Source organism: Mesorhizobium sp. M0136 (assembly GCF_040322515.1).
Lineage (GTDB): Bacteria > Pseudomonadota > Alphaproteobacteria > Rhizobiales > Rhizobiaceae > Mesorhizobium.
This window is the reverse complement of record NZ_JAMYTP010000010.1, coordinates 1-112,218: the sequence shown is the minus strand read 5'-3', so window position 1 is coordinate 112,218 and position 112,218 is coordinate 1. Positions and strand designations below refer to the sequence as shown.

Genomic DNA, 112,218 nt, shown 5'->3' with positions numbered 1-112,218 from the left:
CATCATCATCGATGGCCGCGACGTCACCGGCGAGGCGCCGGCCAAGCGCAAGCTGGCCATGGTGTTCCAGTCCTATGCGCTCTACCCGCACATGACGGTGGCCAAGAACATCGCCTTCCCGCTGAAGATGGCGGGCGAAGACCAGGCGACCATCGACAAGAAGGTGAAGGACGCCGCGCGGATCCTGAACCTCACCAACTACCTCGACCGCCGCCCCGGGCAGCTCTCCGGCGGCCAGCGGCAGCGTGTCGCCATCGGCCGCGCCATCGTCCGCCAGCCATCGGCCTTCCTGTTCGACGAACCGTTGTCCAATCTCGACGCGGCGCTGCGCGGCACCATGCGGCTGGAGATCAGTGAACTGCACCACCAGCTCCAGACCACCATGGTCTACGTCACCCACGACCAGATCGAGGCGATGACCATGGCCGACAAGATCGTCGTGCTCAATGCCGGCAATATCGAGCAGGTCGGCTCGCCGATGGAGCTCTACAAGACGCCGAAGAATCTGTTCGTCGCCGGTTTCATAGGTTCGCCGAAGATGAACCTGATCGAAGGCGCGCCGGCCGCCAAATATGGCGCCAAGACAGTCGGCATCCGCCCGGAGCATATGAACATTTCGAAGACGTCAGGCGACTGGAAGGCGACGGTCGGCGTTGCCGAGCATCTCGGCTCCGACACGTTTTTGCACGTCCAGGCGGATGGCGTCGGGCAGCTGACGGTGCGTGCCGACGGCGAATTGGCCGCCCATCACGGCGACACGATCTATCTGACGCCGAACAAGGCCAAGCTGCATCGTTTCGGCACCGATGGGAAGGCGATGCTGCAATGAGGCTCCGGGGTAAATCGGCGCTGATCACCGGATCGGCGCGCGGCATCGGCAGGGCGTTTGCCGAAGCCTACATGCGGGAGGGGGCGACGGTCGCCATCGGCGACATCAATCTCGAGGCTGCCGAGAAGACGGCCTCGGAAATCGGCGGCAATGCCTACGCGGTGAAGCTGGACGTCACCGATCTCGCGTCGATCGATGCGGCCGTCAAGGCGGTCGAAACCAGGACCGGCGGCCTCGATATCTTGATCAACAACGCCGCCCTGTTCGACCTGGCGCCGATCGTCGAGATCACCAAGACAAGCTACGACAAATTGTTTTCGGTCAACGTCGCCGGCACGCTGTTTACGTTGCAGGCCGCCGCCCGTTCTATGATTGCCCGCGGCAAGGGCGGCAAGATCATCAACATGGCAAGCCAGGCCGGGCGCCGCGGCGAGGCGCTGGTCGCCGTCTACTGCGCTACCAAGGCGGCGGTCATCTCGCTCACCCAGTCGGCAGGGCTTGACCTGATCAAACACGGCATCAATGTCAACGCGATAGCACCGGGGGTCGTCGACGGCGAGCACTGGGATCATGTCGATGCCTTGTTCGCCAAGTTCGAGAACCGGCCGAGGGGCGAGAAGAAGAGACTGGTCGGCGAAGCCGTGCCTTATGGCCGCATGGGCACGGCGCAAGACCTCACCGGCATGGCGGTGTTCCTGGCCAGCGATGAGGCCGAATACATCGTCGCCCAGACCTACAATGTCGATGGCGGCCAGTGGATGAGTTGAGGGGGCGAAGGCGCTCTTCTCCCCGTCTCCTCCACGGGGGGAAGAGCCGTCCCGCTAAAGGGTAAAGCAGATGACCGTGAAACTCTCTTCTTCCATCCTAGCCAAGCTGCCGCCCAAGGTCGCCGGGCCGAAATACGATCGCGCCGCGCTTAAGGCCGGCATCGTGCATTTCGGCGTCGGCAATTTCCATCGCTCGCACCAGGCCGTCTACCTCGACGACCTGTTCAACTCGGGCGTTGGCCACGACTGGGCTATCGTCGGCGCCGGCGTCTTCGAGGGCGAGAAGGTCGGCCGCGGCAAGCTGCAGGAGCAGGACTGGCTGACCACCGTGGTCGAGCAGGACAGCGGCCATATGAGCGCGCGCGTCACCGGCGTCATGATCGACTTCCTGGTGCCTGGCGACGCGATCGCAATTGTCGAGCGGCTTGCCGATCCGGCGATCAAGATCGTTTCCCTGACTATCACCGAGGGCGGCTATTTCATCGATCCGGCTTCTGGCGTCTTCAATCCGACACATCCCGACATCGTTGCCGACGCTGAGCCGGGGGCGACGCCGAAGACCGTCTTCGGCCTCATCCTCGCCGGGCTACTACGCCGCCGTGCCGACGGTATCGTGCCCTTCACCGTCATGTCCTGCGACAACATCCCCCATAACGGCCATGTCACCTCAGATGGCGTCATCGGCCTTGCGCGGCTGATCGACGAAGGTTTGGCAAACTGGGTGAGCGAGAAGGTTGCCTTTCCCAATGGCATGGTCGATCGCATCACGCCGGCCACCACCGACCGCGAGCGCGGCATTCTCGCCAGCGAGTTCGGCCTCGACGACAATTGGCCGGTGTTTTGCGAACCGTTCAAGCAATGGGTGCTGGAGGACCGTTTCACCGACGGCCGCCCGCCGCTGGAAAAGGTCGGCGTGCAGTTCGTCAGCGACGTCGCGCCTTATGAGCTGATGAAGATCCGCATTCTCAATGGCGGCCATGCGACCATCGCCTATCCGGCCGGGCTGATGGACATCCATTTCGTCCATGAGGCGATGCAGGAGCCGCTGGTACGCGGCTTCCTCGACAAGCTCGAGCATAATGAAATCATCCCGACCGTGCCGCCGGTTCCGGACACCGACCTCGAAGATTACTACCAGCTCATCGAGCACCGCTTCTCCAATCCGAAGATCGGCGACACCATACGCCGGCTTTGCCTCGACGGCTCCAACCGCCAGCCGAAATTCATCATTCCGACGATCGCCGACCGGCTGAAGGCTGGCAAAAGCGTCACCGGCCTGGCGCTGGAATCTGCGCTCTGGTGTCGCTACTGCTTCGGCACGACGGATTCCGGTGCCGTCACCGAGCCCAACGACCCTAACTGGGGCCGGTTGCAGGCGACGGCCAAGGCGGCCAGGGACATGCCTGGCGCCTGGCTTGCCATGGAGGACATCTATGGCGATGTCGGCCGCTCGCCGTCCTTCGCCGAAGCGTTCGCCCATGCGCTCAAATCGCTGTGGGCGGACGGCGCGCGCGCGACACTGACGCGCTATCTCGCCGGCGACCTCTGAAGCCGATCCAGCGCGATGACGCCTGAACTGGTCATTTTCGACTGTGACGGCGTGCTGGTGGACAGTGAGATGCTGTCCGTCTCGGCATTGCTGGAGATGATCGCGCTTGCCGGCGGCAACGTCAGCGAGGACATTGCCTATGAGCACTTCCTTGGCAAGAGCATGAAGAGCGTCCGCGAAATCCTCGCAAGCGACTTCGGGCTCGATCTCACCGACCAGCATCTGACCGAGATGCGCTCCGAACTGATGCGCAAGTTCCGCCAGGAGCTGAAACCGATGCCAGGCATCGCACAGGTCCTGCCGAAGCTCGGCGTGCCGTGCTGCGTCGCCTCCTCCGGCACGCTGGAGCGCATCCGCTATGCGCTCGAGGTTACGGGGCTGCTTGCGCTGCTGGAGCCGCATCTGTTCAGCGCTGCCATGGTGGCGCGGGGCAAACCGGCGCCCGATCTCTTTCTCCACGCAGCAGATAAAATGAGGGCGGCCCCGCGAAACTGCCTCGTCGTCGAGGACAGCCCGGCCGGCATCGAAGCGGCGCGGGCGGCCGGCATGCGCGTCCTTGCCTTCACCGGCGGCTCGCACACCGGCAACCCGGCCTTGAAAGCGCGGCTTGCGTCAAGTGAGCCGGACTTTATATTCGCTGACATGCTGCAATTGCCCGATCTGATTGCAGGCCTGGGAGCGAGAGCAAGAACACCTTGACCAACAGTTTCGTTTGCGCGGTCGATGTCGGCACCGGAAGTGCCCGTGCCGGCATTCTCGACACCGGTGGCGCCTTGCTCGGCCGCGCCGAGCACCCGATCGCCATGCAACAGCCGAAGGCCGATCACGCCGAGCACGACTCGCAGGATATCTGGTCGGCGGTGTGCAGTGCCGTGCGCGCTGCCCGCGAAAAGGCGCGCGTGAAGGCTGAGGATATCGTCGGCATCTCTTTTGACGCCACCTGCTCGCTGGTGGTGCGGGACCGGCATGGCGGCCAGCTCAGCGTGTCCGTTACTGGCGAAAGGCGCTGGGACACCATCGTCTGGCTCGACCATCGCGCAATTGCCGAGGCCGATGAATGCACCGAAAGCGGCCACGCCGTGCTCGACTATATCGGCGGCGTCATGTCGCCGGAAATGGAAACGCCGAAGCTGATGTGGCTGAAGCGCAACCTGCCCGGAACATGGAACGAAGCCGGCTACCTGTTCGACCTCACCGACTTCCTCACCTGGAAGGCGACCGGCTCGCTCGCCCGTTCGCAATGCACGCTGACCGCCAAATGGACCTATCTGGCCCATGAAGCGACCGGCTGGCGGCGCGACTTCTTCGAAGCGGTCGGGCTCGGCGACCTTTTCGAGCACGGCAATCTGCCGGAGAAGGCGAGCCCGGTCGGCGCAGATATCGGTCCGCTCAGCGCGCAAGCCGCGGCGGAGCTTGGCCTCACCGAAAAATGCCGGGTCGGCGCCGGCGTCATCGATGCCTATGCCGGCGCGCTCGGCGTGCTCGGCGGTTTCGCCGGTGACGCGACGAACATCGGCCGCCATCTGGCCCTGATTGCCGGTACGTCGAGTTGCGTCATGGCGATGTCGCCAGATCCGCAGCCTTTCGCCGGTGTCTGGGGGCCATATTATGGAGCAGCGCTTCCCGGCCTTTGGCTGTCGGAAGGCGGCCAGTCGGCCACCGGAGCGCTGCTCGATCACATTATCCGCTGGCATGGCGCCGGCGGCGAGCCGGATGCCGTCATGCATGCCAGGATCGGCCGCCGCGTCGCCGAGCTGCGCGCCGCCGAGGGCGGCAACCTCGCCGCAAGGCTGCATGTATTGCCGGATTTCCATGGCAACCGCTCGCCGCTTGCCGACCCGCATGCCGTCGGCGTCATCAGCGGACTGACGCTGGATTCCTCCTTCGACAGCCTGTGCAAGCTTTACTGGCGCACCGCCGTCAGCATCGCGCTCGGCGTCCGCCATGTGCTGGAAGCACTGAACGAGAACGGCTATCTGATCGACACGCTGCACGTCACCGGCGGCCACACCAAGAACCCGCTGTTGATGGAACTCTATGCCGACGCCACCGGCTGCACGGTGGTCGAGCCGCTGGCGGACGAGGCGGTTCTGCTCGGCACCGGCATGATTGCCGCCACCGCGGCCAGGCTTTTTCCCGATTTGAATGCCGCCTGCGTCGCCATGCAGCAAGGCGGCAGGACGCGAGAGCCCAATCCGGCTGCCGCCGGCCGGTTCGACCGCGACTACCGCGTGTTCCTCGAAATGCACAGGCAAAGGCGGGCGCTGGACGCGATCATATAGGTCGAACGCCTTTCACGCGCTATCGCTGGTTCCAGCGCCGAACAACCGGCTCGTCGAGATCATGCTCATAACCGAGCACGCTTATGCTGGCGGTATCCAGCACGAACAGCGCGCCGGCTTGCGGCGGCAGGCCGAGCCAGCGCGCAGCCAGCACTCGCAGGAAATGCGAGCTTGAAAACACCAGGATGTTGCCGTTGGCCTGGCGCAGCTGGCTGACGATGCGGTCCGCCCTCGAGCCGACATCTGCGGCTGACTCGCCCCTCGGGCAGCCGTCGCGAAAGAGACGCCAGGCTGGACGTTCGGCAAGGATTTGCTTGGTGGTCAATCCCTCATAGGCACCATAATCCCACTCGGCCAGATCGTCCTTCTTCACGCCCGAAGAGCCGAAGCCGGCCAGCGCACAGGTGTTGAAGGCGCGCTGCGACGGGCTCGACCACACCGCCGAGAAGGACAGGCCCTTTAGCCGCTCAGTGACCCGCCTCGCAGCATCCTCGCCGGCCGGCGTCAGCGGTATGTCGGTCCGGCCGGTATGCTTTCCGGACGCGCTCCATTCCGTCTCGCCATGCCGAACCAGATAGATTTCGGGAAACGCGCTCATCAGGGTGCCTTTCAAATGAATCCACCGTGACCATAGCGGCTTCCATAGCCGCTCCAACAGCCTGCACTGAACCGACTGGCTTAACCCTTCCGCAAGTCAGCCCCTTGCCACCGGTGTCTATTTCATAGACAAACCCGTCGTAATGCGGAATCCGGCCGATCGTGGCCGTTTCCGCGCTGAGACGCGGCTTCCGGCTCTTGCCGACGTGCCGCAATCGGATAGGCGGAAAACTGGAATGTCTGCGATCGAAGCCGACGCTCGCGCGCCGGAAAACCTTTGGCGTCGGGAAATCAGGGCGATGCTGGCGCTCGCCTGGCCGATGGTGCTGACCAATCTCGGCCAGACCGCGATGACCGCTACCGACGTCATGATGATGGGGCGGCTGGGACCGGACACGCTGGCCAGCGGCGCGCTTGGTGCCAACCTCTATTTCATGCCGCTGATCTTTGGACTTGGCCTGATGCTGGCGACCTCGCCGATGATGGCGACCGAGCTCGGCCGTCGCCGCCACTCGGTGCGCGACCTGCGCCGCACCGTGCGCCAGGGTCTGTGGCTGGCGATCCTCATCTGCCTTCCGATATGGGCCCTTCTCTGGCACGGCGAGAGCGTGTTGCTGGCCATGGGTCAGGAGCCGGCGCTGGCGGATCAGGCGGGTATCTATCTGCGCTGGCTCGAATGGGCGGTGCTGCCCTTTTTCGGCTACATCGTCCTGCGCTCGTTCATTTCGGCGCTGGAGCGGCCGGGCTGGGCACTGATCATCGTTTTCGTTGCTGTCGCCTGCAATGCCTTCTTCAACTGGCTGTTCATGTTCGGCAATCTCGGCATCCAATCGATGGGCATCGCCGGCTCCGGCCTTGCCACCACTTTGTCCAGCACGCTGATGTTCGCCGGCATGGCGACGGTGGTGATGCTTGAGAAGAAATTCCGGCGCTATCGTCTGTTCGGACGCTTCTGGCGCGCCGATTGGCCGCGCTTCAAGGGCCTGCTGCGGCTCGGCCTGCCGATCGCCGGCCTGCTGGCGTTCGAGGTGACGATCTTCAACGCGGCCGCCTTTCTCATGGGCTTGATCGATGCGGCTTCGCTTGCCGCCCATGCGATCGCCATCCAGATCGCCTCGGTCACCTTCATGGTGCCGCTCGGCCTCAACCAGGCGGTGACGGTGCGCGTCGGGCTCGCCCACGGCGCCGGCAATCCGGAAGGTGTCAGCCGGGCTGGCTGGACCGCCTATGTCGTCGGTGTCTCCTTCATGGCGCTGATGGGGCTGGTGATGATCTTGTGGCCGCATCTCTTGATCGGCGCCTTCATCGATGTGGGCAATCCGGCTAATGCCGAGGTGGTGGCGCTTGCCGTGTCGTTCCTCGCTTTTGCCGCGCTGTTCCAGGTTTTTGACGGCGCGCAGGCGGTAGCCAGCGGCATGCTGCGCGGGCTGCACGACACCAAGGTGCCGATGATCTACGCCGCGATCGGCTATTGGGGCATCGGCCTGCCGCTCGGCGTGCTGCTCGCCTTCCGTTTCGGCTTCCATGGCGTCGGCATCTGGATCGGCCTGTCGTCGGGACTGGCGGTGGTTGCTGCACTCCTGCTGGGGCGCTGGCTGCGGCGGGACAGAATCGCGCCGCCGCTGGTATTCGGGCGTTGAATTGCTGGTCGCCCGGCTCAGCGCACCGCCGCCCGCTGCTCCAGCGAGCGCGCATATTGGGTCAGCGGAAAGCACATGACGAAGAAGATCAGCGCTACCAGCCCATAGACTTTGAATGGTTCGAAGGTCGCATTGTTGATCGCGTTGGATGTCCTCACCAGCTCCTCGAAACCGATGATCGAGGTCAGCGCGGTCGACTTGATCAGCTGCACCAGGAAGCCGACGGTCGGCGCGCGGGTGATCGAAAACGCCTGCGGCAGGATGATCAGCCTGAGCTCCTGCAGGTAGTGGAGGCCGAGGCTGGCGCCGGCGTCCCACTGGCCGCGCGGCAGCGCATCGACGCCGCCGCGCCAGATCTCGGCGAGATAGGCGCTGGCGAAGAAGGTCAGGCCAAGCACCGCCGCGGTCCACGGCTCGATGCGCAAGCCCAGCATAGGCAAGCCGAAGAACATCAGGAAGAGCTGCATCAGCAGCGGCGTGCCCTGGAAAAGCGCGATGTAGCCGGAGGCAAGCCGCCGTGCCCATTTATTCTTGGCGATCCGGAAGAACAGCACGATCATGCCGACCACGGCGCCGCCCATAAACGCAGCCAACGACAAGAGCACCGTCCAGCGCGCCGCCAGCAGCAGGTTGCGCAGAATGTCCCAGAAGGTGAATTCGATCATGACACGCCGGCTCCAAGAAGCCGGCGGCCGCCGCCGACCAGCAGCCGGCGCAGCCCGATCGACAGGGCGAGATAGACCATCGTCACCACGAAATAGGTCTCGAAAGCCCGGAACGTGCGCGCCTGCAGCATGTCGGCTTCATAGGTCAGCTCGCGCACCGCGATCTGCGACACCACGGCGGATTCCAGCATCATGATGACGATCTGGCTGGTCAGCGCCGGATAGATCACCTTGAGCGCCTGCGGCAGCACGATCTTGATGAAGACCTGGCGCGGCCTGAGCCCAAGCGCCAGTGCCGCTTCCGTCTGCCCGGGCGGCACCGCGTCGAGCCCGGCGCCAACGATCTCGATCGTGTAGGCGGCCATGTTGAGCGTCATCGCCAACATGGCTGCCAGCACCGGATCGAGCCTGACGCCGATGCTGGGCAGCCCGAAGAAGATGAAGAACAGCTGCACCAGGAATGGCGTGTTGCGGATCACCTCGACATACCAGCCGATCGCCCGCTTGAGCAGCAGCGGACCGTTCCGCCGCCCTGCCGCGCCGAGGATGCTGAGCAACGTTCCCGCCAGCGTGGTCACAGCGATCAGCAGGATCGTCGTGGCCGCGCCGCGCGCGATCGCCCCTGTCGCCCCGGCAAGCCAGCCGAAGTCGAGGCTATAGGTCACTGGCCGTCAATCCTTGAGATTGGCGGGATCGAGCGGTGTCTTCAGCCAGGCCTTCGAGCTTTCGTCCAGTTTGCCGTCGGCCAGCATCTTGGCGACCGCATCGTTGACCGCTTGCTTGAGGCGGTCTTCCTTCTTGTTGAGGCCGATATGCGAGGGCGAGGTGAGAAGCTGGAATTTCTGCTCCGGCTTCAGTTCCTCCTGCCGGGCGAGCACCTGGGCGCCGACATCGTTGCCGACCACCATCAGTTGGGTCTGGCCCGAGATGAACGCCTGGATGACGGAATTATAGTTGTCGAAACGGCGGATGTCGGCCGAGGCGGGTGCCGCCTCGGTCAGCGAGGTGTCCTCCAGCGTGCCGCGATTGACGGCGATCGACTTGTCGGCAAGGTCTTCCTTGCCTTTGACCGAGAGTGCTGCCGGGCCGATGACGGCGATGTAGTAGGGTGCGTAGGCGGCGGCGAAATCGATCACCTGCTCACGCTCCTTGGAGTAGCCGACGCTCATCAGCAGGTCGACGCGTTTGTCGGTCAGGTACGGAATGCGGTTCTGGCCGGTCACGCTGACCAGATTGAGCTTGACCTTGAGCTGGTCGGCGATGGATTGCGCCACGTCGATGTCGTAGCCCTTGATGCTCATGTCGGCGCTGGCCGAGGAGAAGGGCGGGAAGTCGGAAAAGATGCCGACATTGATGGCGCCGGCCTTGGCGATGTCGTCGATGGCGTCGGCATTGGCGGCCTGGGTGGTGAAAGCAAGACCGGTCGCGCCGAGCATCAGCACGGCGGCGACGGATGATTTGAGTTTCATGTGAAGTGTCATTGTCATTCCCCTGCTGGAAGCTTGTTTGTTGAATGCAACCGCCGGCTCCAGCGCGGCGGTCGCCTTTGGATTCTCTAGTGGACCATGATCTTTCCGAAAACCGGTTCCCACCTTCGGGATCATGGTCGAGCTGCGTCAGCCTGCCCTGCCGGCAATCGCCGGGCTGAACACCATCAGGCTGAGGATCTCGAACAGCACTTGCGCGCCCGCATGCGCCGTGTTGGTGGTCGCGTCATATTGCGGTGCCACCTCGACGACGTCGCCGCCGACGATGTTGAGGCCCTTCAGGCCGCGCAGCAGCTCGAGCACTTCGCGCGTCGTCAGCCCGCCGACCTCCGGCGTGCCGGTGCCCGGTGCGAAGGCCGGATCGATGCTGTCGATGTCGAAGGAGACATAGGTCGGGCCGTCGCCGACTATCCTGCGCGCCTTCTCGATAATGGCGGGAATGCCGAGGCCGGTCACCTCTTCGGCATGCACCACGGTCATGCCGGACTCATAGGTGAACTCCCACAGATATTCGGCCGAGCCGCGAATGCCGATCTGGATGGTGCGGCTCGGGTCGAGCACGCCGTCCAGCACCGCGTTGCGGAACGGCCCGCCATGGTGGAACTTGGTCATGTCGAACAGGCCGCTGGTGTCGCAATGGGCGTCGATATGGATCATGCCCACCGGCGCCTTCTTGCCGACAGCCTTCAGGATCGGGTGGCTGATCGAATGGTCGCCGCCGACTGAAAGCGGAAGGACGCCGGCGTCGACGATCTGGTTGGTGCGGCGTTCGATGTCGTCATGGCTGGTCTCCAGCCGGTAGCGGCTCTGGAACGGCACGTCGCCGATGTCGGCGACCTTCAGCTCATGCGTCGGCGCGCATTCCAGCACATGATTGTAGGGGCCGATGCGCTCGATGGCGCGCAACGCCCGTGGCCCGAAACGGGCGCCCGGCCGGTTGGTGACGCCAAGATCCATCGGCACGCCGATCATCGCCACCTGCAGATCGCCGAAATCCGGATTGTCGGCGGCGATTTCACGATAGGGCGCCGCGAGGAAGGTCGGGATGCCGGAATAGGGCGCCAGCCGCGTGCCGGTCTTGGAGAAGATCTTGTCGGCGACACGCTGGAATTTCGGGTCGAACATTTCGCCGCCATGGCTCTCGCCATATTTGCGGCGCAACGCTTCGAGCTTGCCGCGGTCGTAACCCATGTCGGTCCTCCATGGCTGGTGCGGTGCGCGGGCGGCGGCCTCGATAGCCGCAGCCGCCGGCTGTCTGCGGATTTCACGTCTTGATGCAATGCCTGGGCAAAGTGTCCTGTAGCTGCATTGAAAAATCAATTGATATTGTTAGGGTGTTCGCTGTGAGAAAATCTCACAGAGCTCAGGTTCCAAATGGCCAAGCGTTTGCCACCGCTCAACCCGCTGCGCGCCTTCGAGGCGACGGCGCGCCATGCCTCACTGAGCAAGGCGGCGGCCGAGCTGAACGTCACCCACGGCGCCATCAGTCATCAGATCAAGGCGCTCGAGCAATCATTGGGCGTCAAGCTGTTCGAGCGTGCCGGCCAGCGGGTGAAGCTGACGCCGCACGGCGCCGAGTTGCTGCCGGCGGTGTCGACCGCCTTCGACGGCATTGCCGCCGCCACGCAGCGCATGACACGGCCGGCCAGCACCGGCGCGCTGTCGGTATCGTGCGTGCCGGCTCTGCTGTTGCTGTGGATGATCCCGCGGCTGGGCAGCTTCACCTCGCAATATCCGGATATCAGGCTGACGCTGATCCCATCCAATGACGCCAAGGACGTCCGCGCCCCGCACATCGATGTCTGCGTGCACTATGGCGACGGCAGCTGGACCGACTGCTGGATGCGCAAATGGTCGGGTCTCGAACTGTTCCCGGTGGTCAGTCCGACGCTGATCAACAACCGCCCGATCCGCACCGTCCGCGACCTCGCCGATCACGTCTTCCTGCATGGCGATGACGGCCGCGAATGGCACACCTGGCTGGCCGCCGCCGACGCACTGGACCTCGAGCGCGGCCGCCGCCATCATCTCGGCGATGCGCGCATGGCGACCGAGGCCGCGGTTCACGGCCATGGCGTGGCGCTCGGCGATACGGTGACGGCAAGCGGACTGCTCGCCCGGGGTCTGCTTGTCGCCCCGTTCAGCCTTTCCGTGCCGGCGGTCGACGATTTCTACGTCGTCTGCCGCAACGAGATGCGGTCGGCGCCGATCGTGCAATTGTTCATCGACTGGCTGTTTGCCGAGAAAGAGCAGGCCGACCGCCGCGCCGACGCGCCGGTGGCAGGTCGCATCGGCATTCGCCGCAAGCGTCCAGCGCTCAAGGTGGTCGGCTCCAAGACCGCATCCTGAGGCCGAAACTGCCGCAGGCGCCGCTTGCCGCAGGGGCTTCTTTTTGTCGGGCCAGCCCGCAAAGCGGGAGGCGCGTTCAAAAATTCGATGCTAAGAGGCATTTGGAGCAATTCCAGGAAAAGTGCGCAGCGGTTTTCCATCCGGAATTGCGATAGACAAAAGCTAGAGCGAGCAGCGAAGGCGCATTGAGCGATGGCAAAGACCGATATAGCGCGGCGCGTCTACAACCACACCTGGAAGCTCGACCCGATCGTCCGTAGCTTGCTCGACACCGATTTCTACAAGCTTCTGATGCTGCAGATGATCTGGGGCATGTATCCCAAGGTCGACGCCACCTTCACGCTGATCAACCGAACCACCTCGGTCCGCCTTGCCGAGGAGATCGATGAGACGGAGCTGCGCGAGCAGCTCGACCATGCCCGCACCTTGCGCTTCTCGAAGAAAGAGATGATCTGGCTCGGCGGCAACACCTTCTATGGCCGCAAGCAGATCTTCGAACCGGAATTCCTCGCCTGGCTGGAAAATTTCCGACTGCCCGAATACGAGCTTTCCAAGCGCGACGGCCAATACGAACTCGCCTTCAGCGGCCCGTGGATGTACACGACGCTGTGGGAGATCCCGGCGCTGGCAATTATCAATGAACTTCGATCGCGCGCGGCCATGCGGGCGTTCGGGCCGTTCGCGCTCGACGTGCTCTATGCCCGCGCCAAGGCCAAGATGTGGGCCAAGACCGAGCGGCTGAAGGCGCTGCCCGGCATCCGCATCTCGGATTTCGGCACCCGCCGCCGCCATTCTTTCCTGTGGCAGCGCTGGTGCGTCGAAGCGTTGAAGGAGGGCATCGGCGAGGCCTTCACCGGCACCTCCAATGTGCTGCTCGCCATGGACAACGATCTCGAGGCGCTCGGCACCAACGCGCATGAACTGCCGATGGTGTTCGCCGCGCTCACCAATTCGGAAAAGGAATTGAAACAGTCGCCCTACAACGTGCTGCAGGACTGGCAGCGCTACTACGGCGGTAACTTGCTTATCGTACTGCCGGACACCTTCGGCACCGCGGCGTTCCTGCGCGATGCACCGGACTGGGTCGCCGACTGGACCGGCTTCCGCCCCGACAGCGCACCGCCGATCGAAGGCGGCGAGAAGATCATTTCCTGGTGGCGCGAAAAGGGCAAGGACCCCAAGCAGAAGCTGCTCATCTTCTCGGATGGGCTAGAGGTCGAGACCATCGAGGAGACCTACCGCCACTTCCGCGGCAAGGTGCGCATGTCCTTCGGCTGGGGCACCAACCTGACCAATGATTTCGAGGGCTGCGCGCCGACCGAGACCAACCGGCTAGACGCCATCTCGCTGGTCTGCAAGGTCACCGAAGCCAACGGCAGGCCGGCGGTCAAGCTTTCCGACAATCCGGCCAAGTCGACCGGCGACGAGAAAGAGATCGAGCGCTATTTGCGGATATTCGGCCAGAAGGATCGCGTGGAGCAACTGGGGAAAGTGTGAGGTGGGGGGACTCTTGCGTAGTATGAGTTCCTTCGCGCCCCCCTCTGTCCTGTCCGGCAGGACAGAGGGGGGCGCCGTAGAGCCCCGTCGTTACAGTCTAGCTCTCGTCGTTGTTGCCTTTGCATTCTCGCCCACTCCCGCCTTCGCCCATGCCTCCGACCGCGGCCACGTCCTGCTGCTTCCCACCGGTTACTACGCCGTGGGTGGCGCGCTCGCCGTTGCCGCCAGCTTCCTGATCCTCGCTCTACTCCCGCCGGACTCCCTCGACCGCTTCTGGCGCAAACGCCTGCCGCTTTTCGCCTTTGGCGACGGCGCGCGGACTGCCGCCAGCCTGGTATCCTTTGCCGGCTTTGCAATTCTGATTGCCGCCGGCCTGTTCGGCAGCCGCGATCCGCTCTCCAATCCGCTGCCGCTGACCGTATGGACATTGCTCTGGGTTGGGTTGGCTCTGTTGCAGGGGTTGGCCGGCGATCTCTGGTCGTGGGCCAATCCGTGGTACGGGCCGTGCCGCGTCGTCTCGCACCGGTTCGGCAGATCGCAGCCGCAGTTGCTCCCCCAGTGGCTCGGCTATTGGCCGGCTTTCGTGCTGTTCTTCGCCTTCGCCTGGTTCGAGCTGATCGACCCTGCGCCCGACGATCCGGCGCGGCTGGCCTGGGCGGCCGGCGCCTATTGGCTGCTGAGCTTTGCCGCCATGCAGGTCTTCGGATACCGCGACTGGAGCCGGCGCGGCGAGTTCCTGACGGTGTTCTTTTCCATGGTAGCGCACTTCGCCATCGTCGAGCGCAACGAGGACGGCCGGCTCGAACTCTGCTGGCCGGGTGCCAAGCTGCTCGGTGCCGCGCCGCTACCGCTCAGCGGCGTCGCTTTCCTGCTGCTTGCGCTATCGTCTGTGTCCTTCGACGGCCTGTCGAAAACCTTCTTCTGGCTAGGCTGGTTCGGCATCAATCCGCTGGAGTTTCCTGGACGCACCGCTTTGATCGGCATCGGCAGTTTTGGCCTTGTGCTGAGCTTTGCCGTGCTTGCGGCCGTGTTCGCGCTCGCCGTCTTTCTTGGCCAGCACCTTGCCGGCAGCAAGCATTCGCTCGGTCACGCCGCCGGGCTTTTGGTCTGGTCGATCGTACCGATCGCGCTCGCCTACCACTTCGCGCATTATCTGACGGCGCTGCTGGTCGACGGCCAATATGCGATTGCCGCTCTTTCCGACCCGTTTGCGCTGGGCTGGAACCTGTTCGGTACCGCCGACATGTCAATTGAAGCCGGCGTTGTCGCCGGCGCCGGCTCGGCGTGGTGGCTGTGGAACCTCCAGGCCGGCGTCATCATTGCCGGCCACATGCTTGCAGTGCTTGTCGCTCATGGCTTGGCCTGGCGGCTGCATCCCGTTCCGGCTCGCACCGCGCTCAGCCAGTTCCCGCTCACCGTGCTGATGATTGCCTATACCGTCCTCGGCCTATGGCTGCTTGCGACGCCGAGCGCCGGATGAACGAGGTGCGCGATGGCCGTCAATCGAACCTTGGGGAAAGCTCGCTTGCCACGTCAGAGCTTTGGTGATTTAGTTTGTACACATGCAATTTTCGGCCCTCTTAACAAGAGTGGCCTGCCTGCAACAGCCATTGGTCAAAGCTCAAAAACAAGGGGAACTGCCGTGACTGACAAGAATGGGTTTTTCGATCTCTCCAGATCCGCTCTCACCCGCCGCACGGCGCTGAAGGGCCTTGCCGCCGGCGCCGGTCTTGCCGTCGCGCCGGGTTTCGTGCGTTACAGCCAGGCGCAGAGCTCGGCGCCGATCAAGATCGGCTTTCAGTCGCACCGCACCGGCATCGGCGCCGCCTATGGCCGCTGGTACGAGAAGACCACGGCCGCTGCCGTCAAGGCTATCAACGATGCTGGCGGCATCACCGGCCGGCCGGTCGAGGTGATCATCGAGGATGACGGCACCGATCCCGGCCGGGGCGCCGAAGTCGTCGGCAAGTTCGCCTCCCAGCACAAGACCGACATCGTCTACGGCACGCTGTTTTCGCATGTCGTCATCGGCTCGGCGCCGGCCGCCGGCGAGGCCAAGATGCCCTATTTCGTCGTCAGCGAAGGCCACCACGTCGCGTCGACCAAGTTGAACCGCTACGTCTTCCAGCCCGGCATCACCGATGTGAAGAGCCAGATCCAGTCGATGGCGCCGTGGATTGCCGCCAATGCCGGCAAGAAGGTGACGCAGATATTTCCCGATTTCGCCTTCGGCTACGACCATCGCGACTACCTGCCGCCGGCCCTGAAGGCGCAAGGCGCCGAGGTCATCGCCCAGATCGCCATCCCCCCGACGGAATCCTCCTTCACCAAATATTTCCCGCAGATCCCCGCGGAGACCGAGGTGATCTACCACGTCATGGTCGGCCCGGGGGTGCTCACCTTCGTCAAGGAGCTCGGCGAGTTCTACGGCTCCAATCGGCCACAATTGTTCGGCTTCATCGATTCGCTCGAAGCTACCGACATCAACAGCCCCGGCCTCGAATTCCTTGACGGCAGCCATTTCTGGGAAGGTTCGCCGCGCTACGCGCAGCCTGATGATTCCCCCGCGCAGAAGGCCTACCGCGCCGCCGTCGGCATCGACGACAATGGTGCCGCCGTCGGCGACCCCAAGGACGTCTCCACCGCCGCGCATATGTTCGGCTGCTGGGAAACGCTCTATGTCGTCAAGAAGGCGATGGAAGACGCCGGCTACAAGGGCCCGGAAGACCGCGCCAAGCTGGTCGAGGCGACCGAGGCATTGACCGAGTTCGCCGAAGGGCCCGAGCATCCGCAGGGGCCGAAAACCTTCAACGGCAAGATCCACCAGTGTTTTGGCATCCAGAACATCTCCAAGGTCGAAGGCGGCCGGCTGAATGTCGTCCACAAGACCAAGATCGAGGACGGCCTCTACGAGCCGGAAGGGGATTACACGACGCAGGCGCTGTGAGCTTGGCTGCCGCAGCAAGCGTGAGCGCCAAGACACCCCCCTCTGGCCTGCCGGCCAGGCAGGCAGGCCAGAGGGGGGTGCTTCGCGCATCCGCCGGTGCTTAACCGATGCACTTCGGACCTCACCTGCTCCTCGCCGCCCTCGAAGGCCTCGTCACCTCCGCCGTGCTGGCGCTGACGGCGCTTGGGTTGTCGCTGGTGTTCGGCGTCATGCGCGTCGTCAATGTCGCGCATGGCGAGTTTTTCATGCTGGGCGCGGTGCTTGCCTGGGCGATTTCTACGGCGATATCCGGCCATCCTGCGCTCGGCTTCCTGGCCGCCCTGGTGCTGGCGCCATTGATCGTCGGTCTGATCGCGCTGGTCGCCGAACGGCTGGTGCTGCGCCGGCTCAACTATAATCCGGAAGCCACCATCGTCGCCACCATCGGCATGCTCTACATCATCCAGCAAATGGCGCTGACCTTCTACGGCCCGGAGGCGCGGCCAGTCGAGCCGCCGTTCAGCTACCGCATCCTCCTGCCGTGGTTCGGCTATTCCAGCTACAAGCTGTCGATCATCGCCGCGTCGGCGCTGCTGCTGATCGCGACCTGGCTGGTGCTGACGCGCACGAAAATCGGCCTCGTCATGCGCGCCACCCAATATGACAGCGAGACGGCGCAGGCCTTCGGTATCCCGGTGACCAGAGTCTATGCCGGCGTTTTCGCACTCGGCGCCATGCTGGCGGCTGTGGCCGCGGTGCTGATCGTGCCGATCAGCCAGGCGCATTATCTGATGGGGCGGGACCCGCTGCTGCTCTCGTTCATCGTCGTCATCATCGGCGGCCTCGGCTCATTGCGCGGCACGGTGGTCGCCGCGGTGCTGATCGGACTGTCCGACGGCATTATCTCGGTGTTCTTCTCGCCGACGCTGGCCAAGATCATAGCCACCGTGCTTGTCGCCATGGTGCTGGTGTTCCGGCCGCAAGGCCTGTTCGGGACAGCATCGCGATGAAGGATGCTTCGCCGGCAAAGCCATATGCGCTGCATCTCGGCGTCATCGCCCTGCTTTTCGGGCTTAGTTTTGTCCTGCCGGAATATCATCACGGCCTGCTCGCCCGCATTATGGTGCTGGCGGTCTTCGCCATGGGCTACAATCTGCTGTTCGGCTATGTCGGGCTGCTCAGCCTCGGCCATGCCATGTTCTTTTCAGCCGGGCTCTATGGCGCCGGCCTTGCCGTCATCCATCTCGGCTGGAGCGTGCCGGCCGCCTTCGCAGCCGGGCTTGCCTGCGGCGCGCTGCTTGCGCTGGTGATCGGGCTGCTGGCGCTGCGCACCTCCGGCGTCGCCTTCATGATCGTCACCATGATGTTCGCTCAGGTATTTTATCTCCTCATTCTTTATTTCGCCGCCTGGACCGGCGGCGACCAGGGCTTGGTGGTGCCGCAGCCGATGCGGGTCCTTGTCCTGGGCAGCACGTCATTCGACCTCACCAACGCGACCGTGCGCTATATAAGTGCGCTGGCACTGTTCTCGATCGTGCTGCTCATAAGCCTGGCGATAGTCCGCTCCGGCTATGGCCGTGTGCTGGTCGCCATCCGCGAGAACGAGGAGCGGACCAAGATGCTTGGCTACGACACGTTCTCCAGCAAGCTTGCCGCCGTCATCATCTCCGGCAGCATCTGTGCGGCTTCCGGCGCTGCCTATGCGCTGCTGTTCGGCTATGTCGGCTCGAGCTTCGCCTCGGTGCAGTATTCCATCCTGCCGCTGCTCTGGGTGCTGCTGGGCGGTGCCGCCACCACGCTCGGTCCGCTGATCGGCACACTGTTCATGTATTATGTCATCGACGTCGCCAGCGGCTACACCTCGGCCTATCTGCTGATCGTCGGCATAGCGCTCATCCTGCTGGTGCTGTTCTTCCCGAGAGGCATTCTCGGCAGCATCCGCCAGCGCTGGCTCGGGTGGTTGCCATGATGCCGCTGCTTACCACCAAAGGCCTGTCGCGCAGTTTCGGCGGCTTGCGCGCCGTCGACGGCGTCGACTTCGCGCTGATGCCGGGCGAGATCCGCGCCATCATCGGCCCCAACGGTGCCGGCAAGACCACCTTCGTCAGCCTGGTCAGTGGCCGCATCCAGCCCTCGTCGGGCATGATCGTCTTCGACGGCGCCGACATCACCAGCCTGCCTGCCTACGCCCGAGTTCGCCTTGGCATCGCCTACACGTTCCAGATCACCAGCGTCTTTGCCAATCTCAGCGCCTACGACAATGTTGCCCTGCCGGTGCAGCGCACGCTGACCGACGGCCGCTCGAAGGGCGCGGTTCACACCGGCGTCATGGCGGCTCTCGAGCGCACCGGCCTTGCCGACCGCGCGCAAATGCCGGCCGGGCAATTGTCCTACGGTCACCAGCGGCTGCTGGAAGTGGCAATGGGACTGGCACTGAAGCCGCGGCTGCTGATCCTCGACGAACCGACGCAAGGGCTGGCCGATAGCGAGATCGACAATTTCATCGAGCTGGTGCGCGAGATCGCCGACAGTGCCACCGTGCTTTTGATCGAGCACAACATGCCGGTGGTCATGCAACTCGCCGACCGCATCACCGTCTTCAACGCCGGCCGGATCTTGGCTGAAGGCACGCCCGAGCAGATCCGCGCCAATGCCGCGGTGCAGGACGCCTATCTGGGGACCACCCATGGCTGAGGTCCAGTCCAAGGCCCAGTCCAAGGCCCAGTCCAAGGCGTTGACCATATCCGGGCTCGATTGCTTCTATGGCGAAGTCCAGGTGCTCTATGGCTTGGATCTTGTGTTGAACGAGGGCGAGGTGCTCTGCCTGTTCGGCCGCAACGGCGCCGGCAAGACGACGACGCTGAAGGCGATCATGGGCCTGGTGCCGGCAAGCGCTGGCTCGATCCGGCTCGAAGGCCGGGAATTGACCGGCCTGCCGGCACATGAGGTGCCCAAGGCCGGCGTCGCCTACGTGCCGCAGGGCCGGCGGCTGTTCGCCGAGATGACTGTGGCGGAAAACATCGAGATCGGCCTGATGGCCCGCAACAAGGGCAAGGCGACGCGCGAGAATGTGCTCGATCTTTTCCCGCTGCTGCGCCAGCGCCTCAGGCAGCGTTCCGGCACGCTTTCCGGCGGCGAGCAGCAGATGCTGGCCATGGCACGCGCCCTGTGTCTGGAACCGCAGGTGCTCCTGCTCGATGAACCGACCGAAGGGCTGATGCCGTCGATGATCGCCAAGATCCGTGAAACCGTGTCGAAACTGCGAGCGCTCGGCGTGTCGACAATTCTTGTCGAGCAGCGCGTCGATGCCGTGCTCTCGGTCGCAGACCGCGTTTGCTTCATCGAAAACGGCCGCAACCGCGAGACGGTCGATGTCGAGGAACTGCGTGCCGATCCCTCGGCGGTCCGTCGCTATGTCGGCGTCGGCTGATCAGGCAAAAAACAGCAAGCCGGCGAGCAGGAAAGTCGGGATCAGCACGGCGCCCGACCACGCCATATAGCCAAAGAAGCTCGGCATCTTGATGCCGCGATGCCTGGCAATGGCGTAGACCATGAAATTCGGCGCGTTGCCGACGTAGGTGTTGGCGCCCATGAACACCGCGCCTGCCGAGATCGCCGCCAGCGTCGAGGCGAGCTCGGTCATCAGATGCTGCGCATCGCCGCCGGCCAGTTCGAAGAATACCAGATAGGTCGGCGCATTGTCGAGGAAGGACGACAGCGCTCCGGTCAGCCAGAAATACGCGAGATTGTCGGGCGCGCCGGTCGGCGAACTGACCAGGAGCACCAACGGCGCCAGCGCGCCGTCGAGGCCGGCCCGCAATATGGCGACGACCGGAACGATGCAGATGAAGATGCTGGCGAACAGCTTCGCCACCTCGGCGATCGGCCCCCAGCTGAAGGCGTTTGCGCCGCGAAACTCCTTCGGCGAGACGACAAGCGACATGAAGGCCAGTATCAAGATGACGGCGTCGCGCACCAGATTCTGCAGCTCGAGGCTGACGCCCTGAAAAGCGAAACTCACTCCCGGCTTCCAGGCAGCAGAAATCAGGATCGCGGCGATTACACCGGCCAGCAGCGGGATGTTGGCCAGGCCGCGGATGCGCACCTTGCTGTCGGGCGTCGGATCCTTGATCTTCGGCGCGCCTTCCTCCCGATGATGCATGATGATGTCGATCGCCAGGAAAACCACCAGCACCACGCCGGCGACGAACAGCGTCTCGGGCAACAGGTGAACTGTCGTCCAGAAGAAATCGACGCCGCGCAGAAAGCCGACGAACAGCGGCGGATCGCCGAGCGGCGTCAGCGAGCCGCCGATGTTGGACACCAGGAAGATGAAGAAGATGACGACATGGGCGTTGAAGCGCCGGTTATCGTTGGCGCGGATGAGCGGCCGGATCAGGATCATCGAGGCGCCGGTTGTGCCGATGATCGAGGCAAGCACCGCCCCGCCCAGCAACAGCCCGGCATTGACCAGCGGCGTGCCGTGTATGTTGCCGGCAACGAAGATGCCGCCCGAAATGGTGAACAGCGCAAACAGCAGGATGATGAACGACATGTATTCGGTGAGCAGCGCATGCAGCACCGCCTGCGTGGCCGACGGAATGCCGAAGGCGATTGCCAGCGGCCCGATCACCAATGCCGCCCAGAAGGCAGCGATCTTGCCGTAATGGTGCTCCCAGGCATGATGGAACAGCAGCGGGCCGGTCGCGATGCAAAGCAACAGCCCGGCAAACGGCAACACCCACCACAGCGACATGGCGGCGCCCGGCAATTCGTGCGCTTCGGCCGCGAGAACCGCTCCCGGAGAAAGGATTGCGGCAATAAGTGCAGCACCTGCCGTCAACGCCGCAAACCGCATGAAGCCCTCAAAAGTCTGTCAGGTTCGGCTGGATGACGTTCAAATCAGTGCCACGCCGGCATCGCGCATCCGGCCCAGCATCGTCTCCATGGAGCCGTTGAGATCGATGCCGCGGCAGGCGTCGAGCCGCACCGATGTCGCAAAGCCGAGCTTGACCGCGTCGAGTGCCGAAAAGGCGACGCAGAAATCCGTCGCCAGGCCGACCAGGGTCAGCGTATCGATATTTCGCTCCCGGAGATAGCCGGCAAGGCCGGTCGGCGTCGTCCGGTCGTTCTCGAAGAATGCCGAATAGCTGTCGATCGCAGGACGGAACCCCTTGCGGATCACCAGCTCGGCCTTGCTCCAGGCCAAGCCGGAATGGAAGTCCGAACCAAGGCTGCCCTGGATGCAGTGATCAGGCCACAGCGTCTGCTCGCCATAAGGCATGTCGATCGTTTCGAACGGTCGCTTGCCGGGGTGGCTGGAGGCAAAGCTCGAATGGCCGGCAGGGTGCCAGTCCTGCGTCAGCAGGACGTGCTCGGTCCGCCGGATCAGATCATTGACCAACGGCACGATTTCGTCGCCACCGGCCACTTCCAGGGCGCCACCTGGGCAGAAATCGTTCTGCAGGTCGATAATGACAAGCGCTTCGTCGGCCATGGAGCCTCCTTATTTTCTTCGTCCTGAGCTTAGGCTCCAATGAAAACGCGACCGGACGCAGAAACTTGACCAGATGGCCGGCTGCGTCAACCTCTCGTGGCATAACAAATGCGTTCCGGGCGCACGGTGCCAACAGCCGTGCAAACTCTGGCTTTGACAATTCCTGCCGGCTTGATATCATTTGCATACGAATGAATTTCCTGCCTTGAATGCTCGGGAAAGTCTTTCGGCAGGATCCCCTCTCGGGAAGCCCATTCTGGGAAGGCAAAGCGTGATCCGTTACGCAAAACCCACCACGGTCGACGACGCCCTCGCGTTGCTGGGCGAAGGGCAATGGCGCATCCTTGCCGGTGGTACCGATTTTTATCCGGCTCAAGGCAGCAAGCCTTTCCGCGACAATATCCTCGACATCAATGGCCTGGCGGTATTGCGCGGCATTGCCGAAGCCGAAAACCATTGGCTCATTGGCGCCCGCACCGCTTGGACCGATCTCGTCCGCCATCCGCTGCCGGCGGCCTTCGACGCGCTGAAGCAGGCGGCGCGGGAAGTTGGCTCGGTGCAGATCCAAAACGTTGCCTCGATAGCCGGCAATCTCTGCAATGCCTCGCCGGCCGCCGACGGTGTGCCGGCGCTGCTGGTGCTCGATGCCGAAGTCGAGCTGCGTTCCTCGGTCGCGACCCGGCATTTGCCCCTTGCAAAGTTCATTCTTGGCAACCGTCGCACCGCTCTGCAGTCCGGCGAAATGGTGACGGCAATCCGTATTCCCAAACCTGCGACCGCCGGCGGCTCCGCCTTCGTGAAACTCGGCGCGCGGCGTTATCTCGTCATCTCCATCGCCATGGCCGCCGCACGCCTGGCCGTCGAAGATGGTATCGTCAGGAAAGCGGCCGTCGCCGTCGGGTCCTGCTCGGTCGTCGCCAGGCGCCTGGCGGGCGTCGAGGCGGCGCTGCGCGGCTTGCCCGTCGGCCCCGCGCTGGCCGCTGCAATCCGGTCCGCGCCAATGGACGAGTTGTCGCCGATCGGTGACGTACGCGGCAGCGCCGAATACAGGCTGGATGCCGCGCGCGAGATCGTCGTCCGTGCTGTGCTTGGTGCTGTGGGCGTAATCCCTGGCGAAAGGGCGGCGGCCTGATGGGGATGGAGCGCGCCGACATCGCCTTCGAGGTCAACGGCGCCGCCGTCAGCGTTTGCGTGCCGCCGGTGCGGCGGCTGTCCGCGGTGTTGCGCGACGAGCTGCGGCTGACCGGCACCAAGGTCGGCTGTGATGCCGGCGATTGCGGCGCCTGCACGGTGCTGGTCGACGGCGAGCCGGTCTGCGCCTGCCTGATGCCCGCGGCTTCCGCCTCCGGCACCGTCGTCACGACCGTCGAAGGTCTCGGCAATGGCAGGCTGTCGGCACTGCAAGCCTCGTTTCTCAGCCATGGCGCAGCACAGTGCGGCGCCTGCACGCCCGGCCTGCTGGTCGCCGCAACGGCACTCCTGGACAGGACGCCTTACCCGAGCGAGGCTGAAACGCAGGATGCGCTCGGCGGTGTACTCTGCCGCTGCACCGGCTACCGCAAGATCGTCGCGGCGGTGATGGATGCTTGGCGCCACGACGGCGGTCTCGATCAGCGCATGCCATCCTCTGGCCACGCCGTCGGCTCCTCCCCGATCCGCCTCGATGGCGTGCCGAAAGTCACTGGCGACGAAAAATTCGGCGGCGATTCCTTCCCCGCCGATGCGCTGTCCGTGCTGGTGGTCCGCTCACCGCACTATCATGCGGCCTTCAGCTTCGGCGATCTCGGCAGCTGGGTGAAATCCCGTCCCGGCATTGCCGGCGTCTTCACCGCCGCCGACATTCCGGGAAAGAATTGTTTCGGCGTCATCGCGCCCTTCGCCGACCAGCCGGCGCTGGCCGAAGGAGTTTCGCGCTTTCGCGGCGAGGCGGTGGCGCTGGTTGCCGGCGAACGCGAGGCTATCCTCGATCTCGACCTAGCCGATTTCCCTGTCAGTTGGACCGAGTTGCCGCATTTTCTGGAAACTGGCGAAGCGCAGGCCGGCGGCGCGCCACTGGTCCATGAAAACCGGCCCTCGAACCTGCTCACCTCCGGCTTTGTCGAGCGTGGCGACCCCGAAGCCGCGCTTGCCGGTGCGGCTTTCGTCGTTTCTGGCGCCATCGACACCTCCTATGTCGAGCACGCCTATATCGAACCGGAAGCCGGCTATGCCTTCATGGACGGCGACACGCTGGTCGTCGTCGCCTGCACGCAGGCGCCCTATATGGACCGTGACGACACCGCAAAAGTGCTCGGCCTTACCCCGGAAAAGGTGCGCATCGTGCCGACCGCGACCGGCGGCGGCTTCGGCTCGAAGCTCGACGTCTCGCTGCAACCGCTCATCGGCCTCGTCGCCATGAAAACCGGCCGACCGGCGGCGCTCGCCTACAGCCGCACCGAATCGATGATCTCGACCACCAAGCGCCATCCAGCCCTGATGAGAGCGAGCATCGGCGCCAATGCCGACGGCCGTGTCACCGGCATGGTCTTCGCCGGCGATTTCAACACCGGCGCCTATGCGAGCTGGGGGCCGACGGTCGCCAGCCGCGTGCCGGTGCACGCCTCCGGCCCCTATGCTACGCCGAACTATCGCGCCGAAGGCCGTGCCATCCACACCAACGGCCCGATTGCCGGCGCCTTTCGCGGTTTCGGCGTGCCGCAGGCGACGATCATGCAGGAGACCTTTTATGACGAGCTGGCCGACAAGCTCGGCATGGATCGGCTCGACTTTCGCCTGAAGAACTGCCTTCGGAACGGATCCGAAACAGTTACCGGGCAGCGGCTTGAGTCGGGCGTCGGCATCGCCGACTGCCTGGAGGCCCTCCGTTCACATTGGCAGCGTGCCGTTCGCGATGCCGAAGCGTTCAATGCCGGTAGCGGCATCAAAAAACGCGGCGTCGGCATCGCTTCTTGCTGGTACGGCTGCGGCAACACCTCGCTGCCCAATCCGTCGACCATCAAGGTCGGCATCTCGATATCGGGCGAAGTCGTCCTGCATCAGGGGGCGGTCGATATCGGGCAAGGCTCCAACACCGTCATCGCGCAGATCTGCGCCGACGCGTTGGGTCTGCCATTGGAGATGTTGCGGCTGAAAGGCGCCGATACGGCGATCACCCCCGATGCCGGCAAGACCTCGGCCTCGCGCCAGACTTTCGTCACCGGCAAGGCCGCCGAAAAGGCCGGCCGCGCCTTGCGCGAGGAGATCTTGCGTTTCGCCAATGTCTCGCAAAAGGCGGCGATTGCGCTGGACGGCACAAGCCTGAGCATCAGGGAAGGCGAAGCGACGCGCCGCATCGATCTTTCCTCGCTGAAGGCAGACGCCGAAGGTTTTGTCTTCCGGGCCGAGGAAAGCTACGACCCGCCGACGCAGCCGCTCGATGCAAAAGGTCAGGGCAAGCCTTACGCCGTCTATGGTTATGGCGCTCAGATCGCCGAACTGGAGGTCGACCTCAAGCTCGGCACCGTGAAGCTGGTAAAAATCACCGCCGCCCACGATGTCGGCAAGGCCATCAATCCCTTGCTTGCCGAGGGCCAGATTGAGGGTGGCATCGCCCAGGGCATCGGCATGGCGCTGATGGAAGAGTATATCCCCGGCCGCACCGAAAACCTGCACGACTATCTGATCCCGACGATCGGCGACGTGCCGCCGATCGAGACCATCCTGATAGAAGTTCCGGATCCGGAAGGACCGTTCGGAGCCAAGGGCTTGGGCGAGCATGTGCTGATCCCGACGGCGCCGGCGATCCTCAACGCCATCCGCCATGCAACAGGTGTGCTGGTCACCAAAATTCCGGCGACGCCGACCCGCATCCGCGCCGCCATCCTCGACAAGGAGGCGCGCCGATGAGCGAGCTTGCCGAACGTTTCGAGACACATGATCCCGGCGAGAAGCTGGTGGCCGAGAAGATCCGCTGCGATGCCTGTCCGGTCATGTGCTACATCGCCGATGGCCGCACCGGCGCCTGCGATCGCTACGGCAATGTTGGCGGCAGGATCGTGCGGATGGATCCGCTGACCATCCTCGACCACGCGGCCGAGACCGGCGCCGCAATCGTACCCTTTGCCGAGGAAGGCGAGGCATGGGACGGCGAACTGGTCAACACCGGCCGCCGCTTCGTCACCGCCATCGGCGCCGGCACCACCTATCCCGATTACAAGCCGGCGCCTTTCATCGTCAGCCAGGAGGTCGAGGGCGTCGATCTGGTCACCGTCGTCACCGAGGGCATCTTCTCCTATTGCGGCGTCAAGGTGAAGATCGACACCGATCGTCATATCGGCCCCGAAACGGCGACGGTCCGTGCCCAAGGCGAGGCGATCGGCCATGTCACCACCGGCGAATACGGCTCGCAGATGCTGTCGCTGGGCGGCGTACATCATTTGACCGGCGGCTCGAAGGCTGAAGGGCGCGCCACCTGTGACGCCATGCTCGCCCTGTGCAACCGCAAACCGGTCGAACTCGTCATCGACGGCGGCGCCACCGTCATCGTCGAAGCCGGCAAGCCGCCGGTCATCGACGGCAAGCTCGAACAGCGCATGCGCGTCGGCTGCGGTTCGGCCACCATAGGCATGTTCGCGACCCAATGGCGCGGCCTTGTTGACGAGGTGGTGGTGGTCGATGACCACATCACCGGCGTCGTCTCCGAGCATCAGGCCGGCAAGGTGCTTGGCTGGCAGGATACCGGCATCAAGATCATCGGCCGCCGTTCGACGCCGGGCCGTTATTTCAAGGTGTCGGAGCCCGGCCTCGGCTGGGGCGGCACCAGTATTTCCGACCCGCTGTCGATCCTTGGTGAATGGAACGCCAAAAAGGGTGCGCGCCCCGGCATGTCGCTGCTGATGGTCTCGACCACCGGCGAGCAATTCGCCTATTACGAGCTCGACGACGAATTGAAGCCTGTGCAGAAACCGTTCCCGGAGCGGCTGCGGAAGTCGGTTGAACTGATTGAGGACAATTGCGAGCCGGCGCTCTGCACCGTGCTTTTCGTCGGCGGCGCCGGCGGGTCGCTGCGCGCCGGCGTCACCGAGAACCCGGTCAATCTGACCCGCTCGGTGCAGGGCCTCAAGACCTATGTGACGGTCGGCGGCGCGCCGGTCTATGTCTGGCCGGGCGGCGGCATCACGCTGATGGTCGACGTCACCCGCGTGCCGGAAGGCGCCTTCGGCTATGTGCCAACGCCGGCGCTGGTGGCGCCGATCGAGTTCACCATGCGCCGCGACGATTATGTCAGGCTTGGCGGCTACGAAGCCGAAATCCGCAGCGTCGACGATATCCTGGCCAAGGGCGGCGAATATCTCAATCCGCGCCGCGGCACGGCCGCACCCCTTGACAATCCCTGGCCGCCGCTGGCTCAGTTGCGTCGCGCGGCCGCAAACGGGGCTGGGCGATGAACGGCCCGCAGGCGCATTGGCTCGAGGACGGCCGGAGGCTTCACCTCAATCATGGGCCGATCGACCTGATCGTCGAGGCCTTCGGCGAGGCGAGTGAATGCAGCGCCGCATATCATCAGGCAGTGGCGCGCTTCCAGACAATCCTGGTTGAACTGGTCGAAGAGTTGCCCGAACTGCGGCGCCCGGCCAGCTCGCGGTCACGTGCTTTCGCTGGCCCGACGGCGCGCCGCATGGAAGCGGCGGTCGTTCCGCTAGCGAAACAATTCATCACGCCGATGGCGGCCGTCGCCGGCTCGGTAGCCGACGAAGTGCTCGGGGCCCTGCTTGCCGGCCGCCGGCTCGAGCGCGCCTATGTCAATAATGGCGGCGACAGCGCGATCCATCTCGGCAACGGGCAGTCGATGACGCTTGCCATTGCCGGGACAGGTCATGGGTTGGCAGATCGTCTCACGATCCGCGCCGAAGACGGGATCCGCGGCGTCGCGACAAGCGGCTGGCGCGGCCGCTCCTTTTCGCTCGGCATCGCCGACGCGGTTACGGTGCTGGCGCGAACGGGTGCTGAAGCCGACGCCGCCGCGACCTTGATCGCCAACGCCGTCGACCTGCCCGGTCATCCAGCCGTTAGGCGCGTACGGGCGCGCGATCTCGCGCCTGACAGCGATCTCGGCGACCGTTTGGTGACGCAGGGCGTGGGGCCGCTTTCCGCCGCTGAAATCGCTATTGCTCTGGAAGGTGGATTTGCCGTTGCCGAGGAGTTTCGGCGGCGCGGCCTGGTTGCCGCCGCGGCGCTTTTCCTCGGCGGTCAGGCGCGCATCGCAGGTCCGATGGGGCTCGCCAATAAAGCTTTAGAGAGGGAAATTGCTCATGCCTGAGTTTCCGATCCGCAAGATCGCCGTGCTGACCGAAGAGATTTTTCACGAGGGCGGGCCGGTGGCGAAGGTGCCGCGGCGCCGCGCCGCGGCCATGGCTGTGGTCAAGAACCCGTTCGCCGGCCGTTACGTCGAGGAACTGCAGAGCGCCATGGAGGATTTGAAGCCGCTCGGGCTGCTGCTCTCCGACAGGCTTATTGCCGCATTGGGCGGCGACGTGAAACAGATCGACGGTTACGGCAAGGGCGCCATCGTCGGCATGGCGGGCGAGCTGGAGCATGGCGCGCTGTGGCATGTGCCGGGCGGCTATGCCATGCGCGAACGGCTCGGCGACGCCAAGGCGATCGTGCCGTCGGCAAAGAAGGTCGGCGCTTTCGGCGCGCGGCTCGATGTGCCGCTCGGCCACATCAACGCCGCCTATGTGCGCAGCCATTTCGATGCCATGGAAATCGGCATCAGCGATGGCCCGCGTCCCGACGAGATCCTGTTCTGCCTCGCAATGACCTGCGGCCCGCGCGTGCACGACCGCATGGGCGGGCTGGCGGCCAAGGATATCAAGGCATGGGACGGGCTGCGGTGAGCGCCGAAGACAATCTGCTCAAGCTGGTCGAGGCCGAGGAGCCTGACGAAAACGACTATCGCTTGCAGGAGCAGGTCGGCTTCATCCTGCGCAAGGCGCATCAGCGCCATGTCTCGATCTTCGCCGCACACATCGCCGATCTGACGCCGCCGCAATTTGCCGCTTTGGCCAAATTGCGCGACGTCGGCGAGACCTCGCAGAACCAGCTTGGCAGCCTGATCGCCATGGATGCGGCGACCGTGAAGGGCGTCATCGACCGGCTGAAAGCGCGTGGCTTTGTCGAACTTAGCAAACACGAAGTCGACAAACGGCGCCTACTGGTCAATCTGACGGCCGAGGGGCGCGACGCGATCGAGCGGCTGATTCCGCTTGCCCGCGAGATCACGCAGGAAACGCTGGCGCCGCTTTCCGTCAAGGAGGCTGCCATTTTCATGAAGCTGCTGGGCAAGCTGGCTTAATCTGCTGCCGGCCGGCGTTTGATTGTTGTTCCTGCCGGGCGCTGGACGCCCGGCAGGAAAGCCTCGTCTCAGAGGCCGTTGTCCTTCAGGATCTGGGCGGCATTTTCCTTGGTGATCTTCTGCGTCGGCAGGGTGATGGTCTTTTCCACCTTCTCGCCGTTCAGGAACTTGATCGCCTGCCGCAGCCCTTCGGCGCCCGGCGTCACATAAGTGAACGTCGCCGTCAGCTCGCCATTGGCGACCAGCTGCACGCCTTCATTGGGCAGGCCGTCGATGCCGATGAACTTGATGTCCTTCTCACGTCCGACGTCCTTGGCGGCAAGATAGGCACCATAGGCCATCGGATCATTATGGCCGTAGACAAGATCGATCTTCTCGTTGTTACGCAACGCGGTCGCCATGATGTTGTAGGCCTGGTCCTGCTTCCAGTCGCCCGACTGCTGGTCGAGCAGGTATTTTATGCCCGGCTCCTTGTCGGTGAATTCATGGAAGCCGTCATGGCGATCGTGTGCCGGCTGGGTGCCCATGCCGCCCCAGATCTCGACGACGTTGCCGGCGGCCTTGCCCTTGCCGCCAAGCAGCTCGACGGCATATTCACCGGCAGCCCGGCCGATCAGCTTGTTGTCGCCGCCGACGAACTGCGTGTAGTCATTGGTTTCGACGTTGCGGTCGAGCACGAAGACCGGGATCTTGGCATCGATCGCCTGCTGCACGACACCGGTCAGACCGGCGGATTCTTTCGGCGATACCAAGAGCGCATCGACCTCCTGACGGATCAGGTTCTCGACGTCGGCCACCTGCTTCTCGGTCTTATCCTCGCCGTCGGTGATGATCAGTTCGACTTCCGGATGCTTGGCCGCTTCGGCCAGGATGTCCTTGTTGAACTGAGCCCGCCAGGGTTCGATGGTCGTCACCTGCGAGAAGCCGATCTTCCACTTCTTGTCCTGCGCATGGGCGCCGCCGGCAAGCATGGCGGTCGTGGTCAGGAGTGCCGCTGTCAGCCCGGCGAGCTTCAACAATTCACGTCGTTTCATTTCTTGTTTCCTCCAATATTCAGAGACGCGGTCTCTTGCGACGGCCGCTTTGCCGCGGCCGTTTCCTTGTGCGCTTGCCCACCGGGCAGCCGCAGATAGAAGAGAAGATCACCGGCATTGCGCTCCTGCACGAGCACGGTACCGATGATGATCATCCCCTTCAGCACCAGCTGAAGGTTCGAATTGATGTTGTGCAGCTGCAGGATGTTGGAGAGCAGCCCGAAGATCAGCACGCCGCAGAACGTCCCGGTGAGGCTGCCGCGTCCGCCCATCAGGCTGGTGCCGCCGATGACCACGGCGGCAATCGCGTCGAGCTCCAGGCCGGCGCCGGCGTCCGGCTTGCCTTGCCGGTACTGCGCGACATAGAGCACCGCCGCGATGCCGGCCAGCAGCCCTGACATGGCATAGGTGGCGATCTTCACGCGGCCTGCGGCGATGCCCGATAGCCGCGCCGCCTCCTCATTGCCGCCGATTGCATAGACGTAGCGGCCGAACGGGGTGAAGCGCAGCACGGCGCCGTAGATCAGGATGGCGCCTAGGAAGAACAGGCCCGGCATCGGGATCACGCCGAATACCAGCGAGCGCAGCATTTCGAAATCGGCCGTGGCGTTCGAGCCGGTATAGACCGGCAGCACCGCATTGTTCTGGCCGGCTGTCAGCCGGGCGATGCCGAGCGCAGTAACCATCATCGCCAGCGTCACGATGAAGGGCTGCAGCCGCCCCGCGACGATGATGAAGCCGTTGAGCGCGCCGAACAGCAGGCCGACGCAAGGCGCCACCAGCAGCACGCCGAGCACGCCGAATTTTGAGCCTACCTGCGGCAGCAGGAACCACAGCACCAGACTGCACAGGATCACCCCGACAATGCCGGGCGTCACCAGCCCGCGAACGCTGTCCAGCCTGATGTCGTGCGTCGCCTGCGCGCCGGCACGGGATTTTTCGACGTTCAGCAGGATGAAACGAGTGACGAGAATGCCGAGGCAAAGGGCTGCCACGGCAACTGTCGGCACCCCAAGCACCACCGCCGGCGTCACGCCGGGGACCGTCAGCAGCATTGCACAGACCACCGTACAGATCGCCATCAGCGAGCCGACGGAAAGGTCGATACCGCCGGTAATGATCACGGCCGTCATGCCGGTGGCAATCAGGCCGGTGGTCGACACCTGGCGCAGCACGTCGAGCAGGTTGCCGTAGGATAGGAAAATGTTGTTGCCCTTGGAGCTGATCGGCGAGCCGAGCACGCCGATCAGGAAGATAGCGATCAGGCCCCAATAGAGCTTCGTCCGGGACAGGATATGCAAAATGCTCATGCGGCAGGCCTCGTCATCGTCCGTCGCGGCGCCGCAAGCCGCATGATGGCCTCCTCGCTGGCTTGCGCGCGGGACAGGATTCCCGTCTGGCGGCCGTCGGCCATGACCAGGATACGGTCGGAAAGATGCAGCAGCTCCGGCAATTCCGAGCTGATGACCGCGATCGCCAGCCCGTCTCGCGCCAGTTTGATGATGAGATCGTAGATTTCCCGCTTGGCGCCGACATCGATGCCGCGCGTCGGCTCGTCGAGCAGCAGCACCCGTGGCCTCGTCGCTAGCCATTTGCCGATGACGACCTTCTGCTGGTTGCCGCCGGACAGCGTGCCGGCCGGCTGCTCGACGGTCTCGCAGCGAATGCCGAGCGCCTTGACGGCGTCCCGTGCCAGCCCTTGCTCACCGGCCAGCGAGCGCAGGCCGAACCGCGCCAGCGCACCGACCAGCGGCAGCGCGACATTGTCGGTGATCGAGGCCTCGAGATGCAGGCCTTGCGTCTTGCGGTCTTCCGTGACCAGGGCGATGCCGAGCCGGCGCGCATCGCGCGGCGAACGGATTTCTACCACCTCGCCATCGAGCCTGATCTCACCGCCGGCACGTCCGCCGCTGGACCCGAAGATGGTTTCCAGGATTTCGGTCCGGCCCGAGCCCAGCAGCCCCCCGATACCCAGGATTTCACCTGCGGCAAGATCGAAACTGACGCCGTCGAGCACGGTGCGCCAGCCATGGCGATTGGGCTTCGACAGCGACAGCTCGCTTACGGAAAGGACGGTGTTGACACCGGGGATGCGGTGCTCCTGGGAGGAAGCCAGCAGGTTTCGCCCGACCATCGCCGAAATTATGGCGTCTTCGTCGAGCTTGTCCATCGCCCGCGTCAGGACGTGGCGTCCATCGCGGAACACGGTGACCCGGCTGGCCAGATGCATGACTTCGTCGATGCGGTGCGAAATGTAGACGATCGCCACGCCGCTGTCGGCGAGCTGGCGGATGATGCGGAACAGCCGCTGGCATTCGGCTGGCGAAAGCGCTGAGGTTGGCTCGTCCATGATCAGAATGCGCGCCGACATCGACAGCGCCTTGGCGATCTCGACCAACTGCTGTTCGCCGACGCGCAAGGCACCGACGCGCGCATCCGGATCGAGCTCGATGCCGAGCCTTTGCAGCAGCGCGCCGGCAGCGCGGCTGCTCGCCTTGCGGTCGACGATCAGCCCGGCGATCAGCTTCTCGCGGCCGAGAAAGATATTGTCGGCGACGCTGAGTTCGGGGACGAGATTCAGCTCCTGGTGGATGATGGCGATGCCGGCGCGCTCGGCTTCGCGGACGCCGGCAAAGCGCACCGCGTGGCCATCGATACTGACCGTTCCGTTATAATCCGTATAGACGCCGGACAGGATCTTCATCAGCGTCGACTTGCCGGCGCCGTTCTCGCCCATCAGCGCATGAACCTCGCCGCGCCGCAGTTCGAAATCGACATCGACAAGCGCGGCGATGCCACCGAAGGACTTGGAGATGTGCTCGGCGCTCAGCACGATAGCCGAGCCGTCCGCCACAACGCCTTGCGCAGGGATGGAATTGCCGTGCTGCATGAAGGACGGCCTCCCTCCGTCGCCACCGAACACCTCAAACGCTAATCTAAACGTTTCGATCATGTCAAGGCAATATCTGGAGTCCGAGATTGTTCCATTTCAATTCTTGCGCGAAACCGTAAGATTCCGTACGTATTGCTGCCGTGGAGTGGTGAAACGTTTCGAAAATGACAGCGTCAGGACGAAAAAAGCAGCGCAAATTCACTGCTCCGACCATGCTTCACGTGGCCGAGGCCGCGCGTGTTTCCGTGGCCACCGTATCGGCGCTGATCAACGGCACCGCGACCGTCAGCCCCGAGCTCAGCCAGCGCATCGAACAGGCCATCCGCGACATCGGCTACAAGCGCAACGCCATCGCCCGCAGCCTGAAGATGGGCACCACACGCACCATCGGGCTCACCGTCCCACACATCACCAACCCGTTCTTCACCGACGTGGTTTCGGTCATCCAGCAGGCTTTCGACAGGGCCGGCTACGCCGTCATGCTGTGCTGCACCGACGAGCACCTGAACACGCAGGACGACCAGATCAGACTGCTGCTCGACCGCATGGTCGACGGACTGATCGTCGCGCGTGTCGGCGACGGCGCGATCCTCAAACGGATTGTCGACGACGCCAACGTGCCGGTCGTGCTGCTCGACCGTGTTTGCCAGGGTGTCGACACCGATGCCGTCGTTCTCGACAACCAGCGCGCGGTGTTCGACGCCATCACCTACCTGATCGATCTCGGCCATCGGCGCATCGGCTACATCTCCGGCTCGTTCGATATCTCGCCGATGCATGACCGCATGGCGGGATACCGCGAGGCCCTCCAGGCCGCCGGCCTGCCGGCCGAACCCGAGCTCGTCCGCTTCGGCAACTTCCATGAAGTCGACGGCTACAACGCCACCATGCAGCTGCTTTCGCTGCACGACCGGCCGAGCGCCATCTTTTCGGCCAACAACCCGATGGTGATCGGCACGATGAAGGCCATTCGCGATATCGGCCTGTCCTGTCCGGAGGATATTTCGGTCGCCTGCTTCGACGACTTTCCGTGGTCGGATGTGTTCCGGCCGCAATTGACCACGGTCGCACAGCCGGTGCAGGCGATTGGCGAACAGGCGGCCAATCTGCTGCTCGACCGGCTCGCCGGAAACAGGGATGCGCCGCCGCGCAAGCTGACGCTCAAGGGTCGCCTGATGATCCGCAATTCATGCCGTCCGCTAGGTGCGACTGCGCAGAGCGTCAGCGCGTAGCGCTTGGGCTCCGTTCAGAAACTTTGCACTGCCGGACGGACCAGCGGTCCCCCTGTCCTGCCGACCCGGGCCTTCGCAGCCACTACGGGCGTTCGTCGTTCGAAAACCGAGCAATGGAAGGACGCGGCGCCGATCGAGCCAAGTGGCCAACGATCAGCCAGCCGACAGTCAGGAAAATCTTGGCAATCGAAGCAGGTCGGATTAGGAATATGACGAGATGCGGCTGATCGTCCACACGGGCGCCGGCTTGAGTCATGCGCGTGAAATCGATCCTAATCGGGCTGGTTCTTGCTGGGATGGCCGTATTCTTCGGCTGCACCACCGGCGGCGCATTAAAGACTTTCCCCTCGGCCTATGGCGGCCTCACCGACGCCGGTTTTCGCGTTCCGCCGGTTCCGATCTACAAGGTTGACCCAAAGTTCCATCGGCAGACAGTACCTTATGCGACTGAAGAGGCGCCGGGCACCATCATTGTCGATACAGGAGCGAAGTTCCTCTACTACGTGTTGGGAGACGGTCAGGCGCTGCGCTACGGAATCGGCGTTGGCAAGGCGGGCTTCGAGTGGCATGGCACCGCTCACGTTGCGAGGAAGCGCGAATGGCCGGATTGGAGCGCGCCGTCTGCGATGATCGTGCGCGAGCAGAAGCGAGGCCGCATCATACCGGCCCATATGGAGGGCGGACTCATGAACCCGCTCGGGGCGCGGGCGCTCTATCTTTTCAACGAGAAAGGTGACACTGGATATCGCCTGCACGGTAGCCCTGAATGGTGGTCCATCGGCAAAGCTGTGTCGGCGGGCTGCATTCGCCTCATGAACCAGGACATCATCGATCTCTATGACCGCGCCACAATCGGCACCAAGGTGATCGTCATTTAATGGACGCCGCGTTTCCCGCAAACGGACGAGCATGAGGATCGAAAACCTCCGCGTAAAGCGCGCGAAATGTTCGCTGTGTCTTCGCACACCTGTTCGCGAGGTTCCCTGCCCAAGGCCGGCCTCGCCCGCAACTGTGGCAAGTGGCGAACCAACTCTCAGGCAGCTTCCGACAGCGATTTGTGAGCGTCGGCCAGGATCTCGAACGAGCGCACCCGCGCCGCATGGTCGAAAATCTGCGCTGTGACCATCAGCTCGTCGGCGCCGGTGCGGCGCACGAAGGCCTCGATGCCTTGCCTGACCGTTTCGGGAGAGCCGACGACGGCGCAGGAAAGCGCTTGGCCGAGCATGGTCTTGGCCATTGGATCGAGGTCGCGCTCATATCCTTCGACTGGCGGCGGCAATCGGCCGGGCCGGCCGGTGCGCAGATTGACGAAGGCCTGCTGCAGCGAGGTGAACAGCAGCCGCGCCTCGGCATCGGAAGGAGCGGCGAAGACATTGAGGCCGAGCATCACGTAGGGCCTGTCGAGCTGCTCCGAAGGCTGGAAACGCGAGCGGTAGATCTCCAGCGCATGGTCGAGCTCGGCCGGCGCAAAATGCGAAGCGAAGGCGTAGGGCAGGCCGAGCATGGCGGCAAGCTGCGCGCCGTAGAGGCTGGAACCGAGAATCCAGATCGGCACCTTTTCGCCCTCGCCGGGCACCGCGCGGATGCGTTGGCCGTCTTCGGCCGGCTGGAAGTAACCCATCAGCTCGACGACGTCCTGCGGGAAATTGTCGGCGCCAGCATCGAGGTTGCGGCGCAGCGCCCGTGCCGTGGCCATGTCGGTGCCGGGCGCCCGCCCGAGGACGAGATCGATGCGACCGGGATGCAGAGCGTTGAGCGTGCCGATTTGCTCGGCGATGACCAGCGGCGAATGATTGGGCAGCATGATGCCGCCGGCGCCGACGCGTATCGTCTTGGTGCCGCCGGCCACATGGGCAATGACCACCGAGGTGGCGGCGCTGGCGATGCCCGGCATGTTGTGATGCTCAGCCAGCCAGTAGCGCTTATATCCCAGCCGCTCGGCATGGCGGGCGAGATCGAGCGAATTGGCGAGTGACTGCGAAGCGTTGCTGCCTTCGACGATCGGCGACAGGTCGAGAACGGAAAGAGCGGTCATCGGCGCGGGGTTTCCTGTGGGCCGAACGGATGTAGGAAGCCGTTGCCGAGGCGGCAAATTCAAAATGTTGATTGAGCACTGCAGGCACAACGGACGTGCCACCGATGCAAGGTCGTGATCCGCCCCAATCGGGGGACGTTTTTGACCTTAGCCGCTACTTTTTCGCCTCGTGAATTTCTTCGTCCTCGATCACCGCCGTATGCTGCGCCGCGAGGAAATTGCCGACATGACTGAGGCCGTCGAAATGATCGCAGAACACCTTGATGACGACCAGCAGCGGCACCGCCAGCAAGGCGCCGACGAAACCCCACAGCCACGACCAGAAGGCGATGGCGATTAGGATCGCCACAGCGTTGATCTCGAGACGGCGGCCGACCACCGTCGGCGTCACGAACTGGCCTTCGACGACATCGCACATAAGGACGAAGGCCGGCGCCAGCAGCGCATAGGAAATCGTGTCGAAGCTGATCAGCGCGATGATCGTGACGAGCGTGATGGTGGTCAGCGCCCCGATATAAGGCAGGAAATTGAGCAGAGCCGCTGCTGCGCCCCAGACCTGCGCGTTGGGCACGCCGAGCGCCCAAAGGCCGAGCCCGATGACAATGCCGAGACATGTATTGATCACCGTGACGGTAAGCAGATAATGCGAGATTTCACGTTCGACGTCGTAGACGACGCGCAGCGCCCGCTTCTTTTCGCTGAGACTGGGGAAGGACTGGACGATCTTTTCATAGAACATCGTGCCCGAGGCGAGCAGGAACAGCGACAGGACGAAGACGATGGTAACGCTGACGCCAGCCGACAGCACATTGCCGGCCGCCTGCGAGAGAATACCGGATGGCGCCATCGCCACCCTCTGAACGCCCGGCTCCTGGGATGTCTGTGTCAGGCCCTCGATCTGGCGCGAAATCTCTACGATCCGTTCGAACGGACGGCGCAATTGTGCCAGACGTTCGGTAAGCTGCTGGCCGATCGTCGAGGTGTTGTTGATGAGGTCGATGACCGGGCCGCTGAGCAGATATCCCGCGACGGCGACGAGGCAGAACGAAAGCAGCACCAGCAGTGTCGCCGAAATGACATCGGGCATGCCATGCTTGCGCAGGAAGCGAACGATCGGCGTCAGCGTCAGCGCCAGCAGGAAAGCCAGAATGACCGGCATGAAGAAGGCACGGGCGAAGTAAAGCGCGTAGATCGCCATAAGGATGAAGATGCCGACGAGCAGCGAACGCATCAGATGCGCATCCGCCCGCGCCTCGACGCGCGGATCCGGGCTTTCGGCAGCGCTTGCGCCCGAAGCGGCGGGTTCGGCTTTCATTCTGACCCTCGGCGGCACACCGCGATTGGTGCAGACCGTTGGCGAAAACGCCTCTGTCGCTTCAAGGTTCCGTTAGCCGGCGTCACCGGCAAGGCCGCCTCGCGGCCTTGGCAATGAATCAGGTGACTGGGAATCAGGCAACCGGCGCCGCCACGGCGGGAACGGCCCTCGCAGTTTCCCGGCGCACGACCGGCGCCACCTTGGTGCCGTAGAGTTCGATGGCCTTCATCACCTTGGCGTGCGGCATGGTGCCGATCGCCATTTGCAGCAGGAAGCGGTCGTTGCCGAATATCCTGTGCTGGGCAATGATCTTCTCGGCCACCTGTTCTGGATTGCCGACGAACAGCGCGCCGTTCGGGCCGCGCGATTGGTCGAAATGCGCCCGCGATGTCGGCCCCCAGCCGCGCTCGCGGCCGATACGGTTCATCACCTCGGCCTGCGGCCCGTAAAAATCGTCGGCTGCCTGGTCCGTGGTCTCGGCGATGAAGCCGTGCACGTTGAGACTGGTGGCAAGGCTTGCCGGATCGTTGCCGGCGCGTCTGGCTGCATCCCTGTAGATGTCGAACAGCGGTGCGAACCGCGCCGGCTCGCCACCGATGATCGCCAGTGCCAGCGGCAACCCGAGCACGCCGGCGCGGGCGACGGATTGCGGTGTTCCACCGACGGCGATCCAGATCGGCAATTTGTCCTGCAAGGGCCGGGGATAGACGCCGCGATCATTGATCGGAGCGCGCAGACTGCCCGACCAGGTCACCTTGACATGATCGCGGATGGCGAGCAGCAGGTCGAGCTTCTCGGCAAAGAGCTCGTCATAATCTTCGAGATTGTAGCCGAACAGCGGAAAGGACTCGATGAACGAGCCGCGCCCGGCCATGATCTCCGCCCGGCCGCCGGACAGAAGGTCGAGGGTGGCAAACTGCTGGAAGACGCGCACCGGATCGTCGGACGACAGCACGGTGACAGCGCTGGTCAGCCTTATGCGCCTGGTTCGTTCGGCGGCCGCCGCCAGTGCCACCACCGGAGCGGAGGCAGCGTAATCGGGACGGTGGTGCTCGCCGAGACCAAAGACGTCCAGCCCGACCTGGTCGGCGAGCTCGATCTCCTCGATCAAATTGCGCAGCCGCTCGTGCGCACCGATCGCACCGGGACCCGGTTCCAGGCTGACGTCGGCGAAAGTGTAGAGACCGAGTTCCATAGTGTGTCATCCCAGCGTTTGTCCTGGCTACAGGTAGCGATCAGTCCGCCGCCCCGCCAGATGGCTGGATGGTGAACAGTGCGGGTGCCTTTCAGCCGAATTCAATCGAAATGACGTCTCCCGGCTGCAACAGATCAGAATTTCATGGCTGGCATACCGTTTTGGCGCTTGAACTCTCGGTTTTCACGCGTATGTAAGCCTCGCAAATTGACTTCAGGGAAGTGGACTTGGCTATCTATAGGGAAAAAGACGTTTTCGAGCGGCGCAATGCCGCGAACGAGGCAAAGAAGGCGCTTCTGGAGCGCTTCAAGGCAAAGCCGGCGGCAGATGATCCAGCGGTGCTGGCACGACAGGCCGAGCGCAAGGCGATCCTCGAGGCCCGCGCGATACGCGAGGCCGAAAAGGCCAGGCTGAAGCAGGAAAAGCTGGCGCGCGAAGCGGCCGAAAAGGCCGAGCGCGAGGCAGCCGCCGAAGCGGCACGCATCGCCGCCGAAGAGGCTGCACAGGCCGAAGCGAAGATCCGGGAAGCTGAAGAGAACGAGCGCATCGCCCGTTTTCTTGCCGACGAGGCCGAACGCAAGGCCAAGCGTGACGCACGCTATGCCGCGCGCAAGCAGCGCACCGGCAGGACGCCGCCCGGCTTCTCCGCGCGATAACGCCTCCGGCACTGATTCAAGCCATCGGAACGCTCCGTTTCGATGGCTTTCGGCCGATTTCTTGAATGCGTGAAATCTGTCTTCGCCGCATCGATAGGGGATGCGCGCGAGCTTAATGAACAATCATGCCGGCCGCGTTTGCGGCCGGTCGAAATAAGCCGAAACGGCCCTACTTGTCCTTCAGCTTCATCGCCTTCACCGGCGGTGCCTTCAGGGCCGGCGCCGGAGCGGGTTTCTTCGCGTCCTTCTTCGGCTTGCGGGCTTCCTTGCCTGCCTTCATCGCACCCTTAGCCATGATTCGTTCCTCCAGTTGATGTCTGGCGAAGTGAAACAAGAGAAAACGCTCGACTGCAAGAGGCCGCTGCCGGGCAGTCGCCCTGACCGATGGCTGTCAACCGGTTTCTAATTCCCTCGTAAACCGCAGCGGTCCGTGCCATGGTCTTCTTCGCACTGCAGCATCAGCCCTTGCGTTTCGCCGGCTGATAATCAGGCAGGCCGGTCAGGGACGACAATGCGGATCCACATCGGTTGCCAGATGAGCTTCGACTTCCCGCAGGAAACACCGCTGATCGCGATGCTAAATGTCCATTATTCGCGCGCATCCGATCTTGAGCGGCCGGACTTCCTGACGTCGAACCCGCCGGTGCCGATCGAGAGCTACCGCGACAGTTTCGGCAATTGGTGCAACCGTCTCGTTGCGCCGGCCGGGCGCTTTGCCTTCGGCACCGACGCGGTCATCCGCGACCCTGGCTCCTTCGAGACGCGCGAGCTGACGGCGTGGCAGCACGAGGTGCGCGATCTGCCGTCGGAGACGCTGCTGTTCCTGCTGCCCAGCCGTTATTGCGAGAGCGACGTGCTGTCGAATGAAGCGTGGCGGCTGTTCGGCAGCACCCCGCTCGGCATTCCGCGCGTCCAGGCGGTCTGCGACTTCATCCATAACCACATCGTCTTCAACTATTTCAATGCACGGCCGACACGCACCGCCGCCGAGGCCTATCGCGAGCAGAGTGGTGTGTGCCGCGACTTTGCTCACCTCGCTGTTGCCTTCTGCCGCGCCCTGAATATTCCAACCCGCTACTGCACCGGCTATATCAGTGACATCGGCCTGCCAAAGCCGTGGTCGGACATGGATTTCGCCGCCTGGATGGAGGTCTATCTCGGCGGCCGCTGGCACGCGTTCGACCCGCGCAACAACGCGCCGCGCATCGGCCGCATCCTGATTGCTTCCGGGCGCGATGCCGCTGATGTGCCGCTGACCCACATTTTCGGGCCGGGCGCGCTGGCTGGCTTCAAGGTCTGGACGGACGAGGTCGTCGAATAGCCCCGCGCCGCCCTTTTGGATAACTGACCTCGTGAACAACTCGGCGCTTCAGGCGTTGTGAGAGCTGTGGAGCGTGGGCGGGCGCTCCGCCAATCTCGGTGCATCAACCAAGGCAGCACACCGTGGCGGCGCATGGCGGGTCGAAAAAAGTGATCTATGCGGCGCTCGCCGGAAATCTTGCGATCGCACTGACCAAATTCGCCGCTGCCTTGTTCACGGGCAGCTCGGCAATGCTCTCGGAAGGCGTCCACTCGCTCGTCGATACCGGCAATGGCAGCCTGCTGCTTTACGGCATGCACCGCGCCGCGCGCCCGGCCGACCGCACGCATCCGCTCGGCCATGGCCGCGAGCTGTACTTCTGGAGCTTCATCGTTGCGCTCCTCGTCTTTGCACTGGGCGCCGGCATATCGTTCTACGAAGGCGTGACGCACATCATGACGCCGGAGCCGATTGCCAACGCCAAGGTGAACTACGCTGTCCTTGGCCTTTCCTTCCTCTTCGAAGGCACCTCTTGGCTGGTGGCGCTGAAGGAGTTCCGCCACCAAAAAGGCAGCCACGGCTGGCTCGAGGCGGTGCAGCTCAGCAAGGATCCGAGTGTCTACACCGTACTCTTCGAGGACAGCGCGGCACTTCTCGGCCTCGTTGTCGCCTTCGCCGGCATATCGGCGGCGGAACTGCTGGACATGCCGAAGCTCGACGGCGCTGCGTCGATCGGCATCGCGCTGATCCTGGGCGCAACCGCGATCTTCCTGGCGCGCGAAAGCAAAAGCCTGCTGCTCGGCGAGCCGGCTTCGCCCGAGGTGCAAATGAAAGTATTGGACATCGTCCAGCAGGACCCGGCGGTGCAGCGGGCGAATGGCGCGCTGACGCTGCATATGGGTCCGCAGGAGATCGTCGCCGCTCTGAGTATCGAGTTCGAGGACCACTTGTCGGCGCCCGAGATAGAGACCTGCGTCGAACGCCTCGAGACGCGGCTGAAAGCGGAGATGCCGGAGGTGACGCGGCTGTTCGTCAAGCCTCAGACCACCGGCACCTGGGAACGCCGGAGCAAGGCCTTGGCGGGGCATCCGGACAAGAACCGGCCTAAGGAAAATGACTTGAGGAAATCGATGCGCCATTGGGCAGTCCCGGCTATGATCGCAGGCAAAAGCTCGGGAGGAACGAAGATGAAAATCGACGGCGGGTGTCATTGCGGCGCCATCACTTACGAGGCCGAGGTTGATCCGGAAAAGACCACCATTTGTCACTGCATCGATTGTCAGAAGCTAACCGGAACGGCCTTTCGCGTCACCGTGCCGGCGTCCGAGGACAATTACAGGATCACTAAGGGCAAGCCGAAAATCTACATCAAGACCGGTTCGAGCGGCGCCAAGCGCGCCCAGGCGTTTTGCGGTGAGTGTGGCTCGCATCTCTACGCCACGTCGGCGGGCGAGGGACCGAAGGTTTACGGCATCAGGGTCGGCACGGCACGGCAGCGCGAGCAACTGGTGCCGAGAAAGCAGATCTGGCACCGCTCGGCGCTGCATTGGCTGCCGGAATTCGAAGGCACGACCGTCATCGAGGAGCAGTAGCGCCAGATCCGGGTGAAGCCTCCGGTTCCGGCGTAGCTCTCAATCGTCGCCTTCGACGACCCTTAGCCTCAACTGCCCGGTTTTCGAATCGGCGACACGCGCGCTGCTTTCCGCTTTTGCTCCGCTGCCATTCGAACCAGCGGTATCCTCCGCCGGCTGCACGCCAAACTCCAGCGCCTCGATCTTTTGTCCGCGCCGGGTCACCTTCGATGTTGAGACAAGGATGTCCTCGATATCCTTGGCCGATTGACCGAAATGCGTCTGCAATTTACGCACCCGCTCGTCGAGCCGGGAGACGTCTTCCATCAGCCGGATGACTTCGCCCTGGATCAGGTGCGCCTGCTCGCGCATGCGTGCATCCTTGAGGATTGCCTGAATGACCTGGATCGACAGCATCAAAAGCGATGGCGAGACGATGACGATCCGCGATCGATGCGCCTTTTGGACAACGGCCTCGAAATTCTCATGGATTTCGGCGAACACCGATTCCGAGGGCACGAACATGAAGGCGGTGTCCTGCGTCTCGCCCTGGATCAGGTATTTTTCGGAAATATCGCGGACATGCACCTCGATGTCGCGGCGGAAAGCCTGTGCGGCCGACTTCTGCAGGTCGGCGCCTTCGGCGGCACGGATGGCATTCCACGCCTCGAGCGGAAACTTTGCGTCGATGGCAAGTGACGGCGCGCCGTTCGGCATCTTCACCAGGCAGTCGGGCCGGCTGCCATTCGACAAGGTAGCCTGGAATTCATAGGCGCCGTGCGGCAATCCGTCGGCGACGATGGCCTCCATGCGCGACTGGCCGAAGGCGCCGCGCGTCTGCTTGTTGGAAAGGATCGCCTGCAATTGCACGACCTGGCCGGCCAGCGACTGGATATTGCCTTGCGCGATATCGATAACCGCCAGCCGTTCCTGCAGCTTGGCGAGGCTCTCATGCGTCGATCTCGTCTGCTCGGTCATGGTCTGGCCCAGGCGGCCGGTCATGGCATCGAGGCGCTGGCCGATCGACTGAGTCAGTTCCGCCTGGCGCGCCCCGAACACTTCGGCGATAGCGCCCATGCGGCCCTGCATTTCCGCCTGGCTTGCCAAGATGCCGGCCATCCGCACCTCGGCGTCGCGGGCGTGGTCGGCGGCTTCGGCGGCCGCCACTGCACGCGCCTTGGCCGATCGCCAGAGCGCAACGACGAGCGCCACGAACAGTCCGAGGAACAGCATTGCGCCGAAACCCAGGGCTTGGCCGAGCGTGAGCGTGGTGGCGCCGAGGCGGGCGACAGGTTCGGACAGGATGGTGGCCAGATCGTTCATGCCGACAGCATAGATGATTCGGTCTGCCGGCACAGATCAAAACGTGAACGACCCGAAGCCGTCCCGGTTGACGCTTTTCCTGCGAGGTCTTAGGTGAGACGCCATGTCGATCAAGCCGCTTATCATCCTCCCCGATCCCGTCCTGCGCCAGGTTTCAAAACCGGTCGAGCGTGTCGACGGCGATTTGCGCAAACTGGCCGGCGACATGCTGGACACCATGTATGACGCGCCCGGCATCGGCCTCGCAGCGATCCAGGTCGGCGAACCCTTGCGCATGCTGGTGATCGACCTCGCCAAGGAGGACGAGACGCCGGCGCCGCACGTCTTCATCAATCCCGAAATCCTTGAAAGCTCCGACCAGCGTTCGGTCTATGAGGAAGGCTGCCTGTCGATCCCCGATTACTATGCCGAAGTCGAGCGCCCCGCCGCGGTGCGGGTGAAATATCTCGATCGCGACGGCAAGCTGCAGGAGATCGAGGCCGAGGGGCTGATGGCGACCTGCCTGCAGCACGAGATCGACCATCTCAACGGCGTGCTGTTCATCGACCACATCTCAAAACTGAAGCGCGACATGGTGGTCAAGAAGTTCAAAAAGCTCGCCAGGGACAAGGCGCCGGGCAAGATGGTGGGATAGGGGTCGACGAATGCCCCTGCGTGTCATCTTCATGGGTACGCCCGAATTCTCCGTGCCGACGCTGCGGGCGATTGCCGGGGCCGGGCACGGGTTGACCGCCGTCTATACGCAGCCGCCGCGCGCCGGCGGCCGGCGCGGGCTCGAGCTGACGCCGTCGCCGGTGCAGCGCGAGGCGGATCAGTTGGGCGTCGAGGTGCGGACGCCGGTGTCGCTGAAGGGCGAGGCGGAGCAGGAGGCGTTCCGCGCCTTGCACGCCGACGTCGCCGTGGTCGTCGCCTACGGATTGCTTCTGCCCAAACCCATTCTCGAGGCGCCGCGGCTCGGTTGCCTCAACGGCCACGCATCGTTGTTGCCGCGCTGGCGCGGCGCTGCCCCTATCCAGCGCGCCATCATGGCCGGCGACACCGAAACGGGCATGATGGTGATGCGGATGGAGGAAGGCCTCGACACCGGGCCGGTGGCAATGGTTGAAAAATGTCCCATTGGACCCGACATGACGGCCGGCGATCTGCACGACCGGCTGATGGCTCTCGGTGCTGCGCTGATGGTGCAAGCGCTGGAGCGGCTGGAGCGAAATACGCTGACATTTACCACACAGGCGGAGGTGGGGGTGACCTACGCCAAGAAAATCGATAAATCGGAGACTCGCATAGCCTGGCTGCGACCTGCTGGCGACGTGCACAACCAGATTCGCGGCCTGTCGCCCTTTCCCGGTGCATGGTGCGAGGCCGAAATCGGCGGCCGCGTAGAACGGCTGAAACTGCTTCGCTCGACGCTCTCGCAAGGCGCCGGCGAACCGGGAGGAATTCTCGATGACCGGCTGACGGTCGCCTGCGGGTCAGGCGCGATCAGGCTGGTCGAAGTTCAACGTGCGGGCGCAAGGCCCATAGCCGCGCAGGAGTTTCTGCGCGGGGCCAAGCTCGAAAAAGGAATGAAATTGTCATGAGCATGATGTCCATACGCGCGGCGACGCCGCGGGACCGCGAGGCGATCCGCCTTGTCGAAGAACACGCATTCGGCCAGCAGACGGAGGCCGGACTGGTCGACGCGCTGGTCACCGGCGGTGATGCCGTCGTCGAACTGGTGGCGGACGAAGACGGGCAAGTGGTCGGGCATATCCTGTTTTCACGGCTTTTCGTGCAGAATGGCGGCAAGAGCTTCCCGGCGGTGGCTTTGGCTCCTTTGGCGGTCGAGCCGTCGTTCCACGGCACCGGCATCGGCGGTGCGCTGGTCCGCGAGGCGCATATCCGCCTGAAGGCTGCTGGCGAGACGCTCGCCGTGGTGCTCGGCGATCCCGCTTACTATGGACGTTTCGGTTACAGCCGCGCCCGTGCAGCGAAGTTCGAGAGCGAGTACCAAAGCGAGGCTTTGCAGGCGCTTGCCTGGGGCGAGGCGCCGGAGACCGGCAGGCTGGTCTACGCCTCGGCCTTCGGCTCAGCCCTCGCCGCCTGATTTCGCTTCGATCCGGGAATGCCGCGTTTTCGCCTCGACATCGAATATGACGGCAGTCTCTTCGCCGGCTGGCAGCGCCAGGCCAACCAGCCTTCGGTGCAGCAGGCGATCGAGCAGGCGATCGAGAAGTTCTGTGGCGAGCAGGTTTCGCTGCGCGCCGCCGGCCGCACCGATGCCGGCGTCCATGCGACCGCTCAGGTGGCGCATGTCGATCTGATCAAGGCATGGCCCGGCGACAAGGTGCGCGACGCCGTCAACGCGCATCTGCAGGCGGCCAAGGTGCGCATCGCCATCCTGAAGGCCGCCTCCGTGCCGGATGGTTTCGATGCGCGTTTCTCGGCGATCGGCCGCCATTACCTCTACCGCATCGTCAATCGCCGCGCGCCGGCGGCGCTCGACAAGGGCAAGATCTGGTGGGTACCGAAGCAGCTCGATGCCGGGGCCATGCACGAAGCGGCAAAGGTGCTGCTTGGCCGGCATGATTTCACCACCTTCCGCTCGACCCAGTGCCAAGCCTCCAGCCCGGTCCGCACACTCGACCGGCTGGATGTCAGCCGGGCGGGCGATTTCATTGAGGTCCGCGCTTCGGCGCGCTCATTCCTGCACAACCAGGTGCGCTCTATGGTCGGCTCGCTCAAACGCGTCGGCGAAGGCGGCTGGACTGTTGCCGACCTCAAGGCGGCGCTTGAGGCGCGCGACCGTGCGGCCTGCGGTCAGGTGGCGCCGCCCGACGGGCTGTTTCTCGTCGGCGTCGATTATCCGACGCCTGGCTGATCCGGAACGCTGATCCCGAGCAGCGCCTGCAATCCGAACAGGACGATCAGCGACGCCACGAACATGCCGGCAAAAACGGCGCTGCCGACCGCCGCACCCCTGCCGATCGCAACGTTGGTCATCCGCCAGGTCAAGACCATCGACAGCGCGAACAACAGCAGCGACACGAGTCCGGAGACTTCGTTGGCCGACGTCAGGAAAAGCCGGATCAACGCCGATGGCAGCATCATCCAGGCGATGATCGCCGAGGCCCAGTTGCTGGCCACGACATAATGGACGAAACGGCCGCCAACGCCGACCCGCGGCGCCACCAAGGCGAGGCCTATGAGCGGCAGCACCCAGGCGCCGATATCGACGGTGGCCAGGCGGATCAACATGCTGAAACGGCCGACGAATGCGTTGGGGTCGCCGATCTCGTTGGCAATACCGACCCAGCCGACGATCAGTGCCGGCGCCGCGACGACGATGGCAAAAAAGGAGTTCCAGAATCCGTCCGCCGAAAGGTCGAGCAGGCGAAATCCGTCGGCCTTGCCGAGCATCAGCCGCCAGGCACCGGCAAGCGAAGCGTAGGTTTCATCCGCTGAAAGCATCACTAGGATATGTCCTGCGCAAACCAGTCTTCAACGAAGCGCAGATAAATCTGCGTCAGCGTCTCGAGGTCGGCAATCGCCACGCGTTCGTCGACCATGTGCATGGTCTTGCCGACAAGGCCGAATTCGACCACCGGACAATAATCCTTGATGAAGCGGGCATCGGAGGTGCCGCCGGAGGTGGAGAGCGCAGGCTTCCTGCCGGTCACCGCCTTGATCGAGCCGCCAAGCGTCTCGATCAACCTGTCGTCGCGTGTCAGAAAAACGTGGCTCGGTCCGTCGCGCCAAGCGATCTCGTAGTCGACGGGCGTCGTCCTGCCGGCGCGGTATTTCTTGCGTTTCGCCGCCCGGTCGAGGCGGTTATGGATCTCGGCCTGGATCGTCTCGGCGGTCCATGTGTCGTTGAAGCGAATATTGAAGGTAGCCGCCGCCTTCGCCGGGATGACGTTGGTGGCAGGATTACCGACATCGATGGAGGTCACCTCAAGATTGGTCGGCTGGAAATCCCTTGTTCCGTTGTCGAAGACGGGGTGAAGCAAGGCGTCGACCAGCGTCACCAGGCCGCGCACCGGGTTGTCGGCCAGCTGCGGATAGGCGGCGTGGCCCTGACGGCCGTTGACGACGACCGTGCCCGATAGCGAGCCGCGCCGGCCGATCTTGATCATATCGCCGAGCGCGTCGGGATTGGTCGGCTCGCCGACGATCGCAGCATGCCATTTCTCGCCTTTGGCGGCCGCCCATTCAAGCAGTTTCGTCGTGCCGTTGATCGCCGGACCTTCCTCATCGCCGGTTATCAGCAGCGAGACCGACCCCTTCGGGCCGCCCTTCTGCGCGATGTGTCGCGCTACCGCCGCGACGAAACAAGCGATGCCGCCCTTCATGTCGACGGCGCCGCGGCCGAACATCTCGCCATTGGCGATGTCGGCGGCAAAGGGCGGGTGCGTCCAGGCTGTTTCATCGCCCACCGGCACGACATCGGTATGGCCGGCAAACATCAGATGCGGGCCGTTGCCGGAACGCCGCGCGTAAAGGTTCTCTATGTCAGGTGTGCCGGATTCGGAAAACACCGGGCGCTCGACGGCAAAGCCGAGCGGCTTCAACATTTCTTCCAGCGCGCTCAGCGCACCGGCTTCAGCGGGCGTCACGGAAGCGCAGCGGATGAGAGCAGCCAGATTTCTGGTCGGATCGGTAGGCAGCGTCATGGGCAAAGCGATAGTCGAAAGCGCAGGGACTGTCACGGCCAGACATAAGGGCCAGACATGCCGCCGACATGATGGTTTTCATGTCGTATGATTGCGGCAAGGCCTCTCGACCAGAGCAGGGCCATCGCATGATCACGCATGGCAAGACAATCGTAATCGCCGGTGCCGGCAGTATCGGCTGCTACGCCGGCGGCTGCCCGATACTTGCCGGGCGACAAATGGTTCTGCTGGCGCGGCCGCGCATCGAGAAGGCGCTGCAAGTAGCGGTCAAGAGCGGCGCGACGCAAGGCATGGCCGGCCGGGCAGGAGAGAAGCGGATCGCCCTGCCTGTCGCCGGAAGCCGTCGCCGTCAGATGGTAGCCCGCACAGGTGCCCAGTAACGGCCCTTGCCGGTGCGCTTGGCTTCGTAGAGCGCATGGTCGGAACAGGTGAGCAGGATTTCCGGATCGCCGCCGTCGGCGGGTGCGAAGGCGCTGCCAACGCTCAGGCCGACATGGATGGCGGAACCGACCCCGAGGTCGAAAGGCACCGAGACCTTTTCGATGGCCCGCTTTGCCAGGTAGGTGGCCTCGATCTCCGAGGTTGCGGGCAAAAGGATGACAAATTCATCGCCACCAATGCGGAAGACAACGTCCCCCGGACGGAAGCCGCGCTTCAATCGTTCGGCCACCTTGCGCAGCAGCACGTCGCCGACGGCATGGCCAAAACGGTCGTTGACCTGTTTGAAACCGTCGAGATCCATGCTGAGCACTGCAAACGGCTTGCCGCCATTGGCGGCCGGCGCCGCAAGCTCGCGGCACATGTCGCGCAATTTCTCCTGCAGGAAGATGCGGTTTGGCAGGCCGGTCAGCGCGTCCTTGATGGCCAGGTCGCGATTGTCCAGTTCGGCGCGGATCATGCGGGCATTGATTGCGTGGTTCTGAAGCAGCACGATGATGACGCCGGCCACATAGAACGGCGTTTGAATTCCGACGATCGGCATTCCAGGCGCCGCAGAAAACAATGCACCGACCACGTAAGGCAGGCTTACGGCCAACATGACGAATATGGCGAAGCGCGGGGTCGCCGCATTGCGTGACGACACCACGCCGACGACGCCTGCGACATTCAAGGCGGCAAGTACGGAAAGCGCCATATTCCCGCTGGCAACACAGCCATAGCAGCCTAGGCCGAAGACGACCGACCAGACGCCGCTGGCTGCCATCAGGCCCGCCAGCGGCCCTTTCGAGCCGCGCGTGCGGGCCTGTTCGCATTCCCGCATCAGCAGAACGCGGACGGTGAAAAGCATCAGGTCGGCGGTAATCCAGGCGTAGGGCCACCAATCCCCGGTGGCGAGAGCGGCGCTGACCGCAACCAACAGAACGCTGATGGTGCCGAACAGGACTGCGAATTTGCGGTCGAAGGTGGTGTCGAGAAGCCGGGCGCGGACAGCTTCCGGTTCCAATTTCATTGGCGAAGAGAACCAGGCAAACAGGCGAGCGGCGGCGCTCCACGTTTTGCGCGGCTCCTTGGTGATCAGGGATAGGTCGCTTGCCAGTCGAGCGCTCCGTGCCGGTCGACACAGTCTTCGCCGGCATGCTGGGCCAGGGTGATTAACATTCGCTTAGAGCATCCGGCGCAAAACCGGCTTTCGGAACTCCCCGCTCTGCCGCTCTAGCGGATCCGACCGCCGGGTCGCCGGTTTTAGCTTGCCGGCCCCGGTCGTCTGCGGACTGCAGGCCGATGCGGCGGACCCGGCTCGGGATCGGTCTTCGCCGCACGCGCCGGCTGCCCATGAGGGGTTTCGATCAGCGTGATCTTCTGCCAGATCTTTCGCGAGAGGTTCGAAGCCAGGTTCTCGATGTCGTTGACGCCGTCGATGACCACGGCGTCATTCACCGATTGCGCGAACAGCGCGGCGATCTTGCCGGTGATCGACAGCATTTCGGAGCAGTAGTCGAGATAGCGGGCAAGGTCGGCGGCGTTGGTGATGCGGGCTGGCGAATGGGCAGTCGGCTTGAAACTGGGTGAAAGTGCGGCCGGATCCTTGGTCAGCTGGTGCATGTCGATGACATGGATCAGCGAACGCAACCCGTGGAGCTGGCGAAACACCCGCTTGCGCTTGATCCGCTCCTCGGAGCGAATCAGGGCCAGGAAGCCCAGCACCGCGAGGATGATCATGTTGAGGGAGGCTTCGATGCCTTGCACCGACTGGAAGGCATCGTGGTTTCCCGAGATGCGGCCGAGCGGCAGGATTGTGCCGACGAACAGGAACATCAGCGCTCCGGCGACGAAGGCGGCGATGATGAGGCCGCGCAGCCACCAGATCGGCGCCTCCAGCGCCTTGGCGGCTTTCGCCAGATCGCGCGACAGCGACACCAGCTCGGCGGCGACGCCGCGCAAGCCTGCATCGGGAAAGCGCTCGGCGACGCGCCCTTCCAGCCGTTCGGCGGTTTCGAGGATCAGTTTCGGATCAAGCGAGCGGTAGCGCATGACGAAATGTCCGATCGGCGCTCAGGGTTCAGCCGGGGCATTGGTGCGCTTGCCGTAGCGGTTGGGGCCGGGTTGCCCTGGAAACAGGCAAAGCACCAGGAAAGCGATGATCGAGACAACCGGCACGAAAAGCACCAGCGCCGCAACGCCCGGCTTGTCGAGGTCGTGCAACCGCTTGACCGCCAGCACCACGTTCGACCAAAGCGAGGCAATGAAGGCGATGAAGAAAATAAACGACCACATGTTGCTCTCGGTGGTGCCTTCCGGCACCAGCGTGAAACGGTAGAGCGGGAAGGCCTGTATGATGGCCACCAGCAATCCTCCAAGAAAATAGGCCGCGCGGCTGACGCGGCCCGAAGCTTTGAAGAAAAGCCAGATGAGGTCTGATCTATCAGGCAAGCGAATTCCGTCCGTATTCGTTGAGAAAGATCAATCGCGCAGCAATTCGTTGATCGAGGTCTTGGAACGGGTCCTGGCGTCGACCCGCTTGACGATGACGGCGCAGTAGAGGCTGGGGCCGGGCTCGTTGTTTGGAAAAGGCTTGCCCGGCAGCGAGCCGGCGACGACGACGGAATTAGGCGGCACCTCGCCGTAGAAGATCTCGCCGGTGGCGCGGTCGACGATCTTGGTCGACTGGCCGATGAAGACGCCCATGCCGAGCACCGAGCCCTCGCGCACGATGCAGCCTTCGACCACTTCGGAACGGGCGCCGATGAAACAGTTGTCCTCGATGATGGTGGGACCCGCCTGCATCGGCTCCAGCACACCGCCGATGCCGACACCGCCCGACAGATGCACATTCTTGCCGATCTGGGCGCAGGAGCCGACCGAAGCCCAGGTGTCGACCATGGTGCCGCTGTCGACATAGGCGCCGACATTGATGAAGGACGGCATCAGCACGGCGCCGGGCGCGACATAGGCGGAGCGGCGCACGATCGACGACGGCACGGCGCGGAAGCCGGCCTTCTCGAAATCGACGGCGCTCCAGCCGTCGAACTTCGAGGGCACCTTGTCCCACCAAACCGCCTGACCGGGACCACCCTTGATGATCTCCATCGGGTTGAGCCGGAAGGACAGCAGCACCGCTTTTTTCAGCCACTGGTTGACGTGCCATTTGCCGTCGGCCTGCCGCTCGGCGACGCGGGCGACGCCCCGGTCGAGCAGGTCGAGCGCCGATTGGATGGCCTCGCGCGTCTCGCCGCGGGTTGCGGTCGAAATCGTGTCGCGTTCCTCGAAGGCGTTCTCGATGATCTCCTCGAGGCTCGCGAGATCGTGTTTCGACATGAATTCGCTCCATTACCAAGCTGTTAAGGGCCGGCGCCTTAACCTGTTTGAAAGTCGCGCGGACCCTATGTGAAGGCTTGGGGAGGGTCAATCGCGGCAGCGTCACGGGACGGCGCAAGTGAATGATTGGACGGGTAAAGCAAATATGACTCCCATGGAAAAGGCGGGATGGACGCCGCTGCCGCATTCGGACGAGGATCTGGAGCGGTCGAGAAGCGTGCCGGACACGCCGCAAACGCGCGCGGAGACATATCGGCTGGCCTGGAACGACCCCGATTTCATGACGCGGCGCGAGTTGCGCGCGGTCAGGCTGCAGCTCGAACTGCTGAAACCGGAGATGATCCTGGCCGAGCGCGGCATCCAATCGACCGTCATCCTGTTCGGCGGCGCCCGCATTCCCGAGCCCGGCGGCGAAGCCTGGGCGGCCAAGAACGAGACGCAGAAGAAAAACCTCGAGCAAAACAGCAAATATTACGAGGAGGCGCGCAAATTCGCCCGCCTCTGCTCGCAGCAGTCGGCCAGCTCGTACTATCGCGAATTCGTCGTGGTGACCGGCGGCGGGCCGGGCGTCATGGAGGCCGGCAATCGTGGCGCCGACGATGTTGGCGCGCCGTCGATCGGTCTCAACATCGTGCTGCCGCACGAGCAGGCGCCAAACGCCTACGTGACGCCGGAACTCTGCTTCAATTTCCACTATTTCGCGGTCCGCAAGATGCATTTCGTCATGCGTGCCAAGGCCGTTGCGGTATTTCCCGGCGGCTTCGGCACGATGGACGAGTTCTTCGAAACGCTGACCCTGATCCAGACCGGCCGCATGGAACGCGTGCCGGTCATTCTGTTCGGCAAGGCTTTCTGGGCAAGGGCAATCGACCTCGATTTCCTCGCCGAGCAAGGCACGATCACTCCCGGCGACCAGGATATCATCGATTTCGTCGAGACCGCCGACGAGGCCTGGGGGATCGTCAGCCGCTTCTATAAACTTTGACATGCAAGCAGGACTTGAAGCGCGCCGGCTGCCTCAAGCAGGGACTTCGACGATTGCCGTGAGAAAGCCGGCGAGATCGTCGGTGACGAAGTCCACATCGTCCTCGTTGGCCGGGTCGCGTTCCCAAATTTCCGAGAAGGTCGGCTCGAAATTGCGCGGCACCACCAGCACCGTGGTCATGCCCAGCGATTTCGGTACCGACAAGTTGCGGGCGAGATCTTCGAACATCACCGCATTTTGCCCGGTAACGGCGTGGAGCTCGGCAAATCTTTCATAGGATTGCCGCGCTGGCTTGGGGTTCAGTCCGGCTGCGACGATATCGAAAATATCGTCGAAATGCTCGAGAATGCCAAGCTGCCGCGCGGTGCGTTCGGCATGCCGGCGATCGCCATTGGTGAAGATGAATTTACGGCCGGGAAGCTGGCGAATGGCGGTGCCGAGGACGGGATCGGGCACCAGCCAGGAATAATCGATGTCGTGCACTTTCTCGAGAAAATCGTCGGGGTCGATGCCGTGGCGCGTCATCAATCCGTTCAGTGTCGTGCCGTATTCACGGTAGAGCTCCTTTTGCAGCTTGCGTGCTTCCTCGCGCGGCAGCGTCAGCAATTCTCCGACGTAGGCGGTCATCTTCACATCGATCTGCGAGAACAGATTCGAATGGTGCGGATAAAGCGTGTTGTCGAGATCGAACACCCAGTCGGTGACATGGGCAAAGCGGGCGGGGTCGGGAAGTGTGGTCATACCGTCCTTATGGCACGAAACGATCTTTCTAACAGGAGGTTTATCCACCACCTATGCGCGCTAAGGATGGTGAAAATGGCGAAACGATTAAAATTTTAAGCATCGCCGAAAGGTGACATTCAGCGCTTGCTGGGACCAAGACGGACCAGTGGGAGCCAGCGATGAATCGCATAATTCTAAAGTCTGCCGCCATCGCTTTCGCCTCTGTAGCGGTCTCGCTTTTGCTGACGCTGATCGTCGTGCCGGCAATGGGGTTTCCGACCAATCGCACCATCTGGCTGACATCCACCGTCTGCCCGCTCGCGCTTGCCTGGGGCGTCGGCGCCTATACGTTCTGGCAGGGCGAAAGGTTGCAGACCGCGCATCGCGAGCTCGCCCGCGCCCATGCCCGACTCGCCGCCGCGCACCGGCGTCTGGCGGACAAGGCGAGCCGCGACGACATGACCGGCATGCTCAACCGCGAAAGTTTCTTTGCCGCCCTCGACGGCTCTCAGCGTAAATCCGATCGCGGGGCATTGCTGATCGTCGATGCCGACCATTTCAAGACCATCAACGACAGCTACGGCCATCTGATCGGCGACGATGCGCTGCTCCTGATCGCAAAGGCGATAGAGCGTGGCGTGCGCAGCGGCGACGTGCTTGGGCGCATCGGCGGCGAGGAATTCTGCGCCCTTCTGATTGGTGCCACCGAACACGAGGCCAGGCGCGTCGCTGAGCGCATCCGCCGTGAGGTCGAGCGTATCCGTTTCCGGCCGGTCGACGAACGATCGGTTCCGCTGACAGTCAGTATTGGCGGCATCACCTGCGGCAGGGACGCCGCAGTGTCGGAGCTGATGCGCGCCGCCGACCAGCGGCTTTACGAGGCCAAGCATCGCGGCCGCAATCTGTCGATCATCGACCGCGATATTTCCGAAGCCGCCTGAGCTCGGCCCTGAGCCTTCCGCTGGGATAGTTCCACCCTGTCTGCATTCAACCGTGCTGTGGCCAGACTGTCAAAATCCGAGTATGGCGATGCGGAACAGCAGGGCGGCGGCCGCCAGCGCGACCAGAGCGATGCCAAGGCCAATGGGAGAGCCCCAGCCATACCACTCCATCGCCAGCTTGGCGTATTTGAACTCCTCAGCCGGTGCGAGTGGGCCGCGCGTCGGGGTCTGATTCATTTTTCACTCCTTGCAAGCTGCGATAGGCCTTGCCTTGTGCCCGATGTAGCACATTACTATAATAGCCATAATGTTAGGCAGATTGATAGTTAGATGATCGAAATAAATTCGTCAAGCATGAATCGGGCAGACATGAAGACCGCTATCAGCCTTGCCATTATGGGCTGGCAGGACGCGACGCAGGCTTATGACGAGGCAGTGGGCGATAGGCTTGGGCTGAGCATGGCGGAACGCCATTGCCTGGCGCTGCTCTATGGCGGCCCGCGATCGGCTGGCGAGGTCGCGGCCGCAACAGGGTTGACGCCGGCCGCGGTCACCGCGCTGATCGACCGGCTGGAAGCGCGCGGCCTGCTGACACGAACGCGCAGCCTCGAGGACAGGCGCAAGGTGGTCATAGAGGCGACGGAACTCACGCGAGAACTATCGACGCGCTATTATGGCGCGATCGCTCAGGAGGGGGAAAAGGTGATCGCCACATTCACCGACATTGAACTCGGCACGATCCTGCGCTTCGTCACGGCATACCTCGACCTTCAGCGCGACCAGCTGGCCCGGCTGAAGGCCGAGGCGTTGGAAACAACCGACAGCCTATAGGCTCGCCGGGTCGATCGCTGGCTCGCCTTTGCGGCGCGCCACGATCGCCGCAAGATCGGCTGTCTCGAAAGCATCACGCAGGGCGTCGAACGACGGCAGCACGAAATAGGCACGCTGGAACTTGTCGATCTCGTAGCCGGTGCGCATTACGGTTTCCAAGTCGAAGGGAACATGGTGCGCCTCGCCGCCTTCGACCGCGAACTGAAGCTCTGTGAAGGATGACATCAGCCCGGCGCCGAAAGCCTTCAGCGGCTTGCCCGGCTCGCGTATCAGGCCGTATTCGACGGTGTACCAGTAAAGCCTGGTGATCATCTCGTCGCCGCCGAGCGCAATCACGCTATCGGCCTTCTTGCCATACATCTGCATGAAGTCGGCGAAGACCGGCTGCGTCAGGATCGGCACGTGACCGAAGAAATCATGGAACATGTCGGGCTCGACAATGTAGTCGAGCTCCTTTTGGGTTCGCAGCCAGTTGGTGACCGGGAAGCGGCGGTTGGCGAGATGGTCGAAGAACGGCTGGGCGGGGATGAGCCCCGGCACGGCGACGATCTCCCAGCCGGTGAACTTGCGCAGCTTCTCGCTGACCGCACCGAAATCCGGGATCTTGTCGAGAAGGCCGAGTGCCGCGACGCCGTCGAGGTAGGAGTGGTGGGCCAGCTTCCTGGTCAGCTTCGTCTGGCGGTCGCACAGCGTGCGCCACACCGCCTGTTCTTCGTCGCTATAATTGTAGCCCTGCGCCACGGTGAAATCGGCACGGCAGACGGAATAATCGCCGCGAAGGCCTCGCGCCGCGCATTCGCGGGCATAGTCGGCAACGTTCATTGTCATGGCTTGCTCTCCCTGGAAATCATGACCAGCGAATTGCCGGAAATTCTAGCCGGATCGCGCGAGGCAAATCAGCTTTGATGGTGGCTCAAATGCAGGGTTGGAGGTAAAAGACTCCACGATCGAGCTTTGGGAGAGTGAAAATGCCTCAATTTGACGAATTCGAGATCAAGATGCTCGACATCCTGCAGCGCGACGGGCGCAAGCCGGTATCGGAATTGGCGCAGCAGATCGGCCTGTCGACGACACCTTGCGCGCGGCGCTTCGAGGCTCTTCAGCAGGCGGGCATCATAAAAGGCTTCGCCGCGGTGCTCAGCCGCCGCGCCGTCGGTCTGATGGTCGAAGTGTTCATCCAGGTGCGCCTCGTGACCCACAGCGACGGCTCGCCCGAAACCTTTATCGCCGCCGTGCAGCGCATGGACGAGGTGTCGTCGTGCTGGACGATGACTGGAGACTACGATTTCCTGCTGCATGTCATGGTGCCGTCGGTCGACGAGCTCAATGCGTTCGTCATGCACCGGCTGATGCGGCTCGAAGGCGTGCGCGACGTCCACACGCAGCTTGTGCTGCAGAACATCAAGGGACCCGGCCATGTGCCGCTGGCACATCTCAGACGATAGGCATTTCTGCGGAAAAGCTGCACACAAATTGCTGAAGCGAGCCAATCTCCGGAACTAGATCGCCGACTACGACATGCGGACCGCCATCGCATAAGGCCCGCCATGAAAATCGTCCTGATCAACCCGCCGCATACCGCCATCGGCAGCCGTGTGCCGGACGACCATCTGCCGCCGCTCGGTTTGCTGGCACTGGGCGGTCCGCTGATCGACGCGGGACATCAAGTGCGGCTTGTGGACGCCGAATTCGGGCCGATGGCGCTTGCCACGCTGGTCCGGGACGCCTTGAGCGACCATCCCGACTGCATTCTGATCGGCCATTCCGGCTCGACCTCTGCGCATCCGACAGCCCTGCTGATCGCCGGCATGGTCAAGGACATCCAGCCGGCGACAATCCTGATCTATGGCGGCGTGTTTCCGACCTATCATTGGCGCGACATACTGGCTGAAACGAATGTTTTCGACTTTATCGTGCGCGGCGAGGGCGAGGCGACCATCGTCGCGCTGGTCGAAGCGCTTGAGAAACGCAAGCCGCTGTCGGATGTGGCGGGCATCGCCTTTCCTGACGATTTGCGCCAGCCCTTTGCAACCCGGCCGGCAAGAACGATCATCAACCTAGACGACTACCGCATCGGCTGGGAACTGATCGACTTCAGTCGCTACAGCTATTGGGGAGGCAAGCGCGCGGTGGTCATGCAGTTCTCGCGAGGCTGTCCGCATCTGTGCAACTATTGCGGCCAGCGCGGCTTCTGGACGCGCTGGCGGCACCGCGACCCCATGAAATTCGCGCGGGAGATTGCCTGGCTATACCGCGAGCACGGCGTCGAGCTGATCAACCTTGCCGACGAGAACCCGACGTCGTCCAAAAAAGCCTGGCGCGCCTTTCTCGACGCGATGATCGCCGAGAATGTGCCGGTGCTGATCGTCGGCTCCACCCGCGCCGACGACATCGTCCGCGACGCCGACAGCCTGCATCTCTATCGCCAGGCCGGCGTCATTCGCTGGCTGCTTGGCATGGAAAATACCGACGAGCAGACGCTTGCATTGATCCGCAAGGGCGGCAGCACCTCATCCGACCGCGAGGCGATACGGCTGCTGCGCCTCAACGGCATCTTGTCGATGGCGACCTGGGTGGCCGGTTTCGAGGACGAAAGCTTGCGCGACCTCTGGCGCGGCTTCCGCCAGCTGATCGCTTATGACCCCGACCAGATCCAGGCGCTCTATCTGACGCCGCATCGCTGGACGCCGTTCTTCAGGATTGCCAGGGACCGCAAGGTGATCCAGCTGGATGCCCGTCTGTGGGACTACAAGCATCAGGTGCTGCAGATGACCCGCCTCAAGCCGTGGATGTTGTTCTTCGCCGTCAAGCTGATCGAACTGGCGGTGCAGTCGCGGCCCAAGGCGTTGGCGCGTATCCTGTTCCACAAGGATACGGAGCAACGGCATTCGATGCGCTGGTACACCAAAATGGGGCGCCGCGTCTGGTTCCGCGAAGTCTGGGGCTTTCTGGTCCGCGACCGCCGCCTGAAAAATGGCCCGACGCTCGCCGAATTCTGGGGCTCGCCGCAAGACGAGCAAGAGGAATCGATGGTTGTCGAACGCCTGCGGCGTCAGTCCGTGACCGCTATTTCGCCAAACGCTTGAGCCCCTCAGACACCCGGCCTCACGGCACGATCAGCGTGCCGGCGCCGTGTTCGGTGAACAGCTCGAGCAGCACCGCATGCGGCGTCTTGCCGTTAAGGATGACGACGCCTGCGACGCCGCGCTCGATTGCCTCGATGCAGGTCTCGACTTTGGGGATCATGCCGCCCGAGACCGTGCCGTCCTTGATCAGGGCCTTGGCCTCGGCCACGGTCAGCTCGTCGATCAGCTTCTTGTCCTTGTCGAGCACGCCGGGCACGTCGGTAAGGAACAGCAGGCGCGTCGCCTGGCAGGCGCCGGCGATGGCGCCGGCAAAAGTGTCGGCGTTGATGTTGTAGGTATGGCCGTCGCGGCCGGGCGCTACCGGCGCCAGCACCGGGATCATTTCGGACCGCGCCAGGAGGTCGAGCAATGTGCGGTCGACCTCGACAGGCTCACCAACGAAGCCCAGGTCGAGCACCCGCTCGATGTTGGAATCCGGATCGATCATGGTCTTGCGCGCTTTTTCGGCGAACACCATGTTGCCGTCCTTGCCGCACAGGCCGATCGCCCACTCGCCCTCGGCATTGATCAGCGCGACGATTTCCTTGTTGATCGACCCGGCCAGCACCATCTCGACAATCTCGACCGTCTTCTGGTCGGTGACGCGCAAGCCGCCCTCGAATTTGGATTCGATGCCCATCTTGCTGAGCATGGCGCCGATCTGCGGCCCACCACCATGCACGACGATTGGGTTGACGCCGGATTGTTTCAAAAGTGCGATGTCGCGGGCGAAAGCCTTGCCGAGCGCGATGTCGCCCATCGCGTGGCCGCCATATTTCACCACGACCGTCTTGTTCTCGTAGCGTTGCATATAGGGCAGCGCCCTTGAAAGCAGCGCGGCCTGCATTTCGGCGGTGGCGGCGACATCCGTCATCGGCGTGGTTCCCAGCTTGGCATGAACGGCGGCGTCTTAGCGGGAATTGGACGAGGGGGCAAACGGCTTTGCTGTCATGATCGATCAAATCGGTACTACTATTTGTTTGACCATGATCTTGTCCGAAAACCGGTTCCCACCTTTCGGGATCATGGTCTATGCCGGCACCTGCAGCGGCGCCCGCCGTCCCAGCCAGCCCGAGATCTTTTCCATCTGCGCGGCGAACGACAAAAGCGTTTCCTCGTCGCCGGGGCGGCCGGCGGCCTGGACGCCGAGCGGCAGGCCGGCATCGGTGACGTAGACCGGAAGCGTGATCGACGGTTGCCCGCTGACGTTCTGGATCGCCGGCCAGTGGGTGAACCAGAGGCTCTTGTCCATCAGCTGGCCGAATAGCGGCTTGAACTTCAGCAGGCCGGCGAGGCGCAGTCTGTCCAGGACATTCTCGATGAACTCGTCGACGCCTTTCGGGTCCATGGTGCCGCAGGCGAGCGGCGGGTGCGCGATGACAGGCATCAGCACCGCATCATAGCGCGCGGTTTCGGTGATAAGCCGTCGCGAGGCGGCGTGCAGCCGCTGCAGGCCGGCGTAGATTTCGCCGGCCGAGAGGATTTCACCGAACCGGCTCATCACGCGCGTGGCGCGTTCGATGTCGCCTGAGATGGAGCGGCCGACGCGCAAGGCCTCGCCACGCATCGTACCGGCCACCGCCGCGGCGACGGTTCTGGAGAAATCGGCGATGAAATCGCGATCGATATAGGGCAGGTCGATCTCCTCGACGCTGTGCCCGCCTTCGCGCGCCAGCGCGATCGCCGCATCCAGAGCTTTCAACGTCTCTTCCGATATCGGCAGGCCGAGCGGCGATTTTCGATAGAAGGCGAGCTTGAGCTTGCCCGGATCGCGCCCGGCCGCCGCAGCAAAACTGCCGGTCGGCGACGGTGCCGCGTAGGGCGACAGCGGGTCGGGCCCGTGGGTCAGGTCGAGCAGCAGCGCCGTATCGCGCACCGAGCGGGCCAACGCATGGTCGACGACGAAGCCGTACCAGCTTTCGGTGACGAGCGGCGTCAAGGGCACGCGGCCGCGCGAGGTTTTCAGCCCGACCAGCCCTGTACAAGCGGCAGGCACCCTGATCGAGCCGCCGCCATCCGAGGCATGCGCCACCGGCACGACGCCGGCCGCGACCAGCGCCGCCGCACCGCCCGAGGAACCGCCGGTCGTGTGCGCGGTGTCCCATGGATTGCGGGTGACGCCGTAAGCCACCGACTCGGTCACCAGCCTCAGTCCGTGTTCGGGTGCGGTGCTGGTCGCGATCGGGATCAGGCCGGCGGCCAGATAGCGTTCCGTCATGATCGAGTTGAAATCGGGGGTGAAAGCTGGGATGCGGCTGCCGCCATGCGTCGGCACGCCCTTCATGGCGATGCCGAGGTCCTTCAGCGCAAAGGGCACTCCGGCTAGCGGCAGCTTGTGGTCGACGGTTTTCGCTCGCGCCCGCGCCGCCTCAAAAAGCGGTTCGGCAATGGCATTGATCTCCGGCCGGGTGGCCTCGGCCCGGGCGATCGCCGCATCGACGAGATCTTGCGGTGTGATCTCTCCCTTGTGCACGAGCGCGGCCTGGCCGGTTGCGTCATGCTCCCAAAGAACCCGCTCGATCGACATGGTCGCCCTCCCGCTCATGGCAAGCTAGCGGGAGGCGATTCCATTGGCAATCGAGGCTGGCGCTGCCGGTGCGCAAGACCATTTCAGTCGTTGCAAATACATTGCAATCGCCTAATTTGGCGGCCGATGACGCCGCAGGACATCAGCAACCTGATTGTCCGGACTTCGATGAAGGACCGGGCTGCGTTCGATCTGCTCTACCGGCAGACCAGCGCGAAACTTTTCGGCGTCTGCCTTCGTGTATTGAAGGATCGGGGAGATGCAGAAGAGGCGCTTCAAGAGATCTTCGTCAAGATATGGACGAAGGCGGACCGTTTCGCCGTTTCGAATCTGAGCCCGATCTCCTGGCTGGTGGCCATTGCGCGCAATCATGCGATCGATCGGATCAGAGCGCGGCGAGAACCTGCCGCCTATATCGATGCCGCGCTCGACGTGGCCGATCCGGCGCCGGGGCCGGAGGCCATGGCCGTGGCGGGCGGTGAGTCCGGACGCATCTACCATTGTCTCGAGGAGTTGGAGAGGAACCGGGCGGCGGCCGTCCGGGGCGCGTATCTGGATGGCAAAAGCTATGCCGAGCTGGCGGAGCGCTATGGCGTACCGCTGAACACGATGCGGACCTGGCTGCGCCGCAGCCTGTTGAAACTGAGAGAATGCCTGGAAAGATGACGCTGGCTGACGACAATGGACCGGAACGTGGGGGCGACGACCTGTTCGCCGCCGAATACGTTCTTGGCGTTCTAGCCGCCGATGAACGCGAGATCGCGTCGCGCCGCATCGATGCGGACGCCGCCTTCGCGCGCCTTGTCGATAGCTGGGAGGCGCATCTTTCGCCGATGACCGCCGCCTATCCGGAGACAGAGCCTCCGATCAGGGTCAAGGAAGCATTGGACCGCCGGTTGTTCGCTGCAGAGCCGCGCGCCGGCCTCTGGTCGAGCCTTGGCTTCTGGCGCGGTCTCGCCGCCGCCGCCATTGCGGCGCTGGCGATCTACATCGCCGTGCCGTACTTCCGCCCGCCCACCGAACCGCCGCAGACGCGGCTTGTCGCCTCGCTGGCGGCCGAAGGCAGCGACGTCAAATATCTCGTTGTCTACGATGCCGCCCGTCACGAGGTCGGTCTTTCCCACGTTTCCGGCGAGCGGGCCGCCGGCAAGGACTTTGAATTGTGGATGATCGAAGGCAAGAAGGCGCCGGTGTCGATGGGCGTCATCCCGGCCGGTGCGACCGCGCATTTGGCCATCCCGCCCGCCGTCCAGGAGAAATTGGCGCAAGGCGCCGTGCTTGCGGTCAGCGTCGAGCCTGCCGGCGGTTCACCGACCGGCCAGCCGACTGGACCGGTGGTCGCAGCGGGCGATCTGAAGAGCATCTGACCGCTTCTCATCTCCGGAAGCAGGCCTTAAAATCTATCTTCCGCGATTTAAACGCCTGCAAAGCTTGTTGGTGGTCGTCGATCCGCGCCGGGAAAATTTCAGTGGCACGATTTTTTGCGGAGAGGACGAAACTCAGGATTTTTCTATCGCGTATCTCCTTGCGTTCCCGAATGAGGGGAATGATAACCCGAGGAGATTGAACTCATGCGTAAATTCGCCACCCTTTTGCTTGCTGGCACGGGCGCCATTTCTGCGCTCGCCACCATTGCCTATGCCCAAAATCCAATGGTCGGCGGCGCCGCCATGTATGCCCAGAAAAACATCGTCGAAAATGCTGTCAACTCGAAGGACCACACGACGCTGGTCGCTGCCGTCAAGGCAGGCGGCCTGGTCGATACGCTGCAAAGCGCCGGCCCCTTCACCGTGTTCGCGCCGACCAACGAGGCCTTTGCGGCACTTTCAGCCGGCACGGTGGAGACGCTGCTCAAGCCTGAAAACAAGGACAAGCTGGTCAAGATCCTGACCTGCCATGTCATCGGCGCCAAAGCGATGGCCGCCGACGTCGCCAAGATGGTCAAGCACGACGGCGGCACGCACAAGGTCAAGACGGTCGGTGGTTGCGAACTGTCGCTCAAGACCGACGGCGGCAAGGTCACCGTGACCGACGAAAATGGCAACGTCGCCAATGTGACCATCGCCGATGTCGAACAGTCCAACGGCGTCATCCACGTCGTCGATAAGGTTCTCCTGCCGAAGATGTAACAAACGCACGCTGCCGGCGAAGATATCGCTAGGGGCCTCCCTGCGCACTCCGCGCCGTTCACGCAAGATGGATAGGCGCGGAGTCCCGCTTTGAGGACAGCGATCGTCACCGGCTTTTGATTTCCGTGTGGCGGTCGAATTTGGCACAAGCAGTAACAGGAGGAATGGCCATGAACCGTCGCGAGCTTCTTTTGAGTGGTGCGGCAGCCATTGGCGTTGTCGCAGGCGCCACCGCGCTGCGCATGGGCGGAGCCCAGGATGCACGCGCGGGCGAGACTTTCGAGGTTACCAAGACCGAGGCCGAGTGGCGCGCCATCCTGTCCGACGCGGCCTTCAATGTGCTGCGCAAGGAGGGCACCGAATATCCGGGCACCAGTCCGCTGCTCAACGAGCACCGCAAAGGCATCTTCGCTTGCGCCGGCTGCGGCCTGCCGGTCTATTCGTCTGAGACCAAGTTCGATTCCGGCACAGGCTGGCCGAGCTTCTGGCAGGAAATCCCGAATTCCATCGGCAAGACGGTGGACAGGTCGTTGGGCATGACCCGCACCGAGGTCCATTGTCGCCGCTGCGGCGGCCATCTCGGCCACGTCTTCGACGACGGTCCGCCGCCGACCGGGTTGCGACACTGCATCAATGGCGTCGCCTTGACCTTCAAGCCGGCGACGGCGTGAGGACGGCCGCGCCCCTTACTTTGTCGGAGCGCGCTAGAGCATCGGACCCAAAAGTGCGAAGCGGTTTTGGGAAAATCCGATGCGCAAACAAAAGTTGGAGCGGTGGAGTGTCCGCCGCTCCAAGACTTCGTAATGTTGATTTTGCGCATGACCCCGAAAATCGCTTTTCGGGGTCATGCGCGAGGGCGCCAGGCGGGGGATCCAGCGCGCCTCAATGGCCTCCGCCACCGCCGCCCTGAGCGGCTGGCTTGCGGATCACCAGGGTGAAGAGCCCAAGCGTCGCGAACAAAACCGTCAGCATAAAGAATACGTCCATGAACGACAGCAGCGACGCCTGCTGCTGGACCATGCCTGACAGTTTGGAGATGGCCGCCTTGGAGGCGTCGAGCCCGGCGGTCTGCTCGAAGTTGAGCGTCATGTTCTGCAGCTTCTGCTGCGCAGCGGCACTTCCCCATTGCACGTGCTCGGAGAGCCGGGCGTAGTGGAAGGCATTGCGGTCGATCAGCACGGTGTTGATGACGGCCAGGCCGACGGCGCCGCCGAGATTGCGGGTCAGGTTGAACAGGCCAGACGCATTCTTCAGCCGCTCCGGCGGCAAGGTTCCGAGCGCAATGTTGTTGATCGGCACCATGCACAGCATCATCGAGCAGCCGCGCAGGATCTGTGGGATCAGCAGTTCATAGAAATCCCAGTCGGCGGTGAGATGCGTCATCCACCAGGTTCCCGTGGCGAAGCCGAAGAAGCCGATCATCATCATGATGCGCGGGTCCATCTTGTTCGACAGGATGCCGGAGATCGGCGCGGTGAAGAACATGGCCAGGCCGCTGACGAACAGCGCCTCGCCGATCATCATCGAATCGTAGCCGCGGATGCGCCCCAGGAACACGGGATAAAGATAGGTCAGACCGTAGAGGCCGATGCCGACCACGAAGGAGAACAGCGAGCCGAACGCAAAATTGATATTGCTGAAAGCCCTCAGATCGACAATCGGCTCCTCGGCGGTGAACACGCGCCAGAAGAACAGCACCGCGCCGAAGGTCATGATGACGGCGCAGACGAACACCGCCTGATCCTGCAGCCAGTCGTTGTTGGGACCTTCCTCCAGCACATATTCCATGCAGCCCAGGAAGGCGGCCATGCCGGCAAGCCCCCACCAGTCGAACTTGCTGAACAGCTTGAGATTGGGTTTGTCGAAGTCGATCAGCGACCAGGCGGCCGTCGTCACCAGAATGCCGGGCACGACGTTGACCAGGAACAGCCAGTGCCAGGACATGGCATGGCTGATATAGCCGCCGACGGTCGGGCCGATGGTCGGCGCCAGCGTCGCCACCAGGCCGATCATCGGCGAGACGACGGCGCGGCGGGACGGCGGGAAGATGGTGAAGGCGGCTGCAAAGACGCTCGGGATCATGCCGCCGCCGATGAAGCCCTGCACGGCGCGGTAAACAATCATCTGGTCGATATTGGTTGCGGTTGCCGCCAGCGCGCTGGCCGCGGTGAAGCCCGCCGCCGAGATTGTGAACAGCACGCGCGTCGACAGCATCCGGCTGAGGAAGCCGGACAGCGGGATCATCACGACCTCGGCAATCAGATAGGCCGTCTGCACCCACGGGATCTCGTCCGAGCTGGCGCTCAAGCCCGCCTGGATCTCGGCCAGCGAGGCTGAGACGATCTGGATGTCCAGGATCGCCATGAACATGCCGAACACCATCGCCAGGAAGGCGATGACGCGGCGGATCGGCATGTGATCTGTCTGGGCCGGAATGGCCGACACCGATCCGGCGGTAATGGTTGCGGTCGCCATGACCCTTGCTCCCGGTTCCGCTTTACTTCGATGCCGAAGGCGCCGTGCGGCTGTCGACCGCGACGACGACGCTCAGGCCGGCGCGCAGTTTGCCCGTCTTCAGCACATTCGCGGGCACGTCGATGCGAACCGGAACGCGCTGCACCACCTTGGTGAAATTGCCTGTGGCGTTCTCCGGCGGCAGCAGCGAGAACACTGCTCCCGAAGCCGGCGCCAGCGACGACACGGTACCCTCGAAGTCCTGGCCGTCGATCGCGTCGACCGACACCCTGACCTTTTCACCAGGCACCAGCCGGGCAAGTTGCGTCTCCTTGAAATTGGCGACGATGTAGAGCTTGTCCATTGGCACGATGACGGCGAGCTTCTGTCCGGGGCTGATCAGGTCGCCCTGCTCGACCGAGCGGTTGCCGACCACGCCGTCATAGGGTGCGCGCAGCACGGTGAAGGACAGATCCCGCACCGCCTTGTCGTGGGCAAGCTGCAGCGAGGCCAGCGTGCTGGCCGATTCCGCCCGCTGCGCCTGGAGCACGCCGATATTGGCCTGGGCCGCCGCGATCTGCGCGTCGGCGCCGGCTAGTGCGGCATTGGCTTGCTCGACCGCCGTCTGGGCGTCGTCCAACTGGGCCTGGGTACCGACCCGGGTCTTGAGCAACTGGGCGGCACGGACCTGAACCCGCTTCGCATTGTCTGCTGCGGCCTGGTCGGCGGTCTTCTGCGCCTGCGCCTGCTTGAGCGAGGCGCGGGCCGCTTCGGTCTGGGCATCGATGCGGTCGAGCGTCTTGCTCAACGTGGCGATCTGCGCTTCGGCCTGGGCAACGGCTATCTTGTAGTCACCGTCATCGACGATCAGCAGCGGGTCGCCGGCCTTCACCTGCTGGTTTTCGGTCACTTTGACCTGATCGACATAGCCTGAGATTTTTGGCGAGATGAACGCCGTGTCGGCCTGGACATAGGCGTCGTCGGTCGAGATCATGAAGCGCCCGTCGGTCCAGTAATCGTAGCCATACCATGCGCCGGCGCCCAGCAGGGCCAGGCCGATGATGGGCAACAACATCGAGCGCATCGAGCGCTTCTTTTTGGCGGGAGCCAGCGGGGTGATGTCGGCGGGCTTGAGAGGGGCTTCCGGCGCTTCGATCGCAGGCTGGACCTTGGCACTGGGGAAAGGGCGGACTTCGGCACTGGTGGGCGCGTTCGAGGACATGATATCTCTCTAAATTAACTGGCGCTGAATGTTGTCAGACTGAACCGTTCGGTTCGATCTTGACGTTGACTTAGCGCTTAAACAGGCCCATATCAAGAGCAATCGAACCGGATGGTTCGAATTATTTTACGAGGTGTGACATTATGGCCGAAGCCCCCAAGGCCGCTCCTTTGTCTGATTCAGGCCCATTGTCCAGCGCTGGCAAGGAGCAGTGCGATCTGCTGGACAGCCTGCCGCGCGGCCGCCCGGCCGCGGGGCAAGACCCGGTCAAGCGCAGCCAGATCATCGAGGGTGCGCGCCGTGTCTTCATCGACAAGGGCTTCGAAGCCGCGTCGATGAACGACATTACGCGCGAGGCCGGCGTGTCCAAGGGCACGATCTATGTCTACTTCGCCAACAAGGAAGAGCTGTTCGAAGCGCTGATCGAGGAAGAACGCGGCACGATCTTCAAGAACATGTATGAGGTGCTCGACCAGATCGGCGACCTTCGCCAGACGCTGGTGAAGTTCGGCATCGTGCTATCCATGAAGATCACTTCGGCGAGGGTCATCCTGGCGCAACGGACGGTGATCGGTGCGTCGGAACGGATTCCGGAGCTTGGCGCGCGATTTTACGAACGCGGGCCGAAGCGCGGCCATGACAGGGTTGTCGTTTTCCTCAACATGGCTATCGAACGCGGTCTGCTGAAGATCGACGACGTCGAGCTTGCCGCCTATCAGTTCACCGAACTGTGCCTGGCCGGTCTTTTCCGCCAGTGCATATTCGCCTATCGCACCAAAGCGCCAAGTGTGGCCGAGATCGAACATATCGTCAGGTCGGGCGTCGACGTGTTCCTGAAGGCCTACGGCACAGAACAGCTTGCGGAGCAGGAACGGGCCTCCAGCCCCGCCTGACCAGCCGTCGGAGTCCGTTGCCTATCCGCCATTGGCGGCGAGCACGATTGCCGCACGCAGTTCTTCGAGGCCCTCGCTCTTTTCCGACGACGTGGCGAGCACGAAGGGAAATGCCGCCGGGCGTTTCTTGATCTTCTGGAGCGTTTCCTCGACCAGTCGCGGTACCCCCGCCGCCTTGATCTTGTCGGTCTTGGTCAGCACGATCTGATACGACACCGCCGCCTTGTCGAGCAGCGACAGCACCTCGTCGTCCTTGGCCTTGATGCCATGGCGGGCATCGATCAGCACGTAGACGCGCTTCAGCGTCACCCGGCCCTTCAGATAGTCGAACACGAGCTTCGTCCACTCGTCGACCTTTTCCTTCGGCGCCGTGGCGTAGCCATAGCCCGGCATGTCGACCAGGGCCATCGGCGGCAGGTCGGCGCCTTCTCCGGAAAATCCGCCCGGCACGAAATAGTTGAGTTCTTGCGTGCGGCCCGGTGTGTTGGAGGTGCGCGCCAGCCCCTTCTGGTTGACCAGCGCGTTGATCAGCGACGATTTGCCGACATTGGAGCGGCCGGCAAAGGCGATCTCGGGCGGACCCTCCGGCGGCAGGAATTTCATCGCCGGCACGCCGCGGATGAATATCCAGGCTCGCGTGAACAATTCGATGCCGATCGTGGTCTTGTTCAACGCGTTCAAACCGCTGCCTCCAGAAGAAAAATGTTGCTGCCACGAATGGCATCGAGATTGCGGCTGATCTTTTCCACCGGCCAGTGCCACCACGCCAGCGCCAGCAGCCGCCGGATGGTCCTGTCGTCGAAGCGCATCTTTACCACCTTGGCCGGATTGCCGGCGACGATCGCATAGGCCGGCACATCGTGCGTCACCACCGACTTTGCCGCGACAATGGCGCCGTCGCCGATCTTCACGCCCGGCAGCATCACCGCTTCCATGCCGATCCAGACGTCGTGGCCGACGATTGTGTCGCCACGCACCTCCTTCGACCATGTCGCCGGGTCGAAGCCTTCCTCCCAGCCGTGACCGAAGATGTTGAACGGATAGGTCGAAAAGCCGGACATGGCGTGATTGGCGCCGTTCATGATGAAGCGCGCGCCTTCGGCAATGGCGCAGAACTTGCCGATGATCAGCCTGTCGCCGATGAACGGGTAATGATGCAGCACGCATTTTTCGGCGAATTTGTCGGGCCCGTCCGGATCGTCATAATAGGTGAAATCGCCGATCTCGATGTTCGGCGCCGTCACCAGCGGTTTCAGAAAGCCGACGCGCGTGTGCAACGGGATCGGATGCTTGATCGATGGATTGGGTCCGGTCATATCGAGCTCCGTCGGGCAACTGCCAGCCAGGTCAAAATAGCGCGATCCGCCCGGCAGTACCAATCGCTTAATCCAGACCGCCAGCCTGTACAAAAAGCCCCGGACGAACCGGGGCTTTCTGGTTTCGCATCATCGGAGCGCCGGCTATTCCGCCGGCGACGGTTTCTTGCGGAACAGCGCGACCAGATTGTCCCACAATTCGATCTTGGCACCCTGCCGCTTCATGATCACGCCCTGCTGCAGGATCGACAGCGTGTTGTTCCAGGCCCAGTAGATAACGAGACCGGCCGGAAAACCCGCCATCATGAAGGTGAAGATCACGGGCATCCAGGTGAAGATCGCCGCCTGCGTCGGGTCCGGCGGCGTCGGGTTCATGCGCATCTGCAGGAACATCGTCACGCCCATGATCAGCGGCCAGACGCCGATCATCAGCATGTGCGGCAAGGTGATCGGGATCAGCCCGAACAGGTTGAAGATCGATGTCGGGTCCGGCGCCGCCAGATCCTGGATCCAGCCGAAGAACGGCGCGTGCCGCATCTCGATGGTGATGTAGAGCACCTTGTAGAGCGAGAAGAAGACCGGGATCTGCAACGCCACCGGCCAGCAGCCGGCGAGCGGATTGATCTTCTCGGTCTTGTACAGCTCCATCATCGCCTGCTGCTGCTTCATCTTGTCGTCCGCGTATTTCTCGCGGATCTCGAGCATCTTGGGCTGCACCTTCTTCATGTTCGCCATCGACGCATAGGACTTGTTGGCGAGCGGGAAGAAGATGGCTTTGACGATGACGGTGGTGGCGAGGATCGCCAGGCCGAAATTGCCGAAGAATTTGTAGAGCGTGTCGATCAGCCAGAACATCGGCTTGGTGATGAAATAGAACCAGCCCCAGTCGATCAGCAGGTCGAACTGGCGAATATGACGGTCCTTTTCATAGGCGTTGATCGTCGAAACTTCCTTGGCGCCGGCGAATATCTCCGACTCCATGGTCGTCGATTGCCCGGGAGCGATTGTGACCGGATCGGACAGGAAATCGGACTGGTAGCTATGCGGGTGGGGTCCGCTTTTGAACTCGAAATAAGAGAATTTGGGCTGAAATTCGCGGCCGCTCGGCGGCACCAGGGTCACCGCCCAGTATTTATCGGTGATGCCGAGCCAGCCGTCGCTCGACTTGCCTGGTTTGTACTCCTTGTCCGATTCGACGCTGGAGTATTTGTATTCCTGCAGGCCCTCGCTTCCGGTAACGCCGATCAGGCCCTCGTGCAGCACATAGGTGCTGGCGATAGCCGGCTTGTCGAAGCGGGTGACTCGGCCATAGTTCGACAACGTCGCGGGTGCCGAGCCGCCGTTCTGGACCGTGTCGGATACGGTGAACATATATTGGCTGTCGACCGAGAAGGTGCGCTTGAAAACCAGGCCCTTGTCGTTGGTGAAGGTCAGCGTGACCGGCGTCGCTGGTCTCAGCGTCGCATTGCCGTCGGTCTGCCAGACCGTGTCGGGGCCGGGCAGCCTGCCCACATCCGGCGTGCCGGAAAAGCCGATCTCGGCGAAATAGCCGTTTGGCAGGGACGCCGGGTTGAGCAACGCGATCTCGGGCGAGGTCTTGTCGACCGTCTCCCTGTAATGCTTGAGCCGGAGATCGTCGAGGCGCGCGCCGGTGAGGTTGATCGAGCCTTCGAGGCTCGGCGTGTCGATCTTGACGCGCTTGGTCGAGGCAATCGCCTGCTCGCGGCCGGCCGGCGTCACCGCGTCGCCGCCGGGCGCGCTCGGAATGGCGCCCGGCTGCACCGGCGTTTCGCTCGCGCCGGGAGCGGTGCCTTGGGCAGCCTTCTTCTGCTCCGCCACGCGCTGTTCTTCGATGCGGGCGGCTTCGCGCTGCATCTCGCTCCGCGGCATCACGTAGAAATATTGCCAAAGCGCCAGGATCAGCACCGACAGTGCGATGGTGATGAAGAAGTTGCGGTTGTTTTCCATCGAAGCCCTTGGCCTATCGTGTTCCACGCAATCTGCGGGAGAGTTCGGCCTTCAACTGGCCGAACGGAGTCGTAAGCACGTCTTCGCGCCCGACGATGACATAATCATTGCCCGGCACCATGTCATCCGCGGCATGCGTGCGCACGGCCTCTCTCAGCCGCCGCCGGATGCGGTTGCGAACGACGGCGTTGCCGACCTTCTTGGTGACGGTATAGCCGACGCGCGGCGCCTCGCCGTCGCCGCGGCCCAGGACCTCGACGAGGAAAAGCCGCCCGCGGCGCTTTTCGCCACGACGGACGGCCAGGAATTCCGCGCGCTTCAGAAGCCGCTTGGGATGGGCACCCGTTGGCTTGCCGGTTGCGGGCAACGATCTTGTCTCTCGTTTGGTGCTCAGGCGCTGAGACGCTTGCGGCCGCGGTTGCGGCGGGCTGCGACGACGCCGCGGCCACCCTTGGTGGCCATGCGGGCACGGAAGCCGTGCCTGCGTTTGCGAACGAGTTTGGACGGCTGGTAAGTACGCTTCATTTGTTTAAATACCGCGGGGTGCGGCCCTTCTTGATTCTGTCACTTTGTAACAGGAGCTTTGCCGGGCCGGTTTTGGCGCGATCGAAACCGCGCCGGGACGAATGGCCCGAGCGTGAGCGGGCTTATAGAAAGAAGGGTTTTGGAAGTCAATCCAGCCTGTCGGGCCGGCGTTGTCGGACTGGCAGGGAAGTCCTTGCGGCCTCTTTCCGGCTTCGACCAAGGATGAATTTGGCAAAAAAGCCGCAATCGCCTAATCTCGCCCGATCAAGCGATCGTGAAGACGAGCAGTCCTGAAGACAAGCAGCCGTGATGACAGGCAGCCGTGACGACGAGCATGAGTGAAGTCCCAGCAACCGACGAAAGCATCGCCCGGGCGAAGGCCGCCACCCGCAGGGTGCCGCTGGCGCGCGGCCTGTCGACCAAGCTGCTGCTGCTCACAATCGTTTTCGTGCTCTTGGCCGAAATCCTCATCTTCGTGCCCTGGATCGCCAGCTATAGGCTGAGCTGGCTGAAGGAGAGGCTGAGCACCGCCGCCGCGGTTTCCATCGTCCTGGTGCAGGGCGAACCTGCCTCGCTGTCGCGTGCCGCCCAGAACGACGTACTGATGGCGATCGGCGCCAAGGCGATCGCCGTGCGCGACGGCGGCGTCTCGCGGCTTCTGGTCGTGGCCGAAATGCCGCCGCAGGTCGACGAGCATATCGATATCGCCAATGTCGGCATGATCAAGGGCATGACCGGCGCGCTGGACACGCTGTTTTTCGGCGGCAAGCGGATGCTGCGCGTTTTCGGGCCGGTCGGCGACAGCGACAAGGAGTTCGAGCTGATCATGCCCGACCACCGCCTGCGCAATGCCATGCTGATTTATTCGCGCAACGTCGCCTTCGTCTCGCTGCTGATCTCGCTGTTCACCGCCATGCTGGTCTATGCCGCGATAGACCTGATCATGATCGGCCCGATCAGGACGATGACACGCTCGATGCTGTCCTTTTCCGAGGCTCCCGACGATCCCGGCCGCATCATTCACCCCGCCGCCCGGGCCGACGAGATCGGCGTCGCCGAACGCGAACTGTCGCAGATGCAGGAGCGGCTGCAGAAGATGCTGACCGAGCAGAAGCACCTGGCAGATCTCGGCCTGGCCGTGTCGAAGATCAACCACGACATGCGCAACATTCTCGCCTCGGCGCAGCTGATGTCGGACCGCCTGCGCCAGGTCAAGGACCCGACCGTGCAGGCCTTCGCGCCAAAACTGCTGCGCGCGCTCGACCGTGCGGTGTCCTATTCGGAGGGCGTGCTGGCCTATGGCCGCACCCAGGAGCCGCCGCCGTCGCGCCGCAGGCTGCGGCTGCGTCAGCTGGTCGAAGACGTCCAGGGCCTGCTCGATATCGAATGCGGCATCGAATTCGTCAACGCCGTCGACCCGGTGCTCGAGGTCGATGCCGATTCCGACCAGCTGTTCCGCGTGCTCACCAATCTTAGCCGCAACGCCGTGCAGGCGATGGCGGCGGATACCGAGAGCGCCGTGGTGCGCCGCCTGACCATATCGGCCGAGCGCATCGGCAGCGTCAGCCGCATCGTCGTCACCGACACCGGCCCCGGCCTGCCGCCAAAGGCGCGAGAAAACCTGTTCGCGGCATTTCGCGGCTCGGCCCGCAGCGGCGGCACCGGCCTTGGCCTGGCGATCGCCCATGAATTGATCCGCGCCCATGGCGGCACGGTGGAGCTGGTCGAATCGATCGGCGGCCGCACCACATTCGCGGTCACCATTCCCGACCAGCCGGTCCGGCTCGACCAGGCCCGCAACGGGCTGCGCCGCCCGGCGTAACGAACCGTATCGTTACGGATCGTTTTAATTCGCGAAGCGTTGGTCCGAGACTACGAGCCATCGGCTCGGCCGCCGTGCAACGGCTCATTTCGTTACGGACCGTTCCGATTGGCAAATGACCGATCCAAGACTACGACCTGTCGGCTCGGCCGCTGCGTGACGCGATCTTGCCTTCGCCGGCCGGCGCATGATGGCAAGGCATGACTGCAAAACTTTTGGCCAGGGTCGGCTTGCTTTTCGCAAATTCAGCCGCTAGGGAACAGCTCACATCGCGGCCGGTCGCCAGGATCGGATCGCGGGGCTATGCCAAGCATGGCCTGTTGCGCGCCCGTAGCTCAGCTGGATAGAGCACCAGACTACGAATCTGGGGGTCAGGAGTTCGAATCTCTTCGGGCGCGCCATCAATCCAATGCACGGCCCGCCTCAGGCGACCTCTCGGGCGCGGTGCGCTCACAGCCGTCCGACAATAACCGGCGCCGGTCGTCGGAAGGTCGCGAGACGTGAGCGCTGCCCATGCCAAAAAGGGGATCGTCAGCTAATGCTGCTCAGTCGGCCTGCTTGATCTCCGGGCCCGGTTCAGTCGGCGGAGCTGGCGTGCAATCCTGGCCAGTGCATTCCTGCACGGGATCTTGCGCCGGCGGGAGACAATTTTGGCCTTCACAATGAACGGGCGGCTGCGCTGTTGCGGCTTTATTGTTCGGCGGCACAGGCCGATCCTCAGCGCGAACGGCCGGCATTGCAAGGTCGATCATGGCCGTGCACAAGAGCGCAATCCGAAGCAAATTCATTTCCGCCTCCGCAACTGACAGCGAGGCGCAGGCTATACCTTCGAACTGCGGCCAGCATCCTGTCAGCCGCGAACGGCGTTAACGGCGCGTTACACGCGGCAACAGCTTGAGGGCGGACATACGGATGCTGTTTCCGGCGAGGCCGTCTTCGAAACGGGCGCCAGGTCGGTATAGGTTTGCACTTCGAAAAGCTTATGCTGTGCGTCCCGGCTCCCTCACCTAAACCGCACATTTTCCCTGGAAAGCTCTGCCACCGACCTGCATCCCATCAGCCGCATGCCGCGTTCGATCTCGGTTCGCATCAAGCCGAGCGCCCGTTCGACGCCGGCCTGTCCGGCGGCTGCCAGCGGGAACAGACAATACCGCCCGACGCCAACGGCCTTGGCGCCCAACGACAGGGCCTTCAGCACATGCGTGCCGCGCTGGACGCCGCTGTCGATGATCACGTCTATCTTGTCGCCCACCGCGTCGACGATCTCGGACAGCTGGTCGAAGGGGCTGCGCGAGCCGTCCAACTGCCTACCGCCATGATTTGACAGAACGATGCCGGTGCAGCCGATGTCGACCGCCTTTCTGGCATCGGCGACGCTAATGATCCCCTTCAGGCAGAACTGGCCGTTCCAGAAGCGGACCATGTCTTCGACGTCCTTCCAATCCAGCGACGGGTCGAGGATCTCCGTGAAATAGCGGCTGATGGAAAGCGCTCCGCCACCGAGATCGATATGGCCGTCCAACTGCGGCAGGCTGAACTTTTCGTGGGTCAAATAGTCGATAGCCCATCTCGGCTTGATCGCGAACTGCATCATGCCGCCGAGCGTAAGCCGAAAGGGGATGGAAAAGCCGGTCCGCAGGTCACGCTCGCGGTTTCCGCCGGTGACACTGTCGACGGTCAGCATCATCACCTCGACGCCGGACGCCTTGGCGCGCTCCATCATGGCGCGGTTCAGGCCGCGATCCCTGTGGAAATAGAACTGATAGACCTGCGGCGTCCTGTGCTTGCGCACTTCCTCCAGGCTGACCGTGCCGAGCGACGAGACGCCGAACATCGTGCCGAACTTCTCCGCCGCCGCGGCGACGGCGCGCTCGCCGCTATGGTGAAACAGCCGCTGGAGAGCCGTCGGCGAACAATAGACCGGCATCGCCAGCTTCTGGCCCATGACGGTGACCGACATGTCGACCTGTCCAACGCCGGCAAGGACGTTAGGGACGAGATCGCAGTCCTCGAAAGCCGCCGTGTTGCGCCGCAGCGTCGTCTCGTCGTCCGCGCCGCCATCGATATAGTTGAAGATCGGGCCTGGCAGGCGCTGTTTTGCCAGCCGGCGGAAGTCCTGAAAATTATAGCAGCTTTGCAATCTCATGAAATCAATCGGGTATATGGCGGGCCTGATGTCAAGCCTGTGCAACTGTCGATCGCCGGCGCGCTCGCCTCAGCCCGCCACGGCGCCAACCGACTCCCGCTCGACCAGCGGGCATTCGAGCTTGGTTACGGGATAGCGGCTCCGGCCGCGACCGGGAGCAGCGGGGACTTCCAACTGCTCGATCGCCCATTGTCCCATCGCCATATGCGGCAGGATCGACGTCGTCAGCGGCGGGAACAGATGCCGCGCGATCTCCTCGTCGTCATAGCCGACCACCGAAATATCTCCGGGGATGTGCAGGCCGGCCTCCTTCAGCGCCTCGTAGCAGCCGATCGCGGTACGGTCGTTCTGGCAGAAGATGGCGGTCGGCCGGTCCTTCAGCGCCAAGAGCCTGACGGTCGCGGCATAGCCGGCGCTCGCTGACCAATCGCCTTCGACGACCAGCTCCGGGTCGAACGGGATGTCGGCCGTCGCCAGCGCCCGGCGGTAACCTTTCAGCCGGTCCTGAGCCGCCTGCATCCAGGGCTCGCCGGTGATGGTGGCGATACGGCGATGGCCATAGCTGATCAGGTGCCGGGTCGAGCTCTGGCCGCCGGCGATCTCGCTCGGCACCACGGCGGGAAAGGCATAGTCGGCGGTGTAGCAGTTGAGCAGGATGACCGGAATGTCGAGGCCGTAGAGATAGTCCGGCGCGACGATCTCGCGGGTGAAGATGGTCATGTAGATCAGCGCCGAAATGCCCCGCTTGGTCAGTGCCGCGATGGCCCGGGCCTCCATCACCTCGTCGCCCATGGTCTGCGCCACCAACACTACATTGCCGGCGTTCCACGAGGCTTGCCGCGCCCCTTCAATGGCGACGACCGCCTCCGGGCTGGTCGCCAACTGGTCGACGGCGAAGCCGATCACGCCATCCAGCCCGTCGAATGCGGCAACCGGGGCTCGCAAGGCAGAAAACACCGGCGGCGAATAGCCCAGTGCTCGCGCCGTCTCGATCACCCGCTCTCGGGTTTGCTGCGACAGCCTGATCCCCGGCGTGTTGTTGAGTACGAACGAAACCGTCGCCTGCGAACAGCCGGCGACCCTGGCGATGTCGGTCATGGTAACGCGGCCCTTGGGGTTTTTCCCGGACGGCTTGCGCCGCCTGGTACCCTCAAGGACGGGATCACGCAGTGGTTCGTTCATGTCATTGGTCCCTCGAATCTCGCATTTATAGGGCGAAGCGCTACTAATAGATATAATCGACCTCTTAGGCGATGTAGTCCCCGGTTCAAAACGGTTGCGACTGGGGAGGCCTCTCTCCTTTGTGCGAGAATCTCGACCAAACTAATACTCTTTACTAATATCCGGCATCCCTATAACGTCAATCCATCATGCCCGGACGACGTCGGACCGCGCATGTTCGGAACGCAAGCCAGCCTGGTATCGGACGGTTCCCGTCAGCCGAAGCTCCGGGAAATGTCAGACAAATCGGACTATTTACGAACGGCGAATGAGTCTCTAAAGTCGACGATCGCGGCTGGAATGGCGTCGTTCTTCGCTGCCGGAAACCCTTGAGGAGGAGGGCGTCCAAGCCGCGCCGGCACGTTCATCATCAGCGAAAATTACTGAGTCAAAATGGGAGGTTGAATATGAAATCTGTGATACGAAATGCGTCCGCCGCCGCTGCGGCCCTGCTGCTCGGCCTGTCCGCCGGCGCAATTGCGCGGGCCGACGACAAGCCGACACTGGCCTTCGTCGTCAACGGCGCTTCCGATTTCTGGAAGGCGGCGGAAGCCGGCGTAAAGAAGGCTCAAGGCGAACTGCCCAACTACAAACTGGAACTCAAATATCCGGAGCAGTCCTCGGTCGCCATCCAGCAGCGCCTGATGGACGATCTGGTGACGGCCGGCGTGAAGGCGATCATGGTCTCGGCCGTCGATCCCAAGACGTCGACCGACGGGCTGAACAAGATCGCCTCGGAAACGGCGTTGTTCACCACCGACAGCGACGCGCCGCAGACCAAGCGTGTCGCCTATATCGGCTCGTCCAATGTCGATGCCGGCAAGCAGGCGGCGGAGATCGCCAAGAAGGCAATGCCTGACGGCGGCAAGTGCCTCGGCTTCGTCGGCCTGCTCGGCGCCGACAACGCCAAGGAGCGCATCCAGGGCATGAAGGAAGGTCTCGCCGGCACCAAGATCGAATTGGTCGACGTGCGTGGCGACGACATCGATCAGGCTCGCGCCAAGAAGAACGTCGAGGACGCGCTGGTCGCCAGCCCCGACGTCACCTGCATGGTCGGCTTCTATTCCTACAACACGCCGCGCATCTATGAAGCGCTGCGCGATGCCGGCAAGCTCGGCCAGATCACCGTCGTCGGCTTCGACGACGATCCGATCACACTGGGCGGCGTCAAGGAAGGCACCGTCGCCGCCACCGTCGTGCAGCAGCCCTTCGAATGGGCCTATCAGGGCATGAAGCTGATGGCTGCCTATCTCGAGGGCGACAAGTCGGGCATTCCCGCCGATGGCCTGATCATCATCCCGACCAAGATCATCGGCAAGGACGATGTCGACGCCTACGCCGCCAGCCTCAAGGCGATGTCTGGAAACTGAGCGAATTAGGTTGCGCCGGCTCAAGGTTCGCCTTGAGCCGGCGTTCTATTGACGGGCCTCGCGCGGCTCGTCAGTCTGAGGCCAAATGGCTCACCGGCTGCTGTCAGGCGTGATGAATTATTCCGACCCATCCATCGTTGCATCTGCGGACGCTCCGTTCCTGAGCCTCGACGGTGTGCGCAAGACCTATCCCGGCGTCGTTGCGCTGGACGGATTCTCGATGGAGGTCAGGCCCGGCGAGGTCATTGGCCTGGTCGGCGAAAACGGCGCCGGCAAATCGACGCTGATGAAGATCCTCGGTGGCGTGACCAGGCCGGACACCGGCACCATCACCGTCGATGGCGTCGCCCATGACGGGCTGACTGTCGAGGCCAGCATCGGCTCGGGCATCGCTTTCGTCCACCAGGAACTCAACCTGTTCGAAAACCTCGACGTGGCCGCCAATATCTTCTTCGGCCGCGAACCGCTGCGCGCCGGGCCGCTCAAGCTCGTCGACCGCGCCAGGCTGCGAGCGCAGGCGGCGCCGCTGCTCAAACGCGTGGGCGCCAATTTCTCGGCCGATACGCCGGTGTCGGCGCTGTCGCTGGCGCAGCAGCAAATGGTCGAGATCGCCAAGGCGCTGTCGATCAAGGCACGGTTGGTTATCCTCGACGAACCGACGTCCAGCCTGCCGATCGCCGAAACCGACAAGCTGCTCGGTGTCATCAAGGCGCTGAAGGCAGACGGCATCGGTGTCATTTTCATCTCGCACCGCCTTCACGAGGTCGAGCGCGTCGCCGATCGCGTCGTCGTGCTCAGGGACGGAATGCTCGCCGGAACCTTGCCGAAGAGCGCCATCAATCATGACCAGATGGTCAAGCTGATGATCGGCCGCATGCTGAAGGAGCGCGAGAAGGCCGCAGAATCGGCGCGCCCGCCGGGCTCCGTCGCGCTGTCGGTCAAGGCCATTCGCACCGCCGCCTATCCTGACCGGCCCGTCGACCTCGGTGTGAGGCATGGCGAGATCCTCGGCCTGGCCGGTCTCGTCGGCTCCGGCCGGACGGAACTGGCGCGCGTGCTGTTCGGCATCGACAGGAGCTTTGGCGGCTCGTTCCAGCTTGACGCAAAAGATCTGGTTCTTGGTTCGGCCGCCGACGCAGTGGCCAACGGTATTTTCCTCGTCCCGGAAGACCGCAAGCTGACTGGCATCCTGCTCGACCTGTCGATTGCCCAGAACATCTCGCTGCCCAATCTGCCGGCGCATTCGCGGCGCTCGCTGGTCTCGGCCAGCGCCGAGGCCGCCACCGCCGAAAAACAGAAGACCGATCTCGGCATCAGGGCGCCCTCCGTGCAGACGCGCACCGGCACGCTGTCGGGCGGCAACCAGCAAAAGGTCGTGCTGGCCAAATGGCTGGCGATGAAGCCGAAGGTGATGATCCTCGATGAGCCGACACGCGGTATCGATATAGGCGCCAAGGCCGAGATCTACGGGCTGATGCGGGCGCTGGCCGATGCCGGGGTCGCCGTGCTGATGATCTCCAGCGACATGGAGGAGGTGATCGGCGTTTCCGACCGCATTGCCGTCATGCATGAGGGCCAGATCTCCGGCATTCTCGACAAGGACCGGTTCAGCCAGGAAAACGTGCTGCTGCTGGCGGTCGGCAAGCAGCCGAAGTAATTCGCAGGCGTTGGGAGAAGACGATGAGCAAGAAAGATCTCGGCCTGCTGATCCTGATCCTGGTGGTCGGCGCGGTGGTGGCGATCATCAACCCGCGCTTCCTGCTGCCGATCAATCTCGCCAACACCTCGAACCTGATCGGGCTGTTCGGCATCCTGTCGATCGGCCAAGCCTTCGTCATCATCACCGGCGGCATCGAATTGTCGGTCGGCTCGGTGGTTGCGCTACTCGGTACGCTGTTCATCGATTTCATCGCCGTGCGGGAGATGGAGTGGCCGCTGGCCTTCGTGCTGATCATCGCGCTCGGCGCCATCATCGGCCTGATGCATGGCTGGCTGATCACCCGGCTGAAGTTGCAGCCGTTTGTCGTCACTCTCTGCGGCCTGCTGATCTATCGCGGCGTGGCGCGCTTCTACACTGCCGACGGCACCGCCGGCTTTGCCTTTGGGCAGAACTTCCCGGAACTCGAATTCCTGACGGCGGGGCGGTCCTGGGGCGTGCCGAACAGTTTCATCGCGCTGATCGTCATCGCCGTCGTCATGTGGGTGGTGCTGCACCGTTCGGTATTCGGGCGCTATCTCTACGCCATCGGCAAGAACGAGGAAGCGGCAAAATATTCCGGCATCCGCACCGGCCGCATCGTCATAGCCGCCTATGTCATCTGCGGCGTGCTGACGGCGCTGTCGGCTATCTATTTCGCCATGTACACACGCTCGATCTCGCCGGCGAGCCACGGCCAGTTCTACGAACTCTACGCCATCGCGGCAGCGGTGCTCGGCGGCTTCTCGCTGCGCGGCGGCGAAGGCTCGCTGATCGGCGTCCTGCTCGGCACGGTGCTGCTGCAGGAGCTGCAGAACCTCGTCAACCTGCTCGGCATCCCGTCCTCGCTCAACTTCGCCGTCATGGGCGGGGTGATCCTCATCGGCGTGCTGGTCGACCAGCAATGGGGCGTGTTCAGGGCGCGGCGGCGGATGCTGGAAGCTACCCGTAAGGGCGTGGCGGGTGCTGCCGCGGAATGACGCAAAAATAGCTGGATGAAATGCGCCGACTGCCATTGGCAGGCATCAAAAAGTTGGCCTGAGCTTCGCGACAGCAGTTCAGATTAATCTCCATTTGGAACGAAACCCGTATCGAAGCGTTTATTTAAGCTTTGCTATGCGGAGGCGTCCCATGCCCACGAATCCAGTAAGTACCGCAAAGGTCGGAACTCACCCTCTCCACCCGATGTTGATACCTTTTCCTGTCGCGTTTCTTGTCGGTGCCTTTGTCACCGACCTGGTTTTCTGGGGAACTGCCGATGCTTTCTGGGCACGGGCATCGATGTGGCTGATCGGGGCAGCCATCGTAATGGCCCTTCTCGCCGCGACAGCCGGTTTTATCGACTTCCTCAACGAGCCGCGCATTCGCGCCTTGTCGGACGCCTGGTATCACATGCTGGGCAACCTGACCGCGGTCGTTGTGGCACTGATCAATTTTTATCTTCGCTATGCCCAAGGCGCCGAAGCCGCGGTCCGACCATGGGGTGCGCTCTTGTCGTTCATAGTGGTCTGCATACTGCTGTTCACCGGCTGGAAGGGCTGGGAAATGGTGTATCGCCATCACGTTGCAGTTCTGGATACACCAGCGGATGCGCCAGTGAAGCCTTCGACAACCACTGCCACCGATACTCGTCACGCTGGTCGGGACCGGCACGCCGCATGAGGCCATAATCCCGAAAAGGGGGTACCGGCTTCCAAAGATATTGGTTAGACAAGTAGCGCCCATACCGAATGCATCGGATGGGCGCTACTTTAGATAAGGCCCGACATGTCGGAGAAGGCCATGGCCTTGCGCAGCACCTCGGCGAAGCGCTCGCCGGCGGCTTCACGAGGGCCGCTATTGTCGATCGAGGTGACACCCGGTCCGGACAGCGCCACATTGGCACTGCGCGCCAGCCGTGCCAGCACTTCGCCGCGCGACTCGCGACCGCGCAATGCCAGCCGCTCGGCCAGGATATCCGGTGTAGCCGTGATCTCGACGACAGCCAGATTGGCGTAGCGCTCCCGCAGCGCCGGGATGATCGCGCGCGAGACGTTGGCGATCGCGACACGGCCGTTGGAGACCGACCAGTCGACTTCGGCCGGGATGCCGTAGTGCAGGCCATGCGCCTCCCAGGAAATGGCGAAGGCGCCATCCGCTTCGGCCTCGACGAAGGCAGCATCGGCGAGCGTATCGTGATCCTCGGTGGCCGCATCGTTCGGCCGGGTGATCACCCGGCGCACGAACTCCAGCCGGCTCTCGCCGGCAAACACCGCGCGCGCATAGCCGATCACCGTGTCCTTGCCGGCACCGCTCGGCCCGACGACGGCGACGAAGACACCGTCGCGGATCGGAAATCCCGCGGCGGACAATTCACGCTCGACCGATGCCGACACCATCATGCGACCCGGCGTCCCTGCCGCCAGACCGTGCGGACGACCGGGACATGGTCGTCGACGCGCACGCGAACCAGATCGGCGCGCCGGCCGGGCTCGATGACACCGCGATCGGTGAGGCCGACCGCCTCGGCCGGGTTCTTCGAAACCATGGCCACAGCCTGCGGCAGCGAGATACCTTCGACCACGTCGCCGAGGAAGAAGGCCGACTGGATCAGGCTGAACGGAATGTAGTCCGATGACAGGATATCGAGCAGGCCGTCGCCGGCCAGCGTGCGGGCCGAGACATTGCCCGAATGCGAAGCGCCGCGCATGACGTTCGGCGCGCCCATCAATACGCCGAGCCCTGCCTTTTTCGAAGCCCTTGCTGCCTCCTCGGTGGTCGGGAACTCGGCGACGCGCACACCTTGCTCGATCGCTTCGTCGACATGGCCGACGGTCGCGTCGTCATGGCTGGCGAGCACGACGCCGCGCTCATGACAAGCCGCGGCGATGAAGCTGCGGTTCGGGCTCGAGTTCCTCGCCGATTCCGCCATCCGCTTTTCGCAGAATTTCTGGAAATCGCGGTCGGTCAGCTTCAGCTTGCGCTGGTAGTAGTAGGCGTAGGTCTCGAGATCGACGAATTGCCGCTGTCCCGGCGCATGGTCCATCAGCGACGCCAGCCTGACCCGCTCGTCACCGTCGAAATTGGCGAAGGCTGTAATGCAGTCCGGCGCCGAAACCTCGCAGCGCAGATGGATGAAATGGTCGGCCCTGAGCCGGTCCTGCTGGACACTGTCCTCGATCGCGTCGGCCAGTTTGCGTATGTCGGCAGCCGTCAGGTCCGCATCCTCGTCCATGCCGACGCGCAAGGCGTCGAGCACGGTGGTGATGCCGGCGGTCGCCACCTGCGCGTCATGGGCGAGCACCGCGGCGATCGGGTTCCAGCGCACTTTCGGCCGTGGCGCGTAATGGCCTTCGAGATGATCGGTGTGGAGCTCGACCAGGCCAGGGATGATGAAGTCGCCGCCCATGTCCTCGCCGCTGCAGCCGGGTCCGGCATCGATGGTGGCGATCATGCCGTCGCGCAGCACGATCGACCCTTGGACGATCTGGTCGGCGAGCACGATCCGGGCGTTGTCAAGAACAGTCTCGGCGGTCATTCCAAGCAGTCCTTGCAGGATTTTGCAGCCAACTGGAACCAATTGACGTCGCACAAACGCGGTTAGAGCAAATAGTCATTAGGCAGTTCTTCTGGCCGGGCGGCGCCCGAGCGCGTGATGGGACAGCACCATGAACGGCGCGCCAGGTTCAGTTTCCACAAACAGCGTCAGCGCGTCCACCGGCACCGGCCTTTGCAGCACGCCCGCAAACAGGCTGTCGATTGCTAAGCGAAGACGAGGGCTTTCCTGTGACGAGATCCGGCCGGACAGCGTCATGTGGAAGCGAAACGTCTCGAAGACATAGGGATAACCCCATTGGCAGAGATTGCGGAACTCGTCGGGCTTCAGCGAATCGGGGCTGCGCCGTTCGATCTCGGCTTCCGTCAACGGCGCGCGAAAGCGGTCGAAGTCGCGCACCACATCATCGGCGAAGCGGTTGAGCGACGGCAGCGGTGCTTCCGGCACCAGCGCGAAGAAGCCGTCGATCTGGCTGACGACGAGGCGCGGGATCGTAACCACCGGCGTTGCCTCGGCAAAATCGTCGAGTGCCGCGCGAAGCGAGGTTTCCGTCTCATTGGAGGCCAGTCGAAAGGGCGCCTTCAGCGTCGCATGAAAGCCATAGCGGCGCGCCGAAGCGGTATGGAAGGCAACTTCTGCCGCCGACAACTCGCCTACTGCCTCGACCGGCTTTGTGGCGGCACCGAATGGGTCGCGGCCGAGCCAGTTGGCGGCGATCCGTGCCAGCGGTTCGTCCTGTCGGGGGGTAAAATAGATCGCGTAGCGCATCGAAAGTCCTCGTCAGCCCCGCTGCCATAGGTGATTTCCATGACGAATTGACGAAGCTTTGCGGCGTTTTCGGTAACAAAACCACACAGCCGGGTCGTTGGCCGACGATTTTTCGCTTGGACCAGCGGTTGGGGCGAAGGGGAAGTGGTCAGGCCTTCATCAGCCATTCGTGCTCGGGCGCGTTGTGGAATTTCCACGTCCGCTTCGGTCCGGCCATGACGTTGAGATAATAGAGATCATAGCCGTGGCAGGCCGCGCAGGGGTGATAACCCCTGGGTACCAGCACGACGTCGCCGTCCTCGATAGCCATCGCCTCGTCGAGCGAACGAGCACCGCTCTGGTCGGCGTCGGTGTAGACGCGCTGGAAAGCAAAGCCCTGCGGCGGGTTGAGGCGGTGGTAGTAGGTTTCCTCCAGATAGGATTCAGCCGGCAAATTGTCCTGGTCGTGCTTGTGCGGCGGATAGCTTGATGTGTGGCCGCCGGGTGTGATGACCTCGACCACCAGCAAGGAATCGGCCGGCTTGCCCTCCGGCAGGATGTTGGTGACGTAGCGTGTGTTGGTGCCTTTGCCGCGAACCTCTTGGCCGAGAACGTCGGGCCCGATGACACGGACCGGCAGACCGCCGCCCAGTCCTGGCGCCGAACAGACGGCAAGTTCGAGATCGGTATCGGCGCTCACCGACCATTCCGACCCCTGCGGCACATAGACCGACCAAGGCTTGCCTTCGAACGGCGACATGCGTTCGCCCAGCAGGCCGAGATCCTTGCCGCCGGCTTTGGCCTTGCCCTTTCCGGTGACGAACACCAGGCAGACCTCACGATCCGCGGTTTGCCCGGAAGCGCTCTCGCCGGGCCTCAGCCGATACAGATCGAAGCCGACATAGGTCCAGCCGGCGTTTTGCGGCGTCACATGAGCGACGCGGCCGTGGCCCTTGTTGGCTTTGATGAGCAGCTTAGACATGGTCATTCCTTCGGTTTGGCGTCCGCCGATGGCTTGTCCTCGTCAGCCGGCTTGTAGAGATAGAAGAATTGCCAGACGGCATAGCCGGCGAAGCCGAGCGCGATCACGCCCCAGAACGGCGTGCCGGTGGCGAATTCGATCACCGACCAGACCAGGCAGACCGCGACAACGGCAACGCGCCGCCACAGCGGCCGGAAAAACGGGTGCTCGGAGTCTTTCATCGGATCACCCCCGGCATCGGATCAGCCCTTCCTCGCGAGCCTCAAGCATTGGGAAAGCCTTGTGTCTCCACCGTGTAGCCGGCCGCTGTCATCACCCGCATCAATTCCTTGTAGCCGACCTGCGCCATCTTGAGCGGCGGGTTCTTCTTCGGATCCTGCTCGGCCTCGACCACGAACCAGCCTTCATAGCCATGGTCGGCGAGCCTCTGGACGATGGCGCCAAAGTCCAGCGAGCCATCTCCCGGCACGGTGAAGGCACCAAGCGCCACCGCATCGAGAAAGGATTGCCTGCTACGATCCAGCTTGTTGATCACCTCCATGCGCACGTCTTTCACATGCACGTGGTTGATGCGCCGGTTGTGGTTATCAATAGCGCGCAGCACATCGCCCCCGGCAAAGGCCAGGTGACCCGCGTCGAGCAGCAATGGAATGCCTTCTCCCGAATAGCGCATGAAGGCGTCGAGCTCTGGCTCGGTCTCGACCACCGCCGCCATGTGATGGTGATAGGAGAGCGGCATGCCTTGCTCGGCACACCATTCGCCGAACTGCGTGAGCTGCTTCGCGTAGGCTTTCATCTCATCGTCCGACAGCCTGGGCTTGCTGGCGAGGGGTTTCGAGCGGTCGCCCTGGATGGAGCGGCCGACTTCGCCATAGACGATGCAGGGCGCATTCACCGCCTTGAACAGATCGATCATCGGCTGGATACGATCCTTGTTTTTCGCCATGTCTTCATTGACCAGCGTCCCCGAGAACCAGCCGCCGCAAAGCGTCACGTCGGCCTCTTTCAGGATCGGCAGCATGACTTGCGGATCGTTGGGAAAGCGGCGGCCCATTTCCATGCCGGTAAAGCCAGCCGAGCGCGACTGGCGCAGACACTCCTCCAGTGACACATCATCGCTGAGTTCGGCAAGATCGTCGTTCCACCATGCAATGGGGGACATGCCCAGTTTGGCTTTCAAGTCGTCACTCCAGTTTCGGACATTTCGAGGCGCGTTCGCGGATGGCTCAAAGAACCCGCCCGCTCAGCGCTTCCTCGTATTTCTTGCGCGCCGCGTTCACTTGCGGCCGCACTGAGACTTCCGGCACTGCGACATCCCACCAGCTTCCACCGGCCTCGGTCGAAACCAGCGGGTCGGTGTCGATGACCAGCACGGTCGTTCGCGTGTTCTTCTTCGCTTGCGCCAGCGCCGTTTCCAGCCCGGCGATCGATGGCACTTTTTCGGCAATCGCACCCATGCTCGCAGCATGCGCGGCGAAGTCGATCTCGGGCAAGGTTTCGTGACGGGCGTCCTTCAGCAGATTGTTGAAGTTGGCGCCGCCGGTCGCCATCTGCAGCCGGTTGATGCAGCCATAGCCGCGGTTGTCGAGCAGCACGATGGTCAGCTTGAGGCCGAGCATCACAGAGGTCGCGATCTCGGAATTGAGCATCAGGTAGGAGCCGTCGCCGATCATCACGACTACCTCTTCGTCCGGCTTGGCCATCTTGACGCCGAGTCCGCCGGCGATTTCATAGCCCATTGTCGAGAACCCGTATTCTGCGTGGTAGGAGCCGGGCGCGCCCGCCTGCCAGAGCTTGTGCAACTCGCCGGGCAAGCCGCCGGCTGCATGGAGCAGTACCACGCCGGAGCCCATGGCGCGCTGTACGGCGCCGATCACCTGCGCGTCGGACGGATAGGCGGCATTGGTCGACGCAGTCACCTTGCCCGCCTCCGCCTGCCACTCCTTTTTGCCCTTGATCGCATTGTCGGTCCAGGCGGCAGGCGCCTTCCAGCCCTTCAGCGCCTCGCCGAGTTCGGCGAGCCCTTCCGCCGCATCGGCGACCAGCGTCAGCGCCTGGTGCTTTCCGGCGTCGAAGGGCTGGACGTTGAGTCCGATAATGGTCCTGCCGGCATTCTTGAACAGTGCCCAGGAGCCGGTGGTGAAGTCCTGCAGCCTGGTGCCGACGGCAAGCACGACGTCGGCCTCTTCGGCCAGCCTGTTGGCAGCCGAAGTGCCGGTGACGCCGACCGCCGCCATGTTCAGCGGATGATCGTCGGGCAGCGAGGATTTGCCGCCTTGCGTCTCGCAGACCGGAACGCCGGCGTCCTGCACCAGTCTGGCCAATTCACCCGAGGCCTGCGAATAGAGTACGCCGCCGCCGGCAATCACCAATGGCTTCTTCGCCGCTTTAAGTGCTGCCACCGCGGCGGCCAGTTCCTGGCGATCCGGACGTGGTCGCCGCTGATGCCAGATTCGTTCGGCAAAGAAGCTCTCGGGGTAGTCATACGCTTCTGCCTGCACGTCCTGGCACAGCGCCAGCGTCACCGGGCCGCATTCGGCGGGATCGGTCAGCACCTGCATGGCGCGGTTGAGCGCCGGCATGATCTGCTCCGGCCGGGTGATGCGGTCGAAATAGCGCGACACCGGCCGGAGGCAGTCATTGACGGTCGCCGTGCCGTCGGAGAAATCCTCGGCCTGCTGCAGGACAGGGTCGGGAATGCGATTGGCAAAGACGTCGCCGGGCAGAAACAGGACAGGCAACCTGTTTACATGCGCAAGCGCCGCAGCGGTCACCATGTTGAGCGCGCCGGGGCCGATCGAACTGGTCGCAGCCATGAAGCGGCGGCGGAAATTGGCTTTGGCATAGGCGATCGCCGCATGCGCCATTGCCTGCTCGTTATGGGCACGGAAGGTCGGCAGCTCGTCGCGAACCTGGTACAGCGCCTCGCCGACGCCGGCGACATTGCCGTGGCCGAAGATCGCCCAGACACCGCCGAAGATCGGCACCTTCTTCCCGTCCATCTCGGTCATCTGTCGAGCAAGAAAGCGGGTCAGAGCCTGCGCCATCGTCAGGCGGATTGTCTTGGTCATGTCGGTTCCTCCGCAGTCCTTATGCCGCGCCTTCTTATGCTGCTTTGCGGCCGCGCGCGGCAAGCCACGCCTCGGTCAGTCTCTCGAAGCGAGATGCCATGTCGGCAACCGCTTCATCGTCCGACATCTTGCCGGCAAGCCATTGTTCGGCCGCGTTGATGAAGATGGTGCGGCCGACGGCAAAGCCCTTGACGATGGGCGCCTTGGCGGTGGCGGCAAAGGCCGCTTCCAGCTCGTCCTGCGGCGCTTCCAAACCGAGCAGCACAATCCCGCGGCACCACGGATCGTTTTTCAGGATCACCGCCTCGATCTTTGCCCATGCGATGTGCGATGCCTGCGGTTCGAGCTTCCACCAATCGGGCTTGATGCCGAGTGCGTAGAGTTCCTCGAGCGCGCGCGGGATGGTCATGTCGTCGAGCTTGCCATGCTTGCCGGCGATGATCTCCACCAGAAGTTCTCTGCCCACTTTCCGCGCGGCCTCGAACAAAGCGCGCAGTTTCTGCTGCTGTTCGGTCTTCAGCTCCGCCGGATCATCGGGATGATAGAAGCACAGGCACTTGATGCAGTGGTCGACCGGCCATTCGGTCAGTTGCGAACCAATGTCTTGCGAGAACTCGAAGCGAAGCGGCCGCGAACCCGGCAACTCGACCGGCCGGCCGAGCCAGGTGAAGGAATGGTGGGCGAATTCGAACATCGCCTCGCGCCCGTATTTTTCGTCGAGCAGCATGCCATAGCCGGCGCGGCCGGCCGCGACTTTGGCCGCAGCCTTGACAGTCAGCACCTTGAAAGCCGGGATCCGCGACGGATCGGCGCCGGCTTTTGCCGCGACGTCCTCCAGCTGGACGCGGTGGTCGCAGGCGAACGCCATCAGCGAGGGGATGTCGCGCCGGCGCGTGGTCGCCCAATGGATGTGGTTGATCGCCTCGTCCTTGCGCAGCGCCAGGTGCTTGCTGCCGTTTTTCAGGAAGAACTGCAATTCCTCGAAAGTCGGGTATTCAGGTGCGCAGAGGAGCCGCGACACGGCAAATGCCCCGCAGGCATTGGCCCAGGTCGCCGCCGTCGCCAGGCTTTCCTCGCCGAGCCAGCCGCGCAGGAAGCCCGACATGAAGGCGTCGCCGGCGCCAAGCACATTGTAGACCTCGATAGGAAACCCCTTGCCGACGATGCCGTCCTCGAGATCGTCGCTGATCGGCCCGTCATAGACGATGCAGCCCATGGCGCCGCGCTTCAGCACGATGGTTGCCGCCGACAGCGAGCGGATGGTTTTCAGCGCGCTCAGGCAATCGTCTGCGCCCGACGCGATCATGATTTCCTCTTCGGTGCCGACGATGAGATCGCAGTCGGGCAGCACCGTCTTCAGCCGCGCCGACACGCGGTCGGATTTCACATAGCGCTCGAAACCTTCGGCGTGGCCGGCGAGACCCCAGAGGTTGGGGCGGTAGTCGATGTCGAACACCACCTTGCCGCCCTTGGCTTTCATGACACGGATCGCCTTGCGCTGGGCGGCGTCGCTGTTGGGTCGTGAAAAATGCGTGCCGGTGACGACGATCGCGCGTGCCGAAGCGATGAACGCCTCATCGATGTCGTCTTCCGAAAGTGCCATGTCGGCGCAATCGCTGCGATAGAAGATCATCGGCGAGACGCCTTCATCCTCGACCGACAGCAGCACCAGGGCGGTCAGCCGCTCCGGATCGGCCTTGAGGCCTTGGACCGAAACGCCCTCGCGGGTCAGCTGCTCGCGGATGAACCGGCCCATCTGCTCATTGCCGACGCGGGTGAGCAGCGCCGAGCGCAGGCCTAATCTGGCAGTGCCGACTGCGATATTGGCCGGACAGCCGCCGACCGACTTGGCAAAGGAAGTAATGTCCTCAAGGCGCGAGCCGATCTGCTGGCCGTAGAGATCGACGGAAGCGCGGCCGATCGTGATGATGTCGAGCGGCGAATATTTCGCTTCCACGGCCTCGCCCATTCGAACCTCCCATCGGCTTTGTTGTCTTGGGTAACACGCGCGAGCGGCAGCGTGGCGCCAGCAATATGAAATAATAATTCCAATCCATAGTCAATATGGAACGAGCATTCCCAAGGCTGAAAAGTGCTGTGCAAGGCTCGCGCGTTCAGAAACTTTGAAGTCAGACGAACGTCAAGTGTCTACCACTGAGACCAGCTGATTTACCAAGGAAGTGGGCCATCATCGTTGAAGTACCCGGCGGTCGGGCCATCGGCGTCCAAGGTCGCCAGGTGAATGACGATCTCGGCCGCCTGCTGCACCGTACGGTGACCTTTATACCCGTTGAGATCGGTGGCAGTGTAGCCAGGCGCGGCGGCGTTGACCTTGATGCCTTGCGGTGCGAGCTCCCTGGCGAAGGCCACCGTGATGGCGTTTAACGCTGTCTTGGAGCTGCCGTAGCCCATCATATTGACGGCGTGGTTCGCGGTGGCGGGATCCAGCGCCCGGCCGATGGAGCCGGTGGAGCTGCTCACCATCACGATCGGGCAGCAGGTGCTGCCAGCAGCAGCGGCAGGAATGCGTGGGTCACGCGGATCGGGCCGAAGACATTGACGTCGTAGGTGGCCTGGACATCGGCGATCCGCTGCTGGCTCGGCGGCAGGTCGTAGTTGATGGCGACGCCGGCGTTGTTCACCAGCACGTCGAGGCGGGGGCTGGCCTGCCCGAACGCCTCGGCTGCCGCCTTCACACTGTCTGTCATCCCTCGTGACGCCCAGCTCAAGCCACTCTACGTCGTGGCCTTCGGCACGCAATGCCTGCGCCGCCGCCATGCCGCGTTGGGCGCTCCTGGCTCCGAGCCAGACCTTGAAGCCCATGGTCGCCATTCGCCGGGCGATTTCACGGCCTATAACCTTGTTGGCGCCGGTCACCAGCGCAGTTTTCGATGTCGTCATGTCGTGTCTCCATGTTTGCTGTGGAAGACCTACAAATGGCGCGAGGCAGCGGGCGCCGCGCGCCGGAAACTCTCCAGCTCTTGCCTAATCCTCTCACGCTGCTGCGCGGCCGGTGCGAATGCGCGATGCTGGCGCAATGAGCGAGGCGCTGCAGGAGTTGATCGAAATCGCCGGCCGCCATGCGCGCGGGCGAAGAATAAGAACGGCGATTCCCCGCGTTTCGATCGGCCGCAGCGAAGTCGCGACGGCGCCATTGCCGGGTGTGTGGGGGTCGGGGGTCTTATTCGTATTGCAGGGCGCGAAGACGGTTCTGATCGGCGACCGGGCTCTTCGTTACGACCCGGCCAGCTAAGCGAGCGCCGCACGTCCTTATCTGGCCATTGGCTTGACCCTTGACCTGCAGGCTGTCGCCGCGCTCCTCGTTGAGCACGGGCCGGTCCTCGGCGGCGACAGGTTCTCCACCTCTCCCGTTGATGACGACCTGCTCGACGCGTTGCGTCGAATGCTGCGGCTGCTTGACCGGCCAGCGGAGATTCCCGTGCTCGCGGCCATGCTCGAGCGGGAGATGCTGTTTCGGCTCCTGCAAGGCCCGCAAGGCGGAAAGCTTCGTGAACTTGCGCGCGCCGACGGCCATCTGTCCCGGATTGGCCAGGCGATCGCCTGGATCCGCTCGCATCCCCATCAGCCGGTCCGGGTCGGGGATCTGGCCGAAATCGCCCATATGAGCAGTGCTGCGTTTTATCGTCACTTCAAGGCGGCAACGGCCATGAGCCCAATCCAGTATCAAAAGCAAATCCGCTTGCTGGAAGCCCGCCATCTGCTGATTGCCCAGCCGGGCAACGTGGCGCGTGTCGCCTTCGCTGTCGGCTATGAGAGTGCTTCCCAGTTCAGCCGGGAGTATGCCCGCCAGTTCGGATCGCCGCCTGCCCGCGACGCAGCGCGGCTTTTGGCAGGAGGCGAAACGGCAATAGAGGTGCTCTAAGGCTTGCGCTTCTTTCCGCTATCGCGCCGCTTCTCGCCGACGGCGACAGTCAGCGCCATGGCCAAGGCCATCGTCGCCGACAGCGAGCGGAAGCCGGCGAAATCGGCCTCGGCGACCTCGAACCAGACCCTGGCGAACTGGGCGAGCGGCGAAAAGGAGGAGTCGGTAATCGCCACGATCGGCACGCCTTGTTCCGAAATAATGCGCGCCTCCTCGATGGTGGCCGGGGCATAGGGCGAAAAGCTTATGGCGATGACGGCGTCCCTTGGAGAGGCAAAGCCGATCATCTCCGCATTGAGGCCGGCGGCCGATTCGATCAGCTGGTTGCGGATCTTGAGCTTGCCCAATGCGTAGGCGATGTAGGAGGCGACCGGGTAGGAGCGCCGCTTGGCCAGGACGTAAATGGTTTCGGCCTTGGCCAGCACGGCGATCGCATCTTCGAAATGGTCTTCATTCAGCGTGCGCGAAATGTCGTTGAGCGAGGTGCTGGCTGCGGCAACAAAACCGTCGAAAATCGCGCGGTGGCCGGCGCCTTCCTCGGCCTTGGCGCGCAATGCCGCCAGCCTTTCATCATAGGACGAGTTGCGCTCGCGCAGACGCTCGCGAAACACCAACTGCAGGCTGGTGAAACCATCAAAACCAAGCTGCTGGGCAAAGCGGATCAGCGTCGAAGGCTGGACACCGGCGGAAGCGGCGATGCTGGCGGCGGTGCCGAAGGCGATATCGTCTGGGTTGTCGAGCGCATAGGCGGCGATCTGGGCGATACGTTTCGGCAGGCTCTGGCGCCGCTCCAGGATCGTCGCCCGCAGCGTCTCGAAATCGCGCGGCACCCGTTCGTCCATCGTCGCTCCGCCCAGGCTCATCGTCTGGTTCCCTCTGTGCCCCATCATAGCGGGCCTGTGCAAGAACACCATAAAAAATGAGACAAGCGTTCCATCTGCAGACAAATTGGACTAATTCATCCACACAAACTTTGCACACAGGGAGGCAAGCGGATGGTCGGGGTAGGTCTTATCGGCACGGGCTTCATGGGTAAGTGCCACGCCATTGCCTGGAACGCGGTTGGTACCGTCTTTCCCGATGTGGACAAGCCAAGGCTGGTTCATCTGGGCGAGGTCAACGAGGACCTTGCCAAACGCCGTGCCAGCGAATTCGGCTTCGCCAGGGCCTCCGGTGACTGGCGCGCGGTGGTCGACGATCCCGACGTCGATGTCATCTCGCTGACCACGCCGAACCAGTTCCACCCGGAAATGGCCATCGCCATCCTCGAAGCCGGGAAGCATCTGTGGTGTGAAAAACCGATGGCGCCGAGTTTTGCGGAGGCGCAAGCAATGGCTGCGGCAGCCCAAAAGTCCGGCAAAGTCGCCGCGCTCGGCTATAACTACATCCAGAACCCCGCAATCCGCCATATCGGCGCGCTGCTCGACGAGAAGATCATCGGCGAGGTCAACCATCTGCGCATCGAGATGGACGAGGACTTCATGGCCGATCCGGAGGCGCTGTTCTTCTGGAAGCACGAGGCGGCGTCCGGTTACGGCGCGCTCGACGATTTCGCCGTGCATCCGCTTTCGCTCATCGCCGTGCTGTTCGGCCGCGTTGCCCGCGTCATGTGCGACATGGCCAAACCCTATGCCGAACGCCGCGTCGCCTCGGGCGGGCGCCGCACGGTCGAAACCTACGACATCGCCAGTATCCTGATGCATCTCGAAAACGGCATCGCCGGCACGCTGCTGGTCAACCGTTCGGCCTGGGGCCGCAAAGGCCGGATCGCCATCCAGATTTTTGGCTCGAAGGGCTCGATCCTGTACGATCAGGAGCGGATGAATGAGTTCCAGCTCTATCTGACAGCCGACCGGCCGACCGAGCAAGGCTATCGCACGATCCTGGTGGCGCCGCACCACAAGCCCTACGACGCCTTCCTGCCGGCACCCGGCCACGGGCTTGGCTTCAACGACCTCAAGATCATCGAATGCAGGGAACTTTTGACGCGGCTGGCCGGCAAGCCGGCGCGCATCATCGATTTCGAAGAAGGCCTGGAGATCGAGCGCACCGTGCACGCGATGGCCAGGTCGTTCAGTGAGAGCCGCTGGGAGGACGTGAGGTAGCCCTGCCCGGCATCCGCTTCACAGTGGCCGCTTCAGCCGCCTGCGGCCGAGGTGTCCGTTTCCCACCCGTTCACCCAGACCTGCCGCAAACCGTCGCCTTCACCCTTGAACCATAGTCCCGTCGCCTGGCAATCCTCGATCCGGTCGCTGCGGAAATTGCGGATTGCCCGGCGCAGCTCGCACCAGGCAACGATGTTGGCGGTTTCGGAGTAGTAGATGAGGGCGATCGGACAGATGATGCGCTCGGTGGCTCGGCCCAGTTCGTCGCGGTAGGAAAGGTCCAGCTTGGCCTCGTCGCGGATGGCACGGCGCACCAACGCCAGATCGACCGCGGAGGCGGATGGCGCGGCAAAACCCCATGCATGCAACTGATTGGCGTCGAGCGTCTGGCGCAAAGGCGGCGGCACCGCGCCGGCAATCTTGGCGCTGACGCGCTTGGCCGCCTGCTTGAGCTCGCTGTCGCCCGTGCGTTCGAGCAGCGCGAGAGACAGTACGATCGCCTCCATCTCCTCGATCGAAAACATCAACGGCGGCAAGTCGAAGCCAGGACGCAGTATGTAGCCGATGCCGCGCCCGCCCTCGATCGGCACCCGCATCGCCTGCAGCGCGGCAATGTCGCGATAGACCGAGCGCACGGTCACTTCCAGCCGCTCGGCGATCATTGCCGCCGTCACCGGCTTCCTCGCCAGCCGCAGGATCTGGATGATCTCGAACAGACGCGACGCCTTGCGCATTCCCTCACTCGGCCCGAAGGCAACTGACAACACCTCGTCAGTTGGACTGACCTATAGGATCGCCTATCGGATTGAAAATCAACAAGTTCCTCTGCAGCTCGCCTGCATGAGGCGACAGGCAACTGACATGGACTACGCGGCAAACCTCTGGCTCTTCTTTCTCCTCCTTGTCGGCATCATCATCGTGCCCGGCATGGACATGCTTTTCGTGCTTGCCAATGCGCTGACCGGCGGCAGCAGCAGAGGGCTTGCGGCGACCGGCGGCCTCATGCTGGGCGGCGTGGTGCATACGCTGAACGGCGCGCTCGGCGTCGGCCTGCTCATGCATTTCTTGCCGATCCTCTTCAATCCGCTGCTGATTGCCGGCGCCGCCTACATGGCCTTTATCGGCATCACGCTGATGCGCAGCTCCATCACCGTCGGCCATGACGGCCCTGCCGCCAGCCGCTCCGCATGGAAGGCCTTTCGCCAGGGGATCATGACCTGCCTGATCAATCCAAAGGCCTATCTCTTTATTCTTGCCGTCTATCCGCAGTTTCTGAGGCCGGATTACGGTCCGATCTGGATGCAGGCGATCATCATGGGGCTGATGACGATCGCCACGCAGTTCGCTGTCTATGGCGGACTCGCAATTACCGCCGGTCGCAGCCGGGATCTGCTGGTCGCCAATCCAAGGGCAACCGCTCTTGCCGGCCGGGCGGCCGGACTGCTTCTCGTTGCGGTTTCGGCGCTCACCGTCTGGGAAGGCTTGAAGGCGGCGTGAATTCCGAGCCTGAAGGGCAACGTTCGTGGCAGCGGCGCCGGCCGGGTCATGCGGCTCCCGGACGGCTTGATATCATGGCGCGGCGCACCGACCGGCGCCGCTCGACGGCCTCGGCAAGGCCGTAAAGCACCGTCTCGGTGGTTGCCCAGTCGATGCAGCCATCGGTGATGCTCTGGCCATAGACAAGCGGCTTGCCGGGCACGACATCCTGCCGGCCGGCGACAAGGTTGCTCTCGATCATAACGCCGATGATGCGCTCGTCGCCCGCCGCGACCTGGCACGCCACCTCGGCTGCCACCCCTGGCTGGTTTTCCGGCTTCTTGTTGCTGTTGGCGTGGCTGACATCGATCATCAGCCGCGGCGCCACGCCGATCCGGCCGAGTTCCGCGCAGGCAGCAGCAATGCTTGCCGCGTCATAATTAGGCACAATACCGCCGCGCAGGATGACGTGGCAGTCCTCGTTGCCGGTGGTCATAGCGATGGCGCTGCGCCCACCTTTCGTCACTGCCATGAAATGATGCGGCTGGGCGGCGGATTTCACGGCTTCGGCGGCGATCCGCAAATTGCCGTCGGTGCCGTTCTTGAAGCCGACCGGGCAGGACAGGCCTGACGCCAGTTCGCGATGGATCTGGCTCTCGGTCGTGCGCGCGCCGATCGCTCCCCAGGCGACGAGGTCGGCAATATATTGCGGGGTGGCCATATCGAGGAATTCGGTGGCCGCCGGAAGGCCGAGATTGTTGACCGCGGAGAGCACGTTGCGGGCCATCCGCAACCCCTTGTCGATGTTGAAGCTGCCGTCGAGATCGGGATCGTTGATCAGGCCTTTCCAGCCGACCGTCGTGCGCGGCTTCTCGAAATACACCCGCATCACGATCTCCAGCCGGTCCGACAGGCTTTCGCGCAGCGTCGCCAGACGACTGGCATAGTCTACGGCAGCGGCCGGGTCGTGGATCGAACAGGGGCCGACGACAACCACCAGCCGGTCGTCGGCGCCGGTCAGCACGGCGTGGATCGCGTTGCGTGATGCGGCAACGGTGCGCGTCGCCGTCAGCGTGCGCGGTATCTCCCGCATCACCTCGTCCGGCGTGCTCAATTCCCTTATTTCTTTGACCCGAAGATCGTCTGTGGTCGTCAACACGGCTTTCTGCTCCTGTTTGTTTGGAGCATGATCTTTTCCGAAAACCGGATGCCACTTTTCGGGATCATGCTTTAGGAGACCTGCCGGCAAACAAAAAAGCCGCCAGGTCTGGCGGCTGTTCGGATTTTTTATGCTGCAATCTTCAGATCGAGCGCAATCCTCCCGCCGCCAGCGAGTTGCTAAAGTACCAATAGGTGGCGGTCAGGTTGATCATGCCAGCCCTATAGCCGAAACTGCGGCGCTTGTCACGCACCTGATGAGGCTGCGTAGTAGCGCTGCGCATGGGATCTGAGGGGTTGGAGGCCTGTTGGCAGCCAATTCGGGATTGGTCGAAGCCTCCGCAACTTCGTCATCCCAGGGCGAAGCAGGAGCGAAGCTCCGTCGCGAAGACCCTGGGATCCATGCCGTAACCTTGGCCGAGGGGTGCAGCGGAGCAGAATTCTGCACCGTTGCGGCGCTCTGAAGGCGCAGCATGGATCCTGGGGTCTGCGCCGCGTCGCTTCGCTCCTTGCTCCGCCCCAGGATGACGAAGCGATGGGCGTTCTGCCCATTGACCAGAGCGTCAGGGTGCGCCGCGACACTACTCCGGCGACGCCCCGGTGATGCTCTGGTCGTAGTCGACCAGCGATCCGGTCATGACGCCGGACTGCGGGCTGATCATATAGCTGATCAACCGGGCAAGCTGTGCCGGTTTCACCAATTGACCCATCGGCTGCGCGGCCTCGGCCCTTTCCAGCCAGTCGTCCGGCGCGTCGTGCCATTTTTTCTGCACGATCGCTTCGCCCTCGGTGTCCATCCAGCCGGGCAGCACCGCATTGCAGCGGATGCGATTGCCGCGATAGGCATTGGCGACATTCTTGGTCAGTGTCGCCAGCGCACCCTTGCTCGACGAATAGGATGCCAGGAACGACTGGCCGCAATGCGCCGACATCGACAGCACGTTGACGATCGAGCCCGGTGCCTTGCGCGCCAGCAAATGCGCCACCACGCCCTGCATCAGGAAAAACGGGCCGCGCACATTGGTCTGGAATATCTGGTCGAAGAGATCCTCGGAGGTCTCGACCAGCGAGCCGCGAGCCGAGGTGGCAGCGGCGTTGACCAGCGCGTTAACCGTACCGAAATGGCCAATCGCCATTTCGACCGCACGCTTGCAGTCGGCCACTTTTGAGACGTCGGCGCTGATGAAGATGGCATCGACGCCTGCCCGCTTGAGAGCGGCGACAGCCTTGTCGCCCTTCGCTTTCGAGCGGCCGATCAGCGCCAGCGCCCGGCAGCCCTCATCGGCCAGCGCTTCGGCGACGGCAAAGCCGATGCCTTGTGCGCCGCCGGTGACGATGGCGCGTGTTTCGGAATTGCGACCGGCTGAACCGTTCATCGCCTTGCTCCGGTGCTTGATAGTCAGATTGTTTTGTCGAGGCGGACGGTCTTGCCTTCCTTGGCCGATTTCAGCGCCGCATCTGCCAGCCTGAGCGCCACCAGGCCATCCCTGCCGCTCGGCACCGCCTTCTTGCCCGACGTCGCTGCCGCGATGAAGGCGGCGATCTCGTTGGCATAGGCGTCGAGATAACGGGTCATGAAGAAATCGTGCAGCGGCGGCCGCGTATAACCTTTCTCGTTGGCCAGTTCGATCGACACCGGCCGCTGGTTTTCGGCCGCGATCATGCCTTTCGAGCCATGCACCTCGATGCGCTGGTCGTAGCCATAGGTGGCGCGGCGCGAGTTGGAGATGACGCATTGCTTGCCGGAGGCGGTTTCGAGAATGACGCTGACGCTGTCGAAGTCGCCGGCTTCGCCGATCTTTTTGTCGACCAGCACCGAAGCGTGCGCGCTGACCGCCACCGGCTCCTCGCCGAGCAGGAAGCGCGCCATGTCGAAATCATGAATGGTCATGTCGCGGAAGATGCCGCCCGAGCGGCCGATATAGTCGAGCGGCGGCGGGCCGGGATCGCGCGAGGTGATCGTCACCATTTCGACGGTGCCGATGGCGCCGTCGTCGATCGCCTTGCGCACGGCGGCAAAATGCGGATCGAAGCGGCGGTTGAAGCCGACCATCAGGGTGGCGCCGGCTTTGTCGACGACGGCCAGGCAACGTTCCACCCTGGCGGCGTCGAGGTCGATCGGCTTTTCGCAGAAAATCGCTTTACCTGCCTTGGCGAAGCGCTCGATCAGATCGGCATGAGTGTCGGTCGGCGTGCAGATGACGACCGCGTCGATGTCGCCGGCCTTCTCGATGGCATCGATGCTGCGCACTTCGGCGCCATAGGCAGAGGCCAGATCGGTCGCCGCCTTCTCGAAGGCGTCGGCAACTGCAACCAGCCTGGCCTGCGGATTGGAACCAACGGCGCGAGCATGGACCTTGCCGATACGGCCGGCACCGAGAAGAGCAAAGCGAAGAGGCATGAAGAATTTCCTTTGAGGATGGTTGGGAAGGGAAGGCGTGTCAGCGCCTGTGGCCTCGTTGCCGTTACGCCGCAAGCTCCGCCTGCCCGGTCTTGGCGCCGGTGATGTAGGAGACGATATCGTTGCCGTCGGTGTCTTGCTTGCGCAAATTGGCGACGATGCGGCCGCGCCGGAAAACGACGATGCGGTCGACCAGGTCGAACACCTGGCGCATGTTGTGAGAGATCAGGATCAGCGGTTCGCCATTTTCCTTCAGCGTACGGATGATGTTTTCGACCTGCATCGTCTCCTGCACGCCGAGTGCCGCGGTCGGCTCATCCATGATGATGAGCTTGGAAGCAAAGGTCGCGGTTCTGGCAATTGCCACGCACTGGCGCTGGCCGCCCGACATATGGCGGATGGTGTTGGAAAGATTGGGGATCTTGACCGCCGTGCGGACCAAGGCTGCCTCGGTCGCCTTGCGCATGAACTTGCGATCGAGGATCGAGAAGGGTCCTAGATTGAACAGCACCCGCTCGCGGCCGAGGAACAGGTTCGACGGCACGTCGAGGTCGTCGGCGAGCGCCAGGTTCTGGAACACCGTCTCGATGCCCGCCTCGCGGGCTTCGATCGGACCGGCAAAATTCACTTCCTTGCCGTCGAACCACATCCTGCCGCTGGTGCGCTGCTCGACGCCGGTGATCTGGCGTACGAAGGTCGATTTGCCAGCGCCGTTGTCGCCCATGATAGCGACATGCTCGCCCTTGCGCAGCTCGAAGTTGGCACCCTCCAGCGCATGGACGCCGCCATAATACTTGGTCAGGTTTTCCGTCTTCAGGACGATGTCCGACATGGTCAAGCCCTCATTGCCCGCAGGCGTTGGCGCCACTGGTCGAGAACGACTGCGCCGACGATGATCACGCCTTTGACCATCTCCTGATAATAGGCGTCGAGGCGCAGAAAGGTGAAGCCGGAGATGATGACGCCGAAGATCAGCGAGCCGATCACCGTCCCAATAATCGAGCCGCGGCCGCCCGACAGCGAGACGCCGCCGATAACCGCCATGGCGATCGCGTCGAGCTCGTACATCACACCCATGCCGGCCTGGGCGGTGAGATTCTTCGAGCTCAGCACCACGGCGGCGAGCGCGGCGAGGACGCCGGCAATGACGTAGACGAGGATCTTGTGGTTGGCGATGTTGATGCCGGACATGCGCGCGGCGTCCTCATTGGAGCCGATTGCATAGCAGTGCTTGCCATATTTGGTGTAGCTCAGGATCAGCTGAAACAGCACCGCGAGCGATATGAAGATGATGACCGGCATCAGCCCCTTGCCGATGGCGGCGAAACTCTCGGTCGGAAACGAGATCGGCTGTCCCTTCGACCACCATTTGGCGATACCGCGCGCGGTCACCATCATGCCGAGCGTGGCGATGAACGGCGGAATGCGGGTGTAGGCGATCAATGCACCGTTGACCAGGCCGGCCAGCAGTCCGCAGCCGATCGCGACCAGCACCGGCACGATCACCGGCAGGTCGGTCCAGCCCTGGGCGATGAACATCGCCTTGGGGTTCGGGTTGCCGTTGACGGTCGCCACCTGGGCGAAGCTCATGGCGATCATTGCCGTGGCGCCGACGATCGAACCTGAGGACAGGTCGATGCCGCCGGTAATGATCACCTGCGTCACGCCGATGGCAATGATGCCGACGATCGACACCTGCAGGATGATGATCTGCAGGCGCGCTTCGTTGAAGATCGCATCGATATTGTCGCGGGTATTGAACAGGAAGCTGTCGCCCAGGAAGACCCGGCCGATCAGCTCGAAAGCGCCGACCAGGATGACGAGCGCCAGGAAGACGTTGAATTCGGCCGGCCATGCACGCCGCTTCGCATCATAACTGAGCCCGCCGACGCCGTGAGATGTCTGTGCCAATCGTGCTTCCTCCGTCAGCCACAGTCTCTTTCGGCCGCTCTTCAGGCCGAGAGAGAAGGAGGAGCGGCGCTGGTGCGCCGCTCCGGTCCGCTGCCTCAGTTCTTCTTCAGGAACTTGTCGATATTCGCCGGCGTGACCAATTGGAACGGGATGTAGACCTTGTGCTCGACCTTTTCGCCCTTCGCCAGCTTGAGCGCCGCGTCAAGCGCGCCGGCGCCCTGGCCGGCCGCGTCCTGGAACACCGTCACATCGAGATCGCCCGCCTGCATCGTCGCAAGCGCGTCCTGGGTAGCGTCGACGCCGCCGACGACAACCGACTTCATGTCGATGTTGGCGGCCTTCATCGCCTGAATGGCGCCGATCGCGCTTTCGTCATTGTTGGCGATGACGCCGTCGAACGGCTTGCCGGTCGACAGCCAGTTGGTCATCAGGTTCTGCGCTTCTTCGCGCTTCCAGTTCGACGTCTGCTTATCGATGATCTTGATGAAGCTGCACTCCGGCGTGGCGATCACGTCGTCAATGTCCTTGGTGCGCTGCACTGCTGCCTGGTTCGACAGCTCGCCCATGATCACATAGACGTTGGCTTCAGTCTTGCCGGCCTCCTTGAACAGGCGGCAGACCTCCTTGGTCTCGAGCGTGCCGGAATCGGCTTCGTTCGAGGCGACGAAGGCCTGATTGTCGGGCAGCGTGTCGACGTTGACCGGCTCGCGATTGACATAGACCAGTGGAATCTTGGCAGCGGCGGCTGCGTCCGACATCGCCTGGGTCGCCGAGGTGTCGACCGGGTTGACAATGATGGCGTCGACGCCCGAGGCGGCGAAGTTCTTGATCTGGTCGAGTTGCTTGGCGACGTCGTTCTGCGCATCCTCCACCTGCAGTTCGACGCCGTCCATGCCCTTGGCCTGCTCGATCATGCCGTTGCGCAGCACGGTGAGAAAATTGTCGTCGAACAACGCCATCGACACGCCGATCTTGGCAGCGAAGGCGGACGAACTCATAAGCGCCGCGAACGCGACGCCCAAAAGCAGTTTTTTCATTTGATTCTCCTCCACATTGGTGTCCGGCTGCACCGATCTACCCGGAATCCCCGATCTCGCAGGGAATGCTCTCCCGATTGCCATTTTAGTTCCGGAGGCATTTGCCTGAAACAGATCTTCCGGAACGAAAGAACCAAAATGCTCAGTTGGTGAAATATTTATTCCATTTCGCGTGGGCGTCAAGCGAGATTTCGCCATGAAGGATGGATTTTCGGCATTTCAAGCGCTTTTGGACGGACGCTCAGGCAAGCCAAGCCTGAAAGCGTTCTGATAGATAACATCATGTCTGCCGCCAATGACCGCGACGTCAGATGTTTTCCGGCAGATAGATGTCGAAGGGCAGAAAGGTCTGGCCCGGCGCATTCGCAGCGCCGCTCTCGATGGCATGCGCCATCAGCCCGACAAGCTCGCGGCAAAGCGCTGCCAGTGGCGTCGAGATCACCATCGTCAGGAAATTATCCGCCAGCGCCGAGCGGGAGTCGGGCGTGATCTCGTTGCAGACGACCGCCGGCATCTCTGCCGGCTTTGCCTCCCTCAGCGCCGAGATCGCACCTTCCATGCCGCCACCGGCGACATAGCAGCCGACGAGATCAGGGTGTCGGGTTAGAAGCTCGATCATTGCATCATGCGTGATCTGGTTCGCTTCCAGATTGACCAACGTCTCGAGCAGAGTGAATTCCGGCGCCTGCTCGCGAAAGAAGGAGCGAAAACCGATCTCGCGAAGCTCATGGCCATGGAAGCGATGGCTGCCGACGAAGAGGGCAACCTTGCCAGGCCTCTTCGCAGCCTTCGAGATCATCCAGGCAGCGGTGCGGCCGACCTTGCGATTGTCCAGGCCGACATAGCCCTCGCGAATACCGGACGCAAAGTCGGAAAGCAGGGAGAACACCGGTACGCTATTGGCTTTGAGAGCCTCGACGGCGACCGTCAGTGTCGGGTGATCAGGCCCGACCAGGGCGACGGCCCTGGATTTGGCGGCCAGCTTGCGCATCCGCTCGACGATCTCGTCCGGCGCCAGCGAGCCGGCGAAGTCGATGGTCGCCACGCCGCGAAAGCGCGGCGACTGCGACACCGCCAGTTCAAGCTCGCGGGCAAATTCGCTGTAGAAGACGTCCTCCCGCCGCAACAGCAGGAACCCGAGCCGATACTCCGGCAATTCATGGCGCATCCGCTGCTTGATCAGCCCGGCTGCGTGATAGCCAATGCTGGTCGCCGCTTCATAGACGCGGCGCGCGGTTTCCTCGCGCACCGGCAACCGGTTGTTCAGCACCCGGTCGACGGTGGCAACGCTGACCCCCGAAATGCGTGCCAGGTCGGTAATCGTCGGCCGTTTCGCCATCGCTGCCTCGCTCTATTGTCCGGCTTTTACACCATTATGATGGAAATGATAGAAACTATCTTTGTGATATTGAGCCTATCAGGCTTCGGCGTTATTTGAATGCGGACCGACTATGATCGAGGCCTCCGCCATGGTGGATATTGGACTCCGAACCGGGAACACGATCGCCACAGCAGCGTCCCGGCGTGACTACAGCCTGATCGGCCGCGACGCGAAGCTCGCCGTCGAGAGCGGGCTGGCGGCGGCCGAGTGGTATCACACGGACGTGCCACGCAAGCAGATGAAGGAGCTGATGCAGCGCTCCGACGGCCCGGCGATCCGCGATACGGTCATCTGGCTCGGCGCCTTAATCCTGAGCGGAGCCGGCGCCGCCTGGTTCTGGGGCAGCTGGTGGTGCGTGCCGTTCTTCTTCGCCTATGGCGTCCTCTACGGTTCCTCCACCGATTCACGCTGGCACGAATGCGGCCACGGCACCGCCTTCAGGACGCAGTGGATGAACGACGTGGTCTATCAGATCGCCTGCTTCATGATCATGCGCAATCCGGTGACCTGGCGCTGGAGCCATACGCGCCACCATACCGATACCATCATCGTCGGCCGCGATCCTGAGATATCGGTGATGCGTCCGCCCGATCTGCTGCGCGTCGTGCTCAACTTCGTCGGCATTCTCGACGCCTGGCATGCGATGAGCGACATGCTGCGCAATGCAGCCGGTATCGTCAGCCCGGCCGAAAGAACCTTCATTCCCGAGCAGGAGCAGCCGAAGGCAATTGGCATTGCCCGCATCTGGACGACAGTCTATGCCGCGACCATTGTGCTGGCGCTCTACACGGGCTCGTTCCTGCCGCTGATGCTGGTCGGGCTGCCCAGGCTTTACGGCGCGTGGCACCATGTCATGGTCGGCCTGCTGCAGCATGGCGGCCTGGCTGAAAACGTCACCGATCACCGGCTCAACAGCCGCACCGTCTACATGAACCCGATAAGCCGCTTCATTTACTGGAACATGAACTACCACGTCGAGCATCACATGTTTCCAATGGTGCCCTATCATGCGCTGCCCAGGCTGCATGAGCTGATCAAGCACGATCTGCCGGCGCCGACACCGTCCATCCTGGCCGGCTACCGCGAGATGATACCGACCTTCCTGCGCCAGCTGCGCAATGAGGATTATTTCATCAAGCGCGAACTGCCGCCGACGGCGAGGCCCTATCGCGAGGACTTCCACAACGACAACGCTGCCGCTGCGGTGGCTGCCGAATGACAAGCCCATGCCGAGGCACCCAAAATCGAGGGACCGTAAATGAGCGACTGGGTCGAGGCCTGTGACGCCGAGGACATCGACGAAGAGGACGTGATGCGCTTCGACCATGGCGGCCGCACCTTTGCTATCTATCGCAGCCCCGACGACGAGTATTTCGCCACCGACGGGCTTTGCACGCATGAGAAGGTGCATCTGGCCGACGGGCTGGTCATGGACGACATCATCGAGTGCCCGAAGCACAATGGCCGCTTCAACTACAAGACGGGGGCTGCCAGGGGCGCGCCGGTCTGCGTCGATCTAAGGACCTATCCGGTCAAAGTCGACGCCGGCAAAGTCCTGGTCCGGATCGGTTGATGATGACGAAGGGAATGGTCGTCATCGGCGCCGGCGAATGCGGCGGGCGCGCCGCCCTTGCGCTGCGCGAGCTAGGCTATAATGGCCCCGTAACCTTGGTCGGCGACGAGCCGCATCTTCCCTATGAGCGCCCACCACTGTCGAAAGACGCGATGGTCGCCGACGCGCCCCTGATCAAGGCGATCGCCAGCGACGCGATCCTGGCCGAGCGCTCTATCCGGCATATCCATTCGGTTCTGGCTGTGGCGATCGACCGCACGGCGCATGTCGTGCGCCTGTCAGACGGTTCCGCCCTGGCCTACGACAAGCTCCTGCTGGCGACCGGGTCGGTGCCGCGCAAACTACCTATGCCGGGCCTTGGCGGGCGCTGCGTCTACCTCCGAACCTTCAACGACGCGCTGGCCATTCGTGCCCATCTCAACGCCGGCAATCGCATCACCATAGTCGGCGGCGGCTTCATCGGGCTCGAGCTCGCCGCGGCGGCGCGCAGGCTGGGTGCCGCGGTCACCGTCATCGAGGCGCAGCCGCGCATTCTGATGCGGGGCGTGCCGGCCGAGATCGCGCAGGTCATCCATCAGGCGCATGAAGCCGAAGGCGTAAAAATCCTGTGCGGCGAGGGCATCGCGGCCATTGCCGATGACGGCGCCGAAGTGCGCATCGCGCTTGCCGGTGGGCACGACATTGTCGCCGATCTTGCCGTGATCGGTATCGGCGCCGTGCCGGTGACCGGACTTGCCGCGGAGGCGGGGCTGACCATCGACAATGGTGTCGCCGTCGACGCCGAGCTTCGCACCAGCGACCGGGATATCTTTGCAGCCGGCGATTGCTGTTCGTTTCCGCTCGCTATCTATGGCGGCCGGCGCGTGCGGCTGGAAGCCTGGCGCAATGCGCAGGAGCAGGGCGCACTCGCCGCAAGGAACATGCTTGGCGCCGGCGAGGCGCATTCGGCGGTGCCTTGGTTCTGGTCAGATCAGTACGGATTGACCCTGCAGATCGCCGGCCTGTCGGACGAAGGCCGCAGCATCGTTCGCCGCGACGTTGGCGACGGCGCCTTCATCCTGTTTCATCTGGCCGAGGACGGCAGGCTGGTTGCGGCAAGCGGCATCGGCCCCGGCAACGCGGTCGCCCGTGACATAAGGCTGGCCGAGATGCTGATTGCAAAGCAGGCAAAGCCGGCGCCGGAAGCGCTAGGCTCGCACACCGTCAAGCTGAAGTCGCTGCTGGCGGCGTGAGCTGAGGGCGTGGATAGTTGGCCGAACGCGTTTGGCTAAAACAGCGCTTTCAGCTCCGGCAGCTTGTCGTTGATCAGCCAGCCGTAGTAATTTTCCTCAGGCAGTTTTTCCGGCTCGCCCGCAGCGCGGCGCTTGTCGTTCTCGGCCTTCAGCGCATAGGCGCGCTGTTCGGGGTTGCCGACATTGTAGAGCGTCGACGTGATGCCGGGATTGCCTGAGATGTCGAAGCCGGCGATGCTTCTATAGGCGTCGATCGATTTCCGGATCGTTGCTGCGACATAAGGCAGTGTCAGGTCAGGATCCATGATGGTCTTGTAGACCGCGTTGGGGTCGCCGACGTCGAGTTCCGGCAGGCCGGAAACCTTGTGCACGAGGTCGCTCATTTCCAGCGCCGTCAACGGATTGAGCTGGCCAAGGCCAAAAGTCTGGCCGGCATAATAAGGTTGGAAGAAAGTGGCACCGAAGCGGTCGTTGGGGAAGCTCTCGCCGTTGACGGTCTTGCCGCGGAACGACCGGTTCCACACCTGCTCGCGGCACTCCCATAGGTCGTAGCTATCGGACTTCCCGGCGCATTTGGCGAATTGCGGCCGCTGCACGAAATCGGTGATGTCCTCGCCGTCATAGGCGAAGGAGAGCTTGCTCGATAAATACGAGATCGCCTTGACGTAGTAGGTCTGCAGCCGGTCGTAGGCATCGACATTGTAGGTGTGCTCGCCGACGATGGCGCCGACGATATGCATTGGGTCGATGCCATAGGCCGCGGCTGCCTGCTTGATCTTGCCGCGCAGCGCGGCATCGTTCTGGAGCAGCGCAAAGACTTTGCGGTATTTCGCCTGGAAGGTGGTGTTGGTCGCCTGGGTGCGCCGGCTCGATGCGCCCGGTATGTCAGGCTGCTCGGTGTTGCGGTTGCCCGGCGGCACCATCGTTGCCGCTTGCGCGGCGAACATCGCTGTCGCCAGCGTCAGCCCCAAAATGACGAGGATCAGTTTTTTCATGCGCCGCCGCCCAAAATAATCGGCGGCAAACTAGGTAATGCTCCACCGGGAGTCGAGAGACGCCTGCACCGGACGGGACGAAAGCTTGCCGGATGCTTCCATTTGGCCACACCTCCGGAATGCCGGGCCGAATTTGACGGAGGCCGGGGGTAATTCCCGGCCTCTTGGAGAATCAAGAGTCTCTTACAAGATGAAACGCGACAAGTCCGTGTTTCTGGAGAGGTCGCCGACATGCTTCTCGACATAGGCGGCATCGATTGTCACCGAGGTGCCGTTACGGTCCGGCGCGTCATAGGAGATGTCGTCCAGTACCCGTTCCATCACCGTCTGCAGCCGCCTGGCGCCGATATTCTCGACGCTGGCGTTAAGGTCCACGGCGATGCCGGCCAACGAATCGATCGCGTCATCGGTGAAGACCAGGTCGACGCCTTCGGTCTTCATCAGCGCGATATACTGCTTGATCAGGCTGGCTTCGGTCTCGGTGAGGATGCGGACGAAATCGTCCTTCTCCAGCGCCCGCAGCTCGACGCGGATCGGCAGGCGGCCCTGCAATTCCGGCAGCAGGTCGGAGGGCTTGGCGACGTGGAACGCGCCCGAGGCTATGAACAGGATATGGTCGGTCTTCACCGGTCCATATTTGGTCGCAACCGTGGTGCCTTCGACCAGCGGCAGCAGGTCCCGCTGCACACCTTCACGCGAAACACCGGCACCGATGCCGCCTTCGCGCGAGGCGATCTTGTCGATCTCGTCAAGGAAGACGATGCCGTCATTCTCGGTCGATTCGAGTGCCTGGCGCACCACTTCGTCCTGATCGAGCAGCTTGTCGGACTCGTCGCTGATCAACAGCCCGTAGGACTCCTTGACGGTCGTCTTGCGCAACTTGGTCTTCTTGCCGCCCATCGCCTTCGACAGCATGTCGTTGATGTTGAGCACGCCGATATTGGCGCCCGGCATGCCGGGGATCTCGAAGCCAGGCATGCCGCCATTGCCGGTATCGGCCACTTCGATCTCGATCTCCTTGTCGTCAAGCTCGCCGTCGCGCAGCTTCTTGCGGAAACTGTCGCGGGTGGCCGGGCTCGCCGTCTTGCCGACGAGCGCTTCGAGCACCCGTTCCTCGGCGTTGATGTGGGCACGCGCCTTGACGTCCTCGCGCATCTTCTCGCGCACCAGCCCGATGGCGATCTCGACCAGATCGCGGATGATCTGCTCGACGTCGCGGCCGACGTAACCGACCTCGGTGAACTTGGTGGCTTCGACTTTGACGAAAGGCGCACCGGCAAGGCGTGCCAGACGGCGTGAAATCTCGGTCTTGCCGACACCGGTCGGGCCGATCATCAGGATGTTCTTCGGCATCACCTCTTCGCGCATCTGGCCCTCGAGCTGCTGGCGGCGCCAACGGTTGCGCAAGGCAATCGCCACGGCACGCTTGGCGTCTTTCTGGCCGATGATGAAGCGGTCGAGTTCCGAAACGATTTCGCGGGGAGAGAAGGTGCTCATATCACTAAATTCCACTTTGCCACTGCCGAATGGACTCGAACGGATGCAGCAGCATGATCACGTTGAGTGTCAGATTGTCCCGGATGAGATAGCCGACACCGAATTCGAAGATGAGGGCGAGGGTGACGATCACCCATATAGGAAGCCTTCGCGCCATGACAAACCCCAGCACCATGGCCAGCGTGTCCGACACCGAATTGATGATGCTGTCGCCATAATAATCGAGCGAGATCGTGCCGGCGCGGTAGCGGTCGATGATGAAAGGACTGTTCTCGAGCAGCTCCCAGCCGCCCTCGATGACGACGGCAAACGCCAGCCTGAGCCCGATCGGCGAGCGCGGGAAAAGGAACCACGCCAGCGCATAGAACAGGAAGCCGTGAATGATGTGCGAGGAGCTGTACCAGTCGGAAATATGCTGGGAATTCTCGGAGCTTTGCACGATGCCGTGCCACAGCTTGACATAGCCGCAGCTACAGATCGGCGTCCGCCCCATGCCGTAGAGGACCCCGGCCTGGAAGATAACCAGGCCGAGAACCAGCAGGAGCCCCATTCGCCAACTGTCTTCGTAGGCCGAGACGGTTTTGTCGCTGGATACGCTCATGCTGCTATTGCCCCTCTTCTGCGTCACCCTGTCCGGCATCACCCTCTGGGGCATCAATCGCCATCAGCACGGCATCGCCATATTCCGACTTCCTGCGATCGATAGCCGTAAAACCGGCCTTTTCATAGGCACGGATAGCCCGTGCATTGGCGGGGTCCGGGTCGATGATGACGCGCGGCATACCTTCCTCGAAAAGCTGCTCGACGAACTGCCGGACGATCGCGGAGCCGTGGCCGACCCCGACAAGCTCCGGCACGCCGATCGACAGATCGATGCCGAGCGTGCCGAACGGCTGGTCGCTATAGGGATGGCCGTCCTCCAGATGCGGATCGTAGCTCTGCAAATAGCCGATGGGCTTTCCGTCCAGCTCGATAATCAGCGGCTCGACCGAAATGCTGTCGATATGCTCGCGGATCTCCGCAATCTCGGTCTCTGGGTCGTCCCACCACTCGGCGACGTGCGGCTCGGCAAGCCAGCCGGCGATCATCGGCAGGTCCCTCTGGGTCACCGGCCGAAAACCATAGCGGAGGCTCCGCTCAGGCGGCATCGAGGGTTTCGACGACGAAGTTGTTGTTTGTGTAGACGCAAATGTCTGACGCGATTTGCATCGCCTTGCGGGCGATCTCCTCTGCGCCCTTGTCGCTGTCCATCAGCGCGCGTGCCGCTGCCAGCGCGTAATTGCCGCCGGAGCCGATGGCCATGACGCCAAATTCGGGCTCCAGCACGTCGCCGGTGCCGGTCAGCGCCAGCGACACCGACTTGTCGGCCACCAGCATCATCGCTTCCAGCCGCCGCAAATAGCGGTCGGTGCGCCAGTCCTTGGCAAGCTCGACGCAGGCGCGTGTCAGCTGGTCGGGATATTGTTCGAGCTTGGCTTCGAGCCGCTCGAGCAGAGTGAAGGCATCGGCGGTGGCGCCAGCGAAACCGGCGATGACGTTGCCGCCCTTGCCGATGCGGCGCACCTTCTTGGCGTTGCCTTTCATGATCGTCTGGCCGAGGCTGACCTGGCCGTCGCCGGCGATCACCACCTTGCCGCCCTTGCGCACGGTCAGGATGGTCGTGGCATGCATGGTCAGTTCATTCGACATTTCCTGCTCCGACAAGCACCGATCCCATCGAGGCGATCGGTGCGTTACGAGTGACTTGATCGGCCATATGTATGCATAGGCCGGACGATTGCAAACCGGCCATCCGCCGGGCCGGATAGTGCTCCGCAGCGGTAACTGGCAATCGCCGGATCATGCTGCTAGAAGGCTTTCGTTTTCAGGCCTGTGAACGCCTGACGTGCAAATCTGAAACAAGGATGAGGTCATGGCGCCCCGTTCCGCCGAGATAAGCCGCAAGACCAGGGAAACCGACATCTCCGTGTCGGTTCAAGTCGACGGCTCGGGCAAATCCGACATTTCGACGGGCGTCGGCTTCTTCGACCATATGCTGGACCAGTTGTCGCGCCATTCGCTGATCGACATGACCGTGAAGGCCAAGGGCGACCTGCATATAGACGACCACCACACCGTCGAGGATACGGGCATCGCGCTCGGCCAGGCGCTGGCCAAGGCATTGGGCGAGCGGCGCGGCATCATGCGCTACGCCTCGATCGACCTCGCCATGGACGAGACACTGACGCGGGCGGCAATCGATGTCTCCGGCCGGCCTTTTCTGGTCTGGAATGTTTCGTTCTCGTCGCCGAAGATCGGTACGTTCGACACCGAGCTGGTGCGCGAATTCTTCCACGCGCTGGCGCAGAATGCCGGCATCACGCTGCATATCACCAATCATTACGGCGCCAACAACCACCACATCGCCGAGACCTGCTTTAAGGCCGTGGCGCGTGTGTTGCGTTCGGCACTTGAGCGCGACCTGCGCCAGCCGGATGCGGTTCCGTCCACCAAGGGATCCCTGAAAGGGTAACGCCATGGCCATCTATGTCGTGATGGAGCCGCCAGGCCGCGGTGAAACTGTGGACACTACCTTTATCCGTGACGGCTTTGCCTGGCTCGGCTTCCTGGTGCCGCCGCTGTGGCTGGCCTGGCACCGGCTGTGGGTCGAGGCGGCATTGGCGTTTGTCGCCATGGGCCTGCTCTCGATGCTGGGCGAAAGGCTGGACCTGGAAACAGCCGGCTCGCTTTTATCCTTCCTTGTCATGCTCTTTGTCGGGCTGGAGGGACAAGGCTTGCGAATTGCAGCCCTTCGTCGCCGCGGCTGGCATGAATGGGGCGGGGGGGGGGGCCCCCCCGGGGGCCCCGCCCCCCAAACCCATTTGTTTGGTAGCCCCCCGGGGGTGGGGGGCCCAAACACCGCGCCCCCGTGGGTGCCACCCCCGTGGGGTTTAAAAAAAAGGACCCGGCGCCCGCAAAAT

At 63.2% G+C, this 112,218-nt stretch carries 109 protein-coding genes, 1 tRNA gene and 3 pseudogenes (1 of these 113 only partly in view); 55 read left to right on the top strand and 58 right to left on the bottom strand.

The genetic code is table 11. The annotated features are described in order from the left end of the window. The 5 genes from NKJ35_RS14440 to NKJ35_RS14420 form a co-directional block, all read left to right on the top strand. Positions 1-829, top strand: the 3' portion of a protein-coding gene (locus NKJ35_RS14440; protein ID WP_352647859.1) for an ABC transporter ATP-binding protein. The gene continues 176 nt to the left of window position 1, outside the view; only the last 829 of its 1,005 coding nucleotides appear in the window; the start codon falls outside the window, past its left edge; it ends in the stop codon at positions 827-829. Then, complete coding sequence (locus NKJ35_RS14435; protein ID WP_352647858.1) at positions 826-1,596, top strand: L-iditol 2-dehydrogenase; 771 nt, start codon at positions 826-828, stop codon at positions 1,594-1,596. The genes NKJ35_RS14440 and NKJ35_RS14435 overlap by 4 nt, the downstream gene beginning before the upstream one ends. Positions 1,597-1,666: 70 nt before the next feature. Beyond that, a complete protein-coding gene (locus NKJ35_RS14430) occupies positions 1,667-3,145 on the top strand; it encodes a mannitol dehydrogenase family protein (RefSeq protein WP_352647857.1) in 1,479 nt (492 codons plus the stop codon). A 15-nt stretch (positions 3,146-3,160) separates the two neighbouring features. Then, on the top strand, positions 3,161-3,844 hold the full coding sequence (locus NKJ35_RS14425) for an HAD family hydrolase (protein ID WP_352647856.1): 684 nt from the start codon (positions 3,161-3,163) through the stop codon (positions 3,842-3,844). Next, positions 3,841-5,427 (top strand): FGGY-family carbohydrate kinase, encoded by a 1,587-nt coding sequence (locus NKJ35_RS14420; protein ID WP_352647855.1) that lies wholly within the window; start codon positions 3,841-3,843, stop codon positions 5,425-5,427. The genes NKJ35_RS14425 and NKJ35_RS14420 overlap by 4 nt, the downstream gene beginning before the upstream one ends. A gap of 19 nt (positions 5,428-5,446) precedes the next feature. On the opposite strand, the gene NKJ35_RS14415 is transcribed toward NKJ35_RS14420, so the two are convergent. Beyond that, positions 5,447-6,028 carry a histidine phosphatase family protein gene (locus NKJ35_RS14415; RefSeq protein ID WP_352648017.1) on the bottom strand — a complete coding sequence of 194 codons (582 nt, stop codon included), beginning with the start codon at positions 6,026-6,028 and terminating at the stop codon, positions 5,447-5,449. Between the two features lie 232 nt (positions 6,029-6,260). Here NKJ35_RS14415 and NKJ35_RS14410 point away from each other — a divergent pair, with 232 nt between their 5' ends. Further along, a complete protein-coding gene (locus NKJ35_RS14410; RefSeq protein ID WP_352647853.1) occupies positions 6,261-7,664 on the top strand; it encodes an MATE family efflux transporter in 1,404 nt (467 codons plus the stop codon). Positions 7,665-7,681: 17 nt separating this feature from the next. Here the strand turns inward: NKJ35_RS14410 and NKJ35_RS14405 are convergent, their stop codons facing one another. From NKJ35_RS14405 to speB, 4 genes are all read right to left on the bottom strand, one after another. After that, positions 7,682-8,329 (bottom strand): amino acid ABC transporter permease, encoded by a 648-nt coding sequence (locus tag NKJ35_RS14405; RefSeq protein ID WP_352647851.1) that lies wholly within the window; start codon positions 8,327-8,329, stop codon positions 7,682-7,684. Further along, positions 8,326-8,994, bottom strand: a complete 669-nt coding sequence (locus tag NKJ35_RS14400) for an amino acid ABC transporter permease (RefSeq protein ID WP_254815843.1) — start codon at positions 8,992-8,994, stop codon at positions 8,326-8,328. The genes NKJ35_RS14405 and NKJ35_RS14400 overlap by 4 nt, the downstream gene beginning before the upstream one ends. Before the next feature lie 6 nt (positions 8,995-9,000). Continuing rightward, positions 9,001-9,810, bottom strand: coding sequence for a transporter substrate-binding domain-containing protein (locus NKJ35_RS14395; protein ID WP_352647850.1), 810 nt, complete (start codon positions 9,808-9,810; stop codon positions 9,001-9,003). A gap of 135 nt (positions 9,811-9,945) precedes the next feature. Beyond that, the gene (gene speB, locus NKJ35_RS14390) at positions 9,946-11,007 is read right to left on the bottom strand and encodes an agmatinase (protein WP_352477003.1); all 1,062 of its coding nucleotides are present in this window, start codon (positions 11,005-11,007) and stop codon (positions 9,946-9,948) included. Positions 11,008-11,190: 183 nt separating this feature from the next. Between speB and gcvA the strand changes: the two genes are divergently transcribed. From gcvA to NKJ35_RS14350, 8 genes are all read left to right on the top strand, one after another. Beyond that, on the top strand, positions 11,191-12,165 hold the full coding sequence (gene gcvA, locus NKJ35_RS14385; RefSeq protein WP_352477004.1) for a transcriptional regulator GcvA: 975 nt from the start codon (positions 11,191-11,193) through the stop codon (positions 12,163-12,165). 192 nt (positions 12,166-12,357) lie between these two features. Then, positions 12,358-13,662: a nicotinate phosphoribosyltransferase gene (gene pncB / locus NKJ35_RS14380; protein ID WP_352647849.1), complete on the top strand. Its 1,305-nt coding sequence runs from the start codon at positions 12,358-12,360 to the stop codon at positions 13,660-13,662. A 22-nt stretch (positions 13,663-13,684) separates the two neighbouring features. Then, entirely contained in the window at positions 13,685-15,142 is a 1,458-nt protein-coding gene (locus NKJ35_RS14375) for a hypothetical protein (RefSeq protein ID WP_352647847.1), read from the top strand. 162 nt (positions 15,143-15,304) lie between these two features. Further along, on the top strand, positions 15,305-16,609 hold the full coding sequence (locus tag NKJ35_RS14370; protein WP_352647846.1) for an ABC transporter substrate-binding protein: 1,305 nt from the start codon (positions 15,305-15,307) through the stop codon (positions 16,607-16,609). Positions 16,610-16,716: 107 nt separating this feature from the next. After that, entirely contained in the window at positions 16,717-17,598 is an 882-nt protein-coding gene (locus tag NKJ35_RS14365; RefSeq protein ID WP_352647845.1) for a branched-chain amino acid ABC transporter permease, read from the top strand. Then, positions 17,595-18,557, top strand: a complete 963-nt coding sequence (locus tag NKJ35_RS14360) for a branched-chain amino acid ABC transporter permease (protein ID WP_352647843.1) — start codon at positions 17,595-17,597, stop codon at positions 18,555-18,557. The genes NKJ35_RS14365 and NKJ35_RS14360 overlap by 4 nt, the downstream gene beginning before the upstream one ends. Beyond that, positions 18,554-19,282 (top strand): ABC transporter ATP-binding protein, encoded by a 729-nt coding sequence (locus NKJ35_RS14355; RefSeq protein ID WP_352506045.1) that lies wholly within the window; start codon positions 18,554-18,556, stop codon positions 19,280-19,282. Before NKJ35_RS14360 ends, NKJ35_RS14355 begins: the two co-directional genes overlap by 4 nt. Continuing rightward, the gene (locus NKJ35_RS14350) at positions 19,275-20,018 is read left to right on the top strand and encodes an ABC transporter ATP-binding protein (protein WP_352647842.1); all 744 of its coding nucleotides are present in this window, start codon (positions 19,275-19,277) and stop codon (positions 20,016-20,018) included. Before NKJ35_RS14355 ends, NKJ35_RS14350 begins: the two co-directional genes overlap by 8 nt. Here the strand turns inward: NKJ35_RS14350 and NKJ35_RS14345 are convergent, their stop codons facing one another. After that, positions 20,019-21,446 (bottom strand): sodium:proton antiporter, encoded by a 1,428-nt coding sequence (locus NKJ35_RS14345; protein WP_352647840.1) that lies wholly within the window; start codon positions 21,444-21,446, stop codon positions 20,019-20,021. Positions 21,447-21,485: 39 nt separating this feature from the next. After that, a complete protein-coding gene (pncA, locus tag NKJ35_RS14340) occupies positions 21,486-22,085 on the bottom strand; it encodes a bifunctional nicotinamidase/pyrazinamidase (protein ID WP_352506043.1) in 600 nt (199 codons plus the stop codon). 271 nt (positions 22,086-22,356) lie between these two features. Here pncA and NKJ35_RS14335 point away from each other — a divergent pair, with 271 nt between their 5' ends. From NKJ35_RS14335 to NKJ35_RS14310, 6 genes are read left to right on the top strand one after another with little or no spacing between them, the layout of a single operon-like run. Further along, positions 22,357-23,217 (top strand): FAD binding domain-containing protein, encoded by an 861-nt coding sequence (locus tag NKJ35_RS14335; protein WP_352647838.1) that lies wholly within the window; start codon positions 22,357-22,359, stop codon positions 23,215-23,217. Beyond that, positions 23,217-25,970, top strand: a complete 2,754-nt coding sequence (locus tag NKJ35_RS14330; protein WP_352647837.1) for a molybdopterin-dependent oxidoreductase — start codon at positions 23,217-23,219, stop codon at positions 25,968-25,970. The genes NKJ35_RS14335 and NKJ35_RS14330 overlap by 1 nt, the downstream gene beginning before the upstream one ends. Further along, positions 25,967-27,511 carry a 6-hydroxynicotinate reductase gene (locus tag NKJ35_RS14325; protein ID WP_352647835.1) on the top strand — a complete coding sequence of 515 codons (1,545 nt, stop codon included), beginning with the start codon at positions 25,967-25,969 and terminating at the stop codon, positions 27,509-27,511. Before NKJ35_RS14330 ends, NKJ35_RS14325 begins: the two co-directional genes overlap by 4 nt. Continuing rightward, complete coding sequence (locus tag NKJ35_RS14320; RefSeq protein ID WP_352647833.1) at positions 27,508-28,383, top strand: UPF0280 family protein; 876 nt, start codon at positions 27,508-27,510, stop codon at positions 28,381-28,383. The genes NKJ35_RS14325 and NKJ35_RS14320 overlap by 4 nt, the downstream gene beginning before the upstream one ends. Next, on the top strand, positions 28,376-28,960 hold the full coding sequence (locus NKJ35_RS14315) for an amino acid synthesis family protein (RefSeq protein ID WP_352467809.1): 585 nt from the start codon (positions 28,376-28,378) through the stop codon (positions 28,958-28,960). Before NKJ35_RS14320 ends, NKJ35_RS14315 begins: the two co-directional genes overlap by 8 nt. Next, a complete protein-coding gene (locus NKJ35_RS14310) occupies positions 28,957-29,418 on the top strand; it encodes a MarR family winged helix-turn-helix transcriptional regulator (protein ID WP_352648015.1) in 462 nt (153 codons plus the stop codon). Before NKJ35_RS14315 ends, NKJ35_RS14310 begins: the two co-directional genes overlap by 4 nt. Positions 29,419-29,486: 68 nt before the next feature. Here NKJ35_RS14310 and NKJ35_RS14305 read toward each other — a convergent pair whose 3' ends face one another. The 3 genes from NKJ35_RS14305 to NKJ35_RS14295 are packed head-to-tail and all read right to left on the bottom strand — an operon-like array spanning position 29,487 to position 33,342. Beyond that, on the bottom strand, positions 29,487-30,452 hold the full coding sequence (locus NKJ35_RS14305) for a substrate-binding domain-containing protein (protein ID WP_254815861.1): 966 nt from the start codon (positions 30,450-30,452) through the stop codon (positions 29,487-29,489). Continuing rightward, positions 30,449-31,762 carry an ABC transporter permease gene (locus NKJ35_RS14300; protein WP_352647831.1) on the bottom strand — a complete coding sequence of 438 codons (1,314 nt, stop codon included), beginning with the start codon at positions 31,760-31,762 and terminating at the stop codon, positions 30,449-30,451. Before NKJ35_RS14300 ends, NKJ35_RS14305 begins: the two co-directional genes overlap by 4 nt. Then, complete coding sequence (locus NKJ35_RS14295) at positions 31,759-33,342, bottom strand: sugar ABC transporter ATP-binding protein (protein WP_352647829.1); 1,584 nt, start codon at positions 33,340-33,342, stop codon at positions 31,759-31,761. Before NKJ35_RS14295 ends, NKJ35_RS14300 begins: the two co-directional genes overlap by 4 nt. A 215-nt stretch (positions 33,343-33,557) precedes the next feature. On the opposite strand from NKJ35_RS14295, the gene NKJ35_RS14290 reads away from it, so the two are divergent. Both NKJ35_RS14290 and NKJ35_RS14285 read left to right on the top strand, forming a co-directional pair. Continuing rightward, positions 33,558-34,577 (top strand): LacI family DNA-binding transcriptional regulator, encoded by a 1,020-nt coding sequence (locus tag NKJ35_RS14290; protein ID WP_254815864.1) that lies wholly within the window; start codon positions 33,558-33,560, stop codon positions 34,575-34,577. A 254-nt stretch (positions 34,578-34,831) separates the two neighbouring features. Beyond that, positions 34,832-35,455 carry a L,D-transpeptidase gene (locus tag NKJ35_RS14285; protein ID WP_254815865.1) on the top strand — a complete coding sequence of 208 codons (624 nt, stop codon included), beginning with the start codon at positions 34,832-34,834 and terminating at the stop codon, positions 35,453-35,455. A 155-nt stretch (positions 35,456-35,610) separates the two neighbouring features. Here the strand turns inward: NKJ35_RS14285 and NKJ35_RS14280 are convergent, their stop codons facing one another. From NKJ35_RS14280 to NKJ35_RS14270, 3 genes are all read right to left on the bottom strand, one after another. Further along, positions 35,611-36,612, bottom strand: coding sequence for an LLM class flavin-dependent oxidoreductase (locus tag NKJ35_RS14280; RefSeq protein WP_352647826.1), 1,002 nt, complete (start codon positions 36,610-36,612; stop codon positions 35,611-35,613). A gap of 154 nt (positions 36,613-36,766) precedes the next feature. Further along, positions 36,767-37,927, bottom strand: coding sequence for an AI-2E family transporter (locus tag NKJ35_RS14275; protein WP_352477022.1), 1,161 nt, complete (start codon positions 37,925-37,927; stop codon positions 36,767-36,769). Positions 37,928-38,060: 133 nt separating this feature from the next. Then, positions 38,061-39,122 carry an LLM class flavin-dependent oxidoreductase gene (locus NKJ35_RS14270; RefSeq protein ID WP_352647824.1) on the bottom strand — a complete coding sequence of 354 codons (1,062 nt, stop codon included), beginning with the start codon at positions 39,120-39,122 and terminating at the stop codon, positions 38,061-38,063. Positions 39,123-39,349: 227 nt separating this feature from the next. Between NKJ35_RS14270 and NKJ35_RS14265 the strand changes: the two genes are divergently transcribed. Beyond that, on the top strand, positions 39,350-39,778 hold the full coding sequence (locus tag NKJ35_RS14265) for a DUF6481 family protein (RefSeq protein ID WP_023718183.1): 429 nt from the start codon (positions 39,350-39,352) through the stop codon (positions 39,776-39,778). A 169-nt stretch (positions 39,779-39,947) separates the two neighbouring features. Here the strand turns inward: NKJ35_RS14265 and NKJ35_RS14260 are convergent, their stop codons facing one another. Then, positions 39,948-40,073 (bottom strand): hypothetical protein, encoded by a 126-nt coding sequence (locus tag NKJ35_RS14260; protein ID WP_013528464.1) that lies wholly within the window; start codon positions 40,071-40,073, stop codon positions 39,948-39,950. A gap of 216 nt (positions 40,074-40,289) precedes the next feature. On the opposite strand from NKJ35_RS14260, the gene NKJ35_RS14255 reads away from it, so the two are divergent. From NKJ35_RS14255 to NKJ35_RS14245, 3 genes and pseudogenes are all read left to right on the top strand, one after another. Further along, complete coding sequence (locus tag NKJ35_RS14255) at positions 40,290-41,099, top strand: transglutaminase-like domain-containing protein (protein ID WP_352647822.1); 810 nt, start codon at positions 40,290-40,292, stop codon at positions 41,097-41,099. A 122-nt stretch (positions 41,100-41,221) separates the two neighbouring features. Then, a pseudogene (locus NKJ35_RS14250) lies at positions 41,222-42,157 on the top strand (cation diffusion facilitator family transporter); the annotation flags it as partial. A 108-nt stretch (positions 42,158-42,265) separates the two neighbouring features. Continuing rightward, positions 42,266-42,670: a GFA family protein gene (locus NKJ35_RS14245; protein ID WP_352648013.1), complete on the top strand. Its 405-nt coding sequence runs from the start codon at positions 42,266-42,268 to the stop codon at positions 42,668-42,670. A 39-nt stretch (positions 42,671-42,709) separates the two neighbouring features. On the opposite strand, the gene NKJ35_RS14240 is transcribed toward NKJ35_RS14245, so the two are convergent. Further along, positions 42,710-43,972, bottom strand: a complete 1,263-nt coding sequence (locus tag NKJ35_RS14240; RefSeq protein ID WP_352477027.1) for a DNA recombination protein RmuC — start codon at positions 43,970-43,972, stop codon at positions 42,710-42,712. A 103-nt stretch (positions 43,973-44,075) separates the two neighbouring features. On the opposite strand from NKJ35_RS14240, the gene def reads away from it, so the two are divergent. From def to truA, 4 genes are read left to right on the top strand one after another with little or no spacing between them, the layout of a single operon-like run. Beyond that, positions 44,076-44,606: a peptide deformylase gene (def, locus tag NKJ35_RS14235; RefSeq protein ID WP_352477028.1), complete on the top strand. Its 531-nt coding sequence runs from the start codon at positions 44,076-44,078 to the stop codon at positions 44,604-44,606. 16 nt (positions 44,607-44,622) lie between these two features. Beyond that, positions 44,623-45,552 (top strand): methionyl-tRNA formyltransferase, encoded by a 930-nt coding sequence (fmt, locus tag NKJ35_RS14230; protein ID WP_352477102.1) that lies wholly within the window; start codon positions 44,623-44,625, stop codon positions 45,550-45,552. After that, entirely contained in the window at positions 45,549-46,058 is a 510-nt protein-coding gene (locus tag NKJ35_RS14225) for a GNAT family N-acetyltransferase (RefSeq protein WP_254815873.1), read from the top strand. Before fmt ends, NKJ35_RS14225 begins: the two co-directional genes overlap by 4 nt. Positions 46,059-46,076: 18 nt before the next feature. Beyond that, complete coding sequence (gene truA, locus NKJ35_RS14220; protein WP_352477029.1) at positions 46,077-46,832, top strand: tRNA pseudouridine(38-40) synthase TruA; 756 nt, start codon at positions 46,077-46,079, stop codon at positions 46,830-46,832. Here the strand turns inward: truA and NKJ35_RS14215 are convergent. Together NKJ35_RS14215 and dapE are read right to left on the bottom strand one after the other, a co-directional pair. After that, positions 46,814-47,422 (bottom strand): transporter, encoded by a 609-nt coding sequence (locus tag NKJ35_RS14215; protein WP_254815875.1) that lies wholly within the window; start codon positions 47,420-47,422, stop codon positions 46,814-46,816. The two genes, truA and NKJ35_RS14215, sit on opposite strands and share 19 nt — an antisense overlap. 2 nt (positions 47,423-47,424) lie before the next feature. Further along, a complete protein-coding gene (gene dapE / locus NKJ35_RS14210) occupies positions 47,425-48,624 on the bottom strand; it encodes a succinyl-diaminopimelate desuccinylase (protein WP_352647819.1) in 1,200 nt (399 codons plus the stop codon). A 128-nt stretch (positions 48,625-48,752) separates the two neighbouring features. On the opposite strand from dapE, the gene NKJ35_RS14205 reads away from it, so the two are divergent. After that, complete coding sequence (locus NKJ35_RS14205) at positions 48,753-49,004, top strand: hypothetical protein (protein WP_352647817.1); 252 nt, start codon at positions 48,753-48,755, stop codon at positions 49,002-49,004. Here NKJ35_RS14205 and NKJ35_RS14200 read toward each other — a convergent pair. From NKJ35_RS14200 to dapD, 4 genes are all read right to left on the bottom strand, one after another. After that, complete coding sequence (locus NKJ35_RS14200; RefSeq protein WP_352647816.1) at positions 48,974-50,074, bottom strand: GGDEF domain-containing protein; 1,101 nt, start codon at positions 50,072-50,074, stop codon at positions 48,974-48,976. The two genes, NKJ35_RS14205 and NKJ35_RS14200, sit on opposite strands and share 31 nt — an antisense overlap. Positions 50,075-50,307: 233 nt before the next feature. Then, a complete protein-coding gene (locus NKJ35_RS14195) occupies positions 50,308-51,096 on the bottom strand; it encodes a hypothetical protein (protein WP_254815878.1) in 789 nt (262 codons plus the stop codon). Positions 51,097-51,117: 21 nt separating this feature from the next. Next, entirely contained in the window at positions 51,118-51,495 is a 378-nt protein-coding gene (locus tag NKJ35_RS14190; protein ID WP_352455974.1) for a DUF805 domain-containing protein, read from the bottom strand. 30 nt (positions 51,496-51,525) lie between these two features. Continuing rightward, on the bottom strand, positions 51,526-52,380 hold the full coding sequence (dapD, locus tag NKJ35_RS14185) for a 2,3,4,5-tetrahydropyridine-2,6-dicarboxylate N-succinyltransferase (RefSeq protein WP_352647814.1): 855 nt from the start codon (positions 52,378-52,380) through the stop codon (positions 51,526-51,528). Between the two features lie 145 nt (positions 52,381-52,525). Here dapD and NKJ35_RS14180 point away from each other — a divergent pair, with 145 nt between their 5' ends. After that, positions 52,526-53,365, top strand: a complete 840-nt coding sequence (locus NKJ35_RS14180) for an LOG family protein (protein WP_254815881.1) — start codon at positions 52,526-52,528, stop codon at positions 53,363-53,365. Positions 53,366-53,398: 33 nt separating this feature from the next. On the opposite strand, the gene NKJ35_RS14175 is transcribed toward NKJ35_RS14180, so the two are convergent. Next, positions 53,399-54,106, bottom strand: a complete 708-nt coding sequence (locus NKJ35_RS14175; RefSeq protein WP_352477037.1) for a pyrimidine 5'-nucleotidase — start codon at positions 54,104-54,106, stop codon at positions 53,399-53,401. 161 nt (positions 54,107-54,267) lie between these two features. Here NKJ35_RS14175 and NKJ35_RS14170 point away from each other — a divergent pair, with 161 nt between their 5' ends. Continuing rightward, on the top strand, positions 54,268-55,029 hold the full coding sequence (locus NKJ35_RS14170) for a GGDEF domain-containing protein (RefSeq protein WP_352647811.1): 762 nt from the start codon (positions 54,268-54,270) through the stop codon (positions 55,027-55,029). A gap of 69 nt (positions 55,030-55,098) precedes the next feature. Here the strand turns inward: NKJ35_RS14170 and NKJ35_RS14165 are convergent, their stop codons facing one another. Continuing rightward, positions 55,099-55,266, bottom strand: a complete 168-nt coding sequence (locus NKJ35_RS14165) for a hypothetical protein (RefSeq protein WP_254815884.1) — start codon at positions 55,264-55,266, stop codon at positions 55,099-55,101. Between the two features lie 93 nt (positions 55,267-55,359). Between NKJ35_RS14165 and NKJ35_RS14160 the strand changes: the two genes are divergently transcribed. Next, entirely contained in the window at positions 55,360-55,860 is a 501-nt protein-coding gene (locus NKJ35_RS14160) for a MarR family winged helix-turn-helix transcriptional regulator (RefSeq protein ID WP_352647808.1), read from the top strand. Here the strand turns inward: NKJ35_RS14160 and phhA are convergent. Continuing rightward, positions 55,855-56,688, bottom strand: coding sequence for a phenylalanine 4-monooxygenase (phhA, locus tag NKJ35_RS14155; RefSeq protein WP_352647806.1), 834 nt, complete (start codon positions 56,686-56,688; stop codon positions 55,855-55,857). The two genes, NKJ35_RS14160 and phhA, sit on opposite strands and share 6 nt — an antisense overlap. Before the next feature lie 140 nt (positions 56,689-56,828). Between phhA and NKJ35_RS14150 the strand changes: the two genes are divergently transcribed. Both NKJ35_RS14150 and bchE read left to right on the top strand, forming a co-directional pair. Then, positions 56,829-57,305 carry an Lrp/AsnC family transcriptional regulator gene (locus NKJ35_RS14150; protein ID WP_352506020.1) on the top strand — a complete coding sequence of 159 codons (477 nt, stop codon included), beginning with the start codon at positions 56,829-56,831 and terminating at the stop codon, positions 57,303-57,305. 102 nt (positions 57,306-57,407) lie between these two features. After that, on the top strand, positions 57,408-58,946 hold the full coding sequence (gene bchE / locus NKJ35_RS14145) for a magnesium-protoporphyrin IX monomethyl ester anaerobic oxidative cyclase (protein WP_352647804.1): 1,539 nt from the start codon (positions 57,408-57,410) through the stop codon (positions 58,944-58,946). A 19-nt stretch (positions 58,947-58,965) separates the two neighbouring features. Here the strand turns inward: bchE and argB are convergent, their stop codons facing one another. After that, the gene (gene argB / locus NKJ35_RS14140) at positions 58,966-59,859 is read right to left on the bottom strand and encodes an acetylglutamate kinase (protein WP_023677482.1); all 894 of its coding nucleotides are present in this window, start codon (positions 59,857-59,859) and stop codon (positions 58,966-58,968) included. A 156-nt stretch (positions 59,860-60,015) separates the two neighbouring features. Next, positions 60,016-61,512, bottom strand: coding sequence for an amidase (locus NKJ35_RS14135; protein WP_352647802.1), 1,497 nt, complete (start codon positions 61,510-61,512; stop codon positions 60,016-60,018). Positions 61,513-61,638: 126 nt separating this feature from the next. Here NKJ35_RS14135 and NKJ35_RS14130 point away from each other — a divergent pair, with 126 nt between their 5' ends. From NKJ35_RS14130 to msrB, 4 genes are all read left to right on the top strand, one after another. Then, complete coding sequence (locus NKJ35_RS14130) at positions 61,639-62,178, top strand: sigma-70 family RNA polymerase sigma factor (RefSeq protein ID WP_352647800.1); 540 nt, start codon at positions 61,639-61,641, stop codon at positions 62,176-62,178. After that, a complete protein-coding gene (locus NKJ35_RS14125) occupies positions 62,175-62,879 on the top strand; it encodes an anti-sigma factor (RefSeq protein WP_352648011.1) in 705 nt (234 codons plus the stop codon). Before NKJ35_RS14130 ends, NKJ35_RS14125 begins: the two co-directional genes overlap by 4 nt. A 204-nt stretch (positions 62,880-63,083) precedes the next feature. Then, entirely contained in the window at positions 63,084-63,641 is a 558-nt protein-coding gene (locus NKJ35_RS14120; RefSeq protein WP_352647798.1) for a fasciclin domain-containing protein, read from the top strand. Positions 63,642-63,811: 170 nt separating this feature from the next. Then, on the top strand, positions 63,812-64,312 hold the full coding sequence (gene msrB / locus NKJ35_RS14115) for a peptide-methionine (R)-S-oxide reductase MsrB (RefSeq protein WP_254815891.1): 501 nt from the start codon (positions 63,812-63,814) through the stop codon (positions 64,310-64,312). 211 nt (positions 64,313-64,523) lie between these two features. Here msrB and NKJ35_RS14110 read toward each other — a convergent pair whose 3' ends face one another. Next, a complete protein-coding gene (locus tag NKJ35_RS14110) occupies positions 64,524-66,116 on the bottom strand; it encodes a DHA2 family efflux MFS transporter permease subunit (protein WP_502895625.1) in 1,593 nt (530 codons plus the stop codon). Between the two features lie 22 nt (positions 66,117-66,138). Further along, positions 66,139-67,317 carry an HlyD family secretion protein gene (locus NKJ35_RS14105; protein WP_352647796.1) on the bottom strand — a complete coding sequence of 393 codons (1,179 nt, stop codon included), beginning with the start codon at positions 67,315-67,317 and terminating at the stop codon, positions 66,139-66,141. A 143-nt stretch (positions 67,318-67,460) separates the two neighbouring features. Between NKJ35_RS14105 and NKJ35_RS14100 the strand changes: the two genes are divergently transcribed. Next, positions 67,461-68,210, top strand: coding sequence for a TetR/AcrR family transcriptional regulator (locus NKJ35_RS14100; RefSeq protein ID WP_352506014.1), 750 nt, complete (start codon positions 67,461-67,463; stop codon positions 68,208-68,210). A gap of 21 nt (positions 68,211-68,231) precedes the next feature. On the opposite strand, the gene yihA is transcribed toward NKJ35_RS14100, so the two are convergent. The 5 genes from yihA to rpmH all read right to left on the bottom strand — a co-directional run bounded on the left by yihA (position 68,232) and on the right by rpmH (position 72,019). Beyond that, positions 68,232-68,891: a ribosome biogenesis GTP-binding protein YihA/YsxC gene (gene yihA / locus NKJ35_RS14095; protein WP_352472343.1), complete on the bottom strand. Its 660-nt coding sequence runs from the start codon at positions 68,889-68,891 to the stop codon at positions 68,232-68,234. Continuing rightward, positions 68,888-69,526, bottom strand: coding sequence for a CatB-related O-acetyltransferase (locus tag NKJ35_RS14090; RefSeq protein WP_254815894.1), 639 nt, complete (start codon positions 69,524-69,526; stop codon positions 68,888-68,890). Before NKJ35_RS14090 ends, yihA begins: the two co-directional genes overlap by 4 nt. A 144-nt stretch (positions 69,527-69,670) precedes the next feature. Beyond that, positions 69,671-71,494 (bottom strand): membrane protein insertase YidC, encoded by a 1,824-nt coding sequence (gene yidC / locus NKJ35_RS14085; RefSeq protein WP_352647792.1) that lies wholly within the window; start codon positions 71,492-71,494, stop codon positions 69,671-69,673. 13 nt (positions 71,495-71,507) lie between these two features. After that, positions 71,508-71,861, bottom strand: coding sequence for a ribonuclease P protein component (gene rnpA, locus NKJ35_RS14080; protein ID WP_254815896.1), 354 nt, complete (start codon positions 71,859-71,861; stop codon positions 71,508-71,510). A 23-nt stretch (positions 71,862-71,884) separates the two neighbouring features. Then, positions 71,885-72,019 (bottom strand): 50S ribosomal protein L34, encoded by a 135-nt coding sequence (gene rpmH, locus NKJ35_RS14075; protein ID WP_008833937.1) that lies wholly within the window; start codon positions 72,017-72,019, stop codon positions 71,885-71,887. A gap of 334 nt (positions 72,020-72,353) precedes the next feature. Between rpmH and NKJ35_RS14070 the strand changes: the two genes are divergently transcribed. Further along, positions 72,354-73,841: an ATP-binding protein gene (locus tag NKJ35_RS14070; protein WP_352647791.1), complete on the top strand. Its 1,488-nt coding sequence runs from the start codon at positions 72,354-72,356 to the stop codon at positions 73,839-73,841. Positions 73,842-74,165: 324 nt separating this feature from the next. After that, positions 74,166-74,242 (top strand) — tRNA-Arg (locus tag NKJ35_RS14065). Positions 74,243-74,844: 602 nt separating this feature from the next. Here the strand turns inward: NKJ35_RS14065 and NKJ35_RS14060 are convergent. Together NKJ35_RS14060 and NKJ35_RS14055 are read right to left on the bottom strand one after the other, a co-directional pair. Continuing rightward, a complete protein-coding gene (locus tag NKJ35_RS14060) occupies positions 74,845-75,987 on the bottom strand; it encodes an alpha-hydroxy acid oxidase (protein WP_352647789.1) in 1,143 nt (380 codons plus the stop codon). Positions 75,988-76,056: 69 nt separating this feature from the next. Beyond that, positions 76,057-77,085 carry a LacI family DNA-binding transcriptional regulator gene (locus NKJ35_RS14055; RefSeq protein WP_502896116.1) on the bottom strand — a complete coding sequence of 343 codons (1,029 nt, stop codon included), beginning with the start codon at positions 77,083-77,085 and terminating at the stop codon, positions 76,057-76,059. 530 nt (positions 77,086-77,615) lie between these two features. Between NKJ35_RS14055 and NKJ35_RS14050 the strand changes: the two genes are divergently transcribed. The 4 genes from NKJ35_RS14050 (at position 77,616) to NKJ35_RS14035 (ending at position 81,936) form a co-directional block, all read left to right on the top strand. Further along, on the top strand, positions 77,616-78,578 hold the full coding sequence (locus tag NKJ35_RS14050) for a sugar-binding protein (protein WP_352647787.1): 963 nt from the start codon (positions 77,616-77,618) through the stop codon (positions 78,576-78,578). A gap of 112 nt (positions 78,579-78,690) precedes the next feature. Continuing rightward, the gene (locus tag NKJ35_RS14045) at positions 78,691-80,235 is read left to right on the top strand and encodes a sugar ABC transporter ATP-binding protein (protein ID WP_352648009.1); all 1,545 of its coding nucleotides are present in this window, start codon (positions 78,691-78,693) and stop codon (positions 80,233-80,235) included. Between the two features lie 23 nt (positions 80,236-80,258). Continuing rightward, positions 80,259-81,254, top strand: coding sequence for an ABC transporter permease (locus NKJ35_RS14040; protein WP_254815901.1), 996 nt, complete (start codon positions 80,259-80,261; stop codon positions 81,252-81,254). A gap of 151 nt (positions 81,255-81,405) precedes the next feature. After that, positions 81,406-81,936 carry a DUF2231 domain-containing protein gene (locus NKJ35_RS14035; protein WP_352647785.1) on the top strand — a complete coding sequence of 177 codons (531 nt, stop codon included), beginning with the start codon at positions 81,406-81,408 and terminating at the stop codon, positions 81,934-81,936. Between the two features lie 89 nt (positions 81,937-82,025). On the opposite strand, the gene phnN is transcribed toward NKJ35_RS14035, so the two are convergent. From phnN to NKJ35_RS13990, 9 genes and pseudogenes are all read right to left on the bottom strand, one after another. Beyond that, positions 82,026-82,655 carry a phosphonate metabolism protein/1,5-bisphosphokinase (PRPP-forming) PhnN gene (gene phnN, locus NKJ35_RS14030; RefSeq protein WP_352647783.1) on the bottom strand — a complete coding sequence of 210 codons (630 nt, stop codon included), beginning with the start codon at positions 82,653-82,655 and terminating at the stop codon, positions 82,026-82,028. Further along, a complete protein-coding gene (locus tag NKJ35_RS14025) occupies positions 82,652-83,791 on the bottom strand; it encodes an alpha-D-ribose 1-methylphosphonate 5-triphosphate diphosphatase (RefSeq protein ID WP_352647781.1) in 1,140 nt (379 codons plus the stop codon). The genes phnN and NKJ35_RS14025 overlap by 4 nt, the downstream gene beginning before the upstream one ends. A 78-nt stretch (positions 83,792-83,869) precedes the next feature. After that, entirely contained in the window at positions 83,870-84,577 is a 708-nt protein-coding gene (locus NKJ35_RS14020; RefSeq protein WP_352647780.1) for a DUF1045 domain-containing protein, read from the bottom strand. Between the two features lie 148 nt (positions 84,578-84,725). After that, positions 84,726-85,538: a 5-deoxy-glucuronate isomerase gene (gene iolB, locus NKJ35_RS14015; RefSeq protein WP_352647777.1), complete on the bottom strand. Its 813-nt coding sequence runs from the start codon at positions 85,536-85,538 to the stop codon at positions 84,726-84,728. Between the two features lie 2 nt (positions 85,539-85,540). Then, a complete protein-coding gene (locus NKJ35_RS14010) occupies positions 85,541-85,759 on the bottom strand; it encodes a DUF3329 domain-containing protein (protein WP_254815905.1) in 219 nt (72 codons plus the stop codon). Between the two features lie 41 nt (positions 85,760-85,800). Then, complete coding sequence (gene iolE, locus NKJ35_RS14005; protein ID WP_352647775.1) at positions 85,801-86,718, bottom strand: myo-inosose-2 dehydratase; 918 nt, start codon at positions 86,716-86,718, stop codon at positions 85,801-85,803. Between the two features lie 46 nt (positions 86,719-86,764). Beyond that, positions 86,765-88,609: a 3D-(3,5/4)-trihydroxycyclohexane-1,2-dione acylhydrolase (decyclizing) gene (gene iolD, locus NKJ35_RS14000; RefSeq protein ID WP_352647773.1), complete on the bottom strand. Its 1,845-nt coding sequence runs from the start codon at positions 88,607-88,609 to the stop codon at positions 86,765-86,767. Between the two features lie 34 nt (positions 88,610-88,643). Beyond that, positions 88,644-90,578: a bifunctional 5-dehydro-2-deoxygluconokinase/5-dehydro-2-deoxyphosphogluconate aldolase gene (locus NKJ35_RS13995; protein WP_352647772.1), complete on the bottom strand. Its 1,935-nt coding sequence runs from the start codon at positions 90,576-90,578 to the stop codon at positions 88,644-88,646. A gap of 200 nt (positions 90,579-90,778) precedes the next feature. Continuing rightward, positions 90,779-91,510: pseudogene (locus tag NKJ35_RS13990) on the bottom strand (SDR family NAD(P)-dependent oxidoreductase). 136 nt (positions 91,511-91,646) lie between these two features. Between NKJ35_RS13990 and NKJ35_RS30905 the strand changes: the two are divergent. Beyond that, positions 91,647-92,492, top strand: a pseudogene (locus tag NKJ35_RS30905) (AraC family transcriptional regulator). On the opposite strand, the gene NKJ35_RS13975 reads toward NKJ35_RS30905, so the two are convergent. Further along, positions 92,489-93,334, bottom strand: coding sequence for a MurR/RpiR family transcriptional regulator (locus tag NKJ35_RS13975; protein WP_352648005.1), 846 nt, complete (start codon positions 93,332-93,334; stop codon positions 92,489-92,491). The pseudogene NKJ35_RS30905 and the gene NKJ35_RS13975 overlap by 4 nt on opposite strands. A gap of 153 nt (positions 93,335-93,487) precedes the next feature. Here NKJ35_RS13975 and NKJ35_RS13970 point away from each other — a divergent pair, with 153 nt between their 5' ends. After that, a complete protein-coding gene (locus tag NKJ35_RS13970) occupies positions 93,488-94,597 on the top strand; it encodes a Gfo/Idh/MocA family protein (protein ID WP_352647770.1) in 1,110 nt (369 codons plus the stop codon). A gap of 32 nt (positions 94,598-94,629) precedes the next feature. Here NKJ35_RS13970 and NKJ35_RS13965 read toward each other — a convergent pair whose 3' ends face one another. Further along, on the bottom strand, positions 94,630-95,331 hold the full coding sequence (locus NKJ35_RS13965) for a helix-turn-helix transcriptional regulator (RefSeq protein ID WP_352647768.1): 702 nt from the start codon (positions 95,329-95,331) through the stop codon (positions 94,630-94,632). Between the two features lie 127 nt (positions 95,332-95,458). On the opposite strand from NKJ35_RS13965, the gene NKJ35_RS13960 reads away from it, so the two are divergent. Next, the gene (locus tag NKJ35_RS13960) at positions 95,459-96,094 is read left to right on the top strand and encodes a LysE family translocator (protein ID WP_352647765.1); all 636 of its coding nucleotides are present in this window, start codon (positions 95,459-95,461) and stop codon (positions 96,092-96,094) included. 46 nt (positions 96,095-96,140) lie between these two features. Here the strand turns inward: NKJ35_RS13960 and NKJ35_RS13955 are convergent, their stop codons facing one another. From NKJ35_RS13955 to NKJ35_RS13925, 7 genes are all read right to left on the bottom strand, one after another. Beyond that, the gene (locus tag NKJ35_RS13955; RefSeq protein WP_352647762.1) at positions 96,141-97,232 is read right to left on the bottom strand and encodes a 3-deoxy-7-phosphoheptulonate synthase; all 1,092 of its coding nucleotides are present in this window, start codon (positions 97,230-97,232) and stop codon (positions 96,141-96,143) included. Positions 97,233-97,812: 580 nt separating this feature from the next. Next, complete coding sequence (locus NKJ35_RS13950; protein WP_352647759.1) at positions 97,813-98,607, bottom strand: SDR family oxidoreductase; 795 nt, start codon at positions 98,605-98,607, stop codon at positions 97,813-97,815. Between the two features lie 23 nt (positions 98,608-98,630). Continuing rightward, positions 98,631-99,632: an inositol 2-dehydrogenase gene (gene iolG, locus NKJ35_RS13945; RefSeq protein WP_352647757.1), complete on the bottom strand. Its 1,002-nt coding sequence runs from the start codon at positions 99,630-99,632 to the stop codon at positions 98,631-98,633. Between the two features lie 64 nt (positions 99,633-99,696). After that, a complete protein-coding gene (locus tag NKJ35_RS13940) occupies positions 99,697-100,464 on the bottom strand; it encodes an ATP-binding cassette domain-containing protein (RefSeq protein ID WP_254815918.1) in 768 nt (255 codons plus the stop codon). Between the two features lie 2 nt (positions 100,465-100,466). Next, positions 100,467-101,543, bottom strand: a complete 1,077-nt coding sequence (locus tag NKJ35_RS13935; RefSeq protein ID WP_292655972.1) for an ABC transporter permease — start codon at positions 101,541-101,543, stop codon at positions 100,467-100,469. A 95-nt stretch (positions 101,544-101,638) separates the two neighbouring features. Then, positions 101,639-102,580: a sugar ABC transporter substrate-binding protein gene (locus NKJ35_RS13930; RefSeq protein WP_352647755.1), complete on the bottom strand. Its 942-nt coding sequence runs from the start codon at positions 102,578-102,580 to the stop codon at positions 101,639-101,641. Positions 102,581-102,887: 307 nt separating this feature from the next. Next, positions 102,888-103,919: a LacI family DNA-binding transcriptional regulator gene (locus NKJ35_RS13925; RefSeq protein ID WP_352647753.1), complete on the bottom strand. Its 1,032-nt coding sequence runs from the start codon at positions 103,917-103,919 to the stop codon at positions 102,888-102,890. Between the two features lie 130 nt (positions 103,920-104,049). On the opposite strand from NKJ35_RS13925, the gene NKJ35_RS13920 reads away from it, so the two are divergent. The 3 genes from NKJ35_RS13920 to NKJ35_RS13910 are packed head-to-tail and all read left to right on the top strand — an operon-like array spanning position 104,050 to position 106,766. Then, a complete protein-coding gene (locus tag NKJ35_RS13920; protein WP_352648003.1) occupies positions 104,050-105,180 on the top strand; it encodes a fatty acid desaturase family protein in 1,131 nt (376 codons plus the stop codon). Between the two features lie 39 nt (positions 105,181-105,219). Next, a complete protein-coding gene (locus NKJ35_RS13915; RefSeq protein ID WP_023677524.1) occupies positions 105,220-105,534 on the top strand; it encodes a MocE family 2Fe-2S type ferredoxin in 315 nt (104 codons plus the stop codon). 2 nt (positions 105,535-105,536) lie between these two features. Beyond that, a complete protein-coding gene (locus NKJ35_RS13910; RefSeq protein WP_352648001.1) occupies positions 105,537-106,766 on the top strand; it encodes an NAD(P)/FAD-dependent oxidoreductase in 1,230 nt (409 codons plus the stop codon). Between the two features lie 35 nt (positions 106,767-106,801). Here the strand turns inward: NKJ35_RS13910 and NKJ35_RS13905 are convergent, their stop codons facing one another. The 5 genes from NKJ35_RS13905 to hslV form a co-directional block, all read right to left on the bottom strand. Then, positions 106,802-107,761, bottom strand: coding sequence for a DUF1402 family protein (locus NKJ35_RS13905; protein ID WP_352647750.1), 960 nt, complete (start codon positions 107,759-107,761; stop codon positions 106,802-106,804). Positions 107,762-107,944: 183 nt separating this feature from the next. Continuing rightward, a complete protein-coding gene (gene hslU, locus NKJ35_RS13900) occupies positions 107,945-109,258 on the bottom strand; it encodes an ATP-dependent protease ATPase subunit HslU (RefSeq protein ID WP_352647748.1) in 1,314 nt (437 codons plus the stop codon). A gap of 4 nt (positions 109,259-109,262) precedes the next feature. Further along, positions 109,263-109,859: a DUF2585 domain-containing protein gene (locus tag NKJ35_RS13895; protein WP_352647746.1), complete on the bottom strand. Its 597-nt coding sequence runs from the start codon at positions 109,857-109,859 to the stop codon at positions 109,263-109,265. A gap of 4 nt (positions 109,860-109,863) precedes the next feature. Continuing rightward, positions 109,864-110,406 carry a GNAT family N-acetyltransferase gene (locus tag NKJ35_RS13890; protein WP_352647744.1) on the bottom strand — a complete coding sequence of 181 codons (543 nt, stop codon included), beginning with the start codon at positions 110,404-110,406 and terminating at the stop codon, positions 109,864-109,866. Beyond that, positions 110,396-110,947, bottom strand: coding sequence for an ATP-dependent protease subunit HslV (hslV, locus tag NKJ35_RS13885; protein ID WP_254815927.1), 552 nt, complete (start codon positions 110,945-110,947; stop codon positions 110,396-110,398). The genes NKJ35_RS13890 and hslV overlap by 11 nt, the downstream gene beginning before the upstream one ends. A 223-nt stretch (positions 110,948-111,170) precedes the next feature. Between hslV and hisB the strand changes: the two genes are divergently transcribed. Both hisB and NKJ35_RS13875 read left to right on the top strand, forming a co-directional pair. After that, entirely contained in the window at positions 111,171-111,770 is a 600-nt protein-coding gene (hisB, locus tag NKJ35_RS13880) for an imidazoleglycerol-phosphate dehydratase HisB (protein WP_352647742.1), read from the top strand. 4 nt (positions 111,771-111,774) lie between these two features. Then, positions 111,775-112,218, top strand: a 444-nt coding sequence (locus NKJ35_RS13875; RefSeq protein ID WP_352647740.1) for a DUF2628 domain-containing protein, incomplete at its 3' end; no start/stop codon positions are given.

Coding starts and splice junctions, on each gene's coding strand:
- NKJ35_RS14435 (WP_352647858.1), top strand. CDS start 826: ATGAGGCTCCGGGGTAAATCGGCGCTGATCACCGGATCGGCGCGCGGC.
- NKJ35_RS14430 (WP_352647857.1), top strand. CDS start 1,667: ATGACCGTGAAACTCTCTTCTTCCATCCTAGCCAAGCTGCCGCCCAAG.
- NKJ35_RS14425 (WP_352647856.1), top strand. CDS start 3,161: ATGACGCCTGAACTGGTCATTTTCGACTGTGACGGCGTGCTGGTGGAC.
- NKJ35_RS14410 (WP_352647853.1), top strand. CDS start 6,261: ATGTCTGCGATCGAAGCCGACGCTCGCGCGCCGGAAAACCTTTGGCGT.
- NKJ35_RS14405 (WP_352647851.1), bottom strand. CDS start 8,329: ATGATCGAATTCACCTTCTGGGACATTCTGCGCAACCTGCTGCTGGCG.
- NKJ35_RS14395 (WP_352647850.1), bottom strand. CDS start 9,810: ATGACACTTCACATGAAACTCAAATCATCCGTCGCCGCCGTGCTGATG.
- speB (WP_352477003.1), bottom strand. CDS start 11,007: ATGGGTTACGACCGCGGCAAGCTCGAAGCGTTGCGCCGCAAATATGGC.
- gcvA (WP_352477004.1), top strand. CDS start 11,191: ATGGCCAAGCGTTTGCCACCGCTCAACCCGCTGCGCGCCTTCGAGGCG.
- pncB (WP_352647849.1), top strand. CDS start 12,358: ATGGCAAAGACCGATATAGCGCGGCGCGTCTACAACCACACCTGGAAG.
- NKJ35_RS14375 (WP_352647847.1), top strand. CDS start 13,685: ATGAGTTCCTTCGCGCCCCCCTCTGTCCTGTCCGGCAGGACAGAGGGG.
- NKJ35_RS14365 (WP_352647845.1), top strand. CDS start 16,717: ATGCACTTCGGACCTCACCTGCTCCTCGCCGCCCTCGAAGGCCTCGTC.
- NKJ35_RS14360 (WP_352647843.1), top strand. CDS start 17,595: ATGAAGGATGCTTCGCCGGCAAAGCCATATGCGCTGCATCTCGGCGTC.
- NKJ35_RS14355 (WP_352506045.1), top strand. CDS start 18,554: ATGATGCCGCTGCTTACCACCAAAGGCCTGTCGCGCAGTTTCGGCGGC.
- NKJ35_RS14350 (WP_352647842.1), top strand. CDS start 19,275: ATGGCTGAGGTCCAGTCCAAGGCCCAGTCCAAGGCCCAGTCCAAGGCG.
- NKJ35_RS14345 (WP_352647840.1), bottom strand. CDS start 21,446: ATGCGGTTTGCGGCGTTGACGGCAGGTGCTGCACTTATTGCCGCAATC.
- pncA (WP_352506043.1), bottom strand. CDS start 22,085: ATGGCCGACGAAGCGCTTGTCATTATCGACCTGCAGAACGATTTCTGC.
- NKJ35_RS14330 (WP_352647837.1), top strand. CDS start 23,217: ATGGGGATGGAGCGCGCCGACATCGCCTTCGAGGTCAACGGCGCCGCC.
- NKJ35_RS14325 (WP_352647835.1), top strand. CDS start 25,967: ATGAGCGAGCTTGCCGAACGTTTCGAGACACATGATCCCGGCGAGAAG.
- NKJ35_RS14320 (WP_352647833.1), top strand. CDS start 27,508: ATGAACGGCCCGCAGGCGCATTGGCTCGAGGACGGCCGGAGGCTTCAC.
- NKJ35_RS14315 (WP_352467809.1), top strand. CDS start 28,376: ATGCCTGAGTTTCCGATCCGCAAGATCGCCGTGCTGACCGAAGAGATT.
- NKJ35_RS14305 (WP_254815861.1), bottom strand. CDS start 30,452: ATGAAACGACGTGAATTGTTGAAGCTCGCCGGGCTGACAGCGGCACTC.
- NKJ35_RS14300 (WP_352647831.1), bottom strand. CDS start 31,762: ATGAGCATTTTGCATATCCTGTCCCGGACGAAGCTCTATTGGGGCCTG.
- NKJ35_RS14295 (WP_352647829.1), bottom strand. CDS start 33,342: ATGCAGCACGGCAATTCCATCCCTGCGCAAGGCGTTGTGGCGGACGGC.
- NKJ35_RS14290 (WP_254815864.1), top strand. CDS start 33,558: ATGCTTCACGTGGCCGAGGCCGCGCGTGTTTCCGTGGCCACCGTATCG.
- NKJ35_RS14285 (WP_254815865.1), top strand. CDS start 34,832: ATGCGCGTGAAATCGATCCTAATCGGGCTGGTTCTTGCTGGGATGGCC.
- NKJ35_RS14280 (WP_352647826.1), bottom strand. CDS start 36,612: ATGACCGCTCTTTCCGTTCTCGACCTGTCGCCGATCGTCGAAGGCAGC.
- NKJ35_RS14275 (WP_352477022.1), bottom strand. CDS start 37,927: ATGAAAGCCGAACCCGCCGCTTCGGGCGCAAGCGCTGCCGAAAGCCCG.
- NKJ35_RS14270 (WP_352647824.1), bottom strand. CDS start 39,122: ATGGAACTCGGTCTCTACACTTTCGCCGACGTCAGCCTGGAACCGGGT.
- NKJ35_RS14260 (WP_013528464.1), bottom strand. CDS start 40,073: ATGGCTAAGGGTGCGATGAAGGCAGGCAAGGAAGCCCGCAAGCCGAAG.
- NKJ35_RS14255 (WP_352647822.1), top strand. CDS start 40,290: ATGCGGATCCACATCGGTTGCCAGATGAGCTTCGACTTCCCGCAGGAA.
- NKJ35_RS14245 (WP_352648013.1), top strand. CDS start 42,266: ATGAAAATCGACGGCGGGTGTCATTGCGGCGCCATCACTTACGAGGCC.
- NKJ35_RS14240 (WP_352477027.1), bottom strand. CDS start 43,972: ATGAACGATCTGGCCACCATCCTGTCCGAACCTGTCGCCCGCCTCGGC.
- def (WP_352477028.1), top strand. CDS start 44,076: ATGTCGATCAAGCCGCTTATCATCCTCCCCGATCCCGTCCTGCGCCAG.
- NKJ35_RS14225 (WP_254815873.1), top strand. CDS start 45,549: ATGAGCATGATGTCCATACGCGCGGCGACGCCGCGGGACCGCGAGGCG.
- truA (WP_352477029.1), top strand. CDS start 46,077: ATGCCGCGTTTTCGCCTCGACATCGAATATGACGGCAGTCTCTTCGCC.
- NKJ35_RS14215 (WP_254815875.1), bottom strand. CDS start 47,422: ATGCTTTCAGCGGATGAAACCTACGCTTCGCTTGCCGGTGCCTGGCGG.
- dapE (WP_352647819.1), bottom strand. CDS start 48,624: ATGACGCTGCCTACCGATCCGACCAGAAATCTGGCTGCTCTCATCCGC.
- NKJ35_RS14205 (WP_352647817.1), top strand. CDS start 48,753: ATGATCACGCATGGCAAGACAATCGTAATCGCCGGTGCCGGCAGTATC.
- NKJ35_RS14200 (WP_352647816.1), bottom strand. CDS start 50,074: ATGAAATTGGAACCGGAAGCTGTCCGCGCCCGGCTTCTCGACACCACC.
- NKJ35_RS14195 (WP_254815878.1), bottom strand. CDS start 51,096: ATGCGCTACCGCTCGCTTGATCCGAAACTGATCCTCGAAACCGCCGAA.
- dapD (WP_352647814.1), bottom strand. CDS start 52,380: ATGTCGAAACACGATCTCGCGAGCCTCGAGGAGATCATCGAGAACGCC.
- NKJ35_RS14180 (WP_254815881.1), top strand. CDS start 52,526: ATGACTCCCATGGAAAAGGCGGGATGGACGCCGCTGCCGCATTCGGAC.
- NKJ35_RS14175 (WP_352477037.1), bottom strand. CDS start 54,106: ATGACCACACTTCCCGACCCCGCCCGCTTTGCCCATGTCACCGACTGG.
- NKJ35_RS14170 (WP_352647811.1), top strand. CDS start 54,268: ATGAATCGCATAATTCTAAAGTCTGCCGCCATCGCTTTCGCCTCTGTA.
- NKJ35_RS14165 (WP_254815884.1), bottom strand. CDS start 55,266: ATGAATCAGACCCCGACGCGCGGCCCACTCGCACCGGCTGAGGAGTTC.
- NKJ35_RS14160 (WP_352647808.1), top strand. CDS start 55,360: ATGATCGAAATAAATTCGTCAAGCATGAATCGGGCAGACATGAAGACC.
- phhA (WP_352647806.1), bottom strand. CDS start 56,688: ATGACAATGAACGTTGCCGACTATGCCCGCGAATGCGCGGCGCGAGGC.
- NKJ35_RS14150 (WP_352506020.1), top strand. CDS start 56,829: ATGCCTCAATTTGACGAATTCGAGATCAAGATGCTCGACATCCTGCAG.
- bchE (WP_352647804.1), top strand. CDS start 57,408: ATGAAAATCGTCCTGATCAACCCGCCGCATACCGCCATCGGCAGCCGT.
- argB (WP_023677482.1), bottom strand. CDS start 59,859: ATGACGGATGTCGCCGCCACCGCCGAAATGCAGGCCGCGCTGCTTTCA.
- NKJ35_RS14135 (WP_352647802.1), bottom strand. CDS start 61,512: ATGTCGATCGAGCGGGTTCTTTGGGAGCATGACGCAACCGGCCAGGCC.
- NKJ35_RS14130 (WP_352647800.1), top strand. CDS start 61,639: ATGACGCCGCAGGACATCAGCAACCTGATTGTCCGGACTTCGATGAAG.
- NKJ35_RS14125 (WP_352648011.1), top strand. CDS start 62,175: ATGACGCTGGCTGACGACAATGGACCGGAACGTGGGGGCGACGACCTG.
- NKJ35_RS14120 (WP_352647798.1), top strand. CDS start 63,084: ATGCGTAAATTCGCCACCCTTTTGCTTGCTGGCACGGGCGCCATTTCT.
- msrB (WP_254815891.1), top strand. CDS start 63,812: ATGAACCGTCGCGAGCTTCTTTTGAGTGGTGCGGCAGCCATTGGCGTT.
- NKJ35_RS14110 (WP_502895625.1), bottom strand. CDS start 66,116: ATGGCGACCGCAACCATTACCGCCGGATCGGTGTCGGCCATTCCGGCC.
- NKJ35_RS14105 (WP_352647796.1), bottom strand. CDS start 67,317: ATGTCCTCGAACGCGCCCACCAGTGCCGAAGTCCGCCCTTTCCCCAGT.
- NKJ35_RS14100 (WP_352506014.1), top strand. CDS start 67,461: ATGGCCGAAGCCCCCAAGGCCGCTCCTTTGTCTGATTCAGGCCCATTG.
- NKJ35_RS14090 (WP_254815894.1), bottom strand. CDS start 69,526: ATGACCGGACCCAATCCATCGATCAAGCATCCGATCCCGTTGCACACG.
- yidC (WP_352647792.1), bottom strand. CDS start 71,494: ATGGAAAACAACCGCAACTTCTTCATCACCATCGCACTGTCGGTGCTG.
- rpmH (WP_008833937.1), bottom strand. CDS start 72,019: ATGAAGCGTACTTACCAGCCGTCCAAACTCGTTCGCAAACGCAGGCAC.
- NKJ35_RS14070 (WP_352647791.1), top strand. CDS start 72,354: ATGAGTGAAGTCCCAGCAACCGACGAAAGCATCGCCCGGGCGAAGGCC.
- NKJ35_RS14060 (WP_352647789.1), bottom strand. CDS start 75,987: ATGAGATTGCAAAGCTGCTATAATTTTCAGGACTTCCGCCGGCTGGCA.
- NKJ35_RS14055 (WP_502896116.1), bottom strand. CDS start 77,085: ATGACCGACATCGCCAGGGTCGCCGGCTGTTCGCAGGCGACGGTTTCG.
- NKJ35_RS14050 (WP_352647787.1), top strand. CDS start 77,616: ATGAAATCTGTGATACGAAATGCGTCCGCCGCCGCTGCGGCCCTGCTG.
- NKJ35_RS14045 (WP_352648009.1), top strand. CDS start 78,691: ATGAATTATTCCGACCCATCCATCGTTGCATCTGCGGACGCTCCGTTC.
- NKJ35_RS14040 (WP_254815901.1), top strand. CDS start 80,259: ATGAGCAAGAAAGATCTCGGCCTGCTGATCCTGATCCTGGTGGTCGGC.
- NKJ35_RS14035 (WP_352647785.1), top strand. CDS start 81,406: ATGCCCACGAATCCAGTAAGTACCGCAAAGGTCGGAACTCACCCTCTC.
- phnN (WP_352647783.1), bottom strand. CDS start 82,655: ATGATGGTGTCGGCATCGGTCGAGCGTGAATTGTCCGCCGCGGGATTT.
- NKJ35_RS14025 (WP_352647781.1), bottom strand. CDS start 83,791: ATGACCGCCGAGACTGTTCTTGACAACGCCCGGATCGTGCTCGCCGAC.
- NKJ35_RS14020 (WP_352647780.1), bottom strand. CDS start 84,577: ATGCGCTACGCGATCTATTTTACCCCCCGACAGGACGAACCGCTGGCA.
- iolB (WP_352647777.1), bottom strand. CDS start 85,538: ATGTCTAAGCTGCTCATCAAAGCCAACAAGGGCCACGGCCGCGTCGCT.
- NKJ35_RS14010 (WP_254815905.1), bottom strand. CDS start 85,759: ATGAAAGACTCCGAGCACCCGTTTTTCCGGCCGCTGTGGCGGCGCGTT.
- iolD (WP_352647773.1), bottom strand. CDS start 88,609: ATGACCAAGACAATCCGCCTGACGATGGCGCAGGCTCTGACCCGCTTT.
- NKJ35_RS13995 (WP_352647772.1), bottom strand. CDS start 90,578: ATGGGCGAGGCCGTGGAAGCGAAATATTCGCCGCTCGACATCATCACG.
- NKJ35_RS13975 (WP_352648005.1), bottom strand. CDS start 93,334: ATGGACGAACGGGTGCCGCGCGATTTCGAGACGCTGCGGGCGACGATC.
- NKJ35_RS13970 (WP_352647770.1), top strand. CDS start 93,488: ATGGTCGGGGTAGGTCTTATCGGCACGGGCTTCATGGGTAAGTGCCAC.
- NKJ35_RS13965 (WP_352647768.1), bottom strand. CDS start 95,331: ATGCGCAAGGCGTCGCGTCTGTTCGAGATCATCCAGATCCTGCGGCTG.
- NKJ35_RS13960 (WP_352647765.1), top strand. CDS start 95,459: ATGGACTACGCGGCAAACCTCTGGCTCTTCTTTCTCCTCCTTGTCGGC.
- NKJ35_RS13950 (WP_352647759.1), bottom strand. CDS start 98,607: ATGAACGGTTCAGCCGGTCGCAATTCCGAAACACGCGCCATCGTCACC.
- iolG (WP_352647757.1), bottom strand. CDS start 99,632: ATGCCTCTTCGCTTTGCTCTTCTCGGTGCCGGCCGTATCGGCAAGGTC.
- NKJ35_RS13940 (WP_254815918.1), bottom strand. CDS start 100,464: ATGTCGGACATCGTCCTGAAGACGGAAAACCTGACCAAGTATTATGGC.
- NKJ35_RS13930 (WP_352647755.1), bottom strand. CDS start 102,580: ATGAAAAAACTGCTTTTGGGCGTCGCGTTCGCGGCGCTTATGAGTTCG.
- NKJ35_RS13925 (WP_352647753.1), bottom strand. CDS start 103,919: ATGGCGAAACGGCCGACGATTACCGACCTGGCACGCATTTCGGGGGTC.
- NKJ35_RS13920 (WP_352648003.1), top strand. CDS start 104,050: ATGGTGGATATTGGACTCCGAACCGGGAACACGATCGCCACAGCAGCG.
- NKJ35_RS13915 (WP_023677524.1), top strand. CDS start 105,220: ATGAGCGACTGGGTCGAGGCCTGTGACGCCGAGGACATCGACGAAGAG.
- NKJ35_RS13910 (WP_352648001.1), top strand. CDS start 105,537: ATGACGAAGGGAATGGTCGTCATCGGCGCCGGCGAATGCGGCGGGCGC.
- NKJ35_RS13905 (WP_352647750.1), bottom strand. CDS start 107,761: ATGAAAAAACTGATCCTCGTCATTTTGGGGCTGACGCTGGCGACAGCG.
- hslU (WP_352647748.1), bottom strand. CDS start 109,258: ATGAGCACCTTCTCTCCCCGCGAAATCGTTTCGGAACTCGACCGCTTC.
- NKJ35_RS13895 (WP_352647746.1), bottom strand. CDS start 109,859: ATGAGCGTATCCAGCGACAAAACCGTCTCGGCCTACGAAGACAGTTGG.
- NKJ35_RS13890 (WP_352647744.1), bottom strand. CDS start 110,406: ATGCCGCCTGAGCGGAGCCTCCGCTATGGTTTTCGGCCGGTGACCCAG.
- hslV (WP_254815927.1), bottom strand. CDS start 110,947: ATGTCGAATGAACTGACCATGCATGCCACGACCATCCTGACCGTGCGC.
- hisB (WP_352647742.1), top strand. CDS start 111,171: ATGGCGCCCCGTTCCGCCGAGATAAGCCGCAAGACCAGGGAAACCGAC.